Raw genomic sequence first — 115,343 nt, 5'->3', positions numbered from 1 at the left:
TCCTGTCATTGGCACACGGCTGACTCTTACTCCGTCAATCACACCTTCGGAGGATCCTCCCGTTGATTTAACGTGATCAGCGCTTGCCTTAGCAACAGGAGCTGTTGCAGCAGCGGCAGCAGCAGCAACAAGAGGTGAAACAGATTTACCACTTTCAAGGGCAGCAAGAACATCATTTTTAACAATTTTATTGCCTTCACCGGATCCTTGAAGTTTAGACAAATCGACAGAATGCTCTTCAGCAACTTTACGTGCCAATGGGCTTGCTAAGACTTTAGCATTGTCGTGTGCAGGTTGCGCAGATGGTGCGGAAGCAGCAGGAACCGATGCTTTAGCTGCGGCAGGAGCTGGAGCTTCTGCTGGTGCTTGGGCACTTGTACCTGGCTGTGCAGCATCATCGATAACGGCCACAACGGAATTTACACTAACAATATCGTTTTCTTTAGCTAATATTTGTACCAGAACTCCACTTGCAGGCGAAGGGATTTCTGTGTCGACTTTATCAGTTGAGATTTCAAATAATATTTCTTCGCGTTGAACTTTATCGCCAACTTTTTTATGCCATCGAGTCAGTGTTCCTTCTTGAATTGACTCGCCCATTTGTGGCATAAGAACATTCTGAGTTGCCATTTTTAATAATCCTTTGTCTTCATCAGTTCTCAATTACAAAAGCAAACATATCACATGTTAATTGGATGTCCCATTGCTGCATGTGCAGCCTCTTTTATAATTTCTGACACGGTTGGATGTGGATGAATTGTGTGAGCCAATTCTTCGATTGTCATTTCAAGGTTGTTACCTAACGCAAATTCAGAAATCATTTCACTTGCTTTTGTATTGACAATGTGAACACCAAGAACTTCGCCGTATTTTGGATCGACTAAGATTTTAACAAATCCTTCTGCAATGTCATCAATACGCGCTTTCGCAACAGCAGAAAATGGAAACTTAGCTGCTTTATAAGCACGGCCCGATTTCTTTAATTGATTTTCTGTATGACCAATGCTTGCAATTTCAGGATAAGTATAAATAGCTGCTGGGTTTGTTAAGTAATTAATTGGATGGCGTTTCTTGCCAGCAATAATATCGACCGCATAAAGAGCTTCTGCAGAACCTGTGTGCGCAAGTTGAGGTGTAGATAGAACATCACCAACTGCATAAATTCCTGCTACATTTGTTTGGTAGGTCTTAAGATCTACAGGAATAAATCCACGTTCATCGAGTTTGATACCAACTTTTTCAAGTCCAATATTTTCTACGTTAGGTGAACGTCCAACACTTAACAATACTTTATCAAAAATACGAACGGAATTTTCACCTTCAATTTGCACTTCGACTTTATTGCCTTTTGCAACAATGGATTTAGTTTTTGTACTGGTGAGTACTTCACAATTTTGTTTTTTGAGTGCTTTTGTAAGTTCAGCTGCAGTTTCATGATCTTCAGTTGGACAAATTTGCTCCGCCATTTCAAGAATTGTTACTTTAGTTCCGTAACGGCCATAAGCTGATGCGAATTCACACCCAATAACACCACCGCCAAGTACGGCCATAGTTTCAGGCACTTTATCAAAAGCCCATATTTCTTCTGATGTAACTATATTCTTTCCGTCCACTTTAATGTGAGGAAGATGTCTCGCACGACTTCCAGTGGCAATTAAAATATTTTTGCAGGTGTAATTTGTCTTTTTACCTTCTGCATTGACTTCCACTTGCCCTTTAGCAACGATTGAGCCAAAACCACGAATAACGTCGACTTTATTTTTTTTCATAAGAAAACCAACACCGTTTGTCATGGTTTTCACAATTTCATCACGGCGTTTATTCACTTGGGGGAAATCAAGTTCTGGATTGTCTGCTCCAGCGATTTTAACACCATAACTCGCAAATTTTTTAGCCTTTTCATACATAAGTGCTGATTGTAGCATGGATTTTGCTGGAATACATCCAACATTTAAACACGTCCCTCCAAGCCATTGCTCTTTTTCTATAAGAGCAACTTTCATCCCAAGCTGGCTGGCATAAATAGCGCCTTCATACCCAGCTGGGCCACTTCCGATAACAATGAGATCATAATTTGTAGACATTAAAATTTCTCCCCAGTGACAATAACCTAAAAAATATCCTAAAAGGCACTTGGAATCACCCGCTGTTTGTATGTAGTCTTGCCCTTCGTAAAACGCAACCTTGGGAAAGGGAAAACTCCCCATGCGCGAGATCAAATTGCCAACACAGAATTTTATCCAATCTCTCTCTGAAAAGAAAACACCTCTCCATGTGGAGTTTGTGAGTTCAGGGATGATTAATTCCGATCTTCCACCTTCGACAGTGCCTGAATTTGCCTTTGTCGGACGTAGTAATGTCGGTAAAAGCTCATTACTCAACTACTTAGCAGGACAAAAACAGCTTGCCAGGGTCAGCAACACGCCTGGAAGAACGCAGACCATTAACCTCTTTTCAGCGGAAAAAGGTGAGTTTTTGCTTGTCGACCTGCCTGGTTATGGTTATGCGGAATCCTCCTTATCCACTCGAGCCCATTGGCAAAATGCCATGCAAGAGTATTTTGAAAAACGCGAAGGGCTTTTTGCCGTTCTTATGCTTGTTGATATCAGAAGGGATATACAGCCTGAAGATGAAGCCTTATCTCGCTGGTTCCAACAACTTGGATTAAAGGTAATCGCACTTCAAACAAAATGCGATAAGCTGCATAAGAGCAAATGGAATGCAGTTCGCATTCAACACGCCAAAAAACTAGCGCTTTCTCCTAGCCAGGTCTTAACGGTGAGTTCAGACAAAAAAATTGGCTTACAGGATATCCTACGTTCCTTGGCGGGATTGCTCGACTCTCTCGACAAAGAAACTGAGGATTTAGAAAATGCCCCATAACATTTCCAAATCCCAGATGAAGCGCAATGCTAAATTACAAAAATTTCAAGATGAAAAAGAAGAATACACTGGAAAACTTGTTTATAAATTAGGTGAAAGTCTTTCTGAAAGTGACAATATTGTCCCCTTAAAATGCCCTGAACTTTCCTACGAGAAAAGTGGATATTTAGAACCACTCTGTCGTGATGAACTTATAAAATATCATCCTGAAGTCGTGCTCTATTGCCCACAAATTCCCCAAAACACAGGAACGATAGCTCGTTTGTGTGCTGCGTTCTCATGCACTCTGCATTTAATAGAACCCATGGGTTTTCACATTACAGAAAAAGCACTCCGACGAGCGGGACTGGATTATTGGGAACATGTTAATGTGTATGTCCACAAAAGTTTTACAGACTTCTTAAAAACCCGATCGAAGCGCCGCTTGATATTTATCGAAACTGGAGGCACAGAAACACCGATCGATTTTGCCTTTCAGCCGGGAGATCTTCTCGTTTTTGGAGCAGAGACATTTGGCATTCCAAAAGAAATTATGGAGCAAGCAATTGAAAAAAAGAATGGTCATAAATTAACCATTCCTATGTTCAATCGGGGCGTACGAAGTTTAAACCTAGCAAATACAGTTTCGATTGTTGTTTATGTAGCTCTTGCAAAACTTTCACACTAAATAAAACATAAATCTATTATGATCTTTGAAAAGCTTTGCTCGAGTTTATAATAGCAAATCTATTGATACAAGAGTCAAGTTCTTCTTGAAAATCATTAAACTCTTTACTCAAAAGATCTTGATTTAATATGTGCATCTGTTTCGTTTCAACAAAATCAATAATTTCAACTCCCTCTTTTGTATCAACTATTTTTCTAGAAAAATCAGCCCATTTAGAATTAACTTCACAACCTTTAAAATCTGTTTTTGAGCGATAAACATTTTTTAACAATTTTATATCTTTAAATTTATTTAGATATTTAATGTATAAATCGGATTTTCTATCATCTGTTTTAAATAAATAATTATTTACATAATTATCCAATGCATTTAGCATATATGCATTACCCAAATCTGTTTTTAATTCGTTTGACTTCATTTTGATATTATAATTTATAACTTTATCGCTCAAAATCCTTGATTTAAAATCATATTCTGCAAAATTATAACTTATTATAGTGCTATTCTTAGAAGAAAATAAATTGGCTAAATAGTTATCGATTGTTTCTTTAGAATGTTGTAACTCAAGTGCTGTAAATTGCTCAGAAGCAAAGTTTTTAAGTTCGATAGACCCTTTTCTATAAATCATTCCTTTTTCAGAAAAATCATGAATTTCTTTTTTGACAACATCAAAATCTTCAGCAGTCAAAGCCGGGATATATTCAAGTCCAGCTGAATTTGCTTTCACAACAAGAGCATTTCTCCCAGCAATATTTGGAAAAATTCCTTGAGCATAACTTAACCCTTGGGTTGGATCGATCCACTTTATTTTTCCGTCATTCTCAACTTGGACAATCATATGATTAAATGAATTAAGATTAGGTAAATTCACAGGATATTCTTCATAATATATTGAGCTATAAACATAAGCAACATGTGCTGTAATTCCTAATTTTCTCAAAAGAGCAGTCGTCATTATTGAATAATCTTTGCAATCACCTAATCCAGTCTTAGCAATTTCTGCTAAGTCTCGGGGATCGAAACCACTTTCTAAAGAGCGCCAATCGCCAAAATATTTAATTTTCTCTGCTACCCCAGATGTCACAACATTTATTTTGTCATTTATATTTTCCTGTTTAGCAGCTTCATCAACTAAATTTGCAAACATATCTGGAATTTTTTGCGAAAGAATCTCTTCATATTTTTTTATCTTATAATCAGATATTTTTTGCCAAGAATTTAAGCTTGAAACGGCAACCATAGGGACTTCAGATATATTTAAAAAAGCAAAATCTTCATCGACGATAACTTTTAGATAGGGTTTTTTTAATTTTATTTCAATTGTTTGTATTGAGTTATTTTTTAATTCCTTAAATTCAAGTGCTTCATTCTTATCACTCCTAGAAGAATAAAGAGGAATTTTAGAATTTATTTTAATATTTGAACTTAATAAATATCCAGAAAAATTAAATAAAAATTCTTTTGCAAATAAATTTGGCACCAATGTTTCTTTAACCTTTTTAAAAGTGCTTAAATAAAGCTCTGCACCTTTTTTAACATTATGAAATTTAATCAAAATCTGATTCTCTTTGCGAAAACCCAGCGAATTACTAGCTATACTTTTATCTTCTATATCTTTTTTTGGAACTTTATATTTTTTTCCTTCATAAATTGTATATGCTTCTATAACTTTGAAAGATTCAATTGTTGGATCGTAACTAATCGGATGTGTTAAAAAATTATCAGGTGCAGAATCTTTAGTTAAGGTTATTTTAGCATTCACTTTATCTGTAAAGAGTCCTTTTTCATCCACATTTATTTCACGATTATAATAATCGATAATGTGTGTAACTTCCTCTGTTTTCTGCCAACGAGCCATAGCAGTTCTAACAAAAAGTATAAAAAACAAAATAATTATTGCATTAACAATCTGACGATGATAAAAAATATTTATATTCACTTTTAATCTCCAAAATAACCGATAAATTATTTCTAAAATACTTTATATTTAAAATTGCAAGTTCATTAATCAGATTAGGAAATGTATTTTAGAAATCGAATATGTTTTCGAAAGAATTCTAGTCTTTTATATTAAAATCAAATAAACCAACTGTGTCATTTTTATAAAATACACGCACTTGCCATAAACCTGGCATATATAATTGCATCGAAGAAATATGCACACAGCCAAAATACGGATTTGCAGCAGCCTTCTCTTTTAATTTATCAGAAATTTTATCTTTATATGCAACTGGCATGTCTTCATGTTTGTTCACAACAGGAGGCTGAGTTCCATGTCCCATATCCGGCATATAGAGATCTATTTTTTCAATATCAGCAACTTGATCAACACATAAAATAGCCTGGGCCATATCTTTCGAATTTGGTTCATTCCCAATAAAGGTTAGTGAACCAAAATAGCTTTCAGGAGTGTGACTCGGTGCTTCATCCAATTTACCAGTTTCTTTATTATAAATACTTGTTGTCATCAAAAGCTCGTTGGATTTTTCACTTTTCACTTCAGTGTCTTTCTTCCGATTGAGCAGAAGGACTGCAATAGCTCCGACTAACAATCCAACTATTAATAATATTTTTGTAATTTTTGCCACTTAATAACTCCTCATACAAATCAAAATGAATACAGTCCTGTCAACTGACAAACAATAGAGCTAGCAGATCTAAAAGAAAAAGAAAGTGCTTCATGAATTGATTCAAAGAAATTTAAAAAATCTCTTTAAAAAAGACGAGCAAACCCCTTGGTATTGTTTTTTATATGAGTTAAATATGCAGAAAGAGCTCCATTAAGGAGCATTTAAAAAATATGGATATCAAATGTCAGACAGACTCTTGCAAAGAAAAATTTCTGGTTTTATTTTGGGACATGGCTTTCCAGATGAAAATAGAACAAAACTCACATGGCTTATCCGCTTACGCTGGTTGGCAATTTTATCACAAATGATTTGCCTGCATTTTGCTTTGAACCATGGATGGATAAACCGAGCCTATATTTCTGTATATCTTTTTACAATTGTTAATTTAGCATTTCTTAATATATGTGCTTATTATTTAACTCGAAAACTTAAAAGTATCTCTAACGGAATTATATTTTTTCAGCTGCTTTGTGATCTTAGCGCTGTTACTTTTATATTAATTTTAACAGGCGGTGCTTGGAATCCATTTCTTCCTATTATCTTTTTGCATATTTCTTTAGGAGCAATACTATTAAGAGGAAGAACAGCCCTAATCTTTTGTTTAATTGTTATTTCAAGCGTCTTACTTTTACATTCTCCTGCAGATATGCCACCTGCTATCAGCAAAGGACCAACTTCAAGTCAAATTCTAATTCCTTCGCAAATCACTGTTAGTTTACTTATTTTTATCTTAACATATTGGTTAACCTGTTCCCTGAGTTTACAAAAGAAATTTTCAGAAAAATTGCAAGCAGAAAACAATCGCATCGATAAATTAAGAGCCCTTGGAGCACTTTCTTCTGGCTTTTCTCATGAGTTTGCCACCCCTCTCAATACAATTAAATTAAGAGTAGAAAGATTGGCACGTAAAAATCATTTGTATGAAAATGATGATTATAAAACTATTCTCAAAGCCGTGTCACAATGTGAAAATGCGATTCGCCAAATGAGCAAAAGCAGTTTATCAAATGAAAAAACAAATTTTGAAAAGAAAAACATTGCACAAATTATAAAAGATATCAGCCAAAGTTGGAATACTAAAACCCGCAGAGCAAGTGTATATATAAATGAAGATGCAGAAAAAGTAGAATGTTTTATACCTGTATTGGCTTTTACAAAAGCATTTGTAGATATTCTTGACAATGCAGAGCAGGCTACAATAAGCACCAAAAAGTCATACGAATATATTCCAATTTTAGTTACTTTAAGTATCGAAAATAAATATATCTCTCTTTCCATATTAGATGAAGGTTCTGGTTGGCCAGAAGTCGTGCAAAAATATGCCGGCCAGCCTTTTGTGACAACAAAAACAGATGGTGTTGGTCTTGGCCTTTATAATGCATTTACTTTTGCATCTGCAGTGGGAGGACATTTTTTATTGGAAAATAATAACAAACAAGGAGCCTGCGCACGGTTTCTCATTCCTATTTATGAGGGAGGCCAAATATAAATGCATAAAAAAAAGATTTTAATATTAGAAGACAATGAAGACTTTCGCACATCTCTTGCCCTTGAGTTTGAAGACAGAGGTTTTGAAATTATAGCCATCGAAAATATGAGTGAAATTCCTGATATTCCTATTCAATACGCTGTGGTGGATCTCCGTTTAAAAAACGACAATGGCATTCAATGTGTCGAAAAAATACATAATATCTCACCTGCATGTCGAATCGTGATGCTCACAGGTTATCCAAGTCTCGCAACGGCTGTCCAAGCAATGAAAAAAGGTGCTGTGAATTATCTCACTAAACCAATCAATTTCTCACAACTTGAAAAAGCATTATTTGAAGAAGAGACTTCAGAACAAATTCTCAACAATCCAGTCAATGATAGCTCTCCAAGTCTCGCACGACATGAAAGAGAATATATTGAATATGTTTTAGCTGAATGCCAAGGCAATATCACCAATGCTGCAAAAAAATTAGGGTTGCATCGGCAAAGTTTGCAAAGAAAATTAAAAAAATATCCACCACGAAAATAATTAATAAAACTTGGAGTCTATAATGAGTCAAGAATGGCTAAATATTGCAATAAAAAAAATAAATGCAGATTTTAATCGCTCAGCTGACACACATCTTTTTAAAGCAAATATTCCCTCCCTCGAAGGGATAGACATTTGTTTTAAAGATGAAGCCGCACATCCGACTGGTAGCCTCAAACACAGACTGGCTCGTTCGTTGTTTCTTTATGCACTTTGCAATGGTTGGATAAACGAAAAAAGTACAATTATAGAAGCATCATCAGGTTCGACAGCAGTCTCAGAGGCCTATTTCGCCCGAATGCTAGGACTCAAGTTTATTGCAGTTATGCCTAAGAATACTTCAAAAGAAAAAATTTTAAAAATTGAATTTTATGGTGGCAAATGCCATTTGGTCGACAATGCAACTCAAGTGCCTGAGGAAGCAGAAAAACTTTCTAAAAATAAAAATTGTCACTTTATGGATCAGTTTACTTATGCAGAACGAGCAACGGATTGGCGTGGCAATAACAATATCGCTGAATCTATTTTTCAGCAGATGGAGCAAGAACGGTATCCTATTCCTACTTGGATTGTGATTGGTGCTGGTACAGGTGGTACGAGTGCTACAATCGGACGCTACATCCGCTACCAAGGATATAACACAAAGGTTTGCGTAGTCGATCCTGAAAATTCTATATTTTATGATTATTTTAACGGTAAAGTTTCTGAGGATGCTCATATCAATAGAAGCTCTTGTATCGAGGGGATAGGCAGACCGCGGGTTGAAAAATCATTTATAAAAAATATAGTCGATCACATGATTCAGGTTCCCGACTCAGCATCCATTGCTGCAATGCATTTTTTAGCCAATGAAATGGCTTATGCGCGGGGACCTTCAACGGGAACGAATTTATATGGAGTTTATGAAATTGCTAAAAAAATGAAGAAAAAAGGAGAAAGAGGTTCCATTGTTACCTTATTCTGTGACTCAAGCTCTCGCTACTTAAAAACATATTACAATAGTGAGTGGATTAAGAAGAATGGTTTTCAATTAGAACCCTACTCAACTGAGCTTAAAAAGTTTTTTTCTTAATATTTTAACTCTCACTCAATTTCTTTTTTAGAATGAAAGAAATTTAAAATTAAAGCAATCGTTGAAACTAGAATCATATAAAAAGCCGGAGATGCTTTTAACTCAGTTTCTTTAATCAAGGTCGTGGCTATCAAGGGAGTAAATCCACCAAATATCCCAAAGGCTAGATTATAACTCAAAGATGCACCAGAATACCGGATTTTGGTAGGAAATGATTGGGCTAAAAGATAAATACTTCCAGCAGTAATACAGGCTGTCGCCACTGACACAATAGCATAACAAAAATAAATAGAATTAAAATTATCAGGTCTAAAAAAATAAAATATTGGATAGGAAAAAATAATTAAAAGGATCAACCCAAAATTCAGCACTTTTTTAGGTCCGATTTTATCACATAAAATACCACCTAAAATAATTATAATAGCATAAACAAAAACAGCTACTGAATTGATAAATAAAATATCATCTGCTTCAAAACCATGATAAACATTTAAATATGTTGGTAAGTAGAGTAAAAAAAGAGTCACAGCAACTGCTAAAGCTAAAATACTGACAGCTGTTTGCAATAGTTCAAATTTATATTCCGCAATTACAAGGGATACTGGTAACTTGATATTTTCTTTTTTCATTTTTTTAAATACAGGGGTTTCTTTTAAAAATCTACGTAAATAAACACCGATTAACCCCAAGACACCGCCAGCTAAAAATGGCAATCGCCATCCCCAGGAATAAAGTTCCTCTTTGGTTAAATAGTGATTGAGCAGAGCACCTGCTGAAGAGCCAAGAAAAATTCCTAAAATAATTCCACAGAAAAGCACCCCACAAGCAAATCCTCTTCTCGATTTATGTGCATGTTCATAAATAAAAGTTATGGAACAAGGGATTTCTCCACCAATAGCAAGTCCTTGTGCAATTCGACAGGCTATCAATAAAAAGGTTGCGGTGATCCCAATTTGTGCATAAGTCGGTAGAATTCCGATAATAAAAGTTGGTGCGGCCATTAGAAAAACGGTTAAGGCAAAAGAATTTTTCCGCCCACTTTTGTCACCAAAGTGACTGAATAGCACTCCACCTAAAACTCTTGCTAAATAACCACTTGCAAAAACTGTAAATGATATTAATAATGAACCAACTTTTGTACTTGTATCAAAAAACAATTGACCAATTATTTGAGCAAAAAAGACATAGACAACGAAATCATAAAATTCTAAGGAACCACCCAGGGCTGAAATAGAAAATGTTTTGATTTCTTCCCGACTGAGTGAGTTGGATGTATTGCTGTTTTCACTTTGCTCGATAGGAGCTGATTCTGTCTGTTCCATATAAGCCTCTAATTTAAAACGTTTATTCCACTAATCAAGAGCTTTATCTTAACAATTTCAGAGATATTTTCAATTATTTTCTAATTATTTTAATCATAAAAATGAATTTACAACATATCAATATAAATTTATACCCGTTTTTTTGCAAAAAATGATTTTTGCTAAAATCGGCTGAGAGATTTTATTTTAATCGATATACCATTGAGTGATTACTGTTTTATTAAAATACCTATAAACAGAATTGAAAAAAAGGCTTTGCAAAATCTGCAAATAGAGTTATATCGTTATTTAGTTATTGAGAAATTTTTCATAAAAAGTAAAGTTCAGATTACAAAAATGGGCAGCAAAAAAAGGATTAATTTTCTTAAACTGAAATACATAAATTTCTCGGAGATAGAATGAATGAGCAAAGCAAATTAAGCTTTAAGAACAAGCATATAATTGAAAAATATAAAAATTGTTCCTGTTACTATTGCTTAAAAACGTATGAGACAATTGAAATAAAAGAGTATATTGATAACAATCTCACTGCTCTTTGCCCTTATTGCGGAATAGATGCTGTTGTTTGCTTTAAAGAAAACAATTCAAATACTCAAGAAATTTTAAAAAACTGGCACAGCCAGTCTTTTAAAACAGTTACCATGACAGAGGAAGAAAAAATTCTTGCACGTTTTAAAAAATACACATCTACATCCAGTGCAAAAATTTATAAATGCAAAATATCAAATAAATTTTACTTTTACTTAAAAGATATAAGCATAAACACGACTGACCCAAATGAAAAAAATGGATGTCTCTTATTTGATATGGAAAAACAAAAGCAAATCGTTTTTGACAGTAATTTATTTCACGATCAGTTTCAAGAACTTAGCGTGCAAGAAAAAAAAGATTTTTATTCTCCTAAAGGGCATTTCTGGAATCACCGATTGATATACTCACAAAAAGAATCTTGCTTAGGTATACACGAATGTCATTATCCAAGCATAAGCTATACAGTTTCACCAACGTCAATCTCTCTCAGCCCCGAAAATAATGATCCCGAAAAATTAATAGATTCTTTATTTGAATTATTAACTTATATGCAGAATGCATTTTCGCAGCCTGTGATTATCAGCAAAGAAGAAGAAAGTGATGCTTAAGCACATATTTACATTTTTTATTGGAAAAAATTTATCATTATAAAACATAAATTTACAGAAATTTAATAATCGAAGGAAAAACAATGTCGGAATTAAATGTAAAATGACCAATCCACTCATAACATTCTTTATTATTTCTTTTTTCTTAGTAATCTCTCCAGGGCCAAATATGGCTCTTATAATTGACAATGCGTCAAGACTTGGCAAAAAAAACTCCATGGCCAATGTTTTGGGTCTTTGTTCTGCAACATATTTACATGGAGCTCTGTCAATTCTTGGAGTGTCTGCAATTTTACTGAACAACAAGTCACTTTTTTTAGCTGTTAAGTTATTAGGAGCAACATATCTTCTCTATATGGGAATAAAATCCATAATTTCTGGCATGAAAAATATAAAAGTAAAACAAAAAATGAATGCTTCTGTTCACTTCAAAGCTAAGCCTGTGGAATTTTCAAAAAGTTACATTGATGGTTTTATCACGCAAATACTCAATCCTAAAGTTTCTATATTTTATATTGCTGCCTTTCCAAATTTTATTGCCAGTGAGAACAATATAAAAAGAGGTTTTGAACTTGTTACGATTCACTCAATGAATATTTTTTTATGGTTTACTTTTCTTACAATATTCATCTCATTTACCAGTGCGGCTTTAAAGAAGCCACACATAAAGGGTTGGTTAAACATATCAACAGGATTTGTACTGACGTTATTTGCAGTATTTATTTTCTATGAATAATATTTTTTGTAAGATCAATTTTTAAACAAAGAAAAAGATATTATTTACAAGTATAATAATCTTTCCCTTCATGAGAAATCTTTGCTGTGTAGTTATTTTTGTCTAACTTAACATTATATGGCTGAGAATCCACTTCGACATCAACATAATTATTATCTTGGTTTAATATTTTCATATCAAACTACATGGTATATTCTTCAACAAGATTTTCTGTATAAGTTAAATATCCTTTATCAACTTTTGAATCTGAAGAATATATGAGAAGTCCAAATTTAAATATTTGCGGACTCTCAGGTGAGACAATGTTTTCACAACTTAACTTTTTTGGTGTCGATAATGCTGACTCATTATTTGACATAGCATTTGAAAAATTTGAAAAAGTTAGACAAAATAAGCAAACAGAAATTATTTTCATTTTAATTGTCCTTTCATTGAATAACAAAGACTTCGTATCGTTTTTCCAATAGATTGTCAACAATCTTAGATATTTAAAGAGATGTAACAGATCACATGCGAGAGCTTTGCAACAAGTTCATATGTAAAACGGTTGGTTTTCCTCTATTTAAATCCTATGATCGCATTTTAGGTTGGGGATATAAAACATATAGTGATGGCTTGATGATTGATACTTTTCAAGCAAAAAAGAAAAAAGCACGTGGCGGTACTGTTCGCATTTCTGGAGTGGACAAAATTCAAATACGAGGAATGTCAATGAATGGCGATACCCCAAAAACAATGGAAGTACTTAGAAAAGATGAAGACTGGATTATTTCTGTAACATATCAATGTGTGCTAGAAAGAAATTCTGATACACATATCCATGCATTTGATTAGGAAGTAACAACTTTTTTAACCATAGCAAATGAAGCGCAGCAATTAAGTGCAATTAAAAACCCTCACTTCGTAAGAAGAGCATCAGAAATAATTGAAAAAGTTCAACAAAAACTTTCAAGATAAATATTAAATTCAAACAATAGACAGGGCGTATCTTCCAAATGGTGCTACAAGAAAGGCGGGTTTAAATAAAAGTATTTTAGATACCTCTCCGTCTCAATTCCTTCAAGTGGTTCTTGTGAAAGCAGAAGTTGCTGCGTATGAATTAGAAGAATTAGAGACAAGAAAGTTAATGCAAAGCCAAAGAAGCGCATCTTGTTCAGATATTGTAAAAAATGACTTATCCGAACGAATTCACAATTGTCATTGTGGATTTTCAATATCTCGTGATGTAAATAGTTCACTTGTTATGCTTAAATTTGCGCTTGGTTCGTTAAAATAGACGAAAAAATTGAATTATGAACAAGATACCGGAGACCGGCTCTGTGCACTGGAACACCTTCGGGCGTTCTGAATCACGAAACTCCATCCATAATTACTGCGTAATTATGGATGAAGCAGTTCATTTCCGTGAATTTGGACTTCACTTATAATAGAGTCTAAAAGATTTCCATGTGAGTCTGCTATGTGTATTTTACTTGTATTCATGGAGCTCCTGCTCGTAGCTTACAAAATAAGGCTACCATGAAAATTCTATGTCTATTTGAAAAATGATTTTTAAATTCTTTAAGCAATGGTGCTAGCCTCAACCACTTTTAAGTTGTTATAATTGTTCTTAACATGTTTTCTCTCTTCCGTTAGATCTGCTCATCCTGTTATTATGGGATATATGCCAAAAATCAAGTTTTCTTCAATGAGACAAGCTGATGAACCATCAAGTAATATCAATTATTTATGTTTTCAACTGTCAATTTTGTAGGACAAATGTCAGTGATTTCGTCCCACACATTTATATCAATTAATAACTGACATTTCTCAAGGAAAATTGAATTATGATTAAAAACATGGTACTTTTTGCACATACGTATATTGAGGTTAATTCACAGAGGCAATAAATGATATTGAAATCTAAAATTTACAAAGCGTTTGTCGTTTTCTTGAATAGAAAAAAAATTAAGCACAAACAAGCACTCGCAATATCTTTGCACGAAAAATACTTTCTTGCTAAACGACCATCAGATTGGCAGTCAATAAAAGCAGAGAATTTAAAATCAAAGGGCGTTTTGCTATCTGAAACTCATCAGAGTTTTTCAATCTGCCATAATGATATAATTAAAAAAAATATTCTCATATGTGTGACAATAAAACAGGAATTAAACAAAAAAAAAGGGACTCAAAAAGCAAGTTTTTTTAAATGCAGAAATGTAATTTCAAAGTATATTGAACAGGCAATTAGTTCAAAACTCCCCTATAAAGTTAATAATTTATTTGGGAAATATGTTGATTTAAGCAAAAATATTTTATCTAAAGCAATTAGAGAGCGTGTAACAAAAATAAAGGCAAAATTCAGAATTCAAGTAAAAAACGTTAATAATTTAAAATTTATAGCTATAGAAACATTTTCTCCCAGCATACCTGTTAGAAAAAAAATACTTCTGAATAGTGTAAATTATAAAAAAGAATGCAATAGAATATTGACTAATGAGATCCAAAGTAACAGATAAGAAAATGGGAATATGTTTACTAAAAATTTTCTATTTACTAATTCAAGAAACAAATAGGACTTTTAATTATGTATAAAAGAGCTATTTTATTTATTTGCATATTATATTCTACTTCAATTTCTGCTAATAATTTGCTTGTCAACACTCAAGAATGGCCTCCATATCAATATTTTAATGGAAATAAATTTGAAGGTTCTGCAACAAGAGTAGTGGAATGTGTATTAAAAAAGATGAAATTAAAATATGAAATTAGAGTTTTGCCCTGGAAAAGAGCACAAGAAGAAGTTAAATTGGGTAAAGCACACGCCTTTTATTCTGCCGGAATAACTGATGAACGAAATAATTATGCTATTCCCACTAATAAAATTGCAAATTATAGATGGTATTGGTATTTAAAAAGCACTTCCTCATTAAATCCAAATTTAAAAGAATTTAAAGAAAAGGCTGAAGTTGCTGCAAAAATTGGAACTGGACCTGAAAATTTTTTAATTGAACAAAAATATAATATAGTTGCATCACCAAAAGATGTTACTTATCTTTTTGATATGCTAGAAGCAAATCGATTTGATGCTTTTTTATCTCCATTTGAAGCCGCTACAGAAGAGATAAAAAAAAGAAATTGGAATGAGAGCAAATTCAAAATATTTTTTCATTCTGAAAACGACTTAGTTTTCTATTTTTCAAAACAATTTGTTGCAAATAATAAAAATGCGGTTAAAAAATTTAATTCTTTAATAAAAGAATGCTCTAAGTGAAGTCTTCTCTGCACTTAGAAGTATCAACCGATACCTAATAATACTTTTGTTTTATTTTTTCTAATAGTTTCATAATATATTTTCAGCATGAAATGGTTAAGTAAACTAGGGAAATTACTCCCTAGATTTTCTCAGAATAGTTGGTGAACCTATTGACTCATACTTCCTATAATTCAATCATTTATTAAATCCATTTAGCGTTTTTCAAAAATTAAAATAATTTAGAGTTTTGTTTTTGTATTTTTCTAATAAGAAATGTTTCTCTGAGATAGATATTTTTAAATGTCTTGAATTTTCTTCTTACAAATCTCACGAGGTCGAATTTAATTGCCAAAAAATAGTATGATTTTCTAAAGAATAATAATGTTTATGGCCGATTTTCCAGCGCCGATATATTCGTTCGGATCAGCACTACGCAAGTAGGGAAACTTTTTGCGATTAAGCGGTTATTCTTTTCTGATTCGGATCAGCACTACTCGTGTAGGAAAGTTAGTTTTGGCGAGTAAATTTTCAAAAATGGTGATCCCATATTTTCAATCAACAGAGGCTCACGGTTTAAAATTTCATGCGCACAAGCCCCTGTATCGAGTAAGTGATAAATTACAGCATGATATTCATTGAGTGAATTCCCCTTTATTTCCTTATCTCGCTTTACTTTCGCCCAGCCCAGAAATAATTCTCTATCAATACGCTCAAAATTTTATAAATCCATCACAATCTCCTTTATTTTTAGGAAAATAATATTAATTTATATAATTGTAAATTAATTTTTTAACTTTAATTCCATTTTAATAAGAAAAATTGTTCAAGGAAGTACATAAAATAATAAATCCTCACATATTACCAAATTGAGTTTTGCATGCTACCCTCATGGTAATTTTTATAAAATTACTATTCTCTCAAAGGAGTCTTATGAAAGCAAATAAAGCAAGTTCCACTGCTCTTTTTATCTCAAGAAGTATTGCTTATTCAAGTAAAAATCCTGAACTTAAATATTTCGTACCTGAAAAAGCTAAGGAAATTAACGAAAAATTTTTGAAAACTGCTTTTGGCTGGAAATCCATAGTCTTTAAAAATTCTGGAAGATTTTTGTTTTCCCGTCTACTAATGCAAGCATTTGAGAATACGGTTGCACCAGGCTTCAATCTCTATTTTTTGTTGCGCAAGAAAAAAATTGAAGAGATCATTTTAACAAATAATCTTTTTTCAGGCACTGAGCAGATTGTGATTTTAGGAGCTGGCGCTGACTCATTAGGCCTTAGGATCAGTGAAGAAATACAATCTGTGAACGTATTTGAAATCGACCATCCCGAGACGCAAAAAGTTAAACAGAGAATGCTCGAAAATTATCAAAAAGAAAATAGAGACAATTTATTTTTAATTCCGGTGGATCTTGCACAAAAAAAATTACACACTGTTTTGGAAAATTTAAAGAATTTTTCATTTGATAAAAAAACTATTTTTCTTGCAGAAGGTTTATTTATGTATTTACCTCTCGATATAGTGCAGGAAAATTTAAAAATTATGAATAATTTTCCAAAGAATAAAGCAAGTTTTATTTTTACTTACTTAATCCCTGATAAAAATGGAAAACCTTTTTTTAGCAGTCAGGCTTTCTTATCAAATATTTTCCTTAAATTAAATAAAGAACCCCTTATATGGTCTTTGAACCCGGATGAAATTGATAGTCTATTGCAGAGTTTAAAATTTTCACCGGGTGAGCACACAAATGGTGAAAATTTAAAAAAATATTATGTAAAAGACCAAAAACAACATAAACTGAAAATACCGAGTGGCGAATATATCACTTGGGCAACAAATTAAGTATGCAAATATTTTGCATACATATTTATCATCATTTTTCATTAATAATTCAAAGAATCATCAAATATTATAAATGGTATTTTCCCATTAGATTCAGGCTTTATGTCATCGACTTTTTCGAAACTAAATTTAACAGATTTCTCAGCACCTAAGCTTTTAAGTAATTCATCAAAATTATTTTTACATTTTTCAATACATTCCTGTGTACCTACTAGAAAGGTTTTAAAACAGTTATTACCTATACGCATTTGCGATTTATAAATCCCTGCTGCATAGAGAATATAGGTATAAAAAGTCCAGTGAAATATTTCAAATTTTTCACCTTCGTTGTTTTGAAATAAAATTGGCTTATAATTCCTTCCAGCAACTCCATCAAAACTAAACTCGCCAAATTCATTTACTGTATTTACAGCAAAGTCTCCGATATCATAACGAATAAATGGTTGACTGAAATTTTGAAAATTTGTTATTACGATTCTACCCAATTCTCCTACAGGTGCAGGTTTGTTATCATGTCCAACAAGTTCTATATGGCACGTATTTGGAAATATTAAATAAGGTTTATCATTCTGCTGCGTACCCACTATAAGACATTCGGATGACCCATAAGAATTGACAACTTCACAGTTAAAAGTCTCTCGAATTTTTTTTGCATTTTCTTTTGTTAAAATTTCACCTGAAAGAACTATTTTTTTAGGTGATATTCGTAATTTTCCATTTTTTTTATACTCAAGTAATGATACAAACACTCCAGGATAAGAAATAAGCATTTCTGGATTAAAACTATTGAGTTCTTCTACTATTTTTGGGATTGGCAGTAAAAGAGAGATAGACTTTTTATTATAAATTAAATTTGGAAGGTTTTTAAAAAATGTTATGCCTGCACTTCTTCCTTCAATTAGACCAATCATTGTCACACGTGTCTTCTTTCCAATTAAAAATTTAATTGGAAATGTGTTATAGAAAAGAGTGTTAATGATTACTTTATTGAAATCCTTAAGAGAAAATAAGATTGGTAATTTTAAACCAAGTGTTCCTGAGGTTGTAAAGCAAATATATTTTTCTTTATATATATTACCAGAAGAAGGATCATGGATAAACTTGAATAAATCATCTTTCACTATGCTCTTATCAGTAAAGACATCTTGAATATTATCAATCATATCTTTTTTCTTAATTATTGGCAGCTGCTCAAATTGAATTCTATCTAAATCCTCTTCTCTAATCCCATTTTCAATAAAGACTTTTCTATAGAAATTTGAGTTCGCAAATGCAAATTTGCTAATCTTTCTCAATTTTTTCAATCTTAGTTTTTCAAACATTTGAACTTTATATTTGTTATTTATCTTTCCAAGTAATTTTGAAAATTCCACATAAAAAATATCATAGATAGATTCTATTAATTGCATAAATTTTATCCTCTAATCGGTTGACTATAAATAATTTTTGCAATGTTACGACATTTTTTAGGAAGAAAAAACTTAAGATAATAAAAATCTTAAAAAAGTAATTTAAGATTTTTTAAATTCTTTTAGAAAATATAATTAATATCATAAAAAAACACAATAATATTTATCTTTATAAATTTAAATATGGCCTATAATTTCTTATAGACCATATTTTTTCTAATAAATAATGAAATTAACGTTTAACTTTCAACTTCAGAAAAAGATTCTGGGACATTTTCCAATTCATTTGCCTCTTCCACTAACATACGGTTCCGAGCATCGAGTGGTTCGCGTAATAATATTCTTTGTAATCGCTTTGCTTCAGCAGCAATTGCAGGATTAAAATCTCCAAGTCTACCACAACTTTGTAGAAAGGTTGAAAAGCGAAACAGAACATTCATACAATCGCCTGCTGAAAAATACTTAGAGGAATGCTCTGCTACTAAATCTTCCCACTCTGTTTTAGGGTTGAGCCAATGTTTTATCAAAGAAGCAGCACCTAAGTTGAATTCCCTAAAAACAAGCTCATTTCCTTCTTGCGGTTCTTCTCCTCGTCTTAATTTAACTTCGTCATATAATTCTGGGAAAAGAGTGCTTGGGTAATACTTATCAATTAAAGATGGAATTTTTAAATCATTTAAAAAAGCCATATCAGCAAATGAATCTGGAATTTCTTTAAAATGCGCTGCACCGAAAGCAGCCATGGCTTGAATATAATCTAAAAATGTATCTTTATTTAAATGTCCCTGTGCCAACCAATTCGCAATTATGAGCCCACCCGCTTGAGGAAAATGTCGAGCCAAATTTCCCATTTCTGTTGGGACAGATTCATTTAATGCTCCTACATCTTGCAAGTGGGAAACGATTTTATTTAATGTACTATTTCTCGCTGTCGCCATCATATTGTGGCAATCTTTCTTTGCGGGACAACGATTGCAGGCAATTTCCGAGCGATTTTTTCCCTTTTGAAACTTTTTATACATTTGAGGGATATCGTTGCATGCTAAATTTTCGTAACCACATTTTTTATACAAAGCACCCGAAAGAAGATCGTGATCCGCCACAAGAACTTGTGATGAATTTTTACCAATCATAAAAAATGATTTCTGATAAAAATTTGAGAGATAAGCGATACTTTGGTGTTGTCCTAAAATACCGATAACAGTCGTTGGATCAAATTTAAGAGAACTGCGACATTCTTCACGTTCTTTTGGTCTTTGCTCAGCATAACGCCCTGCATTAAACCATAAAGAAAATCCTTGTTTGTCATGACCTCTGCGACCAGCTCTTCCAAGCATTTGCATTATTTCTGTGTTAGAATAACGGGTTTCACCCCCCTCACTTGGTCGTGATTCATCGGAAATAAAAGCGCTGCGCACAGCAAAATTAACTCCCAAACTGATTCCCATAGTCCCACAGCAAATTCTTAACAACCCTTCTTTTAGCAAAGATTCAATGGCCACTCGTCCTGGAGGAATCATTCCACTGTGGTGGAAAGCAATTCCATAGCGAGAAATAAGTCGCTGCAATTCTTGTGGAACATATTCATAGCCTGAAAGAGTTTTGAGTCGCTCTCTTAATTTTTCTGCTTCGGAACCTTCAAAGGTCTGTCTCAATTGCTTTGAAAAATTCAAAGCTATTCCTTCAACATCGGCTCTCCTACCTGCATAAATAACAATTGGACCCATATTTAATTCGAGTGCCTGTAAAATAGGTTTTGCAAAAGAATTGTACACATCACGCCCACGAAAACGCCGAGTGTCTTTACGAAATTGTTTTGCTGCTTTTGAAAGATTTACAAAATCTTCTGAACTTAATTTTAAATCTTCAGCAAATATCCATCCAAATTTTGTATAAAGCATATGCACTAAAGGAACAGGTCTTTTCGTCACTTTAACGACTTCTGTTTCTTTACCGGTTAAACCTGTAATCCATTGAGCAAAATCATTACTATTTGGTACACTTGCAGAGAGTAAAACAAGTTGACTATCTTTTGGGGTTAATATAAGAGATTCCTCCCAAGCACTTCCACGACTCTCATCTTGCAAAAAATGATATTCATCGTAAACAACAACCCTACGGTTCATATTCGGTTCAATACCCAATAGGCTGTTACGATAAGTTTCAAGGGTGGCTAAAATAATGGGTGCACTTAAATTCTCTTTAAAATCTCCTGTATTAATACCAACTTTTTCTCTACCGTATTTCTCACTAAATTCACGATATTTATCGTTACTTAAACTTTTAACTGGACTTGTATAAATGAGTCGTCCGCCCTCTTTTAAACGATATTCAAGCAACGCTTCAATAACTCGCGTTTTACCTGCGGAAGTGGGCGCATCGACGATCACATGTTTGCCGGCGAGGAGAGCTTCGACAGCTTGGTACTGCCACTCATCTAGTTTCAATCCGCCAGGAGTCACTCTAAAGTTTTCAGAAGAGCTATTCTTTTCAATTGCTATTTTTTTTGTCTCATCTTTTATATTGCTTTTGCTCGCTAAGACTTCGCGGCGATATTTCGCAAGCGCAAAACCTCTCGTTGGAATAGGCTCAGGTGGTTCTTCTTGCCTGAATTGTTGATCAGGATCTGTTTGTTTTGTCTGCTTTTTTACATCTTTTATATAAGATTTATTGGGTGCAAAACGAGGCATCAATTTAGAGTTGTGCTCATCATTTTTTATTTGGGTATTTTCCCCATGTGATGTCATAGCCAAACCGAGCTCTACTGCATCGGTATTGCCATGAATCAACTGCTGAATTTTATCTTTCGCATTTTCAGCACATTTTCTGAGCTTTTCCTCACCAAATTTTGCTATCAAGATTTGATCAAATTCGACTTGTGGATCTTTTTGAGCTGATGTGTGCCAATTTTTTCGTTGGAAATTTTTTTGAGAAGAAAAGTTATTTTGATTTTGAGGATTTTTTTTATCTTGAGAGAGACGCTCTCTAAAGTTTTTTTCTCTTGGATTACGGGGTGTTGATTTTAAATCTCGGCTCGAGGAACGCTCCCATTCAAAGTTCTTTTGTGAACGACTTTTTTTCTTCAAAACTTCCTCCAATTATTGACACTAAACTCATCAAAGAACTGAACTGCTTAAGAGTTCCTCTCAATATGAATATACAGCATTTGCTATAATCATCTATAGTTTGAAGAGCAAGGGAAATAAGGTTAGATGAAGAAAATCAAAGCAAAATTGCTATATTTTTAAGCCATTTATAGATAAGTATTTTTACAACAACCAGATTCAATAAACTAAGTAAAAATCAAATCTTGTTCAAAAAAAATATATAAATAGTAGTTTTTCAGAATACTTTCATTGTTTAATGAATAAGATCCGCCTACTGATTAAATGCAAAATATTTTTATTTGCAAACTTGAAAAAAATAATAATTAACATATAATAATTTTCTGAATTGGATAATTCAATTCATTATATATAAAGAAACAACAACTTAACATTTTTGTGAGTTTGATAAAACATTGCTTTTTCAATAAAAATAATTTGTTAAGATTTATTATTATAGCAGAAAAAAAAATTGAATCTTATTTAATTAATTATATTCTGTCTTGGATATGGAAAAACTATGCGACAATTAAGAAGTTCAATAAAACAAGTTTTGGGTGGTCGAAATTTAGTTGGAAAGTCAAAAGACACTGCTATACAAGAATGCATCCAAGAAGCTCATGAAAAAATTTATAATAAAGTAATTAATCCCACCAACCTCAAAAAAACGATTCGTATTTGTTTGTGTTTGGAAAATGATCCACAAAAAATATTCAGTTCTCGTTTCCTTGAAAACATCGGTGAATTAAATAAAAATCAAAATTTTATCTTTAGAAAAATTTTACCTAGAAGCATTCAAAAATTTATTGCAAATTTTTATATAATTTATGAATCCAAACAAAAAACATTTAATGGAATCAATCGATCTTATATTAATCCATGCACACTGAATATGAATGAATTTAAAAATTGGTTTAAATCTCTTTTAAATATAAATGATTGCACTTATAAAGATCTTATTGAAAATACCTACATTGAAGATATTTTCCTAGACACTGCTAAGAAAATAAAATTAGGCTGTTCCCCTCATAATAAAATATCTCGAATAGTTATTTTTGGTGACAGTTTATCCGACACAGGACTTATGTATTCCTCAACCATGGGTAGAATATTTGTAAAGTTAAATGAACTCAATAAAAATATAAAAATATTAAATCAATCACCATATGGCCGTTTTACGAATGGATTTGTCTGGTGCGATATGATTTCATCTTATTTAGTTCACATATCAGAGCATAAAAACTTCGATAAATATCATACTTATGAAGATATTTCAACAAACAAACTACAAAAAAATAAAGTTGATCGCTTCTTGCTAAATTATGCTGTTGGTGGTTCGACAGCTGGTAATTATTCACTTTTTAAAAATATTTCAAGTTTGCAAATCAAAACTATATTATTAGGGACTGTATTATATTGCCTTGAAAAACAGGTAGACCAATATCTTGAAGAATATGCAAATATTTCAAATAATTTAAATATCATTTGGGCTGGTCCAAATGACCTTGTTACTTTGGGTTGGGAAAATTTAAAAGGGATCGAACATGCGCAAAATGGATTATTTACCTGCATCAACAAACTAAAAGCTCGTGGTGCTAAAAATTTCCTTTTAATCAATATGCCTGATATTTATATATCACCAAAATTTCAACTCGCTTCACAAGAAACTAAAAATCATCTTGCTTGGCTGGTAGATAAATTCAATAATGATTTAGAAAAAAAAGCTAAAGCCGAGAATATTAAACTCTTTGATATACGCCAAGTACTTCGCGATTTGGTAAAAAATGATTTTAAATATTATGATTATGAAGGTTTTCGATATGATATTAACTTAACAAATACAAAAGATGGAATTGCACTGCTCGATGAGATTAAGAAGAATGAGCGTTACATGTATTTTGATGACTTGCACCCTTCTGCTTTAACCCATGGACTTTTAGGATTCGTAATAGCAAAATACATTGCAAAAAATTTTGAAATTGTGATCGAACAGGCTCCACCTCTTTTGCGAAGAGAATCTTGTTCGTAAGTATTCAATTTTAATATTTATTTTTTGCTATAAAATTGCAGTCAGGAATATATTCAAAAATAAAATTAATTTTTTAATTTCCCAATGAATGAACACAAATAAATTGAAATTTTTGCACGTACACTGCCAAAGAGAATTTTGTTTGGATAAGAAATTTTTATAACTGATTTCATAAAGAAGATTCCTTTTAAATATTTCGATTTCAAATTCTTTCAATTATCATTGCAATGCCTTCTCCCCCACCAATACACAGGGTAGCAAGACCGTATTTCTTTTTTTGCTGAATAAGAGAATGCGTTAGAGTCGTTAAAATTCGTGCACCACTAGCACCGATTGGATGGCCAATAGCACATGCACCGCCATTGGGATTCACTTTTTCATGGGGAATTTCTAATTTCCGCATCGCAGCCATAGCAACCAACGCAAATGCTTCATTGATTTCAAATAAATCTATATCTTGAGTTGATAATTTTGCTTTTAACAATACTTTTTGAATAGCTGCAATCGGCGCTGTTGTAAACCATTTTGGATCTTGAGCGTGTCCTGCCCAATTTACAATTTTAGCTATTGGTTTTAAATTATACTTTTTAACTGCTTCCTCAGAAGCTAAAATTAGAGCTGCAGCACCATCATTTATTTTAGAAGCATTTGCTGCTGTAATTGTACCTTCTTTTTCGAAGGCAGGTCTAAGACTTTTCATCTTAGCTAGATCTGCTGCTTTTGGTTCTTCATCTTCTGTTATCTCAGTTGTTACTTTAGATGTTACAACCGAAACCGGTGCTATTTCATTTTGAAACAAACCAAGATCCATAGCTTTACGAGCTCGATTATAACTTTCTAATGCAAAAGCGTCTTGTTCTTCGCGTGTTATTTTATAATCTTTAGCACAAATTTCTGCACAATTTCCCATATGCAAATTATTATAAGGATCCCAAAGACCATCTTGAATCATCGAATCGATAATTTCTTTATTCCCCATACGTAATCCATCACGTGCATTGGGTAATAAATAAGGAGCGTTGCTCATACTCTCTTGCCCACCAGCAATAACAAGATGAGAATCACCAACTAAAATAGATTGTGCGCCCAACACAACAGACTTTAGTCCGCTCCCACAGACTTTACCGATCGTTAAAGCTTGGACAGAATCAGGTAAACCTGCATAAATTGCAGCTTGTCTTGCAGGCGCTTGCCCTACTCCTGCAGTTAAAACTTCGCCCATAATGATTTCATCGATATGGGTATTACTCACTCCACTTGCTTCAAGTGCGGCTTGAATAGCGCTTGCCCCTAATCGTGCAGCGGAAATTGTTTTAAATACCCCTTGAAAACGACCGACAGGAGTTCTTTTTGCAGATACGATATAAACATTTTTCATATTGTTCCTCTATTTTCTGCTCGAAGCTATTTTTAAAATACAACTGTACTCTTGCTGAGACACGGGCAAGATAGAAAGTCTCTGACCTTTACGCAAGAGCAGCATATCTTTTAATTCCTTTTCTTCACGCAACTCAGATAAGGAAACAAATTTGTTAAGCCTCTGTGGTTTACCAACAGTCACCGCAAACCATCGCGGTTTTTCTTTAGTTGATTTTGGATCAAAATATTCTGATTTAGGATCAAGCGCAGTGTCATCAGGCTTAGCTTCTTCAACAACTTCACAGAGTCCCGCAATTCCAGGTGGTGCTGAATTAGAATGATAAAATAATATTTTATCACCTACTTTCATATCATTCATCATAAAATTTCGAGCCTGATAATTTCTCACTCCATCCCATTGTTCTATTTGATTTTCTCGACTCTCTAAATCAAAAAAAGAAAAAACATCAGGCTCTGACTTCATAAGCCAAAATTTACTATCAATTTTATTTTCTAAATCCATGCCGTTACTTTATAATATTACCAATTGCAGAATGTTTAAAACTCGACATTGTTTTTAAATTTGCAACACTTTGAATGCGCTTTTCTGCAAAACGCTTCGCAGCTTCTTGTGTTGTCAAACTCAATTTGTCAGCCTCGATATAAATTGAATCAAGAGTGTTGGCAATACGCGCAATTTCAGATTCAACCTTTTCGAGATTATACCCAGTGAGTTCATTTGCAACATTTATCAATCCACCGGCATTGATAACATAATCTGGTGCATAAAGAATTTTATTTTCTTTCAATATTTTTGCATGCTTTTCTTCATCTTCAAGTTGATTATTTGCACAACCAGCAACCACTTTTGCTTTCAATCTAGGAATGGTAGAAGAATTTAAAACAGAACCGCGCGCACATGGAGCATAGACATCCACATCTAAAGCATAAAGTTCTGCTTCTGTAACAATTGTTGCGTTGTATAACGAATGTGCTTGTTTCAATTTTTGATCGTCAATGTCTGTGACATAGAGTTGTGCTCCTCTGTCATGCAACATTTTGCAAAGATGTTTTCCTACAGCACCAATCCCTTGAACAGCGATCTTAATTCCGCGTAATTCATTTTTACCCAAACGATACTTTACAGATGCTTCGATTCCATAAAGAACTCCTTTTGCAGTCATAATACTCGGATCTCCACTTCCCCCGAGACCTGCAGAAACGCCAGTAACGTAACGAGTTTCCAAACGGATGTGATCCATATTTGCAACATTTGTGTTCATATCTTCAGCCGTAATATAACGGCCATTGAGAGATTCTACAAATCTTCCATAAGTGCGAAACATAGCTTCCGATTTTTGACTCGGATCAGCAATGATGACGGCTTTTCCACCCCCCAAAGCTAAGCCCGCACAGGCTGCTTTATACGTCATACCTCTGCTTAACCGTAAGACATCATTAAAAGCATCATCTTCTTTTTCATACGGTAAAAGACGTGTCCCACCCAAAGCAGGCCCTAAAGTGGTATCATGTATGGCTATGATTGCTTTTAGTCCCGATTCCTTATCGCAGCAAAAAACAATTTGTTCATGGCCCATTTGTTCAACATGCGAAAATAACTTCATTTTTATCTCCTCTAGGAAAAATGGAAGTCAACCAACATTTAAGTATATGATATTAATGAAATAAAATCTCTGAAAGCACTTAAGCTTCCACACCTTATTTTAGCATTCTTAATTGTCATTAATACAACTCACTATTATCCAAAAAAATACGAAAAGACAAGATGGACTCAAAGAATTAAGCTGTTGCTGAAATTAAGACTTTTAACAGTTGCTTTTTCGGTTTAAATGAATGAAAATAGAGGTTTATTTTTTGTACTTGTCATTGTGCAATCATTGTGATAGAGTTATAAGAGCACGATTTTGTGGAGTTTTTATGAAATTTATTTCTAACGGCACAAGCCTCTTACCTGCTAGCCCTGGACCGGCCTAAATACCTCAAGCCTGTCTCTATTTCATTGCGACAGGTAAATTAATAAAAACATTTAATTTTAACTAAGATCTTTTAAAAATATAAATTTAAAATATTAATATATATAAAAGATCAGAATAATAATAAAAAGGGGGACTGCTATGTTCGCAGTCACTAACCAAACTAATAATAAAATATTTGTTGTGATTGCTGTTGCGTTTGCCATGTTTGTGGATGCTATGAGTTATGGAATAGTTGTTCCTCTTTTACCAATCTATGCAAACCAATATTTAAATCACTCTAATACATTAACGAGTTTATTTGTTTCTATTTATGCAATAGGTCTCTTAATAAGCGTTCCATTTGTTAATTTTCTGACACAAAAAATTGGTAATAAGTCCACCCTTATTTTTGGCGGATTCCTCTTATTTTTCAGCTTATTGCTTTTCCCATTTGGTAATTCTATCGGACTGCTTTTTTTAGCACGATTTTTACAAGGTGCATCAGCAGCTATTACTTGGACTGCAGGCTTAGGTTTGGTTGCATTAAATGTGCATCCTCAAAAGAGATCCACAGCTCTCGGTACAGTTATGGTTGGAGTTTCAGTAGGCCACCTTTTAGGGGCACCTTTTGCAGGCTTTTTATATGAATTCGGTGGATTGTATTTACCGTTCTTTGGTGTTTCTTTATTTACATTAATCAGTTTATCACTGTTCTATCTCTTAAAAGATAATAATGAAGTTATTGCCGATCTTAAAAAATATAATAATTTTGATTTTGTTAAGCTGATTTCTAAAAACAATATTCTTTTTGCTTTATGTGCTGTCGTTTTATTAGAGTCATTCATGATTTCTATGCTTGAACCCACTCTTGCTCTATATGTTTCGCGTCAATTTAATGCTTCAAGTATGACAATTGGGATTTTATTTGGAGTTCAGGTCTTAACCCTTGGACTATTATCTCCTATTGTAGGTAAACTAGCTGATAAATATGGAAAACTTAAAATGATAGTTATTGGTATGTTTTCTTGTGGCGTGCTTTTCTTGTCGATGGCGACCACACAAAGTCTACCATCCTTTTTTATATTAATGAGCTTACTCGGTGTTTCTTCTGCATTTTTCATGAGCCCAGTTCTATCTGCCTTTGCGGATGAAATAGATAAATCTGAAATGAAAGGTTTATACCATATTGCATATGGAATATTTAATCTTGTTTATTCTTTAGGAATGATTCTCGGTCCAACGTGTGGAGGTGCTTTAAGCGAAATGTGGTCTGAAACGGCAGGATTTGCTATTGTCGGTGTCGTCCTTCTCGCTGCCGTTGTACCTTTTGTTTATACTATTCTTTTAAAGAAGAAGCTGTCTTACATTGTTCAACCTTCTGCCAAAGATCTTGTTCATCCTGTGGAGAAGACGAAAAGCAAAGTTCAAGATTTTTCACCAATTGCTTAAGATTGCCATCAGCATTTTTTAAGGCAATTTCAAACGGCTCTTGTTTTGCTTCATAAACAGAATAAGCCAAAATAAGAGCATTGTTTATTTTTCCTGCTTGAAAGGAAAACTCATAAGAAGTGCCTATTTCCAAACCATTCATATATTTTTTGTATTCATCTGCTATTCTTTTAAATTCAATTTCTCGTTTAAGTAAAAACTTTTCTTCATCTGCAAATTCTGGATTTTTAGCTATTTCTTGATAAAATATATCTAAATCTTTCTTTGTTTTGTTTAAAAATGTTTGAAATTTTTTTTGCACTTTTTGATTCTTTATATATTCTTGTTCATATACGACAGGATTTTCACCAATATTCTGATTCTTCTTTAAAAAAATTACCGTAGCTTTTTTGGCAATGAAGTCAGCTAAATTTTCATTAAAAGCATAATAATTAGGGATATAAATAGTCCTATGCAATGACTCATGAATAATTGTTTCTATAAATTGCGGCATTGTTGCGTTATCTATTATAGATGAATACAAAGGATCTGGATAGTACCCTAAAAGTGAAAATGCAGAGACACCTCCCGAAACAGTGTCATAACCTTCATCTATTAAAGATTTTTGCATTGCCAATGCATTTTCTTTCTCAAAATATCCTAAATAAGGTTGAGATCCAACAAAAGGAAACCACCATGTTTTTAATTCGAGAGAACGCTTTTGTGCAGCTTGTACGATCCAAGAAACGTAGGGTTTATCCAATGCAATGTATTTTTGATAACTGCGGCCAGGTGTCAGACCAATTTCTGTTTGCACAAAATCTAAAATTGGTTGAACAATTTTAAGTTTTTTGAGTCGTGCTTCTGTTTCTTTATTTTCTTTTATCACATCTTTAATAGGCTCTTGTTTCATGAGGAGTTTAACTTGACCATACCCTTGACTAATTGAATAACAACCACTGAATAAAAAAGATGTTGCTATTATAAATCCAAATTTCAATTTAAATCCCTTATAATAATTATTGTGTATTTGCTATTTGTTTAGACAACTCTGTTTGAATCCATTTTTCAGGATAACGCGTTATACGGATTACATCTATTTTATCGATTTTATCAAGCCCTGTTATGATTTCAGCAAGACTATCTTTCTCATTTACACTTTTCACTCTTATAAGTGCAACGGGCTTATCTGGTTGGGAAAAAGTAGATTTTCCTATATATGCCACGAATTGATCACCAACAGAAATATTATAATTTTTTCCTAAATTAATTGTTACTTCTGTTTTTGCTTTTTTTATGATTGCCCCTTCAATAGGGAGATCAGCACTTAAAAAAGAAAATAATTTTGCCGCAGATTTTTCTCCATCACTTTCATTTATAGGCACAATACGCTCTGATATGAGTCTGCCCGATTTATCATACACTTTGCCTTCAATATCTGTGAACTTATTGTTCTCATCTTTAAATTGTATTGACATAATCATATCGAGATCAGATGCAAAGGGGGCTTGCTTCCAGCCTGCTTTTGCCATTTCAAGAGGCGATAAATCCAAAGAGTTTGCCATTTTTTGCACGTCATCAGCAATAATTCCGCGCATATAAAATTCATTCATAAATCGAGAAAAAAATTCCCGTCTGACTCTTCTCCATAACATGTTTGTTTGTAATGAGCCAAGCAAAGGCGGTTCTATCAATCCAACGGATGGCTTGTATGGTGTTAAAGAAGATACAAAGATGACAGGAATTTGATTGACGAGACTATAAAAATCCAAATTCTTTTTTAAAAAGGAAGCCTCAAGTTTTTCTGGAATCGCATTTTTTTGCACGATTGAAATATTCGATTTATCTTCAAAAGGCTTTGCCATAGTAACAAAACCTAACATGGTGGATTGATCCACTTTCAATGAATTGAAATGCAATTCTGTCTTTTCCATGCCACGCCCAAAACCATAGGCATAATTATTTAATAAAAACTCAGTGCTCTTTCCTGGAAGCATATCGACTCTTAATTTCTGTCGCCCACTACCAGAAGATATTGGTTTTGCCACAGTTAAGTATGAATTTCGCTTTAAATAAAGCATATCTCCTCTTCTATTTTTTGGCATTGGGATCACAATATTTCCCTTCATATCTGTCGAACCAACAAAAGAAACATTCTGTGTGGCATTTCTTCCTAAATAAATTTGTACATTTTCTAATGGTTTTCCATCTGCATACACTTCAACACTCATTGAATCATCAAATAAGACATTTTTATTTTCGGTTATGGTTACTTTTTCGTTCGTTTTAATTTCTGTATCTTTTGGTTCAAAGATCATTTGTTTATAAATATTGGTGTTTAAAATTGAATTAAAAGGAATAGGTTTTATAATCTCAGGGGATAAATTATTTTCAATTTGCGAAATAGCAATACTTTGACTAATTGGATCATCAGGAAAATCAAGCAATGTTTCCTTCGGCTGAAGAGTTTTTTCGTTCCTTGCTTTTGTTAAAAGTGTTAAATTTTCTTTAAATGCAATTTTTTTAAGGGTAATTAATATCTCAATATCTTGTTCTTGCCACCATGAAGGAGATTTTAAATATTTCAATTCTGGTAAATAAAGTGTCTCTAAGTTTTCATTTTTTGCAACAATTTTGACTTCTTTTATCTTGGAATAATTTAACTCCCAAGTCACCTTTCCAGAGGAGTCGGTAGCCGTTTGAATCAATTTTCGCTCTTTTTTAGGATCTGCCGAAATTTCATACAAGGTCAGTCCAGTATGAGGTAATTTTTTTTGATCGCTGTTCACCACGGTAATCGTTATCAAACCTTTTCGTTCAAGAGTACAAGCACACAAGAGTAAACTCAGAAATGTGGCAAGAGCTATCCTCAACATTTTCCACCTTTAAAACTTCCAGTTTATGAAATTAAAGAATGTTCTAAGTTGATTTTAAAGTTTGTCATATAGAGAATTTGCAATGAATTTGGCGAAGACTGAAAATAATTCCGTGTTTATATAAAAGCACTTAAAGATGATTTAAGTGCTAAATTTCGTTTTTTCATTTTCAATTGATTCAAGCGTTTCATGAATAAGTTTTTCAGCTTTTCTTTTTGCGAGTTTAAACTTACTAGCAAGGATTACAGAAATTGAACTGATAATTGCAATACAAACAAAATCATTACCGTTTGTAATAATATTAAGAGCACCGTTGCCGTAAGAACCAAGGCAGGAAACAATGTTAAAAGAAACTAAATAAAAGGCAAGCCAGATAGAAGCTTTTAGATCTATCGACAGTTGGCTTTTATTAAAATTATTCATGGCAGCCAACATAGCGATCCCTATGATAATAACTATATCGAGCTTCCATATAATGTGCCAACCACACCAATAAAACAGCATATTACTTATATAAAAAGCAATCATTGAGAAAATCTTATAAGAAAATATCTTAAAGGGTCTTGGTAAATTTGGAAAATCATTGCGCATAACAAATAAAGTAACAGGTATGACTGCATTGCAAAGGCAAATTGCCGCTGCATAAAATGAGGCCATTTCTTGCCAATTATCAAAACAAACAAATATAACAAGGGAAAGAATAAAAGTAACAAACAATCCTGGAATCGGAACAGCATTTTTTGACAATAATTGAAAAAAATGGGGCATCAACTTACTTTTACTCATACTGTAAGAAGCACGAGCAGAAGCAGCCATAAAAATAACACCACTGCCAAATGGCGAAATAAGAGCGTCAGAATAGAGTATGACACCAAACCAAGCTAAGCCTATGATAATTGCCAGCCCAGCAAAAGGACCTTCTTGACCAGCAAAAGTCAAGGCACTCCATCCGTTTTCCAGATTTTCTGGCGGAACTGCTAAAATAAAAGCGAATTGGAGAAAACAATAAATAAACATACAGATAACCATTGAGCCGACAATTGCGATAGGTATGCTGCGTTGTGGATTTTTTGTTTCACCTGCAAGGGCAACTCCAGGTTGAAAACCATTATAAGCAAGAATAATTCCGCCCACAGATAAAGAGGCAAATAATCCTTGCATGCCATTTGGAGCGAAACCATGAGAAGTTAAATTTTCAAAATGGTGTGATTTATATAGGAAAAGTATAATTAATAGACATGGAACTAACAATTTCCAAATCGTAATATAAAAACTCGTTTTTGACATTATGCGTGCACTTGTTATATTAATTAATAATAAAATTCCCGTTAGAAAAAAAGCTACAATATAACCCGAAGGAGTGAGCTGATCGGAATCACCAACTTTTTGCATAAGAGATGGAATAAAGGTGGCAGCATATTGAATTACAGCAAGCACTTCTATTGGAACAATAACAATAAACGCAAGCCAAGAAACCCAACCCAAAATAAAAGAAATTGTGGTACCATGGGTAAAAAGAGGGAAGGCACTGAGCCCTCCCGATACAGGAAACATCGTTGATAATTCTGCAAAACACATTGCTACTATGATGATTGCGACGGCACCAATAAACCAGGCAATAATAGCCGCAGGTCCAGCCATTTTGGCAGTGTAAAGAGAACCAAACAACCAACCGGAGCCAATTGTTGCACTGACAGAAGCAAATAGGATGCCCCATGTAGAAATTCCACGCTTTAATTCCATTAACGAACTTCTCCTTTAATAAAATGGAATTTGACAATAGCGTATATGGAGTTAAATGAGAATGTATTTTTATATTTTTTTATATTGTTTAAAAATAACTCAAGTTTTTGCGATTGTATTTCTAAAATACTTTTCATTAAAACAAAAATAAAAGCCTACGTAGGTGAGAATTTCACATAGGCCATTTCATTTCGCCTTTAATCACTTTTGCACTCATTTCAAGTTCCGTATTTCCACCGATTTTTGGATAAAGTTTCTTCATACTATTAATGAGTTCTTTCGAATTTTTTGCTTTTTTCGCTTCTTCTTCAAACTTTTTTAAATATTCACGAGTAAATTTAATCGATTCAACTGTCAAAGGTGTCGATGGGAGGAAATGGCCAGGTATCACTTTGGTAGGTTTTAAATTTTCCATAGCATCCATTGCTTCAAACCAATGCTTACGTGACTCTTCGGATTGATTATCTGCAACCCATAAATGCATTTTACCATATACAATCACTCCACCCATTACGGTTTTTATAGATGGTATCCATAAAAATGTGTCCCCAGGTGCAGAACTATCCAATCCAATAACTTCAATTTTTTCTCCTTCAAGCGTAAAGGAATTTCCATCTAAAACTTCTGGAAGGATGACTTTAGTTGGCGCATTTCCTTTTAAAATTGGAGACCAATATTTCAATTTACCATCCATCGATGCCTTAATATCATCAACAGTATATTTTGTTGCTAAAATCTTTACATCTGGAAATGCCTTTTTTATTGTATCAAGACCAAAATAAAAATCTGGATCTTTATGAGTTATAAATACAGTTGTAAGTTTTTTCCCTGTGGCTTTTATCTTTTTAACCAATGCTTCAGCATCATTTTTTTGAAATTGAGCGTCAATTAATACAACTTCCTTATTACCTATAATAATTTCTGATGAAATAGGAAAAATACTTTTTGTACCTGGATTATATATTTCAACTTTTAATCCTGCTGCAGAAGCAATAAGAGAAAAAAATGAACATACGAATGTAAGAATCCCAAACAATTGCTTTCGGAAAACCATAAGTAACACTCCTTTCAAATTGTTTTAAATCAACCCAATGAAGCATAAACCTCATTTAATATAAATTCAATTGCTTCCCAATTATTTTTTTATTATATGTATATATTTCTTCAAAATTGAAAAATATTATAATATTTTTTTTTAAATTTAAATTATATTTTAATATCAAACAAATATTGGCCTAAAACTATCAGGTGAGGCTAATTTAACAGCAGATTCAAAAGAAGCAGGTAAATCATTGCCAAGCAACGACCCCTCTAATATATATTCAAAGATTTCTGCATAATTTTTTGAATCTGTTTCACTGACTCTCCGCATGACATGCCAAGGTCTTAAGTCTTGTGGACCATCAAGACCCATTGCTTCAATAATTTCTAACAAGCTTTTCATAGTTTCGTGATGAAAATTTGCAACTCTTTTTTTCTTATCTGTCACATCTAGGCCAACCATAAGAGATTTATTCTGAGTAGCCACACCCGTTGGACAATGATTTGAGTTGCACTTAAGGGCTTGTATACAACCAAGAGCAAGCATCATTCCTCTTGCAGAATAAACAGCATCTGCACCAAGCGAAATCAATTTAATCATTTCAAAAGCAGTTGTTACTTTACCAGAGGATAATACTTTTATTTTATTTCTTATCCCAAATCCGACAAGCGAGTTATGCACGAACATCAAGGCATCTATACCAGGAGTGCCAACTGTATTTGTAAATTCGAGTGGGGCAGCACCTGTTCCTCCTTCCGCTCCGTCGATTGAAATATAATCAGGCATCATGCCAGTCAGAAGCATAGCCTTACAGATTGCAATAAATTCCCATTTATTTCCAAGACAAAGTTTAATGCCCACTGGTTTTCCACCAGACATTCTTCTTAAATTTGCAATAAAGTAACAAAGCTCTGATGGAGTTTTAAATGCCGTATGCGCAGGGGGTGATAAAACATCTTTACCCATTGGTACACCGCGAATTTCAGCAACTTCTTTTGTTACTTTTTGTGCTGGAAGAATACCGCCATGTCCTGGTTTAGCACCTTGGGACAATTTGATTTCTATCATTTTGACTTGTGGAGTGTGCGCAGCTTTTTTTATAAACTCGAGATCGTTAAATGTCCCATCCAAATTTCGACAGCCAAAATACCCTGTGCCAATTTGCCAGATAATATCCCCACCATTTTCTAAATGATGTGGCGTTAAGCCCCCTTCGCCCGTATTGTGAGCAAACTTTCCCGCTTTTGCCCCCGCATTTAATGCCAATATGGCATTGCGACTAAGAGACCCATAGCTCATTGCAGAAATATTTAACAAACTTGCATTATAAGGTTGTAAACAATCCTTACCACCGATGAGAACTCTGAGTTTATCAAACTCAACTTTAGTCGGACTTAAAGAATGATTTACCCATTCATACCCTACCTGATATACATTTTTTTTCGTGCCAAATGGCACAGTGTCACGGGCTCCTTTTGCACGTTGATAGACAACAGAGCGTTGTTCCCGATTGAAAGGCATCCCTTCGGTGTCCGATTCTATAAAATACTGCTGCATTTCTGGTCGTATTTCTTCTAGCATATAACGAGCACGCGCCAAAACTGGAAAATTTCTTCTCAATGTCTGCGATGGTTGAATCATATCGATAATTCCCATCACGATGAGCGGAATAATGAGAATCAGTGAATACAAAAACCAAGGAAATACAAATATTGATATAATATTTAATAAAATCAATATTATAGATACCAAAACAAATTGAGTTCGCATCCATTCCTCGCCGCATAATTAATAAGGTTCTTACCCAGAATGATCTTTATCCAATTGTAGCTTAATTAGAATCTCCATGAATACCGGCGACAAAATTATAACCAATTTAATATTTTATAAAAATATTTTAATATTAATAAATATATGATTCTTAGAGATTTAATTAATAATTGCATTTAACAACAAACAATCATCAACTCATATTTATTTATAAGGCTAAAAAAAATACAAATCTTTATACAAGATAAGGCAAAAAAATCTAACTTGCAACTGCTCAAAAAAAGCAATACATGTTGCTTGGTCAGAGGAGAGCAATATGACGCAAGGTTGTATCTTAGAGTTTAAAAATATATCCAAAAATTATGGCAAAAAATGCATAATTAAAAACATTAATTTAAATATTTTTCACAATGAAGTGATCGGACTTCTCGGTGTGAACGGTGCAGGAAAAACAACAACAATCAAATTAATGCTTGGGCAAGAAACACCTTCAGCAGGAGAAATAAAACTTTTTGGCAAGAATCCTATCAATCCTGCGGCACGTATCCATATTGGTGCCACACCCCAAAATATAGAATTTCCAGAAGGAATTAAGACCATCGAAATTCTAAAATTCATCCATTCACATTATCCTAATCCCTTTCCTATTGAAGAAATGATCGAAAAATTTGGTTTAATTACATTTTTAGAGCATAAAGCTACTAAATTATCAGGCGGACAGAAAAGAAGACTGGCATTGGCTCTGGCATTTATCGGCAACCCAAAAATTGTCTTTTTAGATGAACCCACAACTGGGCTTGACGTTGAAGCCAGAAAATTGCTTTGGGAAGTTATCAAGGAATATAAAAATAAAGGCAAAACCATTTTTTTAACCACCCACTATTTGGAAGAAATCGAACAGATAGCGACTCGTATTCTTTTTCTACAAAAGTGTGAAATTATTGCTGATGAAAGCGTTGAAGGTATTCAAAAAATTGCGAATTCTAAGCTTGCAAAAGTCTCATTTGAATGCGGAACTCAATGTGAATTCAACAATTTTAGTTCGATTGATTCTATTACTAAAAACAAAACAAATTATATTTTAACCACAAAAAACTCAGATCAACTTATTTGTGAACTTGTAAAAAATAATATTCCATTTTCAAACTTACAAATAAAGAAAGAAAATTTAGAATCTGCTTTTTTAAATTTATCTAAAGGGGAATAAATTTTGATTCTTGCTTTAAACTATTTTAAAATTTATTTTTTAAGCACAGTTCGTAATGTACCTGCACTTTTTTTTACACTTATATTTCCTCCACTCATGCTGCTATTATTTGCCAATCAGTGGGATGAAAAAAACTCGCTGAGTGCTCTCATCGTTTTTTTCAATTATTCCGTCCAAACAGTTGCTCTCATGTTACTTGGGATGGGTGTCACTCAAGAAAAAAATTCAGAATGGGCAAAGTATTTGCGCTCACTTCCTGTTGGCATAAAACCTATGCTTGTTGGCCGACTTCTCCACACGCTCGCACTTTCGTTTATAAATATAATATCAGTTTCTTTGGTTGCGTTATTTATTTTAAAAATCAACGTATCTGCGGATCAAATTTTGTTCTTTGCAACAATTGCAATTTTAGGCGCTCTTCCAATGGCACTTTTAGGTATGGCTATTGGATACGCTGCCAATCCAGAATCTTCACGTAGTATTTTTACTTTATTAAATTTATTGCTTTTCTTTGGTTCGTTTAGTTTACCTGCAACAGGTATTTTTGCGACAGTGAGAAATTTTATCCCAACATATCAGTGGACAGTTTTGTCTTATTCTTATGTTGATCGCACAGTCAATATACTTGAACCACTGGTTTGCTTATCAATATATTCATTTTTGTTTTTGCTTTTCTTTCAACTGATTTATAAAAGATCAAGAAAAGTATAAAAACTCCCTAAAGGGAGTTTTAGTGCGTTACTTGTTTAACGCGGGCATTCACAACGGACCAATTTATATTTTTAAAGAACGTATCGATATAAGCACCACGATTGGCTTTATAATCTAAAAAGAAAGCATGCTCCCAAGTGTCCATAACAAGTAAGGGAGTGTGATTTAATGGAAAACCAATATGATGTTCCATAATTTGCACATTTCTTAGTTTTCCAGTGGTTGTTTCAACACAAGTCACAACCCACCCAGGAACGGCTAATCCAGTTGCTTTGACATCTGCTTTCCATGCATCCATGCTGCCAAAACTTGCTTTAGCTAATTTTTCAAATTCAGCAGAAGGGGATTCACTTGCCAACATGTTGTCAAAATACATTTCATGTAAATACGTTCCGTTATAAGGAACACAGTGACGGCGCTTAAGTTCAGAATATTCACCAAAGCTATAATTGGTTAATCCTTTATCAACTTTTTCAAGTTTTTCTTCGATTTCATTCAACTTCTTAACATAACCTTCATAGAGACCAAAATGAGCTTCCAATTGAGGATCGCTGATCCCATCGAGTTTACCCAAGAGGTGCTTAAAACTACGGATTTCTTTTGCCATGCGCTTATCTCCTTAAACAAATAAAAAACACTCGCTCTATTTAATCATCTATAAAGTTGAATCGCAAACATATAAGCAAAAAACTATTTGTTTATAATATTATAAAAATGACTCACATTCAATTATTTGCTCTATTTATCAGCAATTCTAAACAGCTTGATTTCTAAGAGGTTCGACTTCTTTTTTTTCTGAAATAATAACTTTTCTTTGATTTTTAATAAGAAATATCATGATGAGCGATGTGGAGAAAACAAAAGCCAATAATAAAAAGCCAGCATTGAATGCTTCAATGGTTGATTGCAAACTGACTCGATTTTGCAGCAATTGAAAAGCAGCTTGTTTCGCATCTAAGACTTTTCCAACCAACATTTTTTCCATAATAAGCAGTTGGTTTTCCGCAATTTCGTTGCCAATATTTACTTTTGCTTTTAATACAAAATCAAATTCTTTGATATGATTGACGAGCAAAGTGCTCATCCACGCAATGCCAATGGATCCCCCGAGCTCACGGGTGAGATTAAACAGTCCGACAGCATTGCCTAAATCTTGGGTTTTGATCCGCATAATTGCAATCAGAGATAATGGAATAAATAGACAACTCAAGCCAATGGCTCTAATAAATAAAATTGAAATTAAAGCAAACTCACTACTCGATTGATTGAGGTTTCCATTCAACCATAAACTTATTGTAACTATAACGACTCCGGCAGCAATTAAATAGCGATTGTCAATAAATCTTACTATTTTACCTATAATAGGCATGATAAGTATTTGGATAAAAGTTCCCTTTAAAAAGAGCAAGCCAATATTTAAAGGTGTATATTGCATTACATTTGCGCAATATAATGAAAACAAAAAGGAGACTCCAAAAAGAATTGTACCTAGCATAAAATTAATCAAAGTTGAAATTAAATAATTCCACTCTAAGAATACACGGAAGTTTATCATTGGTTTTTTTGCTTCGAGTTGCTGAACAACCAAAGTAACAAGACATGTCAAACTTACAATTGAAAAGAAAATAATAATTCTACTTTCAAACCAATCATCTCTGTTCCCTTCTTCTAAAATAAATTGCAAACTGGCAAGTCCAATCAAAAGTAAAAGGAATCCATATTTATCAATCTTTTCTTTAGTTGGAATAAAATTCTCTATTTTTATACTTGCTGCAGCAAGCATAAGTGCCAGGATACCTATGGGTAAATTTATTAAAAAGATCAAATGCCAGCTTGAATAATCTATTAAATATCCACCAACTGTTGGTCCTAAGAGAGGTCCGGTGATTGCACCAAGCCCTATAAAAGCCTGTGCCATTCCTTGCTCTTCTCGAGGATAACGAGAAATCAAAATTGTACTTGCTGTTGGAATAATGGCCCCACCACCTACACCCTGCAATATGCGAAAAATAACAAGCGATAAAAGATTCCACGACATAGCACAAAGTACGCTAGCGATAATAAACAATGCGATAGAAAATAAAAAATAGTTTTTTAAGCCAAACCGATTTTGAAAATATCCTGTCATTGGAATAACGACAACATTTGCCATCATATATCCCGTAGAAATCCAAGCGACTTGATCCATTTGTACGCCAAAACTTGCACGTATATCATTTAATGCAACATTTACTATGCTTATGTCTAGCACTGCCATTAAAGATGCAATCATAGCTGCTATCGTTATTAAAAGCTTTGACCCCTGTACGACAGATTTTGTTTCTGTATTAAATGAAGCCATATTTTTTCCAATAATTAAAATTGATTTTATCGAGTTGCTACTGTAACAACTGTGCTCATCCCTGGTCTTAAAATAATATCATCTGGTCTGGTAGTGATTTCTATCTTTACTGGAAATCTCTGTGTAACTTTAACAAAATTTCCCGCCGAATTATCTGGTGGCAATAATGCAAAAGTCGCCCCCGAAGCACCTGACAATCCTTTTACAACCCCAGTAATTGTTTTTGCTGGAAAACTATCCACTTTGATTTTTACTTTTTGCCCAGGTCGCATATTTTTTAGTTGATTTTCTTTAAAGTTAGCGACTACCCATGTGTCAGATAAAGAAACAATCGATAAAAGGGGTGAACCTGCTTGTACAATTTTTCCAATTTCGACTGTTTTATTGGACACTGTTCCAGAAAATGGAGCTTTAATAAGGGTGTAACTTAATTTTAATTTTGCTTGATCAAGCACAGCTTCTGCTTTTTTCACTTTAGCTTGTGCTAAATTTACAGCAGCAGCAAAGGATTTAACCTGATTTTCTAAAGACTCGGCTTGTAAAAGCTGTCCTTTTGCCTGTTGTAATCCACCAGTAGACTGAGTGCGAGATGCTTGCATACTTGCCACTTGTGCTTGTGCAGAGCGAAGCGCCGCGCGCGCTTGTTCATACTGATTCTGCTGATTGTCGAGTTCAGCTTGAGAAACAGCTCCTTGGTTTTTCAAACTGAGATAGCGATCTAAGTTTTTCTTTGCGAGAGCCTCCGCACTGACAGTTGATTCGAGATTTGCCTTTGCCTGTTTCACTGCCTCTGCGCTAGATATAACCCCAGAACTGGCTTGCGTCAGCCCTCCTTTAGCTTGAGTGAGAGTCGCTAAATAATTTTTATCCATGCGCGAAAGTTCTGATTCAGCTTGAGTGAGTGAAGCTTTTGCTGCTTCTAAATCTGCTGTCGCAAGAGCCACCTCAACTTTTTGTTGCTCACTGTCAAGTTCAACTAGCGGCTCTCCTTCATTGATATTTTGATTGTCTGACACATAAATTTTTACAATTTTTCCTGATATTTGAGGTGAAACTGTTACGATATGCCCTTCAATTTGCGATGCATCGGTGCTTTCATTGCCAAAGGTAAATAGCCAGTAAACACACAAAAATAAAATTGAAGCACTGGAAATCCCAATAAAAACTTTTGCTGATTTCTTTTTTTTAAAATCACGAAATTTATTTTGCAGCATTAAATTTTCCTTTATAAATGAACATTCACTTATTAAGGGTATTATCCGATATTTTAGGTTTTGGAAAGAGGGTTGGATCCATTTTTAAAATATCACCTACGACAATAGGTTTTTCTTTATCTTCATAACGGATAAAAGCAATACAAGAATCAATTTCCCCATTTACCTCTGGCAAATATCGAATAATGTGAAAGGTAGAGTGATTTGGTCCAACCAAACGCATCCCAATTTTTAAGCCATAAGCGCGACCACGATTTAAATAAACCCATCCACGGTAACGGCGAATTATTTTAAATTCATCTAGCTTTAAATCCTGTAAATTTGGTAAAACCTTTTCAATAATTTGCTGAGATATCTGTGGAGGATTGAAATAATTTTCATTCTTCTCAGCAATTAAATCCTCATGCTTTTCAGCAAAAACCCCAGAATTCAGTTGTGCTTTGTATGTGACTTTAGGCCAAGTTTCTTTTTCCTGCAAGAGCGAAGCAGAGATATTTATAATAATATCGCGATGCGCTCTCGCTGGGTATTCCAGAGCTTTATCTACTAAAAATTCTTTAGCATAAATTCCTTTACACGCAATCCGCGAGAGATTGGTTAAATTTTGCACACCTTTGGCTGCAAGATTTTCACCAATAAATGATTCTAAAATATTTTGTATGCGGTATTCTGCGCGAAAATTATAAAAGGAATCCAAACGTACAGGTGATTTATCGGCAAAATTGCGATCCGCAATTTGACTCATATTTGCATTCGAATTTTCCAATTGAATAGGTACAAACGCTTTATTTTTTATTTGCCAGACCGAGCCCAGATGCATGCAATCCGCATGGCGTACGAGAGAGGCTGTTTCTAAAAATTCGTTACTTTGTTTTAAGCCTGTAGGAAAAATAAAATAGCTAGGTAAATATGCATTGTAGTTTTTATTCCATATAAAAATCCGTGTACCGCGATACGCGCCTTTCGTAATAGGGGGCTGCTCTTGATTTTTACCAAGACCCAGTTGTTGAAGAAGTTGTTCCTGATAAGCTTTTGCTCGTGCCAAAGTGGCAGAAGCTGTCTCTGGATTTTCCGAAATCATAACTGTGGGGGGTAGAATTAAAAAGGGCAATGCTTCACTCTTTTCAGCTGTTTATTTAATAATTTTTATATTTATCGGAAGTTTAATTCAGTTTGATAATGTCAGTTTTTTTCTAAGTGATGTTTTTTTGCACACTCAAATATTACCAAAATTTTTTATATATTTTACAAATATTAGATATTATTAATAAATATTTAATATTTGTAAATTTATTCTGGATATTTTAATAATAAATTAAGAATTTTAAAAAATTAAAATATATATAAAAACAAATATTTGAAAATATAAAATTTTATAAACAGAAAAATTTTTGAATATTTCTTTATAAATTAGGGATGTAGATTTTTTTGCTGATAGCTTGCCCTCTTCATTTCATTGATCTAAAGTGATTTTTAACTGTTACAAATATAAACGTTCCTGTGATTCTACGAGCTCTTATTTAAAAACTACCTAATTTCAATTGATACAATCACTTTTTAATAAGAGGAGCCTGATGCACTAAAAAATACCAATTTTTTACATTCGCATAAACACCATTCCTTACTCAAAATATTGCAAATATTTTGAGTAAGGAATGACGAAAATATTTGTTTGCCAAATTTATTTCTCAAAATATGTGGATTTTTTGAGAACAAATAAAAATATATACAAAGGAGCAGATATGAAAGATAACAAACTTAAGTTAATCTATAACTCTCGTTTAGTCAATATCAATATTTCCATCAACGGCGAAATGATTAAACTCCAATTGGCAAAATATTTCAAAAATTTTAGCTTAAAAAATAATCAAAATGAAATCTTTTTCGGATTCATTATTCACTTTTTCATTTTGCTTTTAAAATACATTTGGAAATAAACAACGGCTACGTTTTCGCAGTTGTTTTCTTTCCTTTCTTCACTTCTTTAAAATCACTTTCTGTAACACCATTAGGCAAAGACAGATTCAGAGTTTGTGGATACACTGTAGAATAAATAAAATGCAAACCTGTTATATAGCTATTACCTGCTTTGCCACGACCAATACTTGGTAACAACGGATTTAAATCCGTTGTTGCACTGTTCCATAGCAAAGAAGGCACATTTGAAGAGCGACGCATTTCTTGGGCTTCTTCGGCATATTGGCTATGAATGCCCAAACAGCGAGTCGCTCCTAAATTATCGAGGACAGAAATCACTTCTTCTTTATTGTCTACAGGAACAAGACAGATATCAGGACCAAAGAAGGCATTGGACGCATAAATACTTTTTAAAACTTTCTCGAGCTTCATCAGATGCACACCGGGAGAGACAAAATATCCATTGCCACCATTATCGATGGGTTTTCCCCAGCGCAATGTTTCGTCGGATTCACGCGCTGCTATTCCTTGAAAACGCAAATAACGCTCCCAAGCATTTACACTACAAAGAGGTTCCATGACATGAATATCAGAGCGCGCAAGATCTTCCCTGACACCAATGGGCATACTTTTAATTGAAGAAACAAATTTATCTTGAAATTCGCTAAAGATTTTTTTGTCTACAAAAGCAAGACTTGTCGATTCCAACCTTTGACCTGCATCCAGACAGACACCATGAATAATTTTAGCAATGGCCTTATCCATATTCGCAGAAGCAGAAACATATGCAGCATTTTTGCCACCACCACATAGGACCAAGCGCGCATTTTGCTGTCCTTGTGTGTCACGGCGAATCTGTTCAAGACTTTCTTCCCCTCCTGTGTATAAAATAGTGTCAAATTGATGACTTAAAACCAATCTACGGAACACTTCAAAATCTCCGTAGACAATCTGCACAGCACCTTCAGGAAAGGATGCTTGATGAAATCCGCTCGCTAAAAGTGAGCCAGAAAGTAAACAATGTGACGAAGGCCGCATGCAAACAGCATTGCCACTGGCGAGTGCAGGTAAAACTCCACAAAGCAACGAATAGACTGGCAAAGCTATATTCGAAGATATCAAAACAAGTCCGAGGGGTGAGTATTTCCATTCCCATCCTTCCTCATCTTTTTTAATAGAGAGGATTTGTTGGCAAAAGTCAGGAAGAGCTTTAAATAATTTTTCACACAGTTTCCATTCTTCTTCGACCGAAACACGTGATCGAGCAAGCTCAAGCATCATGTTACTTTTAATTTCATCTGCATTTTCATTCAAATACCCAATAAATTTTTTTATATAATTTAATCTTTCTTCTAAAGAAACTAAATTAAATTTTTTCTGAGCAGCTTTCATTCCCTGAATAACTGGATCGACCAGATCTTTGCCCCACCCAGCAGAAGCTAATATATCTGTTGGATTAGCTGGATTATTTATTGAAAATACTCTTTCAGGTTTATTTAACGCAGAAAATCGCCCATTAATATAAGGAGGAATAAGACTCAAATTATTCGTCATGAAGAACTCCCCAAAATAGAATTTATAAGATCTATTTTGAGAATAGGGTTTTTAACACCTTTTGGTCAAGTGAAGATGAAATATTCTGTTGCAATTGCGGAAGGTCAAACCAGTCATTTTTTTCATTCAGTGCAAAAGTTTTTAAAAGTTTTTTCACTTTATTATTATCTTCATCACATTCGATTAAAAAAGTATGACCCGTAATTTTATGATGTGTGATAGAATGCATAAATGTTTTTTCTAAGCATGTACCATTTAACTTTAATTTTTTTAAAACCTCTATAATTTTTTCCTTAGTATGTCCTTCTTTTGAACATAAGAGAGGAAAGCCTTTGGTTTTCGCCAAGAAACCTTTATCTCTCAATATTAAAGAAAATTCTGAATTTTTATTTCTTTGTAATAAGAGAGCAAAAATATTTTCCGCTTGAAAAGCTTTTCTTGGTTTATTGGGCGGGCATATAGAAATAATATTTTTTTTAAGTGCACTGCAATATTTTTTTACAGGACATTCTTGACAGTTTGGATTTTGTTTTTTACAAACCGTAGCCCCAAGATCCATCATAGCTTGGTTAAAACATCCTGGTGAATTTTTGGGAATACATTCGTTAACGTAACAAGATATTTTCTCTTGACCTATTTTTTCCCAAACTCCTTCGGACATTCCAAGAATTCGACTGACAACACGAATGACATTTCCATCAACACAAGCTACTGGTTCATTAAAACAAATGCTTGATATTATCGATGCTGTATAGGGTCCACATCCTGGCACCTTTAACCATTCATCTTTAGAAGATGGAAATTTATTTTTAAAATTTTCTAATATATATTTTGCACCATTTCTTAAATTACGTGCTCGGGCATAATAACCTAGACCAACCCATAATTTTCTAAGTTTTTCATCAGAACAATTGGCGAGTGATGGAAGATCGGGAAGTTCATTTATAAATTCTTTAAAACGTGGCAAAACAACAGCTAAAGTCGTCTGCTGACTCATAACTTCACAAATCCAAGTGTGATATACATTAATATTCTCACGCCAAGGAAATGTTCGCTTATTCGTTTGGTACCACGCTATAAGATCTTTTGAAAATTGGCTCATAATAAAAAATAAGCACAAAATAGAAATAATTTATTTTGCGCTTAAATTATAATGCTCCCTGTTCTGTCATTGTGTCATTGATAACAGGAGTTTTTTCAGAAGTTTTTCTTGGACGACCGCGTCTCATTGATTGTTTTAATTTATCAAGTTTACTAGGACGACCGCGTTTCTTTGGAGTTTTAACAACTGCCTTCTTTGGACGACCGCGTTTCTTTGTAGAAGACTTCGCTGGACGACCGCGTTTCTTTGCAGTGCTTCCTGCTGGACGACCGCGTTTACCAGTTTTTTTCTTCGCAGTGGTCTTGCGAGTTGTTTTTTTCGCTCCAGTTTTCTTAGTTGTTTTTTTAACTGTTTTTTTCTTTGCAGTGGTTTTCTTCGCTGGTTTCTTTCCTGCTACTTTCTTTTTCTTTGCAACTGGTTTCTTTCCTGCTTTTTTAGTTGTTTTTCTTGCAGTTGATTTTTTCGCACCCGTTTTCTTACGCTTTGTTTCAGCCATGAAACACTCTCCTTTCAAAAAAAGAATTACAAACCGTTTTCACAATCACGGTTCAAAGATAATTTAACTCATGCCAAAAAAAAATGGTAGTGGCAATACCATTTTTTATAAATTTTTATTAAGAAATTATTTTTCCTTGTAAGACAAGGATATCTTTTTAACACACGGATGCATCGTCAAAGACACAACATATGATTAAGTCATTTTCTAAGAAGGAAGAAAAACATGAGACAAAATTTTGAAAGAAAAAATAAAAAACTAACACTTGGGTTTGTCTATGATCTACCAATGAAACTTGAAAATTCAGAGCAAATGATTTTTCCAGATGATGCAAGTGGTGAATGGGAAACACAAAATACGATCGAAAAAATCATTCAGACTTGGGAAGAGATTGGTTTTTCTGTAATTCTTTTTCCCATGGATAATTCATTTCTAAAGAATTGGAGTGAGAAGAGTTCTCAATGTTCACTTATTCATTCTGTTGTAGAAGGTTGGGGATCACTTGCACGTGAAGGTTGGATTCCATCTCTTTGTGAAATATCTGGAATTCCAATTATAGGATCAGATCCATTTACTCAATCTATTTGCATGAGCAAATCTCAAATCAAATTAACATGCCAATATCTTAATATTCCCACGAGTCCTTTTTATATAATCAAAAATCCAAAAGACTTAAGGAATGTCCCAAGAAATTTTTTTAACGAAACACATTTTATAAAACCTGACGGGGAAGGATCTGGAATGGGAATTAATGCATCGTATTCAATTTCAAATTCTAAATCACATACTGAAAAAATCACATACGCATTATTAGAAAAGTACCCACACGGAGTGTTAATTGAAAAATTTCTAAATGGGGAGGAATACACGTCTGGAATAATTGGCACTCCCATTCAGAATCTACCAATTGCGCAAATTGAAGTTGATGATGGAATTTATGGTCTTACAAACAAATCTAAAGAATATATGGGTGAAAAAGTAACTTTTCCCAAACTCACAAAAAAAATAGAAAAAATAATTAAAAAAGGCACTGAAGATCTATTTCAATTTCTTGATATGAAAGATTTTGTTAGAATGGATTGGCGTTGCGATGAAAAAGGAAATGTATATTTTTTAGAGGCAAATACGTTACCTGGAATATCTTACTATTATAGTGTCCTCCCAATGATGGCAGAAAAGTTAGGGATAAATTATATTCAATTGTTTGAGACATTAGCTGAATCGGCCTTAAAACGCTCATATGATAGAAATTTATGGTATGGTAAAACTAGAATTCAGCAGAAAAAATAAAACCTATAACGTTCAGTCATAGGTTTTATTTTTAAAGTTTAATATTAAAACTTTCAAAATTATAATTTGCCAGTGGCAACAAGACGTGTGAGTTGAACCATACGATTGCTAAATCCAGCTTCGTTATCATACCAAGAAAGAACTTTAACCATATTCTCACCAATGACTGTTGTGTATTCTGCATCAATTGTAGAACTATTAGAACAACCATTATAATCGCAGCTCACAAGTGGCTCTTCAGAGTAGCCTAAAATTCCTTTTAATGCGCCTTCTGCTGCTGATTTAAGAGCTGCGTTGATATCTTTTGCTGTAACTGATTTTTCAAGTTCAAACGTAACATCAACGAGTGACACGTTTGGAGTTGGTACACGCACGGCAAAACCATTTAATTTACCAGCAAGTGAAGGAATCACTTCTGAAATTGCTTTTGCAGCACCAGTCGTTGTTGGAATCATGCTCAGTGCAGCTGCACGTGCGCGGCGCAAATCTTTATGTGGAAGATCAAGAATATTTTGGTCGTTCGTATAGGAGTGAATTGTTGTCATAAGACCTTTTTTCACGCCAAATTTTTCATGAATTACTTTTGTTAAAGGCGCAAGACAGTTTGTTGTACAAGATCCATTGCTCACAATATTATGTTTTGCAATATCGTACTCTTCATCGTTCACACCAATTACAATTGTTTTATCGATTGATTTACCAGGAGCACTGAGGATGACTTTTTTTGCTCCACCTTTTAAATGGGCACTTGCTTTTTCACCCTCTGTAAATAAACCAGTGCACTCAAGTACGATATCAACACCATTAGCTGCCCAAGGAATTTCAGCTGGATTGCGAATTGCCGAAATTTTAATTTCTTTACCATCGAGGAGAAGTGAATTTTCTTTTGCTTCTACTGCTTGTTGTGCCTTACCGTGAATAGAATCATATTTATAAAGATGCGCAAGAGTCTTGGCATCGGTCAAATCATTTATAAGACATACTTCTATATCGCGCTCATTTTTTAATGCTCTGAGGACACAACGGCCAATGCGCCCAAAACCATTGATACCAACCTTAATAGTCATGAAAAACCTCCAAAATTTGAAAAAAGGCAATAAGATAGCCTTTTCATTTGAGAACGAAATCACATAAATGACCTTCGTTCATAACTCAGATACATATATCTGAAAAAAGATACAATTCTGCAAGTATCAAATAAGAGAATCGTTGTGAGTGCTATCGAGAAGATTTAAAAATTCTTCGGCATTTTTACAGTCCGAGAAATTTCTGCCAACAATATTACGCCCGTTCACTTTTAATGGCTCATCCATAATAATTGTAAGATTTGAGAAAATACATTCTTTGAATTTACAGTTTTCGAAATCAACACCCTGAATATCGCATGATTCAATTTCGCAATCTTGAAAATCGACAGCATGAAAACTCATCCGAGACAGGCGACTCCCAGAGATTGTCGTTTCAGAAAAATCTGATTTAATAAGTACATTTTCAGTAAAATCTGATTCTCTGACACAAACATCTGAAATTGAAGCTCTGGAAAATTTATTATTCTCAAGGCGTGCTTCTTGCATTGTTACGTTACTTAACCGAGCTAAACTAAATTGTGAAGTACAAAAATCGGAGCGCTGAATAGACAACTCAGAAAATTGTACCGCTGTGAATTTATTATTTTTTATCTCAGAATTCTCAGAAATATTGACACCAAACCATTGAGAGCCAACAACAAGATTATTTTTTATCACGCAATCCGTTCCCGCATGAAAAGCTCTAAATACAGAAAGTTTAGACTCTAAACCTGATATATTTGGAGAAAAGCCAATTGGTTGTAAATTATGTGCTAAATTTTCTTGAATTTTTTCTATTTGCGGCATGTTCTCCGAAATTTGACTCACTAAATTACTTGATATTTTTATTAATTCATCAATATTTACAGATTTTTTTAATTTTTCAAAAGCATTTTTTAAACCTTCTTGCGATTCTTCTTTTGCATTATGAAATTCTTCAGATATTCCTTTTTTTGGCTTTTTTAAAACATAATTTTTTTCAATCAGAGCTTTTGCTTTCTCAACATTCATTTTTCCGTTCGCAACGGAATCTAGAATTAAATTTAAATCAAACATATAATTACTGTCCTTTATCTAATTTTCTAATAAGCATATAACTTAAAGTTGCTACTAAAACATTCATAGTCCATGCTGCTAAAAATGGATTGAGTTCCCCTTTTAAAGCAAAACTACGCAGCGCCATATTTCCAAACCAATATATGAGAGCGGCTACAAGACAGATAACGATTCCAATATATGTTTCTTCTTGCCGTTCTTTTTTTAATGCAAAAGGCAATGTTAAAAAAAGAAACAGCATATTTGCGAAAGGAGTGCTGATCTTCATATAAAGATCTATCACTCTATCAGATATATTTGTTCCTGCAATCTCTGCTTCTGCAATTAATCGTCGCAATTGCCAAAAACTCAATTGACTTGATTCACTCTCTCGATTCAATATTTTAGGTGGAGCAAAATCAATATTCGTCACATAGAGAGGTTTAACTTCTGTAACTGTTGAAGTATTTGTGTTTTCTAAATGCCGAACAAGTGCATTGCGGAGTACCCATCTCCCAATATTTTCATCAAAATATCCCGTCTGTGCATGAACAATTTCACTTAAGCTTTTTGGATAGTTTCCTTTAAAATACTCAATTTTAAGAAGCTCCTGCTTCACTTCATCATATTTATGAAAATGTAAAATCGTATTTGTAGCTTTTAACCACTGGCTTTCAGTAAATACATTATCAATTTTCTTTTTTTCAATATCCACATTTCTTAATTTTAAATAATGTGTTGTACTTTCTGGTAAGATCAATTCACTCAGAGTAAAATGAAATGCAGTAAATAATATACCAACACTGACAAGAGGTATTGATATTTTCATCATAGATAATCCTGCTGCCCTGAGAGCAGCAATTTCCCCATGTTTAGCTAAAATCCAATTTGTTACAATACCTGATATAAGTACAGAAAAAGGTAAAAATTGAATTGCAATCGATGGTGCTTGCCAAAAGTAATAAAAGAATATTGTGCTATTTGAAGGTTTATATTTATTAAAATAATGCTGACTATCTTCCATATATGTCAAAACAAAATAAAGACTTAATGCAAAAAATAAAAAACCAAACGCAGTTTTTAAATACTGCGAAACAAAATAAACCCAAATCCTCATATTTTAATCCTTTTTTGTGAAAAATTTAATTTTAAATAAATCATCTCTCACAAAAGCGATGAAACCTGTTGAAGGAGGGTGACGTAAACGCCAACGTAATAAAATAAGTATAATAAAAATAAGTACGCTAGGTGGGATAAACAGCATACATATTGGACTTATGGTAAAGTTTAATATCAGCTGCTGGCACAATGACATAGAGGAATATAATGCAAAAATGACGAGCCCAATTCCAAAATAGACTCCATACTGTTTTCTCCGAGGATCTTGGATACCTAAACAAACACCTATGATGGGCAAAAATAAAGTTGATAGAGGTACAGCGACTTGTTTTAAAATAAAAAGAAATTTTTCAATTACCAAGCGATCATTTTTCCAATTTGGACTATTATCTATTTGTTGCTTTAAAAATTCTATATAAGCCGCTGGGTATAACTGATCAGCACCACCTGAAAAAGTCGAATCGGTCTTAAATTTACTTTTAAATGTATTCACTAAAGATATATCCATATCTTTGAACTGAGTCACAATTAAATCTTGAGGCTTAGGAAATTGAGTTAGATCAATTTTAGCTGAGATACTTTTTGAAAAATAAAATGTTTTTGGATGCTCTTTGATCAATACTGGTAAAGTTTCGTTTGATTCACGTTCTGCATAGGCTGTGCCATCTTGTAAAGAGAAAACATAATCGGGTAATCCATAATTTTGCGTTTTCTTTAAAGAACCTGTTTCTGATACGAGGACAGAGAAGAAATTCTCTGAAGGTGGCTTAATACCCATAAATACGTTCATAAATTCAGATTTATCTGAAGAAACTTTCTGAAAATAAAGTGACATATTTACTTTTTCAGTAGAAGGTACATCGTAGATAAATGATTTTTCTCGAATGGTATTTGCAAGAACCGCTTCAACCACACCTCTCGTCTGGATCCATTTAAATTTATTAAACTGCTGTGTCGAGTATGGCTCAAAATAAAGCGCACTGAACAATGAGATAAGCATAACAGCTATACCCAAAAAGGTAGGCATTGCAGCAAACCTAAATATACTTACGCCACTGGACATCCAGGCTTCTAGTTCTCGATCAGCTGCCATTCTTATCGTAACAATAGCAGATGCAAGTAACAAAGATATAGGAACTGTTAATTTAAGTACATTAGGAAATATATAAAGTAACAACATTAAAAATGTTGTGACACTTTCAGGTGCCGAAAAAAGAAAATCAGCGTATCTTGGCAATTTCCCCATTATCATAATAGAGCTGAGACTTGCAGTGATGACGAAGGTCAATGATATAATCTCAGTTGCCATCAAACGATCGAGTTTTTGTAAAACGGCCATTCTGGCTCCAAATCAAACAGCGTGCAAAATCTGCACTGAGTCAAGGTTATTCCCATATGTTATGAAATTCATAATTGCAATGCTTAAAACATGACTGCAATTGATTTGCTGTACGTAGAAACCGATGACATTGCAAAACCTCTGCTCTGAAAAACAATTTCAATGAAACTTGAGACTACTTCTATCTTGCGTTACAAACAAGCCGCTGTTAGCCTTTTCGATATGGAGGAATGATATGAGCCAACAATCTAGCAATGTTAAATACGAAAAACGTTTAATTGATAATGCCGTATGCCGACGTCGATTTCATTTAGTATATGAAGAAGGGACAAAAAATGAAAGTCACGTTGAAATAAAATGCCCTCACTGTGGAGTCACATTATTTGAAGAAAACAATCATCCTACAGTTACTCTAGCTCGGGATGAAAACCTTATTAAGAGCCCAGATGGAACTCAACCAATCGTTTATGAATGTAAATTTCTTAAGTAGCTTCTGCTTACAAACATATATTGGTATTGTTTTTACCTGCATAGTCATTGTTTATCTCACCGGCAGGCTTTCTTACTTTACAACATATGTATTTAATTATTTACACTGGCGTTCTTTAATTTTGCCTTTTGAATTTAAAATATTTAACACTTTTTTTTATTTTTTAAGGAAAATTGCAGATAAAGTTCCATTTATAACTTTACTAATTTTGACGACGGAAAAATTACATATTTCATTATTGCTAACCTCGCTTATTGGTTTCTTTTTGGGCTTCGTCCGTCTCGCTGCTACGCAAGAATGGCAAGCACAAATCCCAAATATAAAAAAATGGAAATTTGAACTTGGTGTTCTGCATCTAGAAAAAAAACTTTCTTCTCATTTTATCAAAGATATTCTCTGTAAAAACATTAAGAAACTGGCCATACCGAATATCAATAATAAATATGAAATATCTAAAGCAGATTTTCGCTGTTATATGGCTCTATCGCTCTTATTTTTATCAGTTTACTTATATCGGAATGGGTACTCATATATTCGCACAGATCTCATTGCTTTTTATTTAATCGCATGGAGTTCCATTGATGCTCTTTTTTGGAATTTTATATTAAAACACAAACCACACTCACCTGTTGAAACTTTTAAAGAAAGACCAAACGAGTTTTATTCAAAATACTGGATCCGATTGTTTTGTCTCCTAATAATTTTGTCTTTTTTATATCTAGTAAATCATTATTTTGGTACAGCATTTTCAAGATATAATGTTGCAAGTTTTATTTTATTTTTTATGATTATAAATAAATTTTTACGAATATGGAATGAAGCCCTTATTGCAAAACTAAATTTGCAAAAACAATATTACCCTGCTAGTTATACAAAAAATCATATTTTTAAATTTGAAAATGTACGTATTTGGCGGGACATTGGTGCTTTGAGAAGCCAATCCATTCATCCATTTGTACGACTTGTCATGTTTAGAACGATTTTTGAGCTATCTGATCGAAGTATTTTTATTGGGATCATTACACATCTTGATTTAATAGTTGCTACAATTTTTTATGCAATTTTAATTGCTCATTGATAATTTCAATATAAATTCAGATGATATTTGACTGAGTTTCCTAACTTTATCAAGTATAAGAGTCAAAATTATTTCCTATTTACATATAAGGCATCGTTTGTGATCCTATCATTTCATAAGACGCTTTTATTTTCCTTCCCCCATTTTCGAGCAGAATAAATTTTCCTGTCAGCCAAACTGGTCCATAAGACATTTTCGCTTTTTTCCCTGATGCCATTTTTACATGAATGATTTGATTGGGTGGTGGTGGTGGGACATGGATACAAGCCATTGGGGATGGAACGAATAAAAACTCATCAACAAAATCTTGATTGTCTTCGAGGGGAATAATAAAACCAGGAATTTTAATCATAGCGCCATCTATTACTTTTAAATCTTTTGGAATATTCCCAGTTGTCACATCTAGCTTCTGTAAAAGATTCCAATCTATTTCAGTTATCCTTGTGTTGTTATATTGAGTATTAATCTGTTCAACTGAATCCCCTCTGGAAATTAAGTAAACAGCAACTCCACCAGCAACAATTCCAAATAGAATAAAAAGAATAATTTTAAAAGAAAAACGCATTTTTTGAACTCATTTCAATCAGATATAAAAACACTTTACTCATTTACTGTACTCCTTTGCAAAACCATCGTAAACAGGAGTCGTACGAAATGAGTGAGGTCTATGCAAACAGATTTTGTCCTAAAATGCGAAGAATTCGCAAAATCAAATTTTTCCCTGTCCGAATTACGTCCTGCCCAACGGGAAGTTCTTGCACAGATTTTTGAAAAAAAGTTTGTAATTGCAACACTCCCGACAGGGGCTGGTAAAACACTTTTATATTCACTTCCAGCTTTATTTTTCAGCAATGAGACTGTGCTTGTCATCAGTCCCTTGATTTCTCTTATGCGAGATCAAGAGAGACGTATGAGCGATGCTTCAATCCCCTGTGTTGTTTTTACATCAGAACAATCCGAAGAAGAACGAAAAATTGCGTGGACTAAATTGAGAAACCGAGAAGCTAAAATTATTTTTGCTTCTCCTGAACGATTTGTGTTACCTTCTTTTTTAAATGCACTCGCAAAAATTAATATCAGTATGGCAGTAATTGATGAAGCGCACTGTGTGGTGACTTGGGGACATAATTTCCGTCCAGAATATTCTGAAATTGGAAAAATATTAACTAAGTTAGAACCACCACGTATACTTGCACTTACAGCAACTGCAGGACGAAATAGCAGACAAGATATTATTAAAAGAGTTTTTCCTGAAAATGTTCAAGTCTCTGAATATATATCAAAACCCTTAGCTGAAAATGTTTTTGTTGAAAGTCACCGCGTTTTTTCTGTTGATGAACAGTGGGAAAAACTAGTTAAAATAATCAATGAGTCTTCATCACAAAAAATCCTTGTTTATTTTCAATCACGCATTCTTTGCGAAGAAGCAGTCCGAAAATTAAGAAAACTAAAAATTCACTCTGTTGCTTACCATGCAGGCTTGCCAAAGATTGAGCGGCGCAGTGTTGAACAATATGTGCACGATACAACTCAAAAATCTGTTATTTGTGCCACAACCGCTTTTGGCATGGGAGTGGATGTTTCAGGAATACTTCTTGTTATTGTCTTTGGTTTTCCAAGTAATATAGAAGAATTTTTTCAAATGCTCGGCCGTGGAGGACGAGGAGGAGAGCCTTCACGTGGTTTGTTACTTTGGACTGGCTCCGATCCCATTAAAAGAGAATTTCAATTTAAATCGTCGTTCCCAGAGCCCTCAGTATTTTTAGAACTCACAGCATCGTTTATAAAGTTTATGCCGAATTCATTTGGTGAAAGTTGCTTTGTATATAAAACAGATTTATTAAATGTTATAAAAACAAAAAAGGAACAAGATAAATTAAAAAAATTAGAAACGATTTGTGCTGGCTTGAGAATATGCAATGCATTGGAAGACACACGGATTGGTGAGTCATATTTAATTATCAAAGTTGCAGCACATTTGACATTTGCAGATGTTCTTGCCTCCCTCCCAATTGGTATAACGAAACGAAAAAAAGTATTAGAAGGTCTAACATCTCTTGTAGAAAAGAGTTGGATTTCTCTAAGGGGCGGGCAATGCGTCATTTCGTTAAAAATGCTTGCGGATGCATCTGAAATGAATGTCACAAGTTGTGAACAGGTTTTTTTGCACTATGATGAACAAAAAATCATTAGTTTTGCTAAAATAGAGAGTGAACATGCAAAACAAGGTGTAATTTTGAAAAATGGCTATGTGCATTTGCAAAAAGAACTGCCGAGATATATTTCTGCCCGAAGCCATTTTCATGCAAGCTTGCGTGAACTTGACAAATTGTCTACTTCAGCAACGTGTAGGTTGTCTGCAAGCTTTGAATTCTTTGCCCCACGACATATACAAGGCGCATCAAAAAATCTTTGGCGTTGCATGCAGTGTGATATTTGCATTAGAAAGAGGACGGAATGAAAAATACCAAAAAAACGGAAGCATCACTTACGCAAAATATTTTGACAAAAAGAGAAAAAGAATTTCCAGTAGCCCAAAAATTGCAAAAAACCACACTCCGGTTTCGCCGACTCAATTCTGATGAAGTTTATAGATTTTGTGATTTTCAATCCACAGCTCCGGAAAAAAAAGCTAAGTCAGAACCTAATTACGATATTATTTCGCAAGTAAGGGCTGTGCGTGCTATTAATTTAGGTCTTGGTATCCAAAAACCGGGTTACAATATTTATGTAGCAGGTGTGCAAGGTACAGGGAAAACGAGTGTCATCCGTTCCTTTTTGAAAAAAACGGCTGCGCATTGTCCAACTCCAGGGGATTGGATATACGTTTATAACTTTAAAAATCCTGAATCTCCGCATGCGATGGAACTTAAGACAGGAATTGCAAAACGTTTTAAAAAACAAATGGATGAACTCGTCGAACAGCTCACAGTTGAACTCGTTGACGCCTTTCAATCTGAAGAATACGAAACAAACGTAAATTCCACTGTCAATGTGAGCAATGAAAAAAAAGCAAAACTTTTTAGCGAACTGGAAAAGACCGCAAAAATAAAAAACTTTGGGGTTAAATCCACACGCATGGGTATTGTTACTGTACCGATTATCGATGGAAAACCTCTAAGCGAAAAAGATTATTCTGAATTAAGTGATGAGCAAAAAGAAAAAATTGAAGGTGAAAGAAATCTATTAGAACCTGAAGTTCTAGATTTTGCAAGAAAAGTGCGTTCCATAGAAAATGATACAAAAAATAAATTGGAAGAGCTGCAATCCGAATTGGGTGATTATGTTGTTAGCCAAGCACTCATTCCATTCTTAAAAGAATATGAAGCGCAAAAAAATGTGCTTGAATATTTAGAAGATGTAAAGAAACACCTCCTAGAGAATTTAAATGAATTTTTGCCTGATGAAGAAGAAGGGGAAGGCGAAGGAGAAGAAATTTCCACTCCTAGTTCCTATCATCTTAAAAAAGGCGATCCTCATTTACCATATAGAATAAATGTTTTTGTCGATAATACGGAAGTGGAAGGCGCTCCTATTATTATCGAAAACAATCCAACATTTTATAATTTATTTGGTAAAATTGAAAAAAATATAGAATATGGTGTTTACACCACAGACTTCAAAATGATTAAAGCTGGTTCCTTAGCACGTGCTAATGGCGGTTATCTTGTTTTAAATGCACTCGATATATTACGTGCCCCCCAAGTATGGGACACTTTAAAAAGAGTTGTAAAAAATCAAAAATTATTTATTGAAGATTTAGGTGAACAATACAGTATTTTAGCAACAAGCGGTTTGCGCCCAGAACCAATTCCTTTAAATGTAAAAATTATTTTAATCGGATCAGACTGGATATATCGCATGCTATATCAACATGATGAAGATTTTAATAAAATATTTAAAATTAAAGCAGATTTCGATGCGCAAATGGATCGCAGCAATAAAACCATGGAAGATTACGTTGAATTTATTTCAACCCGTACAAAAGTTGAAAATTTATTGCCATTTGATGACACAGGAATAGCAGCAATTATAGAATTTGGCAGCAGAATCGTAGATGATCAAGATAAATTAACAACCCGATTTAGCCTGATTAAAGACATTACTATTGAAGCCGATTTCATGGCAAAAGAACGGAAAACTAAAAAAGTCTCACGCAGTGATGTTGAAAAAGCAATTGAAGAACGATATATGCGCTCAGCAGCTATAGAAGATCACATTATTGAAATGTTGAAACGCAAAGATATTATTATTTCTACTTCATCTCGTCGTGTTGGAGAAATAAACGGCCTTGCTGTTTACTCATTAGGTGATCTTTCTTTTGGAGTGCCTACACGAATTACTTGCAGAACCTATAAAGGCAAACCTGGAATTTTAAATATCGAAAGAGAAGCTTCGCTTTCAGGTAAATTACACAATAAAGGCGTTAGTATTTTAACCAGCTGGCTGAACGCAACATTTGCCAAAAAATCGCCGGCAAATATTTCGGCGACAATTTGTTTCGAACAAAATTATAATGGAGTTGATGGTGACAGCGCAACTCTTGCAGAATTGTGTTTAGTTTTATCGACCATTGCCAATATTCCAATTGATCAAGGAATTGGAGTTACTGGATCGGTCAATCAATTTGGTGAAATACAGCCTATTGGTGGAGTCAATGAAAAGATTGAAGGTTTCTTTAAAACCTGCAATCTTCAAGGGCTCAACGGTCGACAAGGCTGTATTATACCAGTTCAAAATGTAAAACACCTCATGCTTAACCGTGATGTGCGACAAGCAATTGAAAAAAATGAATTCCATATTTGGCCCGTTTCCCGTGCAGAAGAAGCATTTGAACTTTTAACAGGTTTCCATGCAGGAACTTGGGATGATAAAAAATCATGCTTTGAAAAAGGGAGTGCATTTGAAAAAATATACAAAACCCTGCATTCAAAAACAGACCATAGTGAAAAGAAAGCTAAAAATTCACATAAAAAGGTAACTAAACCTAAAACAACACGTAAACCTTCAAGCCCAGTTAGAAAAAAAAGTACTAAAAAATGAATTCTAAGAAAAATCCTCTTTTATTACAAAATCTCTATGAATTGCGACGTGTTCACTCCGTAACGCAAAGACTTTCGATGGGAAGAGTATTTTTTTTAGATAACAAAATGGGTTTGTGTGATGCAACAGGAACTATTTGGCCCGTAAACGTGCACAATGAAGCCTATGAAGAAGAAATACAATCTGGAGATATTATATTATTTTCCTGTAATATCATAAGGAATAGATCACATAAATTAAATGAATATATAGATAATTGTTACTTAATTGAAATCACAAATATAATAAATAAAACCACATGCCTAGCTCCTTGGCAGAATGCTTTTATTTCTTCTCCTATTCCAAACAGTACATTTTTATTTCCAGAAAATATAATTTCTATTGAGAGACAAAAAAATACACATTTTTATCCTTCACCTGCTTCAGAAAGAATGAAAAGCATTCTGCAGCGCAATCGTTGTTTAGAGCGGACAAAAGCTTTTTTTGTCAATCGTGGATTTATCCAAGTTGAGACTCCCACTCTGGTACCAAGCGGAGGAGTTGAGGTTTATTTAAATACTTTTACAACTAGTTACATCGATCACAGGGGCAATTCTTGGCAATTGGAATTGCCAACAAGTCCTGAATTCGCTTTAAAAAAAATAATGGTTGAAGGAACAGCTAAAATATTTCAACTGGCGCATGCTTACCGCAATCAAGGAGAGATCTCACAACAACATGAACCAGAGTTTATTATGCTTGAATGGTATCGAGCTGGCGCAACTCTGCAACAAATAATGCACGACACACAAACTCTCGTACAAACTTTAGCAAATTTTATTGGGAGCACTGAAGAAATCCCAAAGCAGTGGCCCCAATTTAGAATCGATGATTTATTTAAAAAACTTATAAATATCAATTTAGCAGAAGTACAAGATAGAGATATTTTTTACGCTAAAGCAAAAGATTTGAGTTTATCGATAGTAGAGAATGATGATTGGGACTCTCTTTTTTACAAGCTCTTTATGGAAAAAGTAGAACCTTTTTTGAAAGAACAGACAGCTTGTTTTGTCACTCACTATCCTATTCAAATGGGAGCCTTAGCAGCACAAGAGGTTGTACCTGATAAAACACAAAAAAGTTCAATAAAAAAACCATATGTAGAACGCTGTGAAGCTTTTTTATTTGGTGTCGAAATATGCAATGCCTATTTAGAATTGATTGATGCTAACAATCTTCTAGTTCGATTTCAGAACACTACGGAAAAAAGGCCTTCTCTCAAACGCGATTCTATATTTGAAAATGCCATGCAATTTGGCCTTCCGCCCTGTGCTGGCAATGCATTAGGAATTGATCGTGTTATCGCTCTTTTACTTGGTCAAAAAGAAATTGCAAAACTGTACCCAATTCCATTCTTAAGTCAATTTCCCGCTGAAACCGTTGCCAAAGAATAAATGATTGGCTTGACAAAAAATCATCAGAATCCAAAAAGAAACTCAACAAATTTTTTTCCCCGTGCTAAGATTGAGTGTGCCAGTGTTAAGCACTTTTATCTACTCTATGAATGGTATAGAAATGACCTCTCCCATCTCAAACTCTGCTGTGTTTTCTAAGAGATTTCAATCCCTTGCAAGATGGGTCGTTGTTGTCGTTCTTTGGCTTATTATTGGTTCAATAGCTATTGGCAAAGCTGGGATTTCTAATTTTATGGAACTGATCAGTGAAAGAAATATATTAGTTCAAACAAATATGGAGCTTGAAATACAAAATCAAGAACTCGAACAGACCATTGCTAAACTCAAAAGTTCGCCAAGTAAACAAGAACGCTACCTAAAGCAAAATTTTGGTTATGTAGAGCAAGATGAATATATATTTCAATTTAACACAAAAAATTCCTTTTCATTTGGAGCCATTTCGCATAACTCTCAAATCTTTTCTGCAGAATCTTCACGTTAGTTTTTCTTATCTATAAAAAAATAAATTGACAATTTGTAAAAAAATTATTTACAATCGAAAGATTGTTTAACAATAAAAATAAATTTTTATTGTTAAACATAATCATTATTAAAATAAAAGAAAAAAATGGTAATGGAAAAAGAAACTTATATTCATTTTAAAAAAATATTAGATCAATTTAACTTACCCAATTGGTTTCATCCTAACTCAAGCTTGCTTTCCATTTGGAATTCATTTGGCGAAATTATATTTATTACTAAAAACTGTGTTTCTTTTTATGGATACACTGCCGATGAGATTATGCGCAAACAAGGATTTGAATTTTTTCCACCCGATGATTTTGAAAGTCATCTTAATAGATTTATATCGGTATTTAATAATATTGGAGTTGAATATTCTTTTAAAAAAAGAATACTTTCAAAAAAAGGTGCTTATATCTATACTGAATCTATTGCAAAAACTATCTACTCCGATTATTTTGATGAAGTGCTTCTTTTTTTAATATCGCGCAAAATATAATATTATATTTAATAAATATTTTTCATTTATATCAAGGAATTTGTATTATTATTCTGAGCAATATCAATAATTATTTTGATTTAAAAAAAACACATGCTTTATGTCCATTTGGACAAAATGATATGTTTTCAATTGTGAATATACTTGGTGAAGTGTTATTTGCATCCGAAGGATTAAAAAACTTCTTAGGTATTACAAACGAAGAAATCATAGGAAAACCTTCATATGATTTCACCTTGCAAGATGAAAATCACGAAATTTCAGAAGCGCATGAAAAACTAATCACAGAAATTGGCATCGTGACAAAAATTAAATTTAGATTAATTCATAAATCTGGTGAATTATTCTGGGTTGAATCCACCACTAAATCCTTTACTCAAAAAAATTCTGAAGATATAATGTTCTTTTGTTTATTTAAACAAATTCATTGCTTTTAAACGCTGAATATCGTGTTGAACAATTGGTTTGGGATAATCTATCCCCAAGCGACACTGCGCTGTGATCAAGACCTTTTCTGGTGATTTTATCGGCTCATGAATATATTTATCATCCAATAATTTTAATTCAGGACAATATTTACGGATAAAATCTCCACTGGGATCAAACTTCTTGGACTGAGCTGCTGGGTTAAAAACTCTAAAGTATGGTTGTGCATCGCATCCGGTTGACGCACACCACTGCCAACCCCCATTGTTGGAAGACAAGTCAAAATCAATTAGATTATCTGCAAAATATTCCTCACCTTTTCTATAATCTAACAGGAGATCTTTAGATAAAAAAGAAGCTACAATCATACGCAATCGATTGTGCATCCATCCTGATTGCTTAAAATGTCGCATTGCAGCATCGATAATGGGAAAACCTGTCATCCCATTCTTCCATTTTTCAAAATACTCAGGATTGTCTATCCATTTAATATTTGCACACTGCCGCTTAAAACTTTGTTTTTCTACATATGGAAATTGGCAAAGAATCATCTTATAAAATTCTCGCCAGATCAGCTCTGATTGCCAAATTTCAGATCCTTCTGAATGATTTTTCTTTGCAAAGAGAAAAAGCTCACGGATAGATATAGTACCAAAACGCAAATGCACAGAAAGTCGAGATGTTCCATCCAAAGCAAAGAGATCCCGCTGCTCATGATATCGGCTTAATTTATTTGCAAAATTTTGAAGACATTCTATCCCCCCCACTCTGCCTGCTCTAAATGATAAATTTATCTTGTTAAAACCGATATCTGCTAAAGCTAAAGTTGAATCGAAAACATCTAAATTTCTTTTAGGACATAATTTATCAATTTTATAATTTGCAATATTTATCTTTTCCTTTTGATACATAGTTAACCAAGCTTTTTTATAGGGAGTAAACACTTGGTATGGCTGACCTTGATTATTTAAAATTTCTTTTTCTTCAAAAATAACTTGATCTTTATATGAAAAGAATTGGATATTGTGAGCTTGTAGTTGTTTCTTTACTGTTTGATCTCTTTTATATGCATAAGACTCATAATCTTTATTACAAAAGAGAGCATCGATATTTAATTTTTTAGCAATTTTTTCTATTTCTTCTTCTGGCTTTCCATACAATATTATTATATCTTTTCCATTTTTATTAAGTTCATCTCTGAGTTGAAGTAATGTTTCATAAATATATTGCACTCTTCTATCTTCTTTATTCTTTAACTTACTCAAAATATTTGAATCAAAAATAAACAATGGAATAACATTTTCAGACATTTCACAAGCTTTACTTAAAGCAATATTATCTTCTAAACGTAAATCACGTCTCAACCAAACGATGCTGTTTCTAAATTGCAAAATAAAACTCCTTAGATACGACTTTAAATGATGTTTTGCACTTAAAGTTGTTAAACAATATTTTAGACTAACTTATTTTATTAAAAAAAAAAGACTCGCCCTCAAAAATGAACTATGCTAGTCACATAAATTTCTATTTATTTTCGAGGATTTTATGCATCCATACAGATGTGCTCATTTTCAAATTTATGAATACACCCCTTCCCAAAGTAAGAAAATTGAAAAGGCTCTGTTTTTTGCCCATGCGAATGGTGTACCCGCACAAACCTACCGAGCACTCTTCGAAAAAATGGCTGAAAGTTTAAATTGGCTCATTGTCACTTACGACATGCGTGGCATCGGGAAAACCAAAGCACCTGCAAAATTAATAAAGGACAGGCCCTCTGAATGGATTTGGGATATATTAATTGCAGATCATATCGAGCTCTTTCAGAAAATTAAAAAACAAAAAGCAGATGATCTTATTTGGATCTTTGGTGGCCACAGTCTGGGTGCATGGATTTCTTTGCTCTCAGCAAAATCGCTACAGATAGATAAACTTTATCTTCTCGATCCTCCGATATTACCGCCAAAAATCATTTTAAAATGGAGTCTTGTGAGTTTATTAAAACTAAAACACTTAAGCACACTGGCTAAACGTGTCAAAAAAAGGAAGATAAAGTTTAGTTCAATAGATAATGCTTTTCAAGAATTTAAAAAAAGCTCATTTATGAAAAAATGGAGTGATGAAACAATACTTGATTATATAAACGGAAGTTTTGCCGAAAATGAGGACAATATTCAACTTATCCACGATCCAAATTGGGAGGGTATTATGTTTGAAGAATATCCTGCAACCGCTGCTTTTGGATTTTTAAAACTTCCTTTTAAACTCCGCAATAAGCTCACTCCCATCTTTTTTGTAGGTGAAAACAGCGATACTTGCTATCCATTGGCTAAAAAATGGGTACAATTATTTTTTCCAAAACTCACTTGGGTCATTATCCCTAAAGGGACACACATGTATCCTATCGAAATGCCCGATGAACTCATTCTTACTTTTCAGCATCACACATAGGGTTTTGAATTCCAACAAAAAGATACTCACTTTTCCCACCATTTAAGCGCATTTTGGTCACAGCTTTCATTTGAATGGTGTCTTTAAAAAGATCTTCTTCATCTTCACTCGCCTGAAGTTCGATCAGCGGATCCATCTTCAATTCTGCAAACGTTTCTTGACATACACTTTTTACTTCATCCCATAATTCTTTTTCGGAAATAGAATAGTTTTTATGCAACTCAATAATGATTTCACCAATATTGTTTTGAAAGAATGAATAAAATAAATTTTTATGCAATGCGCATGCATTTTTACAAAATAGATTCGCATCTTCGCTTACTAAATTCAAAGTAAAATTTTGCTTTTCCAATCTTTCTTTATTAATTCGAATTTGTGAAAAATCTCTGACAAAAAACGCGATCGGCTCTCCTTTTGAAAAAACAGGAACACAATTTTGTAAATGAGCTGATAAACTTAAACCATAACGGCTTAATAAAGTTAAAAGAGGAGGAATTGCTAAAGAAATATATTTCTTAAAAAAAGATTTTGCTGCCTTTTCAATTATAAGATACTGATATTTATCAATATAATCAGAAATAAACTCAGTGATAATACTTTTCCCATTGATCGGAGACTTTTCTAATAAAGCTGCAGCAGGCAAACAGATTTCGTTTTCTTTTAAATAATTTTCAGGATTTTCTCTTAATAGACAGCTCAGATTTTCACTCAATTCATCTTTTTCAGCTTTAATATATTTATCAGAATATTCAATAAAACTAACACCTGAAACTTCTGCCTGAATTCTAAATTGACCATTTTGAAATGATTTTAAATCACGTTGTATAGATTGAAGCATTTTAGAAATTCTCGGCGCATATTCCGTAGCTTTGGTAGAAAGCAAGCCAAAATCACTCGGGGTTAATAGATTTATTGTGGTTTTAATATGATGACGTTTGTGCTCAACACTCTGCATTGGAGCAAATGAACGTAAAGAAACCATAGATAAAGAAGGTATTTTCACAGAATTAAGGGGAATTATTTTGAATTCAGCTATTTGATCTTTAAATTTTGGTATAATTGAGTGCTTGCGCTGCCAAGGATGCACAGGTATGAAATCATAATTACTATAATCAACTCCTTTTATAGACAATTCTTCTTTTATTTTTTCTAAAAAGTCTGGGTATTCCTTAAACAATAAATCTGAAAAAGCATAACCTTCTAATAACGTAACTTTGCAATGAGATTTTTTGACTGCTATTATTTCGAGGTCAACGATATTTCTCCATTCAGGCGAATACGTCATTAATTCATCGATATCAAAACCAATTTTTGTTTTTGCGCTTGGATGCAAAGGATGGCCCTGGATCACACATTGCTCATAAAAAGAGAGAATGCTAAATTGTTTATTAATATTTTTTTGTAATTGAATCCACTCAATGCTTGACTTCACATCGCTTTCATTTGAAGATTTCTGATATTCGTATTTAATTAATTCATATGATATTTCTGCTAAAATAAGATTTGTTAAACTATTTTCGATTTCTTGACAGAAATGAAGAAAATTCTTTTCTGAAATATGAATCTCATTTAGTAGTTCTTTTTTCACCAAGGCAAGAAACTCGAGGGGATGATTGATATTTTGTACTCCTTGCTGGGATATGTACTGAATATCGCTGAGGAGATCAAACCGTTCAAATGAATCAAATGAATCGATCAATGCAATCAGTTTCTCATTATTCGTTAAATTAATTTCAATGCTATTATCAACTTTACAAACTTTCATCTTTTCTTTTTTAAAAACAGCTTCACGCACAAATGCTTGAAATAGTTTACTTAATATTGTTCTTTTGGCATGATTTCTATTCATATATTGCCTCATTTACTTAAATTTTTGTTTTAGATTAAATATTCGATACTCTAGAGCTTCTTCGAGTGTTTTCTTTCGGCTGATTTGCATGCATAGACTTGCTCCAAATAATCACATTAATGAGAATGATTCTCAGTATCGATCTAACAGATATTCCTTCTAGACAAAAAATCAATAGATATTATAAAAAAGATGTGTAAAATATATTTTTATTTTTTTTGCATCTTTAAAAATTTATCAAAAAAAACAAAGATCAGAGGCCGCTATATTAAATAGATAAAGGAATTTTTATGAGTTTTGTCTTTGAATCAAATTTACAGTTAATCGAAATGAATTATGATGAGTTTCTCGATATGTATAAAAATTTCTTAAGTTATGAAAAGGATTGGCTCGCAAATCTATCAAACACCTGCGCACTATTAAATAACTTTTTAACCAACATCAATTGGGTTGGATTTTATCTATTAAAACATGAAGAATTGGTTCTCGGACCTTTCCAAGGAAAAATTGCCTGCACACGCATTGCTTATGGCAAAGGGGTCTGTGGAACAGCAATTAAACATTTAAAAACGATGCGGGTAGATGATGTTCATAATTTCGCAGGTCATATCGCTTGTGACAGTGCTTCACGCTCAGAAATTGTTATTCCTCTGTTTCGCAATAATAACCCAAGAACAAAAGAAAATCTTATTGGAGTTTTGGATATCGATAGCCCAAACTTAGATCGTTTTTCACAGCAGGATGCCGAAAAACTCGAAGAATTAGTGGGAATATTATGTGAAAAAACTCAATGGCCTGAGGTTTTCGCTTAAAGCATTATTGATTACACAAAAAATCTTAATATTATCTTGTCTTCATATAAATTTATCGAGAATGATATCTATTTATTATTTTTTAACTTCTTTAGATCAACATAGTGATTTGCGCGAATGCCTTTAGCAGCCAGCTGCACTGTTTCTTTTATGCGTTTATTTCTAGTTTCATCTGTCTTAGCAGAATTAATCCATTCAAGTATTATTCGTTTTGATGACGGAGCCATTGACTGATAAAACTCATAAGCTTTCTTGTTCCGTTTAAGTCGTTTTTCCAATACACTCGGAACTTCAAATCGATCTGAAGAATTGAGCATTGTCCAAGCGCCATTTTTTTTAGCTATTTTTATTTTTTCAAGACCATATTTTGTCATTAATCCTTTAGCAATTAACGCTTTCACACGCTTTTTATTTATGGCAGACCAAGTGCTTAATGGCTTTCTTTGAGAAACAAGCAATTTATATCTGTACTCATCTAGCTTTCGTGGGACGCTGTCGATCCAACCAAAACACAGAGCCTCCTCAGCAACGTCGACTGCATTGAGATTTGAATTAGGACTGGAAATTTTAAATATAACAACCCAAATACTTTCCTTTTGTTCATGATTTTTTTTCAGCCAATCTCTAAAGTCAGCTCTTGATTTTGGAGTGATTTCTTGAAATACCTTTTTCATAAATCCCATCAAATAATGCAAATCAAGTTAAAAAAATATTTAAATTATTATACTTTTATTTATCTATATCTGCAAATGTCAATTCTAAATATTACCAAGATTTAATCATAAGAATTAGAGAGAAATACTTCTTTTAAAATATTTATTATTTTATCTAAATCAATTTACTTTAAATAAAATGCTCAAAAAATGACATGTGAATTATTTCATCATAAATTTCTAGCAACCAGTATATTGTTAATAAAAAAGGGACCTATAGTGAATATCAATGTTGAAGCTCAATTTATAAATATATTTATAGAAGAAGCTATCGAAAATTTAGCCTTTTGGGAAGCGACTTGTTTAAATATCAATATAGCGAATGAGCAAGAATCCATTGCTCAACTATTTCGAATTGCACACAATCTTAAAGGATCCTCAGCATCTGTTGGATTAAAACAACTTACTGATTATATTCATAAAGTCGAAGAACTTTTAACACTAATAAAAAATAATGAAATAAAATTTGCAGCAAATATTTTAAATCTTTTTTTTGAAATTCATTCTTTTACTCAAGAATGGATTTTATCAATTAAAGAAAACCCAAATTTCATTCATAGCAACTTAATTGATAATATTAATAATATATCCATATTTTTAAAGAGTAAAGAAAGTATAAATACGTTCTCTAAAGGATTTGAAATATTCGAAGAATTTACAGATTCAAGCAAAACTGAAGAAGTAAACACTTTAACAAAAATAAATGAAACTAAAAAAATTGATGCTGAGAAAAATAAAAAAATCAATATTGATGAATATTTAAAAGTGAATGTAAGCAAACTTGATAATATAATCAATTATATCGGAGAAGTCGTTATCGACCAAAATATTTTAAAGCAAATTTCATTAACAAAATCCCTCCCACAAGAAGTTAAAAATACGATTTCCCAAATGGATAAAAATATCCAAGAATTACAAAATATTACACTTTCTTTAAGAATGATGTCCCTTGAACAGCAATTTCAGAAAATGAACAGAATTGTAAGAGATCTTTCGGTAAAGCAACAGAAAAAAATAAACTTTGAAACATTTGGTTCTGATGTGGAATTAGATAAAGTGATTGTAGATAAATTAACAGATCCATTAACTCATTTGATTAGAAATGCAATTGACCATGGAATTGAAAGCAAAGAAGATCGGATAAATAAAAATAAGCCAATAGAATGTGCAATTGAATTAAGAGCAATGCAAGAAGAAGGAAATGTCAAAATTCTTTTAAAAGATGATGGAAAAGGGCTTGATGAAGCTAAAATATTAAACAAAGCAATTGAAAAAGGAATTATTGAAGCCAAAAATAATTTAACAAAAAGTGAAATTCATAGGCTCATATTTAAACCTGGCTTTTCAACTAAAGAGGAAGTTTCTGATATTTCTGGTAGAGGTGTTGGACTTGATGTAGTTAATAATGTAATTTCAGAGCTAAAAGGAAGTATTGAAATAGAAACTGAAATTGATAAAGGAACGACATTTATTATTTCACTTCCCTCATCCTTATCAATTATCAAAGGTTTAATATTTAAGTCAAATAGACAGCTTTTTGTCATCCCTGAATCACAAATATCTGAAATTATAGATCATAAGAAATTTAAAATTGAAACACGGTTGAATGGAAGTGAAGTTTTTACACTAAGAAATGAAATTATTCCTATAATATCATTAAATAAAATTTTAAATGCAAACGAAATAGAATTAAATTTAGAAGCTGAAAATAATGGTATATTAATCCAACATCTCGGCAAGAAATTTTCCTTTCAAGTGGATGAAATTATCAATACTCAAACAATTGTTCTCAAAAAATTATCACAAGAACTTATAGGGATTCCTGGGGTAATTGCAACAACTGTCTTAGGAAATGGAGAACCAGCATTAGTTCTTAATCTAAGTCAATTAGTGAATATTTGGAGTTATCATGGAATACAATGAAGAAATTGAAGAGAACAAATACTTAATTTTTAAATTATTGAACGAAGACTATGCATGTAATTTACTACAAATTAAAGAAGTAATTAAATCAAACAATATAAAACCAGTACCTTTTATGGTTCCTTATTTTAAAGGAATCATTAATTTAAGAGGGAAGATATTAAGCATAATTGACTTTAGAATTAAAGTTTCACCTGTGTTCAATGATGAAGGAAATAAAGGTATTATTTTAGTTGTTGAAAGCAAAGATTTAAGTTTAGGTGTCATTGTTGATGATTTAGTTTCTGTTCAAACAATAAATAAAGAAGAAATACAACAAAATAATGAAATGAAATATTCAATTGATAATAAATTTATTATTGGTAACTATATTTTAAAAGAAGGCTTAGTCACAATTATAGATTTAGCATCATCAATAAGCGAAGAGGAATTAAAAGCAATTAAAGAAAATGAAAATTTAAATATTTCAGTAAATTTATAAGGAAAAGACTATGAAAAACAAAGTTTGGACTATACGGAAAAGACTCTGGACATTATCATCTCTTATGATAATTTTAATTTTTTGTATAGGAGTTATACCTTTTCAATTAAATAATTTTTACAATGAAAAAATTAATAAATTTTCATCTGAAATCATACCTGCAATGAATCATTTAACTCTTGCTGATATGCTTCATGATGGGATCCGTGCAAATATCTTTGCCATAGTCATGGCTTCCGAATCTAAAAATCACGAGAAAATAATAGAACTTGCAGAAGAAGAAAAAGAATTTAAAGAAAAATTTTTAAACCACTTAAACTCGCTCAATATCTTAGTATTAAATAAAAAAATTCACGATGATTTAAAGCTAATTCTAATTGACGCTAAAAAATACACTGATTTATCCGAAAAAATTGCAAAACTTGCTGTGGCTAAAAAAGCCATAGAAGCTAAAAGTAACATTGCTCCATTTAATGAGGTATTTAAAAGATTAGAAAAATCTATCGAAGAGTTAACTAAAGAAGTTAATGAATTTTCAGAAAAAAATATTAAAAACACCAACGAATACGGAAGGAATTCTTTATATTTTTTAATTGCTATTTTATCTATTTTCTTAAGTGTAGGTATTTTACTTTCTAAGTTTTCTATTAAAAAACTTAATAACAGTTTAAATAGTTTAATTATAGGACTTAATAATCAATCAAATTCTATTATGCAAAGAGCGAATAGCTCACAAAAAAGCTCTAAAGAACTGTCTGATATGACAATGAAACAAGCTGCTGCCATTCAAGAAACAGCTGCAAGCATGGAAGAAATGAGTTCAATGCTGACGCAAACAAGCAAGCATTCAGCACACAACTTGCGAATCTCAGAAGAAGGTCAGATCAGTGCACAAAAAGGAAGAGAGTCGATATCACAAATGCTTTCTGCGATGGATAGTATTCAAGCATCAAACGTAAAATTGGAAGAAATTTCAAATCTTATTGTTAAAATAGCCAATAAAACTAAAATAATTAACGAAATCGTCTCAGAAACGCGACTTCTTTCGTTTAATGCTTCAATTGAAGCCGCTCGAGCTGGTGTGCATGGCAAAGGCTTTGCTGTTGTAGCAGAGGAAGTTGGAAAATTGGCATCAATGAGTGGTTCAGCTGCGAACGAAATAAGAGAATTACTTGAGTCTTCAACCACAGAAGTTGCGCGTGTGGTTTCTGATATTCGTGAGCGAATTATAACTGGAAAAAATATTTCAAAAATATGCGAAGCTTCATTTGATAGCATGACTGAAATTTTGTTTAAAATAAATGAAGGAACGAAAATTATAGTCTCATCAACGAGTGAACAAGAAACAGGAATGAAACAAACAACGATTGCTATGCGACAAATAGATGAAGTAACTCAGCGGAATAGCGCAATAGGAATAGCCCAAGCTACAGATAGTCAATATTTGGCAAGCGGAATAAAAAACATAAGTGAAATAATTTTAAAATTAAGATATTTAATCATTGGTAATGTAGCCAATGATCAGAATGATAATAAGAAAGAAGATAATAATTTTCCAAAGAATAATCAGGATAATTTTTTCTCGTTAGATAGCAAAACTGATGGAGAAAATAAAGCCAATAGTGAACTTATATTAACAGATAATTTACCGAGCAGAAATGACTCTAGATGGAAAGCATAGATATATGCAAAAAAATGAAAACTATTTCATGAAAATTATTCATGATATTCAAGGATTGATTCAGGTAGAATTAAACAATGAAAAGATAAAACTCGCGTCTGAAAAAATCAAGCTAAGACAGAATGTATTGAATTTTGCAAAAATTGAAGATTATTACGAGTATTATTTGCAAAATATAGATATTGAAGTAAGAAATTTAATATCAATTTTAACGAATCATACAACTGAGTTTTTCCGTGAACCAGAACATTTTGATTTTTTAGCAGATGAAATTTTTCCCGAATTTATAAAAAGAAATAAACCTATTCGCATTTGGTCAGCTGCAGCCTCCAATGGTAAAGAAGTATATTCCATTGCAATTTGCTATTTAGAGGCTTGCTATTCACTTGGTATCAAATATGAATTTATCCCACCAATTGAAATATTGGGCACTGATATTGATTTATTATCTATTGAGAAATGTGAAAATGGAATATATTTAGCTACTGAAGTTGAAAAAGAAATAGGTAAAGTATTGATTCAAAAATATTTTGATTATGGCAAAGATGAGTTAAGAAATCATGTCAGAATAAAAGACAGCGTACATAGATTATGCAAATTTAAAGTACACAATCTTTTAGTAAATCCAGAAGATTTCGGTAAATTTAATATTATTTTAATCCGAAATATTATAATTTATTATAAGCGAAAAGAAGTAAAAAATATAATACTTTCACTCAAAAATCATTTAGAAAACCAGGGATATTTAATATTAGGTCATTCTGAGTCTCTAAATGGCATTGATGTACCCTTTACTCATTTAAAAAACTCTATATATTCATTAAATTCAGAAACAATGCCGGATTTTACAAAGGTTTTTATTATTGATGATGCTTTAACAGTTCGTGATTTTCTGCGAAAAGTTTTAACAAAAGAAGAAAATTTTTTGCTGGTTGGTGAAGCTGAAAATCCAATTGAAGCAATGGAAATACTCAGCACATTAGAGCAACAGCCCCACGTAATTGTTCTTGATTTAAATATGCCCAAAATGAATGGCATCGAATACCTTGAATTTTTAAAAGATAAACCTCACCCCCCTATTGTAGTCATGAGTTCAATAAACTTTGATGAAGCAGATAATGGAATAAGATGTTTAGAATTAGGAGCATTTGATTATATTGAAAAACCCAAAGGAGTTCATTCTACAAAAGAAATAATAAGTATTAAAAACACCATTCTTGAAGCAAGAAAATCAAACAAAGAGGCTATTTTTAAAGATAAAAAATGTTTTATTGAAAATAAGTTCTATAATTTACCTAAAAATATATTAAAACCGGATTTAATTGCAATAGGTTCGTCGACTGGTGGTGTCGAAGCTCTCCAAACTATTTTAACACAAATTGATAAAAATATTCCACCTATTGTTATTGTTCAACATATTCCTGAATATTTCTCTTCGGCTTTAGCAAATAGATTAAACGAATTATGTAATTTCAGAGTTTATGAGGGAAAAAATAAACAAGTATTAGAAAATAACTGTGTTTATTTAGCCCCTGGTGGGAAGCAAATGAGAATAATTGAAGAAAGAAATAAGCTCATTTTAGAAGTAAATGATACAGAAAAAATCAATATGCATAAACCATCTATAGACTATTTATTTTATTCCATTGCCCAATTGAAATTACAAATTAATATTTGCGCTCTAATTTTAACAGGCATGGGAAATGATGGAGCAAATGGCCTTAAAGAATTATATGATAAAAATGCATTTACCATAGCTCAAGATGAGGAAAGCAGTGTTGTTTTTGGTATGCCTAAAGAAGCAATCGCACTAGGCGGTGTTCACCAGGTTGTTTCGTTAAAAGATATTCCAAACATTTTAAAACGTATTCTTTAGTTTTCGCAAAATTTTATCTAGCAAATCTTTTAAATGCTGTGGTGCAAAAAATTTAACTAGTAAAATGCTCACAGCACAAAAGAGAAATCCTCCTAAACTTAAAATAATAAATTGACTAAAAAAATTGAGTTTAAAAGAGAAGAAATGATCAAAGTTTTGCCAAAAATAGATAATGTTTGCAACACCAGCTAATCCAAATATATAGGCTAAAAATGCAAATACGAACATCCGAAAGCCAAAAACTTTTCCACCTTCAACATAAGGATTGTCCCCGTAATATTTTTTTTGAAATCTTTTTTTCAAAAAATAATAATTCATAAGAAAATCAAATGCACTGGCAGTTCCATAGGATATTCCAAGACCGAGTATGCCAAACTTTGGTGCTAAAATTGAACTTAAACTAGCGTTGATTACTAAATAAACAATTGCATTGTAAACAATTTGCTTCGTACAATTGATTGCATAAAAGCCATTTAATAATATTTTAGATCCTGAAGCAAAAATGATTCCTATTGAATAAGCACACACAGCTATAGAATTTTGTAAAGTATCATGAAAGTTGACTGCTCCATGTTGAAACAATACTGAATAAAATGGCACAATCAATAAAGCGAAGCAAGCTGTCGTAAGTGCCGCAAGCCACATTGCTGTGTCTAAACTTTCCACGAGCAGTAATGAAAATTTTTTATTTTGATTTTCTATGATTGCTTTACTCAAAACAGGTAAGGCAGCGAAACCTGTGGCCACACCAAACAAACCAATTGGTACCTGAATAATAATTGTTGCAGTCATAATATATGTTAAAGCACCTTCGCCCACCTGAATAGCAAAAAAAGTATTTATTAATAATGCTAAAATCATTGCTCCTTGGCCAAGAGCGCGTGGGATCATTAAAATTAAAACTTCATGCAATGGCTTATAAGAAATCCACTCTTTTATACTAAAAATGGGCCATGCTAACATACCTAATTTATATAAGGGTAAAAACTGGTATATCATTTGCATTATCACACCAATTATTGCACCAATAGCAATACCAACAACAGGGTTAAAACCATAATATAAAAAGAGTGGTGAGCAAAAAGCCAATCCAATTATTCCAACATTTAAAAAAGCGGAACCATTCATAGCACGAAATGTTTGTCCAAGCACACCTAAAACGGCCATAGCAACCGCATTTAGCATAGTTAAAGGTAGATAAAATGCTAAAATCTTAAATAGAAAAGATGCGAGTTCAAGACCGCCAGTTTGTTTAAATTCTTCATTGCTAATAAATTCCATAAAAGGATATGAAAAAATTGCTGCAAGAATTGCAATGAAAAAAGTAACAAATGAAAAAAATCCAATCACTATTCGAATTAATTTTTTTTCAGCATCAACTCCCTTGTTTCTTTCTTCCACTAATACCTTAATAAAGGAAGCTGAAAGAGCACCATCTGCAAAGAGATCTCGCAAACTATTTGGAAAGCGAAATGCTGCATTAAAGGCATCTAAAGAAACATTTACCCCAAAGGTACCATTTACGACTGCTGTACGTACGATCCCTGAGGCGCGGGAAAAAAGAACACCCGCTATAGCTGCAAAACTTGCTTTTTTCAATTTAACCGATTCAATTTCTCTTGCTGTGCTTGGAGTTTTCATATCAGTCATAAATTATTAATTCCTTAAACTCTCATATTGCCATTGCTCGTTTGCCATTCTATAAGTTAATCAAGCTCGGTAAATCCGAATGCTTAGATATTACATCAGCCGTAACGAATTTTTTTAGAATGCGATAGGCCAAGACTGGAGTGATTATGAAGACCAATGAGATTCGCCGTAAGTTTATTCATTTTTTTGAAACAAAAAAGCACACTTACGTGCCAAGTGCCTCCACAATCCCCATAGCTGACCAAACCATTCTTTTTACAATTGCGGGAATGACACAATTTAAATCCTGCCTTACTGGCGAGGAAGTGCGATCATATAAACGTGCAACAAACTCACAAAAGTGTATTCGCGTTGGCGATCTCGACGATGTCGGGAAGGACGGTCGCCATTGCACCATGTTTGAAATGCTTGGTTCTTGGAGCTTTGGTGATTACTACAAAAAAGAAGCGATAGAATGGGCATATGAATTCACTAAAAAAGAACTTAAACTCGATCTCTCCCGTTTTTGGGCTACGGTTCACCACAGTGATGATGAAGCCTTTGAGATTTGGAAATCCATTGGTGTTCCGGCTGAGCGCATCGTACGTCTCGGCGATAAAGATAATTTTTGGGCAATGGGCCCCACAGGACCTTGCGGTCCCTGTTCCGAACTTTACTTAGATCAAGGAGAAAAAGTTGGTCAATGTTACGAAAAAGGACTTGTCTGTAAAGGTCCAGGTTGTGACTGTGACCGTTACTTAGAATTTTGGAACTTGGTTTTTATGCAATACAACCGCCAAGAAGACGGAACACTTCTCGACTTGCCTATGAAAAGCGTAGACACAGGTATGGGACTTGAGCGCGTCACTGCTCTTACCCAAGGGAAAACTGCTATCTTTGACATCGATTTATTTGAAAAAATAAAAGATGAAATCTTATTAACAGCAAATATAAAAACAAAGTTAAATGAACTTTCAGAGCTGCAAAAAGAAAGCTGCAATGTTGTAGCCGATCACATCCGGTTATTAACGTTTACATTAGCTGATGGTGCAAATTTTTCAAATGAAGGGCGTGGATATGTTTTGCGCCGCGTACTTCGCCGTGCAGTGAGACATGCACATAGACTCAGTAAAAATTGGCCAAAAGATCAATCTTTCTTAGAAAAGATCGTTAAAGTTGTAGTCTCCGAAATGGGAGAGTTTTATCCTGAAATCATTAAAAATAAAAATCGTATTGAAGATGCAATACGCAATGAAGAATTGCGTTTTAGCAGTACACTCGAAAGTGGTCTAAGCAAATTTAATCATTTTGTAGATGAGGCAAAAGCAAAAAATTTAAAAGTTATTTCTGGTGAAAATATTTTTATTCTTCATGACAGTTTTGGCTTTCCTTCCGACCTAACCAGAGTTTTATGTGAAGAAATTGGTTTCAGTGCTGATATTGAAAACTTTGATAAGCACATGCTTGAACAAAAAGAAAGAAGCCGAGCGGAAGCAAAATTTTATAAATTTGATCAGGATGACTCACCTTGGCTTGAATTAAACAAGTTAAATCCTTCTGAAGATAAAAACTTTATGGGATATAATCTTGAAGTAACAAATATATCAACGGATAAAGTTGAGTATGCCGAAGTGCAAATAGCAAACACAAATATTAAAAAAGTACGTCAAATAAAAAATAAATTATTTGAAATTGTCATAGCAAACACTCCATTTTATCCAGAAGGTGGTGGGCAAGTAAGTGATATTGGTAATATTCAATTTATAAATAAAGATGGAAGAAATGTGTTCGAAGTTATTGATGTTCGAAAAACTGTAACAAGTATTATTCATCTTCTTAAACATGTTGAATACAGCTCTGAATCATATGAATACTTAACACAAGAACAGATAAAGAAAATATTTGCAAACTCCGCTAAAGTAACAGCACGTATCGATTTTACTGCTAGACAAGCTACTATGCGTAACCACACAGCAACACATTTGGCACATAAAGCTTTACAAATTGTTTTAGGAGAAAATGTTAGACAAGCAGGCTCTCTCGTCAACCCACACACACTGCGCTTTGACTTTACCCACAATAAAGCGATGAGCGCAAAAGAAATTGAACAAGTTGAGTTTCTGGTTAATGCTCAAATATTAAAAAATATTCCGGTTAAAACCCATGAGCATGTTCCCTTAGCAAAAGCTAAAGAAATGGGAGCGATGGCCATGTTCGATGAAAAATACGACGACCATGTACGCATGCTTGAAATAAACAATTTTTCCCTTGAATTATGCGGTGGAACTCATATATCTAGCACAGGTAATATTGGCTTATTTAAAATTATCTCTGAAGGAAGCGTAACAAGTGGTGTGCGTCGTATCGAAGCTGTGACAGGTCTTGCAGCACTCCAATACATCAAAAAACTGAAAAGTATTATTGGGCATGCTGCTGAAACTGCAAAATGCGCAGAATCTGAAATTTCTCAACGGATCATTGCACTGCGTGAAAATACAAAAGATTTAGAAAAAAATATTGTGCAATTGCAAAGTAGACTTGTAAATGCACAAATCTCTGAATTATTGACAAATGCAAAGCAGCTAAAAAATAATGCACGTCTTGTAGTTACTTTATCAGATTCTTCAGATATGAAAGAAATGGAACTTTTATGTGATAGACTCAAAGAGAAACCCAATACCATAGCAGTTGTTGCTGCAATTTTTGACAATCGAGCGCATATTATTTCAGCAATAAATCCAGAGATGACAAAACAGAATAAAAAACTTTCTGCGGGAAATATCATCAAATTGCTTTCAGAAATGGTGGGCGGCAAAGGAGGAGGCAGACCTGATTTTGCTCGCGGAGGAGGCACACAAACCTCTGAATTGGCATCAGCATTATTAAAAGTTGATGAAATCGTAAATAAAATGATCGATTGATTAAAAAAAATAATTTAGTCGTTTTATGATTGTAATAACATATTATAAAACGATTAATTTTATAAAATATGAATTCATTTACTCCCAAAATGTACTTTTCATAATATGTGTCCAATTTAATATATTTGACTAACCAGCAAAAAAGAAATAAGTAAGCAGGGAAAATTAAAAATGGGTTTTTACTTTGGGAATCTTCGACATTTCCTTTTAGAGATCCTTTACTATAAATTAAGTTAAGTTCGGAAGGGGACAAACACCGTGAAACTTAAACGAAGTATTGGTTGGTTTGGCATTATGTGCGCCAGCCTTGGTGGAATTGTAGGTTCTGGATGGCTCTTTGGCTCACTCTATGCAGCTCAAATGGCAGGTCCTGCCTCTCTAATTGCATGGCTCATTGGTGGCTTTGGTACGATATTTTTAGCCCTTACATTTGCAGAATTAAGTGCAATGTTTCCTATATCTGGTGGGGTTGCAGCTTTTCCTATTTTTACTCACGGAAAACTCGTTGGCTTTATTTTAACATGGCTCACTTGGATTACCTATGTGGTTTCCATTTCTCAGGAAGTTCAGTCAACAGTTCTCTATATGGGTCATCTATTTCCCTCACTTGTGCAAAAAGTAGACAATGTATCTGTTTTCACATCTTTTGGTTTTGTTATGTGCTTTTGCACAATGCTTTTTGTTATTTTACTGAATAGTTTTGGTGCTAAATTCCTTGCAAATGCAAATAGTCTAATCAGTGTATGGAAGTTGATTGTCCCCTTTGCAGTCGTAATTGTTTTTCTTATAACTTCCCATAACTCAGACAATATGGGATTAACTGCAACTTCAACTCAAGAGTTTGCTCCCTATGGAATTTCAGGAATTTTATCTGCAGTTGCTCTAGCAGGTGTTGTCTATTCCTATTGTGGATTCCAGCATGCAGCTTTACTCGCAGGTGAAGCCAAAAGACCTCAACGGGATATCCCGCTTGCTCTTGTCGGCTCCATAATTATCTGCATGTTTTTATATGTTGGACTTCAATATTCTTTCATTGCAGCTTTGCCTGAAAGTGCATTAGCTAATGGTTGGAGCAAAATTGCATTTGTTGGAGATGCGGGACCTTTAGCAGGTCTTGCTGCAAATCTTGGTGTGATTTGGCTTGTTACTGTTCTTTATATTGATGCTGTCGTTTCACCCCTCGGAACAGGTGTGCTTTATGTCGCATCAAGTGCCCGTATCGTTCAAACAATGAGCCAATCCGGCAACTCACCAAAATTCTTCAGTAAAATTGCTAAATCGGGCATCCCAATGCGTGCTATTTTCTTGAATTTCGTTGTTGCTATGCTCGCTTTCCTTCCATTTGATGGGTGGAAATCAATCGTATCCTTTTTATCTGCCGCACTGATCTTCTCTTTTGCTGTTGGTCCAATATGTCTTGTGGCCCTTAGAAAACAACAACCTGAAAGACACAGACCATTTAAACTTCCTTGTTACCAATTGATGTCTTTTATTGCTTTCTACATCTGTAACCTTATGATCTATTGGTCAGGATGGACAGTTGTTTGGAAACTCGCTTTGACAGTGACTGTTGGTTTAACTGTATTCCTTTTAACAAATTTCTTGAATAGAAGTCGAATTGACCCAGAACACATTGCAACAAAACTCGATTTCAAGTGTGCATTATGGCTTTACCCATATATGGGTGTATTCACTATTCTCTCTTATTTTGGCTCGTTCCAAGGTGGAACTAAAGACATTCCATTGGGCATCGATTTTATCTTTATGGCTGTTTTTAGTTTTGTTATTTTCTATATGTCCCAAGCTTTGTGCTTACCAAAAGCTGAATCTGATAGAAATACTGCTTCTTTATTAGCTAAAAAATAAATCGATTCGTAATGTTGATCCGATTAAAAGAGATGTTTATTTAAAATGAAACATCTCTTTTTTTCTTCAGATCTTTTTCTCTTAGAACATTATACATCAGATAAGTTGCGCATACAGTTATGTGAGTTTTCCCTACGATGATATTCCCCTAAACGAACTAAAAAAAGTAAATAAAACTAATTTCTGGGGTGATTTGAAATGAACCAAATTGGTAGCCAAAATATAATCCAGCCAAAAGATGTAAATTTTTTCCAATGAGCCAACTGTATCCAGGAATAACTCCTCCAATGGGATCTTCATACTTTTTCCATTGGCCAGAATCTTGTTTAATTTCAATCGACTCAAAACCACCTGAGAGTGCTAAAGTGATTCCATTTTTTTGAATACCTGAAAAATAATAAGTCATTCTATATTCAACTAAACTTCCTTCTGCTTGAGGATCGATATGACGAGTCGAGTAATAAGTTCCTGATAAACCGATCTGCAATTGGTTCGATAAAAAAGTTGAGATACCTAAAGAATAAATTCCAAAAATAGGTCCCAATATATTGATAGAAATTCCTACATTGGGAGCAACATCGTTGCCAAAATATTGGGAATAAATTTTAGAATGAAAAAAAAATAAAAAGAAAAAAAGAAATAATTTCTCTTTCATCGTAATTCACCATATTTTTCAATACGTGTCATCAATTTTGCAGTTTCAGCATTTGCTCTGAATCCATTCTCATGCAAGTCAAAAGAAAGCTTATATGCACCTGATAAAAAACCTTTTTTACAACTTAAAATTTCAATTTGTGCTTGCAGCTGTGTTGCATTTTTTTTAATCGGTTCTTCGAACGCTATTTGCAATAATTCTTTACAGCGTTCACCCGTATCAAGATTTGCAGAAAAAAGAATTTTTTCATCGAACCCATTTTTACTTATACGCAGTGAAATCAATTCAGAATGTATATCAAGTGAAGTGGTTTTTGTCCTTTTACCTACATAGGTTATAAGACCATTTTCATCTTTAAACTCAAGCGGAGGTGTGTCAAATAAGATATTTTGAAAAATTTGTTGACGGCTCCATCCTCCATATCCGTTTCGAATAATCACGGCTGAACCATTTTCATCTTCACGACTGCAGCCTTTCATAAAAATCAATGCTTCTTCTTCACCTTTTTTCAAAAAAGAGCCTCTATAAGCTGACAAAAATTTAAATTCTTTATCTTCTGTTACTTTTGTTATATATTTTGGGCAATATCCACAACCTGTAAAGTTCTCGGTCAAATGCATTTTAGGAGGCTCACCACATATGGCTTCATAAATTTCTGAATTAATAAAAATTGGTTTGTTAGGTAATGTTATTCTTTTTGGTGAATTCTCAACTGGAATTTGTTTTTTAACTGGAGGCTTTTGTATATGTATGTACAATGCAAGTGAAGGATAAAGTGTTACGATTTTAACTTTTAACATTTCAAGCAGACGTTTGGAATCTGCCGGATAATAATGATAAAGTGCCACTCCAGCTAATATAGAGGGCAGTAGTAAAAGAATTAGAAAAATAATTATTTTTTTCATTGCTTCTAAAAAACTCTTTACATTTAATAATGTTGTAAATGCTGAGTCGCTAACTTCACAGCAACACCTACTTCTTGGTTTGTTATTCCGAGTTTATCTAAAACTGTAGCATTCACCCGAGTGTCACGGGAGTAATTCATAAATGCATTGCCAAAACGATGAGCAATTGTATCTGAAAGACATAAAATATTTATTGATTTATTTTGCTCACTCGTAATTTTTTTTGTACGAAAAGCTTCATCAGTATGATGATTTTTAACCAATAATATGACTTCTTCAGGAAATTGCCAAGATTGCAATAGTTCAACTCCTAGAATTTCATGCCCATCTAATTTTAATTTTTTCTCTGCACTGTTAAAATCTATTTTATCTGCTATACATAGTTCCGTAATTTTTTTCATCAGTGCTTTATCTGATATAGCACGCACAAGTAAACCAATATCATGAAAAAGTCCGGCAACTAATAAATCGGAAAGTCTATCACCTTTTGCAATTTTACCCAATTCAAATGCGACTTGCGAGACCCACGCACTGTGCTTAGTAAAAGCTTTAATGTTAAAAAATTCAAAAGTCTCAAATTTGAAAAGATTTTCTACCGAATATTTAACAAGAATTTGCATTAACGAAGTCATGCCTATACGTGTGAATGCAACTTTTAAATCGCTCGTTGATTTACCTGCGCCATATATAGCAGAGTTTGCTAATTTCAAAACACTTGATGTGATACCAGGATCTTTCTGTATCAAACTTGCCATTTTACTCAAATCCGCTTCTAAGCTATACATTTGCGCTAAGCATTCACGAACGGTATCAGGCATTGAGGGCAGTTTTAAATCTTTAGACGAAGTATTATTGATCACCATAAGCTTTAAGCATCCTCTAATTTTGAAGAAACTTTTGCCAACCTTGTTCCAATTCCATTGCGACGGCACAGTAAGCACTCAATTGAAAAGGAGCGCCCCATTCGAACAAGGCAGATAATGGAAGTGGTTCCATTCCGTGTTGCTGACAAATTTCAGAAAAATCAATTGATCTGTTATCACCATAAAGTAAATTGTGCATTTCACACTTCAATAATAGAATAGGATAAAAAAGATTGGATTCCAACCAACAAAATCTTCCTCTTTTGGCTGCTCCCGTTCCTAAAAGAAAAATTCTTTCTGCATTGAGTGCATTTTTTTCAGATAAATATACGCTTTCGTGAAGCATTGCTTGGCTGTCATTATTTTCACTGCAGTTTGTAGAAATAAGATTTTCTTTATTATCGATATCCAATAGATGTTGTAATTCATGAATAACTAAAGCTGCTTCAAATAAATCAAAATTTTCTTTCTTTGGTAAAAAAAGGTGGCATTTATGCCCCCTGCCAACTATGGAGAAATAACGATCTATTTTAGGAATGATATGGACCGAAAAATCAGGGATTGCTTTATTGCCAAAAAAATATTCCTCAATTTCATGCAAGCTAAATTTTTTTTTGGGAAGCATTCCAAGGGGTGAAAGTATAGGTTTCCAATCTGATTCTATTAAATGAAAAATAGACGCGATATATTTTTGTGGAACTCCATAAACGTTTTCAATAAAATAAAATAAAAACTGTTCTAAACTTTTTTTCTCTCTTTTGAGTGGAAAATTCCATATTTGTGATAAAATTAATAAAACAGAATAATGATTTAAAGGTTTTTGGAAAACATTTTCAGATTTCTTAGAGAATACAAATTGGCTTTTTTCCAAAGCATTCTTTAATAAAAAGTGATCAGTTTTCTCTCTATCACTATTTGATTTTTTTTGCCAATTTGCTGATAACCAGATATAATATTTTTGAGAAATTTTTTGAAAGTTTATATTATTCTCTTTTTGATATTCATTTATCACGGTTTGAGCTGCGATGACTTTTTGCAAATATGCATGTTCAGTATTTGTGGCGTTTCCTTGCTCTACTTTTAAAACAAGAGAAGAGATATATTCTAAATCGAAAAATAAATTCACAGAGAATCTCCCAAAAAATTTGAGGTCCTATCTTGAATAGTCAAAAAACGACGCTGTGGCAAAAGTTTTCGTTCTCAGATGTCACTCCTGTAATGAAAAAACTTAATCAGCATACAATCGATAAATCAGATTTAAATTCGGTTCCCTTTATTAATAACACATTAGCAAAGGGAGATGATTATCCTGATTTCGAAACTTCATTGCACGATTTACGCAAATCCCCCTTTCAAGCTCTTATAAAATATGAAAGAAAACAATTTTTATTTATGTTTTTCATTCATATTACAGATGTTACAACTTCTTTATTATCAGCATTTGCTGCAATTCAACTTTTAAGAAGTTTTGAAAAAACATCCACAAATTTCAAATTGATAGATCTTTTTTACCATGAATCAACTCCAAATCAAATACTGATTTTCACAGTTTGTTTGGCAGTGATAATCTTTATATTAAAAATATTAGCTGCGAGTTTACATGCACAGAAAATTGAAACAGAAATGCTCCTTTCATGGCGCATACCATTTAAACTTATGCAGTCGCTCTATTTACAACTTCTTAAAATTAGTAAAAAAGATCGGACTCAATATCAAACAGGAGATATTACAAATCTTGCACAAAACGATGCAAAATTCCTTGGCAATTTTCTTGCCCATGCTCTTGTCGATATTCCTGTACTTTTAGCGTCCTGTGCACTCGTTATGATTTTGATGATTGCAATGCTTGGCAATATTGCATGGATTGGTTTTTTCATAATTGCATTACAAATTCCTCTTTCAATTTTCTTCTCATGGATTGGCAATATCCTCCACACAGAAATGATGAAAAGGGGAGACAAGCGCTTGCAATTGATCACAGAATGGATTCAGGGGATGCGTTTGGTTCGTTACTTTGGCTGGGGGAAATATTTTAAAAATGAGATTCACGAGGCTACACTTTCTGAGTTTATACAAGATCTCAAAATTACTTTTAAGTATTGCTTTGCTTTTGCCCTAACTCTCAATTGGTGGATGGTCGTTAGTAGCGGGATATTTGCAGGAATTGTCTTTTATAAAGGTGATAGAAGTGCATCAACTTTATTTGCCGCAATTTGGTTATCCAGTATATTAGGACAGCAAATCACCCCTCTTCCTTGGTTTGTCAATGCATGGTCACAAGCCATAGTGGCATCACGGAGATTAAAGTTATTTTATGTTGCACGTATCCAAGAAGAAGAATTTTTAAAAGAAAAAAATCAAACTTATAACAAAGAAGAAAAAGTAATTATTGATAAAATAATACAAAATAAACTGGATTCTGAAATTTCTATTTCATTTTCAATTAAAAATATTTCTTTACGCTTTTCAAACAATGAACCCTATGTTTTAAAAAATATTAATGTTGAAATTCCTGAGAAGAAAACACTGGCAATAATAGGACCAGTTGCCAGTGGAAAATCTCTTCTAATACAAGTTATGATGGGAGATATTGTTCCAACAGATGGAGATGTATATTTTAAACTATACTTTAATGATAAAAACCACAAGATAACCAATATTACTAGTAATGTACACACAGCAACTGGATTAGCACTCTTACGTGCTATTCAAAGTTATGTTCCACAAGAAGCTTTTATTATCAGCAGTTCTATTCGCGAAAATATTCCATTAAAATATAAATATCAAAATGAATATTATGAAAGTGATAATTCTATTATGAACTCAATTTATGCTGCGAGTTTTCATACAGATTTAGCTAATTTTTCACATGGAATGGATACTGAAATTGGCGAAAGAGGTGTTAACTTATCAGGAGGACAAAAACAAAGAATTAGTTTGTCGCGCAGCTCATTTGCGAATGCATCACTTATATTTTTAGATGACCCATTGAGTGCTGTTGATGTTAAAACAGAAAAAACAATTGCCCACAATATTTTTCAAGGAGATTGGGGCAAAGGAAAAACAATCATTTGGTCAACCCATCGCTTAGAATATTTAAAATATACTGACAATATTTTGTTTTTAGATGGTGGGACAGTAACAGAATTTGGCAGCTTTGAAAAACTCAAAGCTAATAAAAAATCAAGACTCAATCAATTTATTTCAGGATTAAATGAGCATGAGCGAAAAAATTAGTTTCATCACACAGGAAGAACGACAATCAGGAAAGATTGGTTTAGGTCTATATTCAAAATATTTAAACTCAATGCAATATCTCCCAATTTTTTTGCCAATTATCTTAATCTTACTTGTTTTGACAAGTTTAAGTGAAAGTGGTTTCAGGTACCTTGTTTCCCTTTGGGCCAATGATTGCAACAATATTTTATGTGGTGATGAGAATCAACTTAAAAATGTGATACGCATATGGTTACAAAATGCTGATGCTTATCGAATTACACTTTTCTTTTTCTTATTTTGTCTCGCCGCAATTCTCTTACGAGCTATTAGTTGGGTCGTTTTAATGGGGTTTTTAGCCAACGGCGCACGTGTTTTACACAATCAAATGGTAGAAAGTTTTTCAAATGTTCGTGTTACTTTTTTAGATGAGAACCCAACTGGACGACTCATACGTCGTTTTAGCGGAGATTATATACAGATTAAAGATGAAATACCCAATATTTTTTCTGATATTGTTTGCTCAATTATTGAACTATTAATTGTATCAGTCATCGTTCTTTTTCAAGCACCAGTTGCAATTATTGCCGTTTTACCTTGTATTTATTTTTATTATTCCGTGCAATCTTTATTTAAAACGGCTTCTCGAGAAATTCAACGCTATACGAAGATACTTGAAACACCAATTTGGAGCTTATTTACAGAAACAGTTGTTGGATTTCAAACAATACGCTCTTACGGCAAAAGCAAAATTTTTTACGACAGATTAATTTTGTTGTCACATGATTATGCAAAATCAGTTCTACTACAAAGTAGAATATTGCGTTGGCTCAATTTACGCCTCAAAATTATTTCAGAATGTTTTGGCCTAGCAGTTACTTTAATAGCTGTCATTTTAGTTGCAAAAAATAAAATAGGAGTTGGAGAAGCTGGTTTTTTAATGAGTCTTACGATTGGTCTCGATGCCACCATGCAATGGTTAACACGTAGTTTATCCATGATAGATTCAAAAATGGTTTCAGTCGAAAGAGTCATTGAATATAAAAATCTTCCCAGTGAACACATTCAATTTTCACATGCGTCAGAAGCAATAAAAGCAGATTGGCCAAAGTATGGAGAAATTATTATTGAAAATATTCAAGCTTCGTATCGAAAAGATTTACCAATCGTTTTAAAAAATTTAAATTTAAAATTTGAAGCTGGTAAAAAAACAGGAGTTATTGGAAGAACAGGAGCTGGAAAAAGTACTTTGTTCCAAGCTTTTTTTCGTATGCTCTATCTCCATACTGGAAAAATAATCATAGATGGGATCGATATCACACAAATATCACTTGAAGATGCTCGCAAAGTTTTTGCAATTGTTCCCCAGGAGCCGCATTTATTTTCTGGTACTTTAAAATATAATTTAGACAGAACTGGAAAATATTCTGAAGAACAAATGTGGGAAGCATTAAAAGAAGTTCAACTTGCGAAATATATCGAAAATCTTCCAGAAAAACTCAATTACGTTTTAACCGAAAGAGGACACAACTTTTCGGTCGGACAACGCCAACTGATTTGTATGGCACGAGCTATTTTATGCAATGCCAAAATCATACTTATGGACGAAGCCACGGCAAGTGTTGATTTGGAAACGGAAAAACTCATACAAGAAACTTTAAACACAGCTTTTGCTCATAAAACAGTCATTATCATTGCTCATCGCTTAGAGACATTAAATAATGCTGATCATGTTGTTGTGCTTGGCAATGGACAACTCGTGGATTATGGTACGCCTGCCAAAATACTCTCCAAATTAGGTGAGAGTTTACATTCACATTTATCTTAAGCCATAGGAAAAACACAGATGGAAAAGACAGTTAAAATTCTCATTACAGGTAAACTCCATGATATAGCTCTTAAGCTATTGAACAATCAACCTTCTGAGCTTGCTGTCTCTGAATCACTTAATATTGTTTATATTCCTGATGCACCCCGTGATGTCATTTTAAAAGAAATAGAAGACACACATGTTCTTATCAGCCGCTCAGAAACCGATGTCGATGCTGAACTTTTGCGCAAAGCTAAAAAATTAAGCGTTGTTGCGCGCGCAGCGGTTGGCTATGGCAATATTGATTGTGATTTAGCCACAGAAATGGGCATCCTTGTCGTCAATACCCCTGGAAAAAACACAAACTCGGCTGCTGAATTAACTATGGGTTTGCTTCTTGCACTTGTCCGCAAAATCCCTCAAGCCCACGTCAGCACAAGTGCGGGTGGCTGGAATCGGCACAAATTCTCTGGAACCGAGCTCGGTGGAAAAACCATCGGAATCGTCGGTCTTGGTAATGTGGGTCACCGCGTTGCCAAATTTGCTAAAGGCTTCGATATGCGAGTCATTGCCTATGATCCATATATTTCTGAAGATGTTTTCCGTAAAAATTATGCTGAGCGTAAGAATACTTTGGAAGAATTGCTTGCAGAATGTGATATTCTTTCAGTGCATGTGCCTCTCAATAAAGAAACAAAAGGCATGATTTCTACAGTTGAGCTCAAGAAAATGCGCAAAGGTGGTATTATTGTGAACGCCGCGCGTGGAGGAATTATTGCCGAGAAGGCACTGCTCGAAGTCCTCAACGAAGGGTATATAGTGGGTGCTGCCATTGACACCTTTGACAATGAACCAAAACCATTACAGGAACTTATCTCTCATTCCAATGTCATTGTGACACCCCATATCGGAGCAAGTACGGCTGAAGCACAGTATCGCATTGGTGAAACCATTGCGATTCAAGTTTTGAAAGCTTTACGCGGGGAAATTGTCGATTACCCTGTTAATCTACCACATGTTTCCTTATTGGGCACAAATGATCTTAAAGTTTTCTCTGTCCTATCTGAAAAAGTCTCACGCTTTGGTGCGCAAATCTTTGACTTTCAACCAGCCGTTTTAAAGCTAACTGTCAAAGCAAATCTCAACAAAGAAGACTTACAGGTTTTAAAACTTTCTGCAATTAAAGGTTTTCTTTCCCATGCCTCAGAAGAATTTGTCTCCTATGTCAATGCAGAAAAAATACTCCTGCGCAAAGGTCTTGAATTTGAGATAGAAATGACTCCTTCCTCTACTGCAAAAAATGAACTTTTATTTGAAGTTTATGGTAAAGGTACCAATGAAAAAATATCAGTGGGCGCCGTACTCTATGATGGGAAATTTGCCCGTCTAAGCTCAATCAATGATTTTCTCTTTGAAATTGAACTTGATAACGATCTAATCGTTATGCAAAATCATGATAGACCAGGTGTGATTGGAGATGTGGGATCCTATTTGGCAAAAAACAATGTTAATATTGCTCAGTTTGAACTTTCACGCAATCGTCGGGGAGGAATGGCTATGAGTCTGATTCGCATAGATGGTGATCTTGAAAGCGAAGTGGTTGCTGGGCTTCGTAAACTCCCGAATTTAATTTCAGCACGTTTGGTCAGTGGGCTGTGATTTTAGACACAAAAGGCATTGAAAGAACAATTGCCATGTGTTACATAAAACAGTTGCTCTATTTTGTCTCACAAGGAGATTCCCTTTGAACCCAAATTATGAAATTATTGAACAACTCTATCGCTTAGATATCGACTCTGGGCTTGTTACTCAAGACCAGCGAGTTGCGCAAAAAGAACTCTCTGAACTCGCTAAAAAATCGCGTATCAGTGAAGAAATAATCGCAAAAACACGCACAGACATGGTTTTCCACGAAGCAGAACTCCGCCGTCTTTACAAAAAACTTGATGACCTAGATGAACGCAAAGCAGAACGCTCTGCTCGTTTGTTTGCTGCGAAAAATGATGATGATCACCGTGGACTCAAACGTGAACTCGATCACGTTGAGCGCGATATTCGTGAAACGCAGCGCCGTGCCGACGAAACGGAAAGCCGCATTGAACAATCCAAAGCTGTTTTCCAAAAAGCAGAAACAGAGCTTTCCGCTTCTATCAGTGCTTCGGAAGGTGAACGCAAAAAAGCCCAAGAAGCAGAAAATAACTCTGCAGGTCGCTTAGACGAAATCAACAAAGTGCGTGACTCTTATTTATCTCGCCTTGATGATCGTATTGCGCAACACTATATGCGCGTTTCTAAGATCACCCGCAATCCAAACGGCCCTATTTGCCGTGTGGTTGAAAGAGCTTGTGGGAATTGCCGTATTGGTCTCTCTCCGCAAATCCTCAACAACATTGCCCGCGGCAAGTCCGTTGAATTCTGTCCAAACTGTTCCCATGTTTTACTTCCGCAGTCCAATGCTTAAGTAAAAATAATTTTTGAAAAAAACCTTGATAATCTTATCAAGGTTTTTTTTATTATTTTTAAAACGAGTACTCTTCCTCTCCCATTATTAACCAAAGACATCATAGATGCTTCAATTGCTCCAGAAAAATCTCAAAAAATTCCATTTTTATTGTTAATTGCAAGTGCGGCTTTGCTCTTTGAACGGATCATTTCATATTATCATGGAATAGTCATATATAAAATATATCGAAATCTATTAAAAATAAATCGCAAAAAAATTTTAGTAAATTATTTAAAATCTGTATACAATACAAACTTAGCTGGGAAAGTCATTACTCTTACCCATGAAATCTATCAAAATACCGAAATTGCCTTGTCTATATTTTTTGACAAACTTATCAATGTTTTTGAAAATATTTTAATTGTTATTTTTTGCTTCATTGCACTCTTAATATTAGATAAGTTTATAGCTATCGCAATTATTTTCTTTATCCCTTTTTTTATCCTATCATCTTATTTTTTAGCGAAAGAAATCCGTGAATCGACAAAAATATTTTATGAAGATGCTGCAAAAGAAAAAACATTTTTTCAAAGTTGCATGGAGAATCAAATATTTATCAAATTAACAAATATTATTTACCCAACCTCTCTTGCAATAAATAAATTTGAGAAAACAATTGACTCAGCAAATAACATGATGCATTACCGCTCACTTTCTTTTGCAGTTGTTGGAGGATTAACTTCTTTTTTCCCCCTTTTGCTCTTAGCTTATAACATTTTCCGAATACAACAAGGCACTCTGTCCATCGGAAGCTTTTTTGCCATACTCACATTTGCCACAATGATGCTACAAAACACAAAGCAACTCATCATTTATTTGCAAGAAACCCACCCTGGCTTCGCGGCTATTAAAAAATTAAATAGTTATTTCAACATGGATTTAGAAATAGCAAATAATAAAGTTATTTTTAATAAGTTTAAAACCGTAAACTCAATAGAAATTAAGAATCTTGATTATAAATTTCCTCATAGCAATTCATACTTTCAAAATATAAATTTCCAGTAGCAAAGGGGAAAAATTCTCGGCCTCAAGGGGATTTCTGGTAGCGGAAAAACAACTTTATCTTTAATCTTAAATGGAATTATCCAGCAAACGAGTGGAAGTATTGGGTGTGATAATAAAATTATCACACCACTTGAATTACAAGCATTATCCATTCAAGTTCAACAAGAACCTCTGTTTTTTGATGATTCAATCATAGACAATATTTGTCTTGGAAATAAAAATACAGACAAAGAAGCAGTTTCACAATTATTACAAAGATTTCTCTGGGAAGGAGCACAAGTAGGCAAAAAGAATCGTTTAAATGAATATATATCTGAAGCTGGAAAAAACCTTTCGGGCGGTGAAAAAAGACGTCTTGCGATTGCGCGAACATTATTTGTAGAAAACAAACATCTTTTTATTTTTGATGAACCCACGGCTGGTCTTGATAATGACAGTGCCAGTGCCGTTATGACGGAAATTAAAAACATTGCAGATGATAAGTTTATAATTGTTATCAGTCACGATGAACGTTTTGATGATCTATTTGACGAAATTATTTTTATAGCGTCTGTGGGTAAGACTTAGGGAAGAGAAAATTTAAAAAATAAAGACTAGGGTTAAACACAAACCCTATCTCTTTTCTTATGGACGATTTAAATAAAAACCTTTGCTATTCTCTGGATCTGCCATATCTGCAAAAATCTTATTAAAAATATTACGATCATTATTTATAATGTCATCGCGGTTCTCTAAGTAAACTGTATCAACCAAGACTCCATTACCACCTAAATACTTTTCATTGCTGCTCGCATGTTCCCGCACTGTTTGCCCCCAGGCAAAGGAAATATCACTGCCTTTAGGCAAAGATTTGGCATTTGGGATAAGGGATTTTATTGTTACTCGAGGAGAAATGATTGTTGATGCAAAATCTTTCCAAGAGAAAATATTTATGTCTCTTCCACCTATTTGTTTGCTTGTCCCATATATTTTTGCAATCTTATAATCTTTCATAAATGAAACAAATGTATTACAAGCATAACTGCAGTCACTATTTGCAAAAATTGCTATGGGCTTGTCAGTGAGAATGCCTTTAGTTATAATTTTTTTTGAATATTTTTTGTAGATATCATCATGATTTGCATCAAATAAATTAAATGGATTGGTAAATAATGAGCGATTTTTAATTTGTTCTTTATAAGTCTCATCTTTTAAAAATTTTCCAATTTTATCAAAAATAAAAGCATCTAATTTTTCATTTAAATTTGAGTAAAGCAAAAGATTATTAGCCAATGTCTCTCGATTTGAATCTGAAACTCTTAAAATAACATTTGGATAAGAGATATCTTGCGTAGTAAATAAACTTGCCAAAGCAACAGGTGATGTCGCATAAGAGAAATAATTGTTAAAATTATAATCCCCACTTAGGTCAAAGAGAACTCCATCAATCTTGTTCCTTTCTTTTTCTAAAAAATCTTTAATGCGTTCTACTTCATCTATTTCATGTGCTTTATTTTTCACAAATTTGCTAACTCTTATAACTGCAAATGACTTTCCAGCATATTCAACAATATTTGCACTTCCCCCAGAAAGATATTCAGCCTTTAAAGTCGGATCATTGTCTGTTTTCTTTTCCTCGTCTTTGTTTATAATAGTTTCTCGCGTGACAGGTTCACCTCCATGACATTTATAATTTACATAACGCCACCATGGAAATGTATAGGTAACAATCTGAGCATCTGCACTTCTTTTTATTTTTACGGTAAAGTATCCTTCAGGAATTTTCCCTTCATCACCTTCGCGAAGAAAATATCTCTGCAGGGCTTGATCCCTTTTCTCTTCGTCCGTGAGACCTGAAACCTGTTTCATTAAGAGATTGAGCCCTTCAAGGGCACTTATTTCTTCTTCAGTTTCCCCTTCAAGGCCAATATTAGAAATTGAAATGAGTTCATCACCCACTTGAATATTATTAAAATCAATTTTTTCTTCTCGACTCAAAGGAATAGTATCTATAGAATATTTCTTTGATATAACCAATTTTCCTTCTTTATCAGATGGATCATCATAAGCCAAAGCAACATCAAAATAAAAATGAGCATTGAGACACTTTGCTGGGCTAGGATAGGTAAATTTAGTATAAATATCACCATTTTTATTAAAAATCCTCATTGTCTCTCTTAAAAGAGTCTCTGAATCCATTTCTTTATTTAGTTTTAAAGATTCACTAAAGGCATCGAAGTTGTGTAAATTATTTTTCTGAAAATCATTCACATAATATTCGCTAAATACGGTCTGCACAGAATCCACTAAGTTAGTTTTTTCTTCTATTGTTAACTCTGGTAGCTCCCAAGGTTTATCTGTATAAGAACTGACTTGGGCGGTATTATCCGATTTATGACACGCAGAGAGAAAGACAATCGTATTCAGTGCAATAAGCGTTTTTAATCGACTCATAATTTCTCTTCCTATAATTCATGGTTAAAATTAAAATCTGTGAAACAGTTTATTGGATAAATAAATTTTTTAAAGAATGATGAGTGGATTTATTAATTTATATTGATTTTTATCAATAATTTATTTTTTATTTTTTCGCATAAAGTCATTTACTGACTTCTAAAGTTGATATTTTAAAAAATACATAGAATAAATGATTTTTTTTGAAAGAAACGTGAACAATAACAAAATTTTATTATTTTTTAAATTACTTACAATAATAAGTCAAGAATATTTAATATTGACTTTAATTTATGTAATTTCTATATATTAATAAATAGATTAAATTTATGAAAATTATATTTAAAATAAATTACCAGCGCTTTAAATAAAATCCTTTGCTATTTTTTGGATCGATTAAATCTTCAAATATTTTTCTAAATACAATTTTATCATTGTTTATTAAATCTTGAGTTGTCTGTCTATAAACATAATCTGTAACAACACCAACTCCTTCTATATATTTCTCATAATCTTTTACTGCATATGGACGATATATTTTATTCCAAGCAAAACGAATTTCACTATTACGCGGAAGCTGAGAACCGTTTGGAATAATAGATATTTTGGTTCCTAGTTCGTCAACAACTACAGGAGTTAAAAAATCCTTCCACTCAATTACGTTTGCCCCTCCGCCACCTGTTTGTTTTGCAGTTCCAAATATTTTGGCAATTTTATAGTCTTTCATTAAGGAAACAAAAACATCACAAGCAGAATAACAATTGCTATTTGTCAGAACAGCAATTGGTTTAATTGTCAATACAGGCTTAAGTATTTCAGTGTCTTTTTTGTTATAAGTTTCTGGCAATGCATCATTTTCATCTCCATCATAGCGATCTGCTGATGAAAGTAATAAGGTTCTCGATTGAATTTGTTCACTATAATTGCTGTCAGCTAAATAGCTATCCATTTCATTAACTGTGCTTAAATTTGGACCTTGCATTGGATCTGTCGTATTTAATCTAGCAAAATAACGTGACATCTCTAAATTATAAAAGGTATCTCGATTGGTTTTTGAAACTAAAGGGCGCACTTCTAAATTTTTGACAAATTTATGTGTAAAAGCATTTGCAATGAGTTGAGGGAAACTGCCAAAGCCACCACCATTACCACGAACATCTATCAATACACCTTGAATTTTACTTCTATTATGCATAATAAATTTACGAATATCATTTACCTCATTTTCAATATATTTTCTTGCAACTAAATAATCAGAATAGCTAAAATCACCATCTGGAATAAATCTATTTATCCGAATAACGGCTATAGATTTTCTTTTATATTTTGCAATATATTTTACAATATTTTGATTTGAGGTGCTGTTAGTGTAAAGATCTTTTACAAATGTTTCTTCATTTTTCTTATTATTTTTTTCATAAATATTTTCAACACTATTATCTATGCTCTCTAAACCATTTTCTATTCTCGGTGACTTTTTATTAAAATAATCATTGCATATTTGCTCACCAGATACATATGTAAGCCAAGGTAAAGTGTATTTTACAATTTTTCCATCTGATGCTCGCTTTACCTTTAAAGTGAAATTACCTTCTGGTATTTTAATATAACGACCATTGCGTGAGAAAAGACGTTGCAAAGCACGCGATTTAAAAGCTTCTGGATTCGCTCCTCGTCCAATTTTTCCGATAAGATCTATCGCAGTGTTTGCATATATTTCTTGATTTTCATAACCTTCAATCCCGATGTTTCGGATGGTTAATATTTCATCCCCAACAGAAAGTGCTTCAAAATCCGATTTTGCTTCTGCAGAAACATTTGACAAAGATAAACTTGGTGTCAATTTTGCAGAGACAATAAGTCTTTCCTTGTATCCATATTTTTCATCGTAACTTAAGCCAACAGTAATTGGAAAACCACCAGAATAACAACGCGCTGGGACAGGGTAAATAAAACCTGTGTGCAAATCTCTAATATTAAAAAAAATCTCCATTGTACTTTTCAACAAATTTTCAGAATCCATATTTTCATCTAGTTTATTTGCTTGTGCAATAGCATCATAATTATAATCGATGACTTTCTGATTTCTATTAACATAAAAATCGTTGAATACGGTTTTAACTGAACTGACTAAGTCTTTTTTTTCCTGTAAATTTAATTCTGGAAGCTGCCACTGATATTTTTCAGAACTTGAAGACTTTTTTTCCAACTCATTTATTTGAATTTCAGAATTATTTAGATCAGATTTTTGGCAAGCTACAGTTAATAAAACAGAACTCAATAGCACTGATTTCTTTAGACGAAGCATAAAGCATATCCTTTTTCAAAAAATATTTCAGAATTGTCTACACCGGAAAAATAAAAGTGAATATATTGAGTTACTGTTAACTTGTCAATATATTCACTTTTATTTTATAAATATTTTTATATTAAAAAAGAATTTTAAATTGTAAAATTCTTTTTTAACTCTTATCGATTAAGATAAAAACCCCTATAATTATGTTCATCTATCAAATCTTCAAATATTTTTGTTTTAATCTCAGCACTGTCTTCATCGAGATCTCGAATGGTTTTTCTATATACATAATCAGCCAAAACGCCTTCACCTTCAATATATTTTTCTCTTTCATTTTCAGCGTTATGCCGAATAACTTTGTTCCATGCGAACGTTATGCTCATTCCTTTAGGAAGTTTAGTACCATTAGGGATAATTGGTAATTTATCACCATCGTTATTAATTACAACTGGTTTTACAAAATCATCCCAAACAATTACATTCGCTCCTCCTCCCCCAGTCCTGAGGGACTCGCCAAATATCTTGCCAATTCGATAATCCTTCATATGTGAAACAAAAACTTCACATGCTGAATAGCAATTGCTATTTGTCAATACAGCTATAGGTTTATCAGTTATTATAGGTTTTATTATTTCTGTTTCTGATTTGTTAAAGCTTAAAGGCAAGGTATCATTTTCATCACCATCAAAAAGATTTTCTGGAGAAATAAAAAATTTACGTTGATTAATGTCTAACTGATATCTTTGTTCCTTTAAATAGTAACCCATCAGATTAGGTGTTTCCAATAATGGTTTAATTAATGGGTCTAAAGTGTTCAATCTGCTATAGTAACGATTTAGCTCAAGATTATAAAACGTTTGGTAGTTTGTGGGAGAAACAAGAGTTTCAAATTTTATATTTTCAACGAAATTATTTGTAAATAAGTTTGCTACTAACTGAGCATAACTTCCAAAACCACCTGGGTTATCACGAACATCTATCAATATACCATCAATATCATGTTTATTCTTAATTAAGAATTCCCTTAATCCTAAAATATTGCCAAATATTTTCTCCCGCATATATAAATATTTTTCTGGATTTATTTGCCCATATGGAAGAAAAATACCTATTGAAATATAAGCAATTTTTTTATTTTTATATGTAATTAATTGCGTCTTAATGTTTGATTCTAAAGTTATATCAGTTTCGTTAATTTCGATATCAGCCGCAGCATTCTTATATCCTGAATTATTTGTTTGAACCTGCGCAGAGTCTGTGTGCAAGTATGCACAATTTTCTTCTTGTGAAATTATCGTTTTCCAGGGAATAATAAACTCGTCAATACTTCCGTCAATTGCTTTTTTGAGCTTTATTTTAACTGTCCCGACTGGAGTCTTACCACTCGAACCATTTCGCCAGAATAAATTATTCACTGATCTTGTTTTTGAAGAATCATCATTGGCACCCTGCGATATTATCTCCAGAATTTTTAAAGCTTCTTTTGCATTAACTTCAGTCGCTGTTTCACCTTCAACACCAATATTTGTGATGGAGATAATTTCATCACCACGATTAATTGAAGTAAATTGTCGATTTTGTTCCTCAGTATATGTTTGTGGATCCAAGTTTTTTGAAAGACGCCCATCGATGATTATCTTTTCAGTTTTTCCTTCAGAATCATTTATATCATCATATATAATAGTTGCCGCCAAGGGTATTGAAGCATAAAAACATCTGGCAGGGTAAGGATATGAAAATGATGTGTGCAGATCCCGAGACTGCTTAAATACATTCATTATATTTTTCAAGAGAATATCAGAATCCATACTTTCGGTTAAATTCTTAACAGCTTCTTTTGAATCAAAATTAAATTCTTCAAGCTTTTGTAGCCTATTTACATAGAAGTCTGTGAAAACCGTTTGCACAGATTTAACGATATCTTTTTTTTCAGCAATACTTAGCTCTGGTAAATGCCACTCTTGAATGCTGTTTGTAGAATTGTTACGTTCTATTGCATTAATAACATGCGGTTTTTCACTTTCAACATTTTTATTACAAGATATTAAGAAAAAAATTGAATTTAAGGCAACAAATACTCTTTTTTTAGACAAAGCACATACCCCCCAAAAATAAATATATTATAAAATAATATATTTATAAAAAATATAAATATTGATTAATAAATTAATAATTTAAACAAAATATTATGTCAATATTAAAATTTATATATTTTTTAAAATATTACAAAATGATTAAAAACTAAGCATTAATAATATTTTGAGAAAATTCTCAATTGCTTAATAATTTTTCAGATCGGTTTTGTATTTAATTCGTCCACTCATAATTTATGCTAAGTAACATTAACTTTTACGACGCAGCGGAGAATGATGAAGTCAGGCCTGAACGTAACTCTTGAAGTCACCCAAAAAACGATTTTAAAATATAAGTTAACAAATTTAGACTGCAATTTAGGTAAAAGATAAGCATTCTTGATGGGCATTTGTGGTCAGAAACTCTGCCCTGAAAGTATGCTGTTTCTTTTACCGAGAAATAAGAAAATAATCGAGACTTATATGTTTAAAATCCCGCCAAAAAAATACTTCGTCACTCTCCCATTTCAACATAAACTGTTTTTAATTGAGTGTAACATTCAATAGCAGCTAAACCATTTTCGCGACCAAAGCCAGAACCTTTAACTCCACCAAATGGAATTTCTATAGGTGATAAATTATAATTGTTTATCCAACACATTCCTGCTTGAATTTGATCTATGACTCTGTGTGCTCTTTTTAAATTGTTGGTGAGTACACCAGCAGCCAATCCATATTCAGTGCTATTTGCTCTGCGAATAACTTCATCTTCACTTTCAAAATCGAGCACAGACATAACTGGCCCAAATATTTCTTCTTTCACTATTCGCATTTCATCATGACAATTAGAAAATACTGTCGGTAAAATAAAATTTCCGTTAGCAAATTTTACTTGACTTGGGCTCCAATCTGGCTGAGCCCCACCACATAATAGGGTTGCACCTTCTGCTTTACCTGACTCAATATAATCTAAAACCCGATTTAAATGTTGTTTACTTATAAGTGATCCCATTTGGGTCGTGGAATCAAATGGATCTCCAATTTTTATTTTTGTAACTTTCTGTATTAAATTTTCTAAAAACCTTTCTTTTATTTTTTTATGCACAAATACTCTTGTTCCATTGCAGCATATTTCACCTTGAGTGTAAAAATTCGCTAGGATTGCTATAGATGTTGCTTTATCAATATCAAAATCATCGAATATAATAAGAGGTGATTTTCCTCCTAATTCTAGACTCACTTGTTTTAAATTTTTAGCCGAATTTTCTACAATTCTTTTTCCTGTAGGAATGGATCCTGTTAAGGAAATTTTTCGAATTTCTGGATGCAATGAAAGCATTTCTCCCACGTCTCTACCACCTTGCACTATTTGGAACACACCTGCAGGCATACCGGCTTCTAAGTATATTTGTTCCAATTTCACTGCTGTCATTGGGGTTAATTCCGATGGTTTAAAAATCATAACATTGCCACTTGCCAATGCAGGTGCAGATTTCCACGCAGCAATTTGAAATGGATAATTCCAAGCACCAATTCCTGCACAAATACCAATAGGTTCCCTCTTTGTGTATGCAAAAGAGCGACCTAATTGAATGTGATCACCATGAATGCTCGGAGCCAAACCACCATAATATTCTAGAGCATCAGCAGAAGAAGGGATATCAACTTCGAGAGCTTCGCTTATAGGTTTACCAGAGTCTAAAACTTCAAGTTGAGCAATTTCAAAGCAGCGTTCACGGATAATGCGCGCTGCTTTTGACAAAATCTTTCCACGCTCAAACCCGCTCATTTTAGCCCAAATTTCGAAAGCAGAATGAGCTTTTATTATCACTTCTTGCAGTGCCTCTGGGCTTGTTATTTCAATTTCACATATCTTATTACCAGTCGCTGGGGAGTGATTCGAGAAATTCTTTTGCATAATTTTTCCTTTTAAGTATAGTTTCACTTCTATCAGAAAAACTATACTTAACAATTTCACGATTTTCAATTTAATAATTATTAAGAATTATTTTAAATTTGCAATATATATTTACATATTTATATTATTTTAATAACTGTAATTTTCTGGTTAAGCTCTATCCTATTGCAAATGAATAAAGTCTGTGTGATGGATTGATGTGACTGTGCTGTTTTTTTTAGGAGAATGATGACATGACACAAGAGAAAAGATTAGTATTGGATTGGACAAAAGTTCACGATGTTTTTCCTATTGAAAAACATTTAGCTAATGAAACAAGCAATCTTATTTCAGCCAAAAAATCTCTTATCACAGGTAAAGGGAAAAGCCCTGAATTTACAGGCTGGGTAGATTATGTAAAGGATGAGGCACAATCTGTTCTAAAATCCATTAAAAAACAGGTGGAAACTATTTGTAATCATTCCGATGCTGTTGTTGTCGTTGGCATAGGCGGAAGCCTACTAGGTACAAAAGCTGTCTATGAAGCTCTAACGCACTCTTTTGCAATTGTGAATCAAGAGTCTCTCCACCGCCGGCCGATTCTATTTTGGGCTGGACATCATATTGCCCTCGATGAACTTTCTGAATTACTTGATGCATTAGATTCTTATTCCCCAAGTCTCATCGTAGTTTCAAAATCAGGTGGGACAACAGAACCTGCATTGGCATTTCGTATTTTAAAGCAATACTTAGATGATCGCTTTGGCTGTGAAGAAGCAAGTCACAGGATATTTGCTATTACCGATCCCAATGATGGAACCTTATTAAAAATTGCCAAAGAGAATAACTATCCACATTATCCAATACCTAAAAATATTGGAGGTCGTTACTCTATTTTTACGCCTGTTGGATTGTTACCTTTAGCTATTGCTGGCGTTAATGTAACAGAATTTGTTGCAGGTGCCGAACAAGCATTTTATGATAGCACTTCCGAAAAAAACCATTCTCTTGAAACAAATCCTGCCCTTTGTTATGCAGGTATTCGCAATATTCTGTATACAAATAAATATAAAATAGAATCCCTCTGCACATGGTCACCTAAAGCAAAAGGCATCGCTGAATGGTGGAAGCAGCTCTTCGGTGAGAGCGATGGCAAAGAAAATTCAGGGATATTTCCTGCAAGCGCTAACTTCACAACAGATTTACATTCTCTAGGCCAATATTTTCAGGATGGCGAAAGACATTTATTTGCAACCCACTTAAAGGTTACAGATGAATATTCCCTTGCAAAAGGATCTCTAAAAAGAAAAATTAAAATTCCAAATTGTTCTTTAAATGATGGATTTGATTTCTTAACTGGTCACGAACTTTCTCACGTTCAAAATGAAGCGCAACAGGGAACATTTTTAGCACATTCGGATGGTAAAGTTCCCACACTTATTTGGGAACTTCCTGAAATGAATGCATGGTGGCTTGGATATTGGATGTACATAAATATGTTTGCCTGTGGTGTTGGTGGTTATGCAAGAGGAATAAATCCTTTTGATCAACCAGGAGTTGAAGATTACAAAAATAATATGTTCGCATTAATGGGTAAACCTGGTTATGCTGACAAAGCAGCGCACATCCGCAGTCGCTTAAACAGTGGCAATCGTTTGCGTTCTCTTGGACATACGAGTCGATAATTATTTTAATTTTTTATTGATAATATTTATTAAATTTTCATCAAATTTATTTTGTCTTATATTTTGCGCAAATTTCTCAGCATTTTGAGCAAATGATAAAGTGAATTTGATTTTTTTTATTGCTTGAACTAAATTTTTTTGTGTTAAATTCTGGCTTTGGATAGAAATTCCTATCCCAAGTTTTTCAACTCTTCGAGCATTGTCTGGTTGATCATGCGAAAATGGAATAAGAATCTGTGGTTTTGCAGCTGCAAGCGCTTGCCCTGTTGTGCCTATTCCACATTGGTGTACAACCATAGAACAATAAGGGAACAAAACTGAAAAAGGTTCATAATTCGAAATAAAAATATTTGATGAGAGATAAGCTTGCTCTGGGATTCTTTGCGGTTTTTTTCCGACTAAAAAGATAGCACGGCAACCGATCTCTTTAATTGCTTTAAAGGCATTTATATAAAAATCATTTTTTGTTTTGACTATAGTGGATCCAAGAGTAAATACAATGGGCGCCTCACCCTTATCAATAAAATTCCTTAATCCCGATGATATATCATTTGAGTTTTCTTGATCAAATAATGGAAAACCTAAATTGTAAATTTCCTTAGGCCAATCAGGTTTTTCAATAGAAAACTCTTTTGGAAATAATGCTAAAATTCCGTTTTTAGAATAATCCCAAATTGCACCCCTTTTATAATTATTTTCTAAACCTAATTTTTTTTTTAATTGCACAACTGGTTTTAAATTTTTATTAAAATCTTTCATCATTAAATGACATATTAAATTTAAAACACGAGGCCCTAAAAACTTAATATAACTTAAATATTTAAATTTCCCTACAAATGGAGGATCATAAGCAGAAAAAATAGCACATGGCTGCAATAAGCAGGAAAGCCATGGAATATTGTGCTTTTCAGCAACCAATGGTGCCGCAAATGTAAATGTATGGGGAATAACAAGATCGTATTTTGGTATTTCATTTTCGAGTAGTTCATAACTTTCATTTAAATATGGAAGTATCAATTCCTTCATAAAATACAGCGTCCCTGTTTTGGGATCATGCGCTTTTCCTGGCCATACATCATCTGAGCCAAAATCTTCTTCGCTTGGACGCATTGGTATAAAATGAATTCCAAAATTTTCGACTATCTCTTTGTATTGTATATGGCTCATAAGAGTTACTTTATGTCCAACATTGATAAGTGCTTTTCCCATTGCAATAAAAGGATGTAAATCTCCATATGAGCCATATGTTGTTAAAAGTATTTTACTCATGGATTTTTCCTCTTTTTAAAATAAACTATAAATGAAAAAATTTATGCATTTTATTCTCACTTAAAAATGAAATAAAGTCTATATATAGAAAAAAAAAAAAATTGCCGGATAATTGTTTGACTTTAGAACTTAACAGAATTAATTCATATTAAAGTGATTGAAATAAAACTCAAATAATTTATTCTATGCATAAAAAAAGAAGATCATAAAAGATTTCATACTTGAGATGCATTTACCTGAAACGAATAGATCATTAATTAAAAAGATAAGAAATAATTATATTATAATTTAAAATATTATATCCACCAGAAGAACCAGAAACAGTCACATTATTAAACGTTGCATCTGCATAATTTGATACACCTCTTGCAACAAAAACACTTCCACCTATTGCAAATCTATTTGATAAATTTATGGATGCTTTAAAGCTTGCACCGATATTCCAATCTGAATTTACAGTAGGATTTATCGCCTGTGAACTACCGCCAACTGTTAAATCATTTTCATATGCTGCATATGGAGAAATGTTTAAAGAAATAATTGTATATAAGTTTATCCAATCTGCTGGTTTTATTTTAAATCCAGCATCACCACCCACTTGAAAAATACTATACTTGCTCGAACTTGTGTAAGTAGTAGTTGAGGTAGACCCTTGGGTCATTTCTCCACGCACGCCGAGCCCAAGTAAAAACTGAGATGTGTTTCCTGAACCTGGAAAAAAATAGACTCTTAAACTTGCATTTTCTCCTTCAAAAGTACTTTCTCCAAAAGTAACTTTAGAATAACCTCCCTCAACCATGAGCTCAGAAGAGTAAATATTTCTTTCGAGAGATAGAGCAAAGTATAAACTGAGAAGAATAATTATTAAATAAAACTTCCTAAGTTGCATCTTATCTCCTTTTCATTAATTTAAATACATCTTTATAAAAATTATCATATATTAATTAAATTAACAAATATTAGAGTTTGAAATATATTTTGACACTTTTTATTTTTTTATATTAATCTCAAATGAACAGTGTTAATAAAGGATTATAAATCAGCAGCTTTAATATTCTTTATTTTCAGGTGAGTTTTGTTTATCTTTAAACTCTCTGTTACAGCACACCCATTGATTATTAAATAATTTTTATACATAGTACTAGGAGAATAATTAAAAGAAATAATACTATATACACTGAGCCAATTTGGATCATTAATTTTAAAGCCAATTTCTCCACCTACTTGAAAAGAAATATAATTGATTTTATTCGAATATGCTGAATCAGATCCTTGAGCCTTTTCACCGTGCACACCTAGTCCCAGCAAGAATTTATGCTCCTCGGGAAAAGTGCCTGGAAAAAAATAGACTATTACACTCACATTTTCACCGTCTAAGTTTATTTTTCACCATTTCTACCGGAAACAATATATTTATAAAAAACAAAATAAATAACAAATTACTTTATATTAATTATAAATATATTAAATTTATTTATATTATTTTATCTATTGTAAAATATTATAAACGCACAAAAATAAAGCTCCGCCTTACATTCTTTCCCGTTACATAAACTTAGGGTAATCTCAAAATGCCCCGATTAGGGAAAGGAAATAAAATGACAAAAAATAATATGGATATAAAACAAGATCACGTTCAAATAGGTAACATCACAGTTCGCTTAGCAAAAGAGTATGAAGTCGATGCAAATTGGTTGGGAAATGATATTTCTGCGCATCAATTGAGAGCATCTTGGCTTCGCCTTTCTCAGGATGATTTACCAATGAATCCCCGCCTTGTGGGCAAACCTGGTGTAGGTAAAACAACTTTAGCCGTAGCCGTTGCACGTGAGCTAAATTATCCTGTCTTTTTAATGCAAGGCACAAGCGACACTCGTCCAGATGACCTCATCATCACTCCAGTCATCACTGAAGGAAAACAAATTTCATATGTTGCAAGTCCACTCGTGACAGCAATGATCGTTGGAGGTGTGTGTATTTTGGATGAAGGCAACAGAATGTCGGAAAAAAGTTGGGCAAGTTTAGCTTCGTTGCTTGATCACAGACGTTATGTAGATTCTGTTATTGCTGGAGTTCGTTTACATGCACATAAAGAATTTCGTTTTGTTACGACAATGAATGATGATTCAAGTGTTTACGATTTACCAGAATATATACAAAGCAGACTCAATCCACAAATATTTTTAGATTTTGCCGATATTGAAACAGAAGCTCGGATTGTTCGTTATGCAGTTCCCTATGTCGAAGAAAATTTATTAACTTTGCTCGTCAGTTTTTTATCCATCGCTCATAAATATGACGAAACATATTCCGTTCGAGATGGAATTCAAATTGCAAAATACGCTCAAAGACTCCGTTCCTTAAATAAAGAATTGAGTTTACCTAAAGCTCTAAAAACGAGTGTTTATTCTATTCTAGGAGAAGAAGCTTTGAAATATTTTCCTTCTGATGATCAAATGCAAAATGACAATAATTCTTCACGCCCAAATTTAAGACCAGTGTGATGAAAAATCAAAAATTAAAAGGTAAAAAAATTCAATTATCTGACAATTATTTTTTTGAGTTTGAGAAAGCACGCCTAAAAAACTTTAAAGATGAAGAAAGCTTTTTAGGTTGGGAATTTACTCTTGGGAGAATTCGTTCTCAATTTCTTGAAAAGTATATAACCAATTGTAACGTTAGCTTTTTACCCCTTTGCAATATGAATTTGCAAGAGAATTGTATCTTAAAAAATATAATACAATCTCCTCAAAATCCATTGCAGAAATGCACACATATTTTAGTTGATTGGCCCGAAGAAACGAGCGAAATTCTTCCTCAACTCATAAAAAGTTTTCCTAACCCTGTGACACTTGCAAGTAAAAAAACAATCGAACAATCTACCTATCAGGAAAGCGATGACAATCTCATTGCACAAATGCAAAATAATCCTGTTGTTTTTGTTGAATCGCTCGATTCTCGCCGTTTTATCCTAAATAAGCTCTTTACCAATCCCGTTGAGATTTATTGTGTTGGAGGGATTGAAAGTTATTTGCAATGGCAAATTTTAAGTAAATTAAATCCCAATCTATCATCTTACCTCTCTCCAGAATTACAAACATCTGGTGCGAGTCTCACTTGGTTGCAGTTAAAATTGCGTGAGTCTTTAAATTTGAGCGGAGATAATCATAATTATATCCATAATAATCTTGAGCAGACAGCACATAAAATTATTAAATATATAATTTCCCATTCTGACGATGAAATCCTTATTATTTGTGGAATTGAATTATTTAAAAAAATAGAAAGTACCCTAAAATTATTTAAAAATAAAAATGAATTCAATAATATTTTTAGCAAAAACATTATTGATTTTAAGAATTTAAAAAGCAAAAATCATGCAAGAAATTTGTATTTATGCCAACCTACTCCAGAAACAGCTGCAGATTATGCTGTTGTACCAGGTTTTTTTGTCCATGATCTTCTTAAAAAGAATGAAAAAATAAAAAGTTGGTTAGAATTTGCTCGATACAGTTTTTCACAGGCCTTTATAAGAACAGCCGAGCGATATGCAGAATGGACAAAATTTAAAATCAATGCTGGCCAAGAAAGAGATTATTTTCGTTTTGTATATCGCCTTGCTCAAGATCGAAACGCACTTTTCCCAAGCACTTTCGATCTCTTATTATCAGCAAGTGCTGTGATAGACTCAAACTTCGCCTTTGAATTACTAAAAGAATGTAAAGATTTTCCTATAAACTCTAACTTTTCATCGACTTTACCAATTGTGCATTTACCTCTGAATCATTTTATAAAAAATACGACAAAAATAAGTATACAAAAATTTGAAACACTGCAAAGCAAAAAAAGTTTTCATAAGACTAAACTTAAATCTGTTGATAAAGCAAAAAAAGCATATAAAGTTCAACCCGTGAGTGAAGAAAAATATGCAGATAATTCATGGGTAAATGAAGATCATCCCTATTCTTGTTCCTTTCCAAGTGAAGATATTTTCATGGAGCGTTTAGCTGCCAATGTAAAAAAGAATATGAAAGAAAAACTCCACTCACAAGAAATCGTTTTTCGTGAATTACAAGCAGATTTTTGTGATGGCTTAGATTTACGAGAAACAATTAGAAATTGGCATAAAGAAAAAATAATAATTAAAGATTTACAACACCTAGGCAAAGCTGATATAGGTGCCGTTGTATTTAGTTTTGCAGAAGCAAATAAAGATAGTTATTATTCTTGGAAATCCTTTTGGCTGGCTGAACAGCATGATGATAGCAATCTTATGTTTTATGCGACCCCATTTAAGGACAAACTTATTGGTCCAGGAATTGCGAAAAGTGAATTCGGTGGATTTGCAGTCATACCGCTCCCAAGTGGAATGGAAAACCCTTGGGGAAATCCTTTTATTACACATTACGCACAAAATTCTACAGAATGTTTAATATTAGCAGGAGCCTTGTCGACTGCACATAAAAATATCTTATTTATTTCCAATCATCCCCCTTCCCAACACATCCTAAAAATTTTAAAACAAAGTGGGAAAAGCATCATTTATGCAAAGCTCGATGAATTTCCTCCAGAAGACATTCGTCTTGTTCGCACATTTCATATTCTTGCTGAAGCTGGAGTTCGGGAGTATGCACAAAAATATATTAGAAAGGATTAATTTAAAATGCGCAATCTTGACTTAAAACAAACGCGCAAGAAAATGACTGATTTTTTCATAAAAAATTATTCTCTTGCCTTTATCAGTATTATTCCAAATTTTACTTATGCAGCACCAGTAGCTTTAGATCTACCAAAAGCAAAAGAAGTAACTTCTGTTCAAAAAACCAATGTTGAACCTAAATTTATCCAATCAGCTCCCATAATTCCTGGCTCATCTATTCAAGCTTATCAATATTTACTAGAAAATGGTTTAAAATTTATAGTCATTCCTGACAATAGAAATCCAATTGCAACAATTCAATTTATTCTTGATGCTGGTAGCAATAGAGAGCAAAAAGGCATCACAGGCTTAGCACATTTTTTTGAACATATGATGTTTAGAAAAACAAAAGACCATCCTGAAGGATATTATGATCGCACAATTAATTCCGTTGGCGGAAGTGGCAATGCAGGCACGAGCGATTCTTTTGTTACTTTTTATACAACTTTTCCCGGGCCAGCATTGGAAACTATGTTAAAACTTGAGGCAGATCGCTTTACGAAACTCGACCTTGCAGAACCTTATTTTTCAATTGAAAAAGGCGCCGTTATCTCTGAAAGAAAATTACGAGTAGAAAATGACCCTCTTCAACGCAGTAACGAGTTTATTCGCAGCATCACTGAACGTGGCACTTCAATGGAATGGTTGACTATTGGATCGAAAAAAGATGTTGAAGAAATGAGTATAAATGCAGCCAAAAGCTTTTATGAAAAATACTACACACCAGATAATACAATTATGATTGTGGGTGGGCCATTCGAACAAAAAAATGTCGCTCAAATGGTGCAAAAATATTTCTCTTCTTGGCAAGGTAAAGTAACAGAGCAACATGCAAAATATCCTGCTGATTATTATACACGTGACCTTGGTAAAAAATTTATATGCAGCGCACCTATTTTTAACAAAAGATTTAAAATTGTTTATCCAGCAGCTAATGGGAATCTAAAGGAATTAATTTACTCCATTGTTTTTCAGGCTATGCTTGATGACAATCCAAATGGTACTTTTGAACGTCGTTTGGTGAAGGACAAACTCGTCACCGATTTTAATTTCTACAAAACTTATTGGCAGAAGCAAAACAATCCATTTGTTGTTAATTTCTCTTTAACTAAAGAACAAAAATATGAACCAGTCCTCCAATTTTGGCAAAAAGGTGTTCAAGAGGTTTTAAATAAACCAATTAGCGAAAAAATAAGAAGACAAATTTTAAAACAACTTGCTGTTTCAAATGCTGACACTGCTGAAAGAATGACGGCTTTAACCAATACTGTGCTAGATAATACTTTTTTTCTAAATGATTTTAATGCTTCTGGACAAGCAGAAAAAATAGTTAAATCAATTACTACTGAAAATTTAAGACAGTGGATACACGAAAATATTTCTCCACAAAAATACTATCTCACAGGGATAGTAACCCCTCAGGAAGCACCTACATGTTCAGATATGTATGCAGAATTTCAAAAAAGTATTCGATAAGGAATCAGATACATGAATTTTAAAATCATTTCACTTTTATTATCTTGTGCGACATTTCCATCTGCATTTTCTCAAGATTCACTGAAGAGTATAAGACCAGCTGTGTCTATAAAACCAGTAGAACTCGATTGGAGATCTATTAAGTGGCCAAGTATTAACTACACAAGAATTCCTGTTGATGGAGGGGCTGCAATTTATAGCTTACACAGCAGCACAGCATTGAAATTTAAAGTTACATTCGTATTTTCAGGCGGTGTCTATGCTTTTCCTGAAAGTGAAAGAACTGCTTTTGGTGCATTTTCAGATCTTATCACACTTGGAGGATTTGGCGATTTAAATTTCGATCAAATACAAAATTACACCACTGAATATGGAATAAATATTCGCTCTAGTATTACACCATTAGGACAATTTGTTATCACTGCCGATGCTTTATCAGAGGACTTTCCTCGATTGCTATCTCTTGTAAACAATATGATTTTGAAACCCAAATTTGAAGAAAAAGCTCTTGATTTATGGAAGCAACAATCTATAGATGCATTTAATAATCTAATGGATAGTAATACAATTGAAAAACAGTATCGTTTTATTGATATCGAGGCAACTAAACTTGCTTTCGGCAAAGAACATTATTTTGCTAAATCCATTGAAAGAGTTTCACCAAGTGTTATTAAAAAGGTGACCTACGATCAGATTAAAAATATTTATAAAAGAACAATTTCTAAAAATGGCCTGAATGTATCTATTTCAGGTTCTTTTACGCAAAAAGATTTTGACTCCCTTCGACAACTTGTCGGTAAAATACCTTATCTCGAGCCATCAATTAAAACCTGGTATCCATCGAGAAAAATGAATACTCAAAATGCTAAAAAAATTAACACAGTGATAATTAAGAAATCTGATATGTCCCAATCCACAGTATCGTTACGTTACTATTACCCAAAATTCGGCAAACTCAATTCCATTGAAACAACTCAATTTGATATTTTAGAAGAAATATTTTCCTCTACTGGTGGCGTAATAGGTAATGATCGCTTTTCAAAAGCCATGCGTGCAGACTCAGGAATAAGTTATTCACCACATGCCTATTTTAATGACACACTTCTATTCCCTAACACAGATGTCGGAGTTTTTTATCTCAATTTTCAAAGTCCAAATGAAAGAATTGCTGAAGCAATACGCATTGCTACGCAGACATGGCATAAATTTATTAAAGAGGGAGTTTCTCAAGAAGAACTCGATAATGCAAGAACCTCAATGATAAATAGAATGCTTGCAAGTGAATCAACAGTATTTAACAAAAGTGATGAAATTCTCACACAACTGATAAAAGGGCAATTGCCGAGTGTAAATCCAGTTGAATTTACACTTGCAAAACTAGACAAACAGCGCAGTGTAAAAAATTTAAATGAAACTCTCAAAAGACTTTCAGATTCAGAAATTGTTCCAGTTCTCGTTATTATGGGTAATCCCAACGATGAGCAGATAAAACTTCTAAAAAAGATTGATGCCCTTGACTTAAGCCATGTGAGCGAATTAAGTTCTTTGACGAAGCCATATATGTAATTTTTAAGGAGACCTTTTATGATTAAGTCTTTTGCAGTTGAGTCCTCTTCTCCTGCTGATTTTATAAAAAAAGTAACAGATTCTTTAGCAGGTCGAGAGCTTGGCAAAATTGCAAGTATGAGTGTAAAGGAAAATAATATCGTAATTATGTTTTCTAAGCTTGGAAAAAGTGAGGTTATCTTCAATATTAAAAATGAAGATAATGGTTTTAGCTGTACCCACAGTTCTGAAAAAATAGCACTTACTCACAAAGCATTGCGTGGAGACATTGAAGGTAAATTAGCAAAAGTTCTTGAGTCAAACGGAGCCAAAGTAACAGAAAGTTAAGTACACTGTTAAATTATCCTTCGTTCAAATTTATTTTGATAAAGTTCAGAGCTGTGAGTAGGAAAATTTAATTTCTTTCCCACAGCGAGTTCTTCAGAAGCCAATATAGTAAAATAAAACTCGACCATACCTGTTTTGTAAAGATCATTTTTTACCGATTGACACCAGATTCGCCCTCCATGGCTCTGCACGATTTTTTCTGCTGCAGCAAGACCTAATCCTGTCCCGCTTTTTTTTGCTTTTGTAAAAAATGCATTGAATAAATTTTTAATATCTTCATTCTCAATAAATGAATTGTTGTTACCTATACAAAATTCTATAAAAAGGTTTTTCTCAATTAAAACTTCTCGGGTTTGTATCCATATTTTCCCACTAAAGTTCATTGCCTGCAAAGCATTGAGTAATATATTAGCAAAAACTCTCTCAATTTTACTTATATTTACCCTAATCTTGTGCTTATGGGAAAAGTCAAAGATAAAAGTGATGTCAGTATTATTGTAAATTTGCAAATTTTCTTTGACGACTGAAAAAATTAATTTTTCTGGACAAATGGATTCCAATACTAATTTTTCAGAATGATAACCCATTTCCATAACATCTAACAGCATCCCATTTACTTTTTGAAAATTTTTTTCGACCTGAGGTACAAGTGTCTTAATTAAGTTATTTATTTGTGTCATATCTTTTTGCAGGGATAAGGTCTTTAAAATTGTCTGCAACATTAAAAAAGGTTGGCGAACGTCATGTGCTAAAAGCTGGATTGTTAGTGCAATAGCAGCGTTTTTTTCAGCTTCAATTGTTTTTTCTTGCAAAGCTTTTAAATTCAAAATTGACTTGTTTAAAATTTGAAAGAGATCGGTTATTTCTTCGGATAAATTTTTTGGAATTTCCAGTTCTTGCAAAGTTTCTGAATTTTTGAAGTGGGTGATGAGCTGAACTAAAGGCGAAATACTATTCCTCAATAAAATCCATAATAAAAAATGAACGATAATTGATAAAAATACCCATATGAAAAAAAAATTTCCATAACTTGATGAATACGTTCCTTGTAAGCTTAAATCCTGCAAAACTCCTAAAAGGATTAATGATGAAAAAAGAGATAGCACCATCCAAAACGCAAAAAAAGTGCCCAAAATTTTATAAATAATGGGTGAACTACTGGTACTTTCTAAGATTTTAACATTATAGATAGCTCGCATGAAATTGCTCTCTATAATAATTCTGATTCCAAAGATGGATAATACCAATCTAGATCGTGGGTTATTGCCCAACTACAATCACCTAAGGTAAAATGCCACCATTCAGCAGTATAATTAACAAAACCAACATGTTTCATAGCATTGAATAATAAACGGCGGTTTTTCCGAATATCAGACCATTCTTCTTTAGTATAACCTGATCCTTCTGAAAAATTTTGCTCGAACCAATTCGTATGTGAATAATCAGAAACGCAGTCAAAGTCTGTTCCCATATTTAAAGCTTTTCCATCCACAGCCAGAGTGAGGTCAACCGCCCCACCGCTATTGTGTGGAGGAATTTTATAGCGAGAAGTTTCGTCAGGATGAACGACAAATTCCTTGGTTCTGACAAAAATTTCTTCATGACTTAATGCTGGGTGTAAATCTTTTTGTTGCTCATAGATATATCTAAATAAATCAAACTGAGTTTCAATTGTTCGAAAGGCATCAAAGATTATAAAACTAAAATTGTGCGGAAGACATTCAAGAATTTGATTTAATTTTAATACCAAAGCTGACCGCGTGTACATCTTGTTTAGTACACCCTTTAATTTTAATTCTTTATAAGAATGCAAAGATTTTATGCGGAAGTTTTGATCGATAGGCATGGGCTTTGCATTTGCCTTCAACCAATTAATATCCTCTTGACTGGGAGTTTTATAAACGAATTCTATTGGTGTTTCATAAAATTGCTTTATCATATTTTTCCTTACAGAGGTGAAATAAATTGAAGAAAATTGAATACAAACTTTCCAAAAAAATTGGCGATAGAATAACCTAAAATACCAAGAATAATAGCTATTGCAACTCCGCTCTTCCATTTTCTCACTTGCGCAACAGCTACAGCTGATCCTGGTCCACCAATAAGCGATTGTGAAGTTACTGAATAAACGATTTTATTCAGTTTAAAAATATAAGCTGAAATAATTATAAAAAGACCATGCGTGAAAATAACAATAAAAGGCATAAGAATTAAAACTTTAGGAAGTTGAAGTATAGCTTTAAAATCAGTTGAAGCACCCACACTGAAAAAGAATCCAGCAAATAAGACTGCTCCAAGCACATATGCAGATTTAAATTGAGCTCTTAAAAATGGAATTTGTCCTGCACACAAAGCAAGAATACTCAACCATAAAATTTTATGCATAAAACCAATATTTTTTGCTAGGAAACTAGAAAGAATTAAAATACCTAAAGAAACAAATAAACAAGTTAAAATACTAACAATACTTACTCTAACTCCTTCAAGTGGAGTCCCCTCCTCTTCAGAAATTTTTATTTCTTCGCCTTTATCGTTACCATACCATATTACTAGCTGCAGCCAAAGACAGGTCACAACAATGTCAACAGTTAAAACTGCTATAAAGTAGGTATTTGGAATTTCGAGTAACTTTTGCATGGCAGCCGCATTTTCGACACCACCAATATAACTTGCTGTAAGCTGCGCAGCTATTTTATATGCATCTATTCCTAAACTATTTGCTGCAACTGCTCCCGCAATCAGACCTCCTAAAATACTTCCAAATGCCCCAAAGACATACACAGCTATAATTTTAATTGGCACCTTAAGTATATCTTGAATTCTAAAATCAAGAATCAGCAATATAATTGCTGTAAGTACAAAAGGCCCTTGAAATAAATCATACAACTCTGAATGAGATGGTACTAAACCTAATTGACTTAAGAGCATAGCTAAAAAAATTAATAAACCGACACTACTCACGTGCGCGATCCAAGCAACACGACGTTCAATTGCATAACAAAACAGAGCTGAACCACTAACTATTAGAAGAAGAAATTGCGATGACATTATTTACCTATTTATTTTAGATTTTTAAGAGCTTTTGAAAAATGATTGGAAATAAATACCAAAAAAACTATTTAGTTGACATTTGAAAGTTATATTAAAAATACATTTTGTCAAGAATATGAATTGCATTTTTATCTTTATTTTTCAATAGATTACCAATATTTAAGTTATAATTAAAAATATAATAGATAGATTTTTTTTCTATTTAAAAACAATTAAAAATGCACATATTTTGATCAAAAATTATGAATATTGTAAACATGATCTCCTTTTGAAAAAAAAATATTTACTTGACAGATTGACTTAATATATCCGATAAAAAGAGAATTAATTTTTAAAAATAAATTGTTAAAATAAAATTTTGTATTTATCAAAAATATGATAAAAAATAAAGCAAAATGAAATTAAGAGAATTTAAAGCAAAATTTATGAAATATAATAATTTACAAAATTTCAATTACAAAATTTTCTAACTCAACTTAACATTTAGAACAAATCGCAAGACGCAACCATCAAAAGAATTTACTAGTTTAAACACATTTAATAATCTTAGCACTCAAGATTAACCCAAAGAGCTTCTTTTATGTGCAATATATTTAGAAATTTATGATGCATAGCACCGACTTATACTGTACAAATGATAGTTGCAACTTATAGAAAATTGTTCAACTCTCATTCAGCCCAAGAGAGAATCCAATTAAAAGTTTTAATACGATTAAATCCCAAAAAAATTGCGATTGCTCCCATTGAAGATACATTTTAAAAATTATTTTCTATTATTCATTCTTAATTTGTTTTTAAAATCTTCTTAACTCGTTTTATTGAAATCAGGCTCATTCTCTATTTCTTTTAATATTGAATCTAAATTTAAATTTTTATCATTTTTATCTAAAGACTTTTTAATTTTCTCCATATCATAACTAGAAAATTCAACGTAAATATTTCGAATTATAAAAAAACATGGATCGAAATAACCTACATTTTTAGTAATCCAAGGTTCTGAAAATAATAGAAAAAATATTTCTCTTCAAAAAGAAATATTAATAAAAATCAATAATGCACTTCACATAGTAAAAAATTCCTATTCTCCGACTTCAATTGAAAAGGCTGAATTAGTAATAGAAAACGGTATCAGAGCAAATAGATTACTAAGTGAAAATAAATATACGGTAGCTCATAGAATTACTTCAAGAAATACAGTAAATATTGCTTATATTACGCAAACCGATTTGGAGTTTTATTCGAATAAAAAAA

92 protein-coding genes (1 of these 92 running past the window's edge) are annotated in these 115,343 nt (G+C 33.1%); 45 read left to right on the top strand and 47 right to left on the bottom strand.

The window, feature by feature from the left end; genetic code table 11:
* Together H7355_RS00460 and lpdA are read right to left on the bottom strand one after the other, a co-directional pair.
* Positions 1-630 carry the beginning of a dihydrolipoamide acetyltransferase family protein gene (locus H7355_RS00460; RefSeq protein WP_186643801.1) on the bottom strand. 663 nt of this gene lie to the left of the window's left edge, so the window shows 630 of its 1,293 coding nt (coding positions 1-630); the start codon lies at positions 628-630; its stop codon lies beyond the left edge, outside the window.
* A gap of 50 nt (positions 631-680) precedes the next feature.
* Positions 681-2,084 (bottom strand): dihydrolipoyl dehydrogenase, encoded by a 1,404-nt coding sequence (lpdA, locus tag H7355_RS00455; protein ID WP_186643799.1) that lies wholly within the window; start codon positions 2,082-2,084, stop codon positions 681-683.
* Between the two features lie 121 nt (positions 2,085-2,205).
* On the opposite strand from lpdA, the gene yihA reads away from it, so the two are divergent.
* Together yihA and H7355_RS00445 are read left to right on the top strand one after the other, a co-directional pair.
* Entirely contained in the window at positions 2,206-2,883 is a 678-nt protein-coding gene (yihA, locus tag H7355_RS00450) for a ribosome biogenesis GTP-binding protein YihA/YsxC (RefSeq protein ID WP_186643797.1), read from the top strand.
* Entirely contained in the window at positions 2,873-3,550 is a 678-nt protein-coding gene (locus tag H7355_RS00445) for a tRNA (cytidine(34)-2'-O)-methyltransferase (RefSeq protein ID WP_186643795.1), read from the top strand. Before yihA ends, H7355_RS00445 begins: the two co-directional genes overlap by 11 nt.
* Positions 3,551-3,566: 16 nt before the next feature.
* On the opposite strand, the gene H7355_RS00440 is transcribed toward H7355_RS00445, so the two are convergent.
* Both H7355_RS00440 and H7355_RS00435 read right to left on the bottom strand, forming a co-directional pair.
* The gene (locus tag H7355_RS00440; RefSeq protein WP_186643793.1) at positions 3,567-5,489 is read right to left on the bottom strand and encodes a transglutaminase-like domain-containing protein; all 1,923 of its coding nucleotides are present in this window, start codon (positions 5,487-5,489) and stop codon (positions 3,567-3,569) included.
* A 118-nt stretch (positions 5,490-5,607) separates the two neighbouring features.
* Positions 5,608-6,138: a hypothetical protein gene (locus H7355_RS00435; RefSeq protein ID WP_186643792.1), complete on the bottom strand. Its 531-nt coding sequence runs from the start codon at positions 6,136-6,138 to the stop codon at positions 5,608-5,610.
* A 223-nt stretch (positions 6,139-6,361) separates the two neighbouring features.
* Between H7355_RS00435 and H7355_RS00430 the strand changes: the two genes are divergently transcribed.
* The 3 genes from H7355_RS00430 to H7355_RS00420 are packed head-to-tail and all read left to right on the top strand — an operon-like array spanning position 6,362 to position 9,272.
* Positions 6,362-7,669, top strand: a complete 1,308-nt coding sequence (locus tag H7355_RS00430) for a sensor histidine kinase (protein ID WP_186643790.1) — start codon at positions 6,362-6,364, stop codon at positions 7,667-7,669.
* Positions 7,670-8,200 (top strand): response regulator transcription factor, encoded by a 531-nt coding sequence (locus tag H7355_RS00425; RefSeq protein WP_186643788.1) that lies wholly within the window; start codon positions 7,670-7,672, stop codon positions 8,198-8,200.
* Positions 8,201-8,222: 22 nt separating this feature from the next.
* On the top strand, positions 8,223-9,272 hold the full coding sequence (locus H7355_RS00420) for a PLP-dependent cysteine synthase family protein (protein WP_186643786.1): 1,050 nt from the start codon (positions 8,223-8,225) through the stop codon (positions 9,270-9,272).
* A gap of 11 nt (positions 9,273-9,283) precedes the next feature.
* Here H7355_RS00420 and H7355_RS00415 read toward each other — a convergent pair whose 3' ends face one another.
* Positions 9,284-10,594, bottom strand: a complete 1,311-nt coding sequence (locus H7355_RS00415; RefSeq protein ID WP_186643783.1) for an MFS transporter — start codon at positions 10,592-10,594, stop codon at positions 9,284-9,286.
* A 398-nt stretch (positions 10,595-10,992) separates the two neighbouring features.
* Here H7355_RS00415 and H7355_RS00410 point away from each other — a divergent pair, with 398 nt between their 5' ends.
* Together H7355_RS00410 and H7355_RS00405 are read left to right on the top strand one after the other, a co-directional pair.
* Positions 10,993-11,733 carry a hypothetical protein gene (locus H7355_RS00410; protein WP_186643781.1) on the top strand — a complete coding sequence of 247 codons (741 nt, stop codon included), beginning with the start codon at positions 10,993-10,995 and terminating at the stop codon, positions 11,731-11,733.
* 169 nt (positions 11,734-11,902) lie between these two features.
* Positions 11,903-12,469: a LysE family translocator gene (locus tag H7355_RS00405; protein ID WP_222435621.1), complete on the top strand. Its 567-nt coding sequence runs from the start codon at positions 11,903-11,905 to the stop codon at positions 12,467-12,469.
* A gap of 181 nt (positions 12,470-12,650) precedes the next feature.
* Here the strand turns inward: H7355_RS00405 and H7355_RS00400 are convergent, their stop codons facing one another.
* Positions 12,651-12,884, bottom strand: a complete 234-nt coding sequence (locus H7355_RS00400; protein ID WP_186643777.1) for a hypothetical protein — start codon at positions 12,882-12,884, stop codon at positions 12,651-12,653.
* Positions 12,885-12,979: 95 nt separating this feature from the next.
* Here H7355_RS00400 and H7355_RS00395 point away from each other — a divergent pair, with 95 nt between their 5' ends.
* The 4 genes from H7355_RS00395 (at position 12,980) to H7355_RS00380 (ending at position 15,722) form a co-directional block, all read left to right on the top strand.
* Entirely contained in the window at positions 12,980-13,303 is a 324-nt protein-coding gene (locus H7355_RS00395; protein WP_186643774.1) for a hypothetical protein, read from the top strand.
* Between the two features lie 229 nt (positions 13,304-13,532).
* Complete coding sequence (locus H7355_RS00390) at positions 13,533-13,745, top strand: zinc ribbon domain-containing protein (RefSeq protein WP_315861818.1); 213 nt, start codon at positions 13,533-13,535, stop codon at positions 13,743-13,745.
* 613 nt (positions 13,746-14,358) lie between these two features.
* Positions 14,359-14,967: a hypothetical protein gene (locus H7355_RS00385; protein ID WP_186643770.1), complete on the top strand. Its 609-nt coding sequence runs from the start codon at positions 14,359-14,361 to the stop codon at positions 14,965-14,967.
* A gap of 68 nt (positions 14,968-15,035) precedes the next feature.
* Positions 15,036-15,722, top strand: a complete 687-nt coding sequence (locus tag H7355_RS00380; RefSeq protein ID WP_186643768.1) for a substrate-binding periplasmic protein — start codon at positions 15,036-15,038, stop codon at positions 15,720-15,722.
* Positions 15,723-16,194: 472 nt separating this feature from the next.
* Here the strand turns inward: H7355_RS00380 and H7355_RS16165 are convergent, their stop codons facing one another.
* Positions 16,195-16,392 (bottom strand): HD domain-containing protein, encoded by a 198-nt coding sequence (locus tag H7355_RS16165; RefSeq protein WP_222435652.1) that lies wholly within the window; start codon positions 16,390-16,392, stop codon positions 16,195-16,197.
* Between the two features lie 242 nt (positions 16,393-16,634).
* On the opposite strand from H7355_RS16165, the gene H7355_RS00370 reads away from it, so the two are divergent.
* Positions 16,635-17,546: a class I SAM-dependent methyltransferase gene (locus H7355_RS00370; RefSeq protein ID WP_186643766.1), complete on the top strand. Its 912-nt coding sequence runs from the start codon at positions 16,635-16,637 to the stop codon at positions 17,544-17,546.
* A gap of 41 nt (positions 17,547-17,587) precedes the next feature.
* Here H7355_RS00370 and H7355_RS00365 read toward each other — a convergent pair whose 3' ends face one another.
* Together H7355_RS00365 and H7355_RS00360 are read right to left on the bottom strand one after the other, a co-directional pair.
* Positions 17,588-18,955 carry an AMP-binding protein gene (locus H7355_RS00365; RefSeq protein ID WP_186643764.1) on the bottom strand — a complete coding sequence of 456 codons (1,368 nt, stop codon included), beginning with the start codon at positions 18,953-18,955 and terminating at the stop codon, positions 17,588-17,590.
* A gap of 239 nt (positions 18,956-19,194) precedes the next feature.
* Positions 19,195-22,041, bottom strand: a complete 2,847-nt coding sequence (locus H7355_RS00360) for a DEAD/DEAH box helicase (protein ID WP_186643762.1) — start codon at positions 22,039-22,041, stop codon at positions 19,195-19,197.
* A gap of 538 nt (positions 22,042-22,579) precedes the next feature.
* Here H7355_RS00360 and H7355_RS00355 point away from each other — a divergent pair.
* Entirely contained in the window at positions 22,580-24,088 is a 1,509-nt protein-coding gene (locus tag H7355_RS00355) for an SGNH/GDSL hydrolase family protein (RefSeq protein WP_186643760.1), read from the top strand.
* A gap of 202 nt (positions 24,089-24,290) precedes the next feature.
* Here the strand turns inward: H7355_RS00355 and H7355_RS00350 are convergent, their stop codons facing one another.
* Genes H7355_RS00350 through H7355_RS00340 form a run of 3 tightly spaced genes read right to left on the bottom strand, consistent with a single transcriptional unit; the run spans position 24,291 to position 27,072 of the window.
* Positions 24,291-25,466: a thiolase family protein gene (locus H7355_RS00350; RefSeq protein WP_186643758.1), complete on the bottom strand. Its 1,176-nt coding sequence runs from the start codon at positions 25,464-25,466 to the stop codon at positions 24,291-24,293.
* 9 nt (positions 25,467-25,475) lie between these two features.
* On the bottom strand, positions 25,476-25,970 hold the full coding sequence (locus tag H7355_RS00345; protein WP_186643755.1) for an EVE domain-containing protein: 495 nt from the start codon (positions 25,968-25,970) through the stop codon (positions 25,476-25,478).
* Positions 25,971-25,974: 4 nt separating this feature from the next.
* Entirely contained in the window at positions 25,975-27,072 is a 1,098-nt protein-coding gene (locus H7355_RS00340) for a Glu/Leu/Phe/Val family dehydrogenase (protein WP_222435620.1), read from the bottom strand.
* 510 nt (positions 27,073-27,582) lie between these two features.
* Here H7355_RS00340 and H7355_RS00335 point away from each other — a divergent pair.
* On the top strand, positions 27,583-28,872 hold the full coding sequence (locus H7355_RS00335; RefSeq protein ID WP_186643752.1) for an MFS transporter: 1,290 nt from the start codon (positions 27,583-27,585) through the stop codon (positions 28,870-28,872).
* Here H7355_RS00335 and H7355_RS00330 read toward each other — a convergent pair.
* The 5 genes from H7355_RS00330 to H7355_RS00310 form a co-directional block, all read right to left on the bottom strand.
* A complete protein-coding gene (locus H7355_RS00330; RefSeq protein WP_186643750.1) occupies positions 28,760-29,851 on the bottom strand; it encodes an aminopeptidase in 1,092 nt (363 codons plus the stop codon). The two genes, H7355_RS00335 and H7355_RS00330, sit on opposite strands and share 113 nt — an antisense overlap.
* 19 nt (positions 29,852-29,870) lie before the next feature.
* Positions 29,871-31,727 (bottom strand): hypothetical protein, encoded by a 1,857-nt coding sequence (locus H7355_RS00325; protein ID WP_186643748.1) that lies wholly within the window; start codon positions 31,725-31,727, stop codon positions 29,871-29,873.
* Between the two features lie 141 nt (positions 31,728-31,868).
* On the bottom strand, positions 31,869-33,470 hold the full coding sequence (locus H7355_RS00320; protein WP_186643746.1) for an APC family permease: 1,602 nt from the start codon (positions 33,468-33,470) through the stop codon (positions 31,869-31,871).
* A 172-nt stretch (positions 33,471-33,642) separates the two neighbouring features.
* Positions 33,643-34,524, bottom strand: a complete 882-nt coding sequence (locus H7355_RS00315) for an MBL fold metallo-hydrolase (RefSeq protein WP_186643744.1) — start codon at positions 34,522-34,524, stop codon at positions 33,643-33,645.
* Positions 34,525-34,689: 165 nt separating this feature from the next.
* Positions 34,690-36,282 carry an FMN-binding glutamate synthase family protein gene (locus tag H7355_RS00310; RefSeq protein ID WP_186643742.1) on the bottom strand — a complete coding sequence of 531 codons (1,593 nt, stop codon included), beginning with the start codon at positions 36,280-36,282 and terminating at the stop codon, positions 34,690-34,692.
* Positions 36,283-36,598: 316 nt separating this feature from the next.
* On the opposite strand from H7355_RS00310, the gene H7355_RS00305 reads away from it, so the two are divergent.
* Positions 36,599-37,489, top strand: coding sequence for an ABC transporter ATP-binding protein (locus H7355_RS00305; RefSeq protein ID WP_186643740.1), 891 nt, complete (start codon positions 36,599-36,601; stop codon positions 37,487-37,489).
* A 3-nt stretch (positions 37,490-37,492) separates the two neighbouring features.
* Entirely contained in the window at positions 37,493-38,200 is a 708-nt protein-coding gene (locus H7355_RS00300) for an ABC transporter permease (protein ID WP_186643738.1), read from the top strand.
* 19 nt (positions 38,201-38,219) lie between these two features.
* On the opposite strand, the gene H7355_RS00295 is transcribed toward H7355_RS00300, so the two are convergent.
* From H7355_RS00295 to H7355_RS00265, 7 genes are all read right to left on the bottom strand, one after another.
* Positions 38,220-38,807 (bottom strand): superoxide dismutase, encoded by a 588-nt coding sequence (locus tag H7355_RS00295; RefSeq protein WP_186643736.1) that lies wholly within the window; start codon positions 38,805-38,807, stop codon positions 38,220-38,222.
* A 147-nt stretch (positions 38,808-38,954) separates the two neighbouring features.
* Positions 38,955-40,541 (bottom strand): DHA2 family efflux MFS transporter permease subunit, encoded by a 1,587-nt coding sequence (locus tag H7355_RS00290; RefSeq protein ID WP_186643731.1) that lies wholly within the window; start codon positions 40,539-40,541, stop codon positions 38,955-38,957.
* A gap of 26 nt (positions 40,542-40,567) precedes the next feature.
* Entirely contained in the window at positions 40,568-41,755 is a 1,188-nt protein-coding gene (locus H7355_RS00285) for an HlyD family secretion protein (RefSeq protein WP_186643730.1), read from the bottom strand.
* Positions 41,756-41,780: 25 nt separating this feature from the next.
* On the bottom strand, positions 41,781-42,866 hold the full coding sequence (locus H7355_RS00280; protein ID WP_186643729.1) for a hypothetical protein: 1,086 nt from the start codon (positions 42,864-42,866) through the stop codon (positions 41,781-41,783).
* Positions 42,867-43,699: 833 nt separating this feature from the next.
* Positions 43,700-45,226, bottom strand: coding sequence for an aldehyde dehydrogenase family protein (locus tag H7355_RS00275; RefSeq protein ID WP_186643727.1), 1,527 nt, complete (start codon positions 45,224-45,226; stop codon positions 43,700-43,702).
* A 31-nt stretch (positions 45,227-45,257) separates the two neighbouring features.
* Positions 45,258-46,328, bottom strand: a complete 1,071-nt coding sequence (locus tag H7355_RS00270) for an A/G-specific adenine glycosylase (RefSeq protein ID WP_186643725.1) — start codon at positions 46,326-46,328, stop codon at positions 45,258-45,260.
* A gap of 46 nt (positions 46,329-46,374) precedes the next feature.
* Positions 46,375-46,824: a histone-like protein 2 gene (locus tag H7355_RS00265; protein ID WP_130607708.1), complete on the bottom strand. Its 450-nt coding sequence runs from the start codon at positions 46,822-46,824 to the stop codon at positions 46,375-46,377.
* 225 nt (positions 46,825-47,049) lie between these two features.
* Here H7355_RS00265 and H7355_RS00260 point away from each other — a divergent pair, with 225 nt between their 5' ends.
* On the top strand, positions 47,050-48,114 hold the full coding sequence (locus tag H7355_RS00260; RefSeq protein ID WP_186643723.1) for a hypothetical protein: 1,065 nt from the start codon (positions 47,050-47,052) through the stop codon (positions 48,112-48,114).
* Between the two features lie 59 nt (positions 48,115-48,173).
* Here the strand turns inward: H7355_RS00260 and gap are convergent, their stop codons facing one another.
* The 4 genes from gap to H7355_RS00240 all read right to left on the bottom strand — a co-directional run bounded on the left by gap (position 48,174) and on the right by H7355_RS00240 (position 52,674).
* On the bottom strand, positions 48,174-49,181 hold the full coding sequence (gene gap, locus H7355_RS00255) for a type I glyceraldehyde-3-phosphate dehydrogenase (protein ID WP_186643721.1): 1,008 nt from the start codon (positions 49,179-49,181) through the stop codon (positions 48,174-48,176).
* A 126-nt stretch (positions 49,182-49,307) separates the two neighbouring features.
* The gene (locus H7355_RS00250; RefSeq protein WP_186643714.1) at positions 49,308-50,237 is read right to left on the bottom strand and encodes a pentapeptide repeat-containing protein; all 930 of its coding nucleotides are present in this window, start codon (positions 50,235-50,237) and stop codon (positions 49,308-49,310) included.
* A 4-nt stretch (positions 50,238-50,241) separates the two neighbouring features.
* The gene (locus H7355_RS00245) at positions 50,242-51,333 is read right to left on the bottom strand and encodes an LptF/LptG family permease (protein ID WP_186643707.1); all 1,092 of its coding nucleotides are present in this window, start codon (positions 51,331-51,333) and stop codon (positions 50,242-50,244) included.
* 3 nt (positions 51,334-51,336) lie between these two features.
* Entirely contained in the window at positions 51,337-52,674 is a 1,338-nt protein-coding gene (locus H7355_RS00240; RefSeq protein ID WP_186643706.1) for an LptF/LptG family permease, read from the bottom strand.
* Between the two features lie 235 nt (positions 52,675-52,909).
* Between H7355_RS00240 and H7355_RS00235 the strand changes: the two genes are divergently transcribed.
* A complete protein-coding gene (locus H7355_RS00235; RefSeq protein WP_130607697.1) occupies positions 52,910-53,164 on the top strand; it encodes a hypothetical protein in 255 nt (84 codons plus the stop codon).
* Complete coding sequence (locus H7355_RS00230) at positions 53,121-54,242, top strand: hypothetical protein (RefSeq protein ID WP_186643704.1); 1,122 nt, start codon at positions 53,121-53,123, stop codon at positions 54,240-54,242. The genes H7355_RS00235 and H7355_RS00230 overlap by 44 nt, the downstream gene beginning before the upstream one ends.
* Before the next feature lie 79 nt (positions 54,243-54,321).
* Here the strand turns inward: H7355_RS00230 and H7355_RS00225 are convergent, their stop codons facing one another.
* Complete coding sequence (locus tag H7355_RS00225; RefSeq protein WP_186643702.1) at positions 54,322-54,807, bottom strand: DUF3299 domain-containing protein; 486 nt, start codon at positions 54,805-54,807, stop codon at positions 54,322-54,324.
* Between the two features lie 102 nt (positions 54,808-54,909).
* Here H7355_RS00225 and H7355_RS00220 point away from each other — a divergent pair, with 102 nt between their 5' ends.
* The 6 genes from H7355_RS00220 to H7355_RS00195 all read left to right on the top strand — a co-directional run bounded on the left by H7355_RS00220 (position 54,910) and on the right by H7355_RS00195 (position 62,176).
* On the top strand, positions 54,910-56,703 hold the full coding sequence (locus tag H7355_RS00220) for a RecQ family ATP-dependent DNA helicase (protein ID WP_186643700.1): 1,794 nt from the start codon (positions 54,910-54,912) through the stop codon (positions 56,701-56,703).
* Entirely contained in the window at positions 56,700-59,285 is a 2,586-nt protein-coding gene (locus tag H7355_RS00215) for a Lon protease family protein (RefSeq protein WP_186643699.1), read from the top strand. The genes H7355_RS00220 and H7355_RS00215 overlap by 4 nt, the downstream gene beginning before the upstream one ends.
* Positions 59,282-60,718, top strand: a complete 1,437-nt coding sequence (locus H7355_RS00210) for an amino acid--tRNA ligase-related protein (protein ID WP_186643698.1) — start codon at positions 59,282-59,284, stop codon at positions 60,716-60,718. The genes H7355_RS00215 and H7355_RS00210 overlap by 4 nt, the downstream gene beginning before the upstream one ends.
* 76 nt (positions 60,719-60,794) lie before the next feature.
* Complete coding sequence (locus tag H7355_RS00205) at positions 60,795-61,220, top strand: FtsB family cell division protein (RefSeq protein ID WP_186643697.1); 426 nt, start codon at positions 60,795-60,797, stop codon at positions 61,218-61,220.
* Positions 61,221-61,352: 132 nt separating this feature from the next.
* Complete coding sequence (locus H7355_RS00200) at positions 61,353-61,739, top strand: PAS domain-containing protein (RefSeq protein ID WP_186643696.1); 387 nt, start codon at positions 61,353-61,355, stop codon at positions 61,737-61,739.
* 122 nt (positions 61,740-61,861) lie between these two features.
* A complete protein-coding gene (locus H7355_RS00195; protein ID WP_186643695.1) occupies positions 61,862-62,176 on the top strand; it encodes a PAS domain-containing protein in 315 nt (104 codons plus the stop codon).
* On the opposite strand, the gene H7355_RS00190 is transcribed toward H7355_RS00195, so the two are convergent.
* Complete coding sequence (locus tag H7355_RS00190; RefSeq protein WP_222435619.1) at positions 62,150-63,556, bottom strand: cryptochrome/photolyase family protein; 1,407 nt, start codon at positions 63,554-63,556, stop codon at positions 62,150-62,152. The two genes, H7355_RS00195 and H7355_RS00190, sit on opposite strands and share 27 nt — an antisense overlap.
* 154 nt (positions 63,557-63,710) lie before the next feature.
* Here H7355_RS00190 and H7355_RS00185 point away from each other — a divergent pair, with 154 nt between their 5' ends.
* Positions 63,711-64,613, top strand: a complete 903-nt coding sequence (locus tag H7355_RS00185; RefSeq protein WP_186643693.1) for an alpha/beta fold hydrolase — start codon at positions 63,711-63,713, stop codon at positions 64,611-64,613.
* On the opposite strand, the gene H7355_RS00180 is transcribed toward H7355_RS00185, so the two are convergent.
* Positions 64,591-66,462 carry an IucA/IucC family protein gene (locus H7355_RS00180; RefSeq protein ID WP_186643691.1) on the bottom strand — a complete coding sequence of 624 codons (1,872 nt, stop codon included), beginning with the start codon at positions 66,460-66,462 and terminating at the stop codon, positions 64,591-64,593. The genes H7355_RS00185 and H7355_RS00180 overlap by 23 nt on opposite strands.
* A 290-nt stretch (positions 66,463-66,752) precedes the next feature.
* On the opposite strand from H7355_RS00180, the gene H7355_RS00175 reads away from it, so the two are divergent.
* On the top strand, positions 66,753-67,274 hold the full coding sequence (locus H7355_RS00175; RefSeq protein ID WP_286190589.1) for a GAF domain-containing protein: 522 nt from the start codon (positions 66,753-66,755) through the stop codon (positions 67,272-67,274).
* A gap of 68 nt (positions 67,275-67,342) precedes the next feature.
* Here H7355_RS00175 and H7355_RS00170 read toward each other — a convergent pair whose 3' ends face one another.
* Positions 67,343-67,948, bottom strand: a complete 606-nt coding sequence (locus H7355_RS00170; RefSeq protein ID WP_186643689.1) for a YdeI/OmpD-associated family protein — start codon at positions 67,946-67,948, stop codon at positions 67,343-67,345.
* Between the two features lie 258 nt (positions 67,949-68,206).
* Between H7355_RS00170 and H7355_RS00165 the strand changes: the two genes are divergently transcribed.
* The 4 genes from H7355_RS00165 to cheB are packed head-to-tail and all read left to right on the top strand — an operon-like array spanning position 68,207 to position 73,948.
* Entirely contained in the window at positions 68,207-69,910 is a 1,704-nt protein-coding gene (locus tag H7355_RS00165) for a chemotaxis protein CheA (RefSeq protein ID WP_186643687.1), read from the top strand.
* Entirely contained in the window at positions 69,897-70,391 is a 495-nt protein-coding gene (locus H7355_RS00160; protein ID WP_186643684.1) for a chemotaxis protein CheW, read from the top strand. The genes H7355_RS00165 and H7355_RS00160 overlap by 14 nt, the downstream gene beginning before the upstream one ends.
* A 10-nt stretch (positions 70,392-70,401) precedes the next feature.
* Positions 70,402-72,072, top strand: coding sequence for a methyl-accepting chemotaxis protein (locus H7355_RS00155; RefSeq protein ID WP_186643682.1), 1,671 nt, complete (start codon positions 70,402-70,404; stop codon positions 72,070-72,072).
* 4 nt (positions 72,073-72,076) lie between these two features.
* Positions 72,077-73,948: a chemotaxis-specific protein-glutamate methyltransferase CheB gene (cheB, locus tag H7355_RS00150; protein WP_186643680.1), complete on the top strand. Its 1,872-nt coding sequence runs from the start codon at positions 72,077-72,079 to the stop codon at positions 73,946-73,948.
* Here the strand turns inward: cheB and murJ are convergent.
* On the bottom strand, positions 73,931-75,598 hold the full coding sequence (murJ, locus tag H7355_RS00145) for a murein biosynthesis integral membrane protein MurJ (protein WP_186643678.1): 1,668 nt from the start codon (positions 75,596-75,598) through the stop codon (positions 73,931-73,933). The genes cheB and murJ overlap by 18 nt on opposite strands.
* Positions 75,599-75,744: 146 nt before the next feature.
* Here murJ and alaS point away from each other — a divergent pair, with 146 nt between their 5' ends.
* A complete protein-coding gene (gene alaS / locus H7355_RS00140) occupies positions 75,745-78,498 on the top strand; it encodes an alanine--tRNA ligase (protein WP_186643676.1) in 2,754 nt (917 codons plus the stop codon).
* 258 nt (positions 78,499-78,756) lie between these two features.
* Positions 78,757-80,364, top strand: a complete 1,608-nt coding sequence (locus H7355_RS00135) for an APC family permease (protein WP_186643675.1) — start codon at positions 78,757-78,759, stop codon at positions 80,362-80,364.
* A gap of 157 nt (positions 80,365-80,521) precedes the next feature.
* On the opposite strand, the gene H7355_RS00130 is transcribed toward H7355_RS00135, so the two are convergent.
* From H7355_RS00130 to H7355_RS00115, 4 genes are read right to left on the bottom strand one after another with little or no spacing between them, the layout of a single operon-like run.
* Positions 80,522-81,019, bottom strand: coding sequence for a hypothetical protein (locus tag H7355_RS00130; protein ID WP_186643673.1), 498 nt, complete (start codon positions 81,017-81,019; stop codon positions 80,522-80,524).
* On the bottom strand, positions 81,016-81,924 hold the full coding sequence (locus tag H7355_RS00125) for a hypothetical protein (RefSeq protein WP_186643671.1): 909 nt from the start codon (positions 81,922-81,924) through the stop codon (positions 81,016-81,018). Before H7355_RS00125 ends, H7355_RS00130 begins: the two co-directional genes overlap by 4 nt.
* A gap of 23 nt (positions 81,925-81,947) precedes the next feature.
* Positions 81,948-82,787, bottom strand: coding sequence for an HDOD domain-containing protein (locus H7355_RS00120; protein ID WP_186643669.1), 840 nt, complete (start codon positions 82,785-82,787; stop codon positions 81,948-81,950).
* Between the two features lie 16 nt (positions 82,788-82,803).
* Positions 82,804-83,913 carry a hypothetical protein gene (locus H7355_RS00115; RefSeq protein ID WP_186643667.1) on the bottom strand — a complete coding sequence of 370 codons (1,110 nt, stop codon included), beginning with the start codon at positions 83,911-83,913 and terminating at the stop codon, positions 82,804-82,806.
* Between the two features lie 32 nt (positions 83,914-83,945).
* Here H7355_RS00115 and H7355_RS00110 point away from each other — a divergent pair, with 32 nt between their 5' ends.
* The 6 genes from H7355_RS00110 to H7355_RS16160 all read left to right on the top strand — a co-directional run bounded on the left by H7355_RS00110 (position 83,946) and on the right by H7355_RS16160 (position 91,888).
* Positions 83,946-86,024 (top strand): ATP-binding cassette domain-containing protein, encoded by a 2,079-nt coding sequence (locus tag H7355_RS00110; protein ID WP_186643665.1) that lies wholly within the window; start codon positions 83,946-83,948, stop codon positions 86,022-86,024.
* Complete coding sequence (locus H7355_RS00105; RefSeq protein ID WP_186643663.1) at positions 86,008-87,831, top strand: ATP-binding cassette domain-containing protein; 1,824 nt, start codon at positions 86,008-86,010, stop codon at positions 87,829-87,831. Before H7355_RS00110 ends, H7355_RS00105 begins: the two co-directional genes overlap by 17 nt.
* Before the next feature lie 18 nt (positions 87,832-87,849).
* Positions 87,850-89,472, top strand: coding sequence for a phosphoglycerate dehydrogenase (gene serA, locus H7355_RS00100; RefSeq protein ID WP_186643655.1), 1,623 nt, complete (start codon positions 87,850-87,852; stop codon positions 89,470-89,472).
* 85 nt (positions 89,473-89,557) lie between these two features.
* On the top strand, positions 89,558-90,274 hold the full coding sequence (locus tag H7355_RS00095; protein WP_186643653.1) for a zinc ribbon domain-containing protein: 717 nt from the start codon (positions 89,558-89,560) through the stop codon (positions 90,272-90,274).
* Between the two features lie 171 nt (positions 90,275-90,445).
* Entirely contained in the window at positions 90,446-91,321 is an 876-nt protein-coding gene (locus H7355_RS00090; protein ID WP_186643644.1) for an ABC transporter ATP-binding protein, read from the top strand.
* Positions 91,322-91,333: 12 nt separating this feature from the next.
* On the top strand, positions 91,334-91,888 hold the full coding sequence (locus tag H7355_RS16160) for an ATP-binding cassette domain-containing protein (protein ID WP_186645371.1): 555 nt from the start codon (positions 91,334-91,336) through the stop codon (positions 91,886-91,888).
* A gap of 57 nt (positions 91,889-91,945) precedes the next feature.
* Here the strand turns inward: H7355_RS16160 and H7355_RS00080 are convergent, their stop codons facing one another.
* The 4 genes from H7355_RS00080 to betB all read right to left on the bottom strand — a co-directional run bounded on the left by H7355_RS00080 (position 91,946) and on the right by betB (position 100,067).
* Positions 91,946-93,754: a hypothetical protein gene (locus H7355_RS00080; protein ID WP_186643641.1), complete on the bottom strand. Its 1,809-nt coding sequence runs from the start codon at positions 93,752-93,754 to the stop codon at positions 91,946-91,948.
* A 352-nt stretch (positions 93,755-94,106) separates the two neighbouring features.
* On the bottom strand, positions 94,107-96,062 hold the full coding sequence (locus H7355_RS00075; RefSeq protein ID WP_186643638.1) for a S41 family peptidase: 1,956 nt from the start codon (positions 96,060-96,062) through the stop codon (positions 94,107-94,109).
* A 161-nt stretch (positions 96,063-96,223) separates the two neighbouring features.
* Positions 96,224-98,143: a S41 family peptidase gene (locus H7355_RS00070; protein ID WP_186643635.1), complete on the bottom strand. Its 1,920-nt coding sequence runs from the start codon at positions 98,141-98,143 to the stop codon at positions 96,224-96,226.
* A gap of 493 nt (positions 98,144-98,636) precedes the next feature.
* Positions 98,637-100,067 carry a betaine-aldehyde dehydrogenase gene (gene betB / locus H7355_RS00065; RefSeq protein WP_315861823.1) on the bottom strand — a complete coding sequence of 477 codons (1,431 nt, stop codon included), beginning with the start codon at positions 100,065-100,067 and terminating at the stop codon, positions 98,637-98,639.
* Between the two features lie 206 nt (positions 100,068-100,273).
* Here betB and H7355_RS00060 point away from each other — a divergent pair, with 206 nt between their 5' ends.
* Positions 100,274-101,704 carry a glucose-6-phosphate isomerase gene (locus H7355_RS00060; RefSeq protein ID WP_186643627.1) on the top strand — a complete coding sequence of 477 codons (1,431 nt, stop codon included), beginning with the start codon at positions 100,274-100,276 and terminating at the stop codon, positions 101,702-101,704.
* On the opposite strand, the gene H7355_RS00055 is transcribed toward H7355_RS00060, so the two are convergent.
* The 3 genes from H7355_RS00055 to H7355_RS00045 form a co-directional block, all read right to left on the bottom strand.
* Positions 101,705-102,973 carry a glycosyltransferase gene (locus H7355_RS00055; protein ID WP_186643625.1) on the bottom strand — a complete coding sequence of 423 codons (1,269 nt, stop codon included), beginning with the start codon at positions 102,971-102,973 and terminating at the stop codon, positions 101,705-101,707.
* Positions 102,974-103,226: 253 nt separating this feature from the next.
* Entirely contained in the window at positions 103,227-103,862 is a 636-nt protein-coding gene (locus H7355_RS00050) for a hypothetical protein (protein ID WP_186643623.1), read from the bottom strand.
* A gap of 143 nt (positions 103,863-104,005) precedes the next feature.
* A complete protein-coding gene (locus H7355_RS00045; protein ID WP_186643621.1) occupies positions 104,006-104,335 on the bottom strand; it encodes a hypothetical protein in 330 nt (109 codons plus the stop codon).
* Positions 104,336-104,571: 236 nt separating this feature from the next.
* Here H7355_RS00045 and H7355_RS00040 point away from each other — a divergent pair, with 236 nt between their 5' ends.
* From H7355_RS00040 to H7355_RS00020, 5 genes are read left to right on the top strand one after another with little or no spacing between them, the layout of a single operon-like run.
* Positions 104,572-105,477: an AAA family ATPase gene (locus tag H7355_RS00040; RefSeq protein ID WP_186643619.1), complete on the top strand. Its 906-nt coding sequence runs from the start codon at positions 104,572-104,574 to the stop codon at positions 105,475-105,477.
* Positions 105,477-107,630: a hypothetical protein gene (locus H7355_RS00035; RefSeq protein ID WP_186643616.1), complete on the top strand. Its 2,154-nt coding sequence runs from the start codon at positions 105,477-105,479 to the stop codon at positions 107,628-107,630. The genes H7355_RS00040 and H7355_RS00035 overlap by 1 nt, the downstream gene beginning before the upstream one ends.
* Positions 107,631-107,636: 6 nt before the next feature.
* On the top strand, positions 107,637-109,148 hold the full coding sequence (locus tag H7355_RS00030; RefSeq protein WP_186643614.1) for a M16 family metallopeptidase: 1,512 nt from the start codon (positions 107,637-107,639) through the stop codon (positions 109,146-109,148).
* A 12-nt stretch (positions 109,149-109,160) separates the two neighbouring features.
* Positions 109,161-110,714, top strand: a complete 1,554-nt coding sequence (locus H7355_RS00025; RefSeq protein ID WP_186643612.1) for a M16 family metallopeptidase — start codon at positions 109,161-109,163, stop codon at positions 110,712-110,714.
* An 18-nt stretch (positions 110,715-110,732) separates the two neighbouring features.
* Complete coding sequence (locus H7355_RS00020) at positions 110,733-111,041, top strand: hypothetical protein (RefSeq protein WP_186643603.1); 309 nt, start codon at positions 110,733-110,735, stop codon at positions 111,039-111,041.
* 8 nt (positions 111,042-111,049) lie between these two features.
* Here H7355_RS00020 and H7355_RS00015 read toward each other — a convergent pair whose 3' ends face one another.
* The 3 genes from H7355_RS00015 to H7355_RS00005 are packed head-to-tail and all read right to left on the bottom strand — an operon-like array spanning position 111,050 to position 114,089.
* On the bottom strand, positions 111,050-112,240 hold the full coding sequence (locus H7355_RS00015) for an ATP-binding protein (RefSeq protein WP_186643601.1): 1,191 nt from the start codon (positions 112,238-112,240) through the stop codon (positions 111,050-111,052).
* Positions 112,241-112,251: 11 nt separating this feature from the next.
* Positions 112,252-112,980 (bottom strand): M15 family metallopeptidase, encoded by a 729-nt coding sequence (locus tag H7355_RS00010; RefSeq protein ID WP_186643599.1) that lies wholly within the window; start codon positions 112,978-112,980, stop codon positions 112,252-112,254.
* Positions 112,981-112,988: 8 nt separating this feature from the next.
* Positions 112,989-114,089, bottom strand: a complete 1,101-nt coding sequence (locus H7355_RS00005) for a DUF819 family protein (protein WP_186643597.1) — start codon at positions 114,087-114,089, stop codon at positions 112,989-112,991.
* Positions 114,090-115,343: the final 1,254 nt, after the last annotated feature.

The organism is Fluviispira vulneris, assembly GCF_014281055.1.
Lineage (GTDB): Bacteria > Bdellovibrionota_B > Oligoflexia > Silvanigrellales > Silvanigrellaceae > Silvanigrella > Silvanigrella vulneris.
This window is presented reverse-complemented; position numbering and strand designations above follow the sequence as displayed.

Bases quoted from the DNA above. Each gene is read 5' to 3' on its own strand.
- H7355_RS00185 (WP_186643693.1), top strand. From the start codon at position 63,711: ATGCATCCATACAGATGTGCTCATTTTCAAATTTATGAATACACCCCT.
- H7355_RS00415 (WP_186643783.1), bottom strand. From the start codon at position 10,594: ATGGAACAGACAGAATCAGCTCCTATCGAGCAAAGTGAAAACAGCAAT.
- H7355_RS00235 (WP_130607697.1), top strand. From the start codon at position 52,910: ATGAGCCAACAATCTAGCAATGTTAAATACGAAAAACGTTTAATTGAT.
- H7355_RS00385 (WP_186643770.1), top strand. From the start codon at position 14,359: ATGATATTGAAATCTAAAATTTACAAAGCGTTTGTCGTTTTCTTGAAT.
- H7355_RS00020 (WP_186643603.1), top strand. From the start codon at position 110,733: ATGATTAAGTCTTTTGCAGTTGAGTCCTCTTCTCCTGCTGATTTTATA.
- cheB (WP_186643680.1), top strand. From the start codon at position 72,077: ATGCAAAAAAATGAAAACTATTTCATGAAAATTATTCATGATATTCAA.
- H7355_RS00445 (WP_186643795.1), top strand. From the start codon at position 2,873: ATGCCCCATAACATTTCCAAATCCCAGATGAAGCGCAATGCTAAATTA.
- H7355_RS00060 (WP_186643627.1), top strand. From the start codon at position 100,274: ATGACACAAGAGAAAAGATTAGTATTGGATTGGACAAAAGTTCACGAT.
- H7355_RS00260 (WP_186643723.1), top strand. From the start codon at position 47,050: ATGAGACAAAATTTTGAAAGAAAAAATAAAAAACTAACACTTGGGTTT.
- H7355_RS00315 (WP_186643744.1), bottom strand. From the start codon at position 34,524: ATGGTTTTCCGAAAGCAATTGTTTGGGATTCTTACATTCGTATGTTCA.
- murJ (WP_186643678.1), bottom strand. From the start codon at position 75,598: ATGACTGATATGAAAACTCCAAGCACAGCAAGAGAAATTGAATCGGTT.
- H7355_RS00035 (WP_186643616.1), top strand. From the start codon at position 105,477: ATGAAAAATCAAAAATTAAAAGGTAAAAAAATTCAATTATCTGACAAT.
- H7355_RS00355 (WP_186643760.1), top strand. From the start codon at position 22,580: ATGCGACAATTAAGAAGTTCAATAAAACAAGTTTTGGGTGGTCGAAAT.
- H7355_RS00155 (WP_186643682.1), top strand. From the start codon at position 70,402: ATGAAAAACAAAGTTTGGACTATACGGAAAAGACTCTGGACATTATCA.
- H7355_RS00310 (WP_186643742.1), bottom strand. From the start codon at position 36,282: ATGCGAACTCAATTTGTTTTGGTATCTATAATATTGATTTTATTAAAT.
- H7355_RS00175 (WP_286190589.1), top strand. From the start codon at position 66,753: ATGAGTTTTGTCTTTGAATCAAATTTACAGTTAATCGAAATGAATTAT.
- H7355_RS00420 (WP_186643786.1), top strand. From the start codon at position 8,223: ATGAGTCAAGAATGGCTAAATATTGCAATAAAAAAAATAAATGCAGAT.
- H7355_RS00400 (WP_186643777.1), bottom strand. From the start codon at position 12,884: ATGAAAATAATTTCTGTTTGCTTATTTTGTCTAACTTTTTCAAATTTT.
- H7355_RS00425 (WP_186643788.1), top strand. From the start codon at position 7,670: ATGCATAAAAAAAAGATTTTAATATTAGAAGACAATGAAGACTTTCGC.
- H7355_RS00275 (WP_186643727.1), bottom strand. From the start codon at position 45,226: ATGACGAATAATTTGAGTCTTATTCCTCCTTATATTAATGGGCGATTT.
- H7355_RS00240 (WP_186643706.1), bottom strand. From the start codon at position 52,674: ATGGCCGTTTTACAAAAACTCGATCGTTTGATGGCAACTGAGATTATA.
- H7355_RS00320 (WP_186643746.1), bottom strand. From the start codon at position 33,470: ATGGAATTAAAGCGTGGAATTTCTACATGGGGCATCCTATTTGCTTCT.
- H7355_RS00395 (WP_186643774.1), top strand. From the start codon at position 12,980: ATGCGAGAGCTTTGCAACAAGTTCATATGTAAAACGGTTGGTTTTCCT.
- H7355_RS00345 (WP_186643755.1), bottom strand. From the start codon at position 25,970: ATGGATTTAGAAAATAAAATTGATAGTAAATTTTGGCTTATGAAGTCA.
- H7355_RS00125 (WP_186643671.1), bottom strand. From the start codon at position 81,924: ATGAAAAAAATAATTATTTTTCTAATTCTTTTACTACTGCCCTCTATA.
- H7355_RS00200 (WP_186643696.1), top strand. From the start codon at position 61,353: ATGGAAAAAGAAACTTATATTCATTTTAAAAAAATATTAGATCAATTT.
- H7355_RS00270 (WP_186643725.1), bottom strand. From the start codon at position 46,328: ATGAGCCAATTTTCAAAAGATCTTATAGCGTGGTACCAAACGAATAAG.
- H7355_RS00040 (WP_186643619.1), top strand. From the start codon at position 104,572: ATGACAAAAAATAATATGGATATAAAACAAGATCACGTTCAAATAGGT.
- H7355_RS00010 (WP_186643599.1), bottom strand. From the start codon at position 112,980: ATGATAAAGCAATTTTATGAAACACCAATAGAATTCGTTTATAAAACT.
- gap (WP_186643721.1), bottom strand. From the start codon at position 49,181: ATGACTATTAAGGTTGGTATCAATGGTTTTGGGCGCATTGGCCGTTGT.
- H7355_RS00430 (WP_186643790.1), top strand. From the start codon at position 6,362: ATGTCAGACAGACTCTTGCAAAGAAAAATTTCTGGTTTTATTTTGGGA.
- H7355_RS00160 (WP_186643684.1), top strand. From the start codon at position 69,897: ATGGAATACAATGAAGAAATTGAAGAGAACAAATACTTAATTTTTAAA.
- H7355_RS00120 (WP_186643669.1), bottom strand. From the start codon at position 82,787: ATGGTGATCAATAATACTTCGTCTAAAGATTTAAAACTGCCCTCAATG.
- H7355_RS00170 (WP_186643689.1), bottom strand. From the start codon at position 67,948: ATGAAAAAGGTATTTCAAGAAATCACTCCAAAATCAAGAGCTGACTTT.
- H7355_RS00285 (WP_186643730.1), bottom strand. From the start codon at position 41,755: ATGCTGCAAAATAAATTTCGTGATTTTAAAAAAAAGAAATCAGCAAAA.
- H7355_RS00215 (WP_186643699.1), top strand. From the start codon at position 56,700: ATGAAAAATACCAAAAAAACGGAAGCATCACTTACGCAAAATATTTTG.
- H7355_RS00370 (WP_186643766.1), top strand. From the start codon at position 16,635: ATGAAAGCAAATAAAGCAAGTTCCACTGCTCTTTTTATCTCAAGAAGT.
- yihA (WP_186643797.1), top strand. From the start codon at position 2,206: ATGCGCGAGATCAAATTGCCAACACAGAATTTTATCCAATCTCTCTCT.
- H7355_RS00335 (WP_186643752.1), top strand. From the start codon at position 27,583: ATGTTCGCAGTCACTAACCAAACTAATAATAAAATATTTGTTGTGATT.
- H7355_RS00295 (WP_186643736.1), bottom strand. From the start codon at position 38,807: ATGGCAAAAGAAATCCGTAGTTTTAAGCACCTCTTGGGTAAACTCGAT.
- H7355_RS00030 (WP_186643614.1), top strand. From the start codon at position 107,637: ATGCGCAATCTTGACTTAAAACAAACGCGCAAGAAAATGACTGATTTT.
- H7355_RS00075 (WP_186643638.1), bottom strand. From the start codon at position 96,062: ATGCTTCGTCTAAAGAAATCAGTGCTATTGAGTTCTGTTTTATTAACT.
- H7355_RS00305 (WP_186643740.1), top strand. From the start codon at position 36,599: ATGACGCAAGGTTGTATCTTAGAGTTTAAAAATATATCCAAAAATTAT.
- lpdA (WP_186643799.1), bottom strand. From the start codon at position 2,084: ATGTCTACAAATTATGATCTCATTGTTATCGGAAGTGGCCCAGCTGGG.
- H7355_RS00350 (WP_186643758.1), bottom strand. From the start codon at position 25,466: ATGAAAAATGTTTATATCGTATCTGCAAAAAGAACTCCTGTCGGTCGT.
- H7355_RS00340 (WP_222435620.1), bottom strand. From the start codon at position 27,072: ATGAAGTTATTTTCGCATGTTGAACAAATGGGCCATGAACAAATTGTT.
- H7355_RS00410 (WP_186643781.1), top strand. From the start codon at position 10,993: ATGAATGAGCAAAGCAAATTAAGCTTTAAGAACAAGCATATAATTGAA.
- H7355_RS00250 (WP_186643714.1), bottom strand. From the start codon at position 50,237: ATGTTTGATTTAAATTTAATTCTAGATTCCGTTGCGAACGGAAAAATG.
- H7355_RS00380 (WP_186643768.1), top strand. From the start codon at position 15,036: ATGTATAAAAGAGCTATTTTATTTATTTGCATATTATATTCTACTTCA.
- H7355_RS00230 (WP_186643704.1), top strand. From the start codon at position 53,121: ATGGAACTCAACCAATCGTTTATGAATGTAAATTTCTTAAGTAGCTTC.
- H7355_RS00015 (WP_186643601.1), bottom strand. From the start codon at position 112,240: ATGCGAGCTATCTATAATGTTAAAATCTTAGAAAGTACCAGTAGTTCA.
- H7355_RS00055 (WP_186643625.1), bottom strand. From the start codon at position 102,973: ATGAGTAAAATACTTTTAACAACATATGGCTCATATGGAGATTTACAT.
- H7355_RS00080 (WP_186643641.1), bottom strand. From the start codon at position 93,754: ATGAGTCGATTAAAAACGCTTATTGCACTGAATACGATTGTCTTTCTC.
- H7355_RS00405 (WP_222435621.1), top strand. From the start codon at position 11,903: ATGGCTCTTATAATTGACAATGCGTCAAGACTTGGCAAAAAAAACTCC.
- alaS (WP_186643676.1), top strand. From the start codon at position 75,745: ATGAAGACCAATGAGATTCGCCGTAAGTTTATTCATTTTTTTGAAACA.
- H7355_RS00105 (WP_186643663.1), top strand. From the start codon at position 86,008: ATGAGCGAAAAAATTAGTTTCATCACACAGGAAGAACGACAATCAGGA.
- H7355_RS00210 (WP_186643698.1), top strand. From the start codon at position 59,282: ATGAATTCTAAGAAAAATCCTCTTTTATTACAAAATCTCTATGAATTG.
- H7355_RS00220 (WP_186643700.1), top strand. From the start codon at position 54,910: ATGCAAACAGATTTTGTCCTAAAATGCGAAGAATTCGCAAAATCAAAT.
- H7355_RS00245 (WP_186643707.1), bottom strand. From the start codon at position 51,333: ATGAGGATTTGGGTTTATTTTGTTTCGCAGTATTTAAAAACTGCGTTT.
- H7355_RS00195 (WP_186643695.1), top strand. From the start codon at position 61,862: ATGTTTTCAATTGTGAATATACTTGGTGAAGTGTTATTTGCATCCGAA.
- H7355_RS00005 (WP_186643597.1), bottom strand. From the start codon at position 114,089: ATGTCATCGCAATTTCTTCTTCTAATAGTTAGTGGTTCAGCTCTGTTT.
- H7355_RS00365 (WP_186643764.1), bottom strand. From the start codon at position 18,955: ATGCAATTAATAGAATCTATCTATGATATTTTTTATGTGGAATTTTCA.
- H7355_RS00325 (WP_186643748.1), bottom strand. From the start codon at position 31,727: ATGTTGAGGATAGCTCTTGCCACATTTCTGAGTTTACTCTTGTGTGCT.
- H7355_RS00290 (WP_186643731.1), bottom strand. From the start codon at position 40,541: ATGGCTTCATTTAATACAGAAACAAAATCTGTCGTACAGGGGTCAAAG.
- H7355_RS00050 (WP_186643623.1), bottom strand. From the start codon at position 103,862: ATGCAACTTAGGAAGTTTTATTTAATAATTATTCTTCTCAGTTTATAC.
- H7355_RS00130 (WP_186643673.1), bottom strand. From the start codon at position 81,019: ATGAAAGAGAAATTATTTCTTTTTTTCTTTTTATTTTTTTTTCATTCT.
- serA (WP_186643655.1), top strand. From the start codon at position 87,850: ATGGAAAAGACAGTTAAAATTCTCATTACAGGTAAACTCCATGATATA.
- H7355_RS00180 (WP_186643691.1), bottom strand. From the start codon at position 66,462: ATGAATAGAAATCATGCCAAAAGAACAATATTAAGTAAACTATTTCAA.
- H7355_RS00025 (WP_186643612.1), top strand. From the start codon at position 109,161: ATGAATTTTAAAATCATTTCACTTTTATTATCTTGTGCGACATTTCCA.
- H7355_RS00265 (WP_130607708.1), bottom strand. From the start codon at position 46,824: ATGGCTGAAACAAAGCGTAAGAAAACGGGTGCGAAAAAATCAACTGCA.
- H7355_RS00225 (WP_186643702.1), bottom strand. From the start codon at position 54,807: ATGCGTTTTTCTTTTAAAATTATTCTTTTTATTCTATTTGGAATTGTT.